Genomic DNA, 115,343 nt, shown 5'->3' with positions numbered 1-115,343 from the left:
TATCGTTTCCGGACCCCTCCATGTCAAAGCCAGCTTCCTCCCTCGCCACCACCGCCCAGGTGGTGTCCATCGTCCTGTTCACCTTCATCGGCTACCTGAACATCGGCATCCCGCTGGCCGTGCTACCTGGTTACGTGCACAACCAACTGGGTTTCAGCGCGGTGGTCGCGGGGCTGGTGATCAGCGTCCAGTACCTGGCCACGCTGCTCAGCCGCCCCACCGCCAGCCGCATCATCGACAACCTCGGCAGCAAGAAGGCCGTCATGTGGGGCCTGGCCGGCTGCGGGCTGAGCGGCGTATTCATGCTGGCCTGCAGCTTCCTCACCCCGTGGCCATGGCTGAGCCTGGGCTGCCTGCTGGTTGGCCGCCTGGTGCTGGGCAGCGCCGAAAGCCTGGTGGGCTCAGGTTCCATCGGTTGGGGTATCGGCCGGGTCGGCGCGGACAACACCGCCAAGGTGATTTCCTGGAATGGCATCGCCAGCTATGGCGCGCTGGCAGTCGGCGCGCCGCTGGGGGTGCTGATGGTCAAGCACTTGGGGCTGTGGAGCATGGGCGCGAGCATCATCCTGCTGGGTGTGCTCGGCCTGCTGTTGGCCTGGCCCAAACGCGCAGCACCGGTGGTCGCCGGAGTGCGCCTGCCGTTCCTGCGGGTGCTGGGCAAGGTGTTCCCGCACGGCTCGGGGCTGGCCCTGGGTTCGATCGGTTTTGGCACCATCGCCACCTTCATCACGCTGTACTACGCCAGCCGCGACTGGCCCAACGCAGCACTGACCTTGAGCCTGTTCGGCGCCAGCTTCATCAGCGCGCGGTTGCTGTTCGGCAACCTGATCAACCGGCTGGGTGGCTTTCGCGTGGCGATCGTTTGCTTGTCGGTGGAGACCCTGGGGTTGCTGATGTTGTGGCTGGCCCCGAGCGCGGAGATGGCCCTGGCCGGCGCAGCACTCAGTGGCTTCGGCTTCTCGCTGGTGTTCCCGGCGCTGGGCGTGGAAGCGGTGAACCAGGTGTCGGCGGCCAATCGTGGCGCGGCGGTGGGGGCGTATTCGCTGTTCATCGACCTGTCGCTGGGAATCACCGGGCCACTGGTGGGCGGGGTGGCGGCGGGGTTCGGTTTTGCCTCGATGTTCCTGTTTGCAGCAGGGGCAGCGGCGTGCGGGCTGGTGTTGAGTCTCTACCTGTACCGCCAGGCGCGGCTGATGCGCCAGTGCGCACATCAATCCTGATGCGGATGTAGTTTCACCGGCCTCATCGCCGGCAAGCCGGCTCCCACAGGGTTAGCGCATGGTTTGAAACCAACGCGGCCCAGGTGGGAGCGGGCTTGCCCGCGAACGGGCCGCAAAGCGGCCCCGGCGATCAGATCAGCGCTGCGCGAACTGCAGCACCACCTCTAGCGGATGGCGCAGCTGCTGCTCGGTCATGCGCTTGACCTGGCTGCGGCATGAATAACCGGTTGCCAGCGCCTCGCCGTCCTTGTCCAGCTTGGTCGCCCATGACTGCTCGAAGATGGTCCGCGAAGTCTCCCGGTTGCGCGCCTCATGCCCATAGGTACCGGACATGCCACAGCACCCGGTGGCCTCGGTGACCAACTTCAAGCCCATGCGCGCGAACACCTGCTCCCACTGCCGGGTACTGGCCGGCACATTGGTCTTCTCGGTGCAGTGGGCCATCAGGCGGAAGTTGCCGGCGTTGGCCGCTGCCTGCTCCGGCAGCACATTCATCAGCCACTCCTGGGGCAGCAGCACCTGCGGGCAACCTTCCAGGCCGTCGACCTTCTGGTACTCCTGGCGATACACCAGGGTCATCGCCGGGTCCAGCCCCACCAAGGGCACACCACAGTCAGCCAGGGCCTTGAGCTGGGTACCATTGCGGATCGCCGCCTTGGCGAAGGCGCCGAGGAAGCCCTGTACATGCAGCGGCTTGCCATTGGCGCTGTAGGGTGCGAGGAACACCTTGTGGCCGAGACGATGGGCCAGCTCGATGAACGAGGCCAACAACGGCGTTTCGAAGTAGCGGGTGAAGGCGTCCTGCACCAGCACGATGCTGCGCTCGCGCTGAGCCGGGGTCAGCTCACGCAGGGCCGGCACGCTGGCCACCTGCACGCGGCAGCGGGTCAGCGTGGCCTGGAAGTTGAAGCGGCTGATCAGCGGGCTGTCGACCATGCCGACCTGGTTCGCTAGCAGTTTGCTCACCCACTTCGAGCCCATCACGGCGTTGTACAGGCCCGGCGCATGGGCCAGGTACGGGATGGTGAACTCCAGCGAACCGATCAGGTAATCGCGCAGCGGGCGCTGGTAGCGGCCGTGGTACAGCTCGAGGAAGCGCGAGCGGAAGTCCGGCACATTGACCTTGATCGGGCACTGGCCCGCGCAGGATTTGCACGCCAGGCAACCGGCCATGGCGTCATACACCTCGTGGGAGAAGTCCGCCTGCCCTTGCTGCTGTGCGCGGCTGTTGCGCAGCCGCTGCGGCAGGCCCTTGAGCCAGGAGGCCTTGCGCTGCGCGGCGGCGAGCACATCGATGTTCGCCTCGCCCTGCAAACGCAGCCATTCGCGGATCAACGAAGCACGGCCCTTGGGTGAGTGCTGGCGCTCACGGGTGGCCTTCCACGACGGGCACATGGCGTCGTTGGGGTCGTAGTTGTAGCAGGCGCCGTTGCCGTTGCAGTGCACCGCGCTGCCGAAGTCCTGCCAGACGCGTTCGTCGATGCTGCGGTCCAGGTCGCCGCGCAGGGTCACGCCATCCACCGGGGTCAGGCCTTCGGCACTGTCCGGCGGGGTGCAGATCTTGCCGGGGTTGAGCTGGTTGTGTGGGTCGAACGCGCCCTTGAGCCGCTGCAGCGCCGGGTACAGCGCACCGAAGTATTCCGGCACGTATTCTGAACGCAAGCCCTTGCCATGCTCGCCCCACAGCAGGCCGCCGTAGCTTTTGGTCAGCGCCGCCACAGCGTCGGAGATGGGTTTGACCAACGCGGCCTGGGCCGGGTCTTTCATGTCCAGCGCCGGGCGCACATGCAGCACGCCGGCATCGACGTGGCCGAACATGCCGTAGGCCAGGCCGTAGCCATCGAGCAATGCGCGGAAATCGGCAATGTAGTCGGCCAGCTGTTCCGGTGGCACCGCGGTGTCCTCGACGAACGGCTGCGGGCGCACTTCGCCCTCGACGTTGCCCAACAGGCCCACCGAGCGCTTGCGCATCACATAGACCCGGGTCACCGCTTCGGCGCCTTCGGCCAAGGTGTGGCCCAGACGCTCCACGCCTTTGTCGGCTTGCAGGTGTTCAACGAAAGCCTGCACCCGGGCATTGACCTCGGCCGGCTCGTCACCGCAGAACTCCACCAGGTTGATACCCAGGGTCGGGCGCTCGGGGTCGGCCGGGAAGTATTCGGCGACGCTGTGCCAGACAATGTCCTTCATCGCCAGCATCAACACCTTGGAGTCGACGGTCTCGATCGACAACGGCTTGTGCGCCATCAGCGCATTGGCATCACGCAAGGCGTCCATGAAGCTGGTGTAACGCACGTTGACCAGCACCGCGTACTTGGGGATCGGCAGCACATTGAGCTTGGCCTCGACCACATAGCCCAGCGAGCCCTCGGCGCCGCACAGCACGCTATTGAGGTTGAAGCGCCCCTGTTCGTCGCGCAGGTGCGCCAGGTCATAGCCGGTCAGGCAGCGGTTGAGCTTGGGGAAGGTGCTTTCGATCAGCTCGCCCTGGGTTTCCTGAATCTCGCGGGCCATGCGGTACACCTCGCCCACTCGACCGGGCGCAGCGCAAGCCTGCGCCAGCGCGGCGTCGTCGATCGGCAGGCTGTGCAGGCGCTCACCGCCCAACAACACACTGTGCAGCTCCAGCACGTGGTCGCGGGTCTTGCCGTAGGTGCAGCTGCCCTGGCCACTGGCGTCGGTGTTGATCATGCCGCCCACGGTGGCGCGGTTGGAGGTGGACAGTTCAGGCGCGAAGAACAGCCCGTGGGGCTTGAGCGCAGCGTTGAGCTGGTCCTTGACTGTGCCGGCCTGCACCCGCACCCAGCGCTCCTCGACGTTGATCTCGAGAATCTGGTTCATGTGCCGTGACAGGTCGACGACGATACCGTCGGTCAACGACTGGCCGTTGGTGCCGGTGCCGCCGCCGCGCGGGGTGAGCTTGATATCACGGAAGCGCGGCTCGGCCATCAGCGTGGCGACCCGCGCCACATCGTCGGCATCCAGCGGGAACACCGCCGCCTGGGGCAGGCGCTGGTAGATCGAGTTGTCAGTGGCCAGCACGGTGCGGGTGCCGTAGTCGGCGCTGATCTGGCCACGGAAGCCGCTGTTGTTCAGGGCTTCGAGGAATTCAGGGTACTGGGCGGCAGGCGCACGGGGCAAAAGCTGGGCGATCATCGAAGGATGCCTCGTTGATATCGGCTAATTCACGGAAATCCTGTCACTTGCGCATGAATGGTTCATAGCTACGTGACGAATGCGCCAATGTTCCTGTAGTTTCGCGCCAGGGGCAAACGGATATTCCTGCCGCTATCAATGAGTTTTATGAATGAATTACCGCCACCTCACCCCCTCGATGTCGTTGCTGCTGGCATTCGAGGCCGCCGCCCGGCACGAAAGCTACACCCGCGCCGCCGCCGAGCTGTCCCTGACGCAAAGCGCGGTGAGCCGTCAGGTGCAGGCGCTGGAGCAGCAGCTGGGGCTGACCCTGTTCCGCCGCGAGGGGCGCCAGGTGCAACTGACCGATGTCGGGCGCCTGTACCAGCGTGAGCTGAGCGAGGCCCTGGGGCGCATCCGCAGCGCCACCTTGCAGGCACTGGCCTACCAGTCCGGGGTCGGCACGCTGCGCCTGGCGACGCTGCCGACGTTCGGCTCGAAATGGCTGCTGCCGCGCCTGCACGCGTTCTACAGCGCCCACCCCGGCATGCTGGTGCACATTCATTCACGCATCGAAGCGATCAACTTCGACACCAGCGAGATCGACGCTGCCATCGGTGTGGCCACCCACGACCTGCCCGGGTTGGTCTGCCATCGCCTGCACGCCGAGGAGCTGGTGGTGATCCTGCCGCCAGAACTGGCAACGGACGGGGCGTGGGGCCCAGCCCGGATCAGCGGCCAGGTATTGCTCAATGTCGCCAACAATCCCCACGCCTGGGGCGAGTGGTTTTCCCACCATGCCCTGCCCCACCGCGCGATGCGCCTGGGGCCGAGCTTCGAGCTGACCTCGCACCTGATCCAGGCGGTGCGCGCCGGGATCGGTATTGGCCTGGTGCCGCGCATTCTGGTGCAGGAGGAGTTGGCCAGCGGCGAGCTGTTCAGCCCTGGGGAGCCGTTTGCCAGCCAGCGTAGTTATTACCTGATCTATCCGCCGCGTAATGAGGCGCTGCCTTCGCTAAGAGCGTTTCGCAGCTGGTTGCTCGAACAGATCTGATTGATCAGTTGCCTGTTCCGGCCCTTTCGCGGGCAAGCCCGCTCCCACAGGTTATGCGCAACCCTGTGGGAGCGGGCTTGCCCGCGAAAGGGCCGGAACAGGCAACAAAAAACCCGATGCCAGTCGCCCGGCATCGGGTTTCTTTCAAACCGCCTCAGCGCTTACTTGGCAACCGTGCCAGCCGCGCCATTGGCCTGCGCCCCACGCTTGCTCTTGAGCACATAGGCCACATACATCACCACCAGCCACACCGGCATCGCATACACCGACACCTGAATGCCCGGAATCATCAGCATGATGCCCAGGATCAGCACCACGAAAGCCAGTACCACATAGTTGCCATACGGGTACCACAGCGCCTTGAACAGGGGCTTCTGGCCGGTACGGTCGAGGTGCTGACGGAACTTCAGGTGCGAGTAGCTGATCATCGCCCAGTTGATCACCAGGGTTGCCACCACCAGCGACATCAGCAATTCCAGGGCATTCTGCGGCATCAGGTAGTTGAGCAGCACCGCGATCAGGGTCACGGCCGCCGAAACCAGGATCGAACGCACCGGCACGCCGCGCTTGTCTACCTTGGCCAGTGCCGCCGGGGCATCGCCCTGCTCGGCCATGCCCAGCAGCATGCGGGCATTGCAGTAGGTGCCACTGTTGTAGACCGACAGCGCCGCAGTCAGGACCACGAAGTTCAGCAGGTGAGCGGCCACGTCACTGCCCAGCAGCGAGAACACCTGGACGAACGGGCTGCTGCCATAGCTGCCACCGGAGGCGTCGATGCTGGCGACCAGGGTGTCCCACGGGGTCAGCGACAGCAGCACGACCAAGGCGCCGACGTAGAAAATCAGGATGCGGTAGATGACCTGGTTGATCGCCTTGGGGATCACGGTCTTCGGCTTGTCGGCTTCGGCGGCAGTGAAGCCGAGCATCTCCAGGCCACCGAAGGAGAACATGATGAATGCCAGGGCCATCACCAGCCCGCCGACACCATTGGGGAAGAATCCACCATGCGCCCACAGGTTGGTCACCGAAGCCTCGGGGCCGCCGCTGCCGCTGGTCAGCAGGTAGGCACCCAGGCCGATCATGCCGACGATGGCGGCCACCTTGATGATGGCGAACCAGAACTCGGCCTCACCAAAGAACTTCACGTTCATCAGGTTGATGGCGTTGATCAGCAGGAAGAACCCCGCCGCCGTGACCCAGGTCGGGATCTCCGGCCACCAGTAATGGACGTACTTGCCCACTGCCGACAGTTCCGACATGCCGACCAGGATGTACAGCACCCAGCAGTTCCAGCCCGACAGGAAGCCGGCGAAACCACCCCAGTACTTGTGCGCGAAGTGGCTGAAGGAGCCGGCCACCGGCTCCTCGACGATCATCTCGCCAAGCTGGCGCATGATCATGAAGGCGATGAAGCCGCAGATGGCGTAGCCGAGGATCATCGACGGACCCGCGGATTTCATCACCCCGGCCGAGCCGAGGAACAATCCGGTGCCGATGGCGCCACCCAGGGCGATCAGCTGGATATGGCGGTTCTTCAAGCCACGCTTGAGTTCGCCGGACTGTGAGTTATGTCCACTCATGAACGAAGTCACCTGCTTGTTTTTATCTGTGACGGAATCGGACCCACCGCGCTCGTGGCGCAGCGGAATGGGCAAGGTGGTTACCTTGGGTTCTTGGACGGGTCTTACGCGATGGGCACGAGGCCCAGGGGATCAACCGGGTGTCAGCAAGAGTGCGCGGTACGCAAAGGGGTCACAGGTAAAACGCGGCGCATTGTATACCCCTGCGAACGCGCAGGCGTCAACGCGTTGCGTCGCTTCCTGTGGAAAAAACGCACCGGTCCTGGGGTGAAGGCCTGAAAAGGCGGGGTGATCGGCGTACATGGCGCCTCCATTTGTTGTTCTGTCCACCTGGCTCTGCGGCCAGGCTGTGCACTCGGCAATGGCGCTATATCAACGTGTGGGCGGGGTTTGGACAAGGGGGCGGATCGAGGCCGGAAGGCTCTGGAATGGTGGGCGCGGCAAGTTCTGTTTACAGCGGAAAGAAAAATCGGGTTTGGCTGGGAAATTTGCCGCAATTTGTATAGTTTTTTTTACAAGACGGTTCGAAAACTTTCCAAAACCTAAAGAAATTTCCTTTGAATCAGCTATTTGGGCAGTTTAAAGCCTCACCCCTGTAGGAGCGGCCTTGTGTCGCGAAAGGGCCGCAAAGCGGCCCCGGAGATCTTGAAGTTACTTGAGATCCTGGGGCTGCTGCGCAGCCCTTTCGCGACACAAGGCCGCTCCTACAAGAATCGAGTCAATCCACCGGACACAAAAAAGCCAGCCCGAGGGCTGGCTTTTTTTGCTACACGGCTCGATCAGCCACGCGGCTTGCCGCGACCACGGCCGGCTGGCTTGTCACCATCCGGGCGCGCGGGGCGCTTGCGCATGTCGCTCGGGCGCTCGGCCACCGCGCTGCCACGGCTGCCCTTGCGCGGCGCAGCCTCTTCACGCGGCGCACGCGCCGGGCGCTCGGCCTGGCCTTCGGCGGCCGGGCGCAGGGTGCGCACGCGCTCGCCACGGCCCAGCGGGCGGGTAGACTTGCGCTGCAGGCGCTCCATCTTGTCCTTGGCCTTGAGGTTCAGCGTTGGCAGGGCCACCGGCTGCAAGCCCACTTCGGCGGCCAGGATGTCGATCTCGCCCTGGCTCATTTCACGCCAGCGGCCCATCGGCAGGTCGGAGTTGAGGAACACCGGGCCGAAGCGCACGCGCTTCAGGCGGCTGACCACCACGCCTTGCGACTCCCACAGGCGGCGCACTTCACGGTTGCGGCCTTCCATCACCACGCAGTGGTACCAGTGGTTGAAACCTTCACCGCCCGGGGCCTTCTGGATGTCGGTGAACTTGGCCGGGCCATCCTCGAGCATCACGCCCGCCTTGAGCCGGTCGATCATGTCGTCGTCGACTTCGCCACGGACACGCACGGCGTATTCGCGGTCCATCTCGTAGGACGGGTGCATCAGGCGGTTGGCCAGCTCACCGTCGGTGGTGAACAGCAGCAGACCGGTGGTGTTGATGTCCAGGCGGCCGATGTTGATCCAGCGGCCTTCTTTCGGCCGTGGCAGGCGGTCGAACACGGTCGGGCGGCCTTCCGGGTCGTCGCGGGTGCAGATTTCGCCGTCGGGCTTGTTGTACATGATCACGCGGCGGGTCGCCTCGGCGGCCTCGACACGCTTGATCAGCTTGCCATCGACGGTGATGGCGTCGTGCAGGTCGACACGCAGGCCGAGGGTGGCCTCGACGCCGTTGACCTTGATACGGCCCTGGCTGATCCAGGCCTCGACGTCACGCCGCGAGCCCACGCCGATGCGCGCCAGCACTTTCTGCAGCTTTTCGCCGGACGGCGGGGTGGGTTGTTGGTCCTGCAGGTCTTGCTCACTCATCTGGGCACCTCCCGGTGTAGTAGTGAAAGCGGGTATTCGGCGACGGATGCGCCGAAGGGGCGCGCATCATACGCGGTTCTGGGATCGAACGCACTGGAGGGTAGAGGGTTTTTCGAAGCATTGGATCGTTTTCTGCCGAGTGACCTGCTTTCACCTGTACCGGCCCTTTCGCGGGCAAGCCCGCTCCCACAGGTTCGCGCGTCGCCTGTGGGAGCGGGCTTGCCCGCGAAGGGGCCGGCACAGGCTATACAAAACAATCAGGACTGCAGCTTATCCTCAGCCTCAGGAACCTGATCCTCTTCGCGCAAATCATCGAAATCGGTCTTGAGCCCTTCTTCCATCGCATCCAGTTCCACCAACAGCGAACGGAAGCTGGTCTCATCCTTCGGCGCCGGCTCATCGCCCACCTCGCCCAGGCTGGCATCGGCCAACGCCTGCAAGTGCGCGGGCACCGGTGCCTCGTCCGGGTCGTCGAGGGCAGGCTCAGGCTCCAGTTCGCGCAGCTCGGCCAGGGCCGGCAACTCGTCGAGGCTCTTGAGGTTGAAGTGGTCGAGGAACGCCTTGGTGGTGGCGAACATGGCCGGGCGCCCCGGCACCTCGCGGTAGCCGACGATGCGGATCCACTCGCGCTCCATCAGGGTCTTGATGATGTTGCTGTTGACCGCCACACCGCGCACGTCCTCGATTTCACCCCGGGTGATGGGCTGGCGATAGGCGATCAACGCCATGGTTTCGAGCAGCGCGCGGGAATAGCGCTGCGGGCGCTCCTCCCAAAGGCGGCCGACCCAGGGCGCGTAGTCCTCGCGGATCTGCAGGCGATAGCCGGTGGCGACCTCCTTGAGCTCGAAGGCGCGGCCATTGCAGGACTTGCCCAGCACGTCCAGGGCTTTCTTGAATACGGCCGGCGCCGGGCGCTCGGCCTCCTCGAACAGCTCGTACAGGCGCTCGAGGGATTGCGGCTTGCCCGAGGCGAGCAGGAAGGCCTCGATCAGCGAGGCCAGTTCGCGGGGTTCGTTCAGGTTCATCGGTAATCGTCAGGTCATTCTGCCCGGGCACGGACATGGATCGGGGCGAAGGGCTCATTCTGCACCAGTTCGATCAGCGATTCCTTCACCAGCTCGAGAATCGCCATGAAGGTGACCACCACACCGAGCTTGCCCTCCTCGCGGGTGAACAGCTCGACGAACGGCACGAACGCCCCACCCTTCAGGCGTTCGAGCACTTCGCTCATGCGCTCGCGGGTCGACAGCACCTCGCGGGTGATCTGGTGGCTTTCGAACAGGTCGTTGCGGCGCATGACCTCGGCCATGGACAGCAGGATCTCTTCCAGGGCGACCTCGGGCAGCAGCTTGCGCACCTTGGCCTGCGGTGCATCCAGCTGCGGCACCACGACCTCGCGGCCAACCCGCGGCAGCTCGTCGATGCCCTCGGCGGCGGCCTTGAAGCGCTCGTACTCCTGCAAGCGGCGGATCAGCTCGGCGCGTGGGTCGCCCTCCTCTTCCTCCACCTCGGTGGAGCGCGGCAGCAGCATGCGCGACTTGATCTCGGCGAGCATCGCGGCCATCACCAGATACTCGGCGGCAAGCTCCAGGCGCACATTCTTCATCAGCTCGACGTAGCTCATGTACTGGCGGGTGATTTCCGCCACCGGGATATCGAGGATGTCGACGTTCTGCTTGCGGATCAGGTACAGCAGCAGGTCAAGCGGCCCCTCGAAGGCTTCGAGGAACACCTCCAGGGCGTCCGGCGGGATGTACAGGTCCACCGGCATTTCGGTCAGGGCTTCGCCGTAGACCAGGGCCAGTTGCAACTGGAACGGCGCTTCGGCCTCGATGGCCGGCGCCTCGGGTGCGTCCACCTGGCTCACGCAGGGGCCAGGAACGGCGCGGGGTCGCCACAGCCGACGCGGATCACCTCTGGCTCGTCCCCAGACAGGTCGATCACCGTTGACGCCTTGAGGTCACCAAAGCCGCCGTCGATGATCAGGTCGACATGATGTTCCAGGCGCTGGCGGATTTCGTAGGGGTCGGTCATCGGTTCTTCGTCGCCCGGCAAGATCAGGCTCACGCTCATCAGCGGCTCACCGAGCTCTTCGAGCAACGCCAGCACGATAGGGTTGGACGGCACGCGCAAACCGATGGTGCGGCGCTTTTCGTGCATCAGCAGGCGCGGTACTTCGCGGGTGGCGTTGAGCACGAAGGTGTAGGGGCCCGGGATGTGCGCCTTGAGCAAGCGGAAGGTGGCGGTGTCGATCTTGGCAAAGGTGCCCATCTGCGACAGGTCGCAGCACAGCAGGGTGAAATTGTGCTGTTTATCCAGCTTGCGCAGGAAGCGCACCCGCTCGATGGCGTTCTTGTCGCCGATCTGGCAGCCCAGCGCGTACGCCGAGTCGGTCGGGTAGACCACCACCCCACCCTTGCGGATGATCTCCACGGCCTGCTTGATCAGGCGCGCCTGCGGGTTTTCCGCATGAATCTGGAAAAATTGGCTCACGAAGTCGTCCTGTTCATACCGCCATAGGCTGTTCATGTCGGAATCGGCGCCACAGGGGTGGCAGGTCCTCGGGCAATGGCCGATAGGCACCGATCTCGCCCCAGGTGCCGGGGCCGTGGAAATCACTGCCAGCGCTTGCCAGCAGGCCGAACTCACGGGTGAGGATGGACATCGTTCCCACCTGCTCGGGCGGCATCATCCCATTGACCACTTCCAGTGCCTGCCCTCCTGCCTGAATATAGTCGGCAATCAGCCTTCTGCGCTTGCTGCGGGTCAGTTCGTAGTGCATGGGATGGGCCAGGCTCACCCAGGCATTGGACTGGCGCAGCGTGGCGACAGTTTCCTCGAGCGTCGGCCAGTGCAGCTTGACGTCGCCCAGCTTGCCGGCCCCCAGCCACTTGCGAAACGCCTCGCCACGGTCCTTGACGAAGCCTGCGCGCACCAAGAATTCGGCGAAATGCGGGCGGGCCGGCGCATTGCCACTGTCGCCCAGCTCCTGCTGAATCGCCCGTGCGCCTTCCAGCGCCCCAGGCATACCCTTGGCGGCAAGCTTGCGGCCGATTTCCTCGGCTCGCAGCCAGCGGCCACGGTGCAGATTGTCGACGGCTTCGAGTAACGGCGGTGCGTCGAGGGGGAAGTCATAGCCCAGCACATGGATGGTGGCGCCGCCCCAGGTACACGACAGCTCAACCCCGCTGACCCATTGCATGCCATTGTCGAGGCAGGCCTGGCGGGCCTCGGGCAGCCCTTCGAGGGTGTCGTGGTCGGTGAGCGAGAGTGTTCGCACCCCATGCTCATGGGCCCGGGCGACCAATGCCGTGGGCGACAGGGCGCCGTCGGAGGCCGTGCTGTGGCAGTGCAGATCAACATTCATGGTGGAGCGCTTTCGCTGGAATCGATGTTTGTTATTATGCCGTCACATCCCGCTTCTGGCTGCCACTGTGAAACAATTCATCGATTTCATCCCGCTGCTGCTGTTCTTCATCGTCTACAAACTGGACCCTCGTCCGGTCGAATTCGCCGGCCACACCTTCGAATTCGGCGGTATCTACAGCGCCACGGCAATGCTTATCGTCAGCTCCCTGGTGGTCTACGGCGCCCTGTTCCTGCGCCACCGCAAGCTCGAGAAGGGCCAGTTGCTCACCCTGGTCGCCTGCCTGGTGTTCGGTGGCCTCACGCTCGCCTTCCACAGCGAAACCTTCCTCAAATGGAAAGCACCGGTGGTCAACTGGCTATTCGCCCTGGCCTTCGCCGGCAGCCACTTCATCGGCGACCGGGTGCTGATCAAACGCATCATGGGTCATGCTCTGACACTTCCAGAAACAGTCTGGACCCGGCTCAACCTGGCCTGGATCGCCTTCTTCCTGTTCTGCGGCGCCGCCAACCTGTTCGTCGCCTTCACCTATCAAGACTTCTGGGTCGACTTCAAGGTCTTCGGCAGCCTGGGCATGACCGTCGTCTTCCTGGTGGCCCAGGGCGTGTACCTCTCGCGCCACCTGCACGATACCGATCCCTCCACCTCCAAACCGAAGGACTGACATGCTCTACGCCATCATCGCCAGCGACGTGGAAAACTCCCTGGAAAAACGCCTGGCCGCCCGCCCCGCCCACATCGAGCGCCTGCAACAGCTCAAGGCCGAAGGCCGCGTGGTGCTGGCCGGCCCACACCCGGCCATCGACAGCAACGACCCGGGCGCTGCCGGGTTCAGCGGCAGCCTGATCGTCGCCGAGTTCGACTCGCTGGCCGCAGCTCAAGCCTGGGCCGACGCTGACCCGTACATTGCCGCGGGCGTCTACGACAAGGTCGTGGTCAAGCCGTTCAAGCAAGTCCTGCCTTAAGCGCCCTTCGCGGCTAAACCCGCTCCCACAGGTTTTTTCATTACCCGTGGGAGCGGGTTTAGCCGCGAAGAACACGACGCGTTCGCACTGCCATTCATAAATTCGGACCAACGGCCGACAACCTCCTGAACCGATATCAATCAGGAGTTCCAATGCCTCAAGGTCCGATGTCCCTGCTGCTTTGCCTGTTGCTGCTGTCCCCCTTCGCCATGGCCGATCAGCCACTGTCGCTGGAAGCCGGGGCGCGGATCACCGAATTGCAGCAGCGCCTGGAAGAAAGCGAAAAACAGGTCGGCGCGCTGACACAGCAACTGCAGAACCAGGACAGCGAGCGCGAAAGTGCCCAGCTCACCCGCCTGCGCCAGGACAACCAGCGCCTGAAGCTGGCGATCAAGGAGCTGCAGGCAGGCGCCAGCGCCCCGCAACGCCTGCTCACCGACCAGCAGCAGTGGTTCGTGATCGGCTCGGTCGTTGCACTGTTGTCGGCAGTCTGCGGTATCTTAGCCAGCGGCGGACACAGACGACGCCGGCAATGGTTGAATTGAGTGAGACATGAGCGAGCTGTTACTGATTGATGATGACCAGGAACTGTGCGAACTGCTGGGCAGCTGGCTGACCCAGGAGGGGTTCGCGGTACGCGCCTGCCATGACGGCAAGACCGCGCGCCAGGCCCTGGCCGCCCACGCCCCGGCGGCAGTGGTGCTGGATGTCATGCTGCCCGACGGCAGCGGCCTGGAACTGCTCAAGCAACTGCGCAGCGAGCACACCGACCTGCCGGTGTTGATGCTGTCGGCCCGCGGCGAGCCGCTGGACCGCATCCTTGGCCTGGAGCTGGGCGCCGACGATTACCTGGCCAAGCCCTGCGACCCTCGCGAACTGACCGCGCGCCTGCGCGCCGTGCTGCGCCGCAGCCACCCCAGCGCGCCCAGCACCCAGGTCGAGATCGGCGACCTGGTGTTCAGCCCGGTGCGCGGCGTGGTCAGCATCGACGAGCGCGAGATGACCCTCACCCTGTCCGAGAGCCGCATCCTCGAAGCCCTGCTGCGCCAGCCCGGCGAACCGCTGGACAAGCAGGAGCTGGCGCAGCTCAGCCTGGGCCGCAAGCTCACCCTGTACGACCGCAGCCTGGACATGCACGTCAGCAACCTGCGCAAGAAGATCGGCCCGCACCCCGACGGCCGCCCGCGCATCGTCGCGCTGCGTAGCCGCGGTTACTACTACAGCTTGTAAGCTGTGGGAGCGGGCTTGCCCGCGAAGAGGCCTGCCCAGTCAACATCAGCCGATGGCCGGGCATAGCCCGGTTCGCGGGCAAGCCCGCTCCCACAGGGATCCGAGCAAGCTCTTACATCTTTACCCAGCCTTTACCCTCACCTGACCGCCCTTGACCTTGACCTCCCTAGACTGGGCTCATCCGGTAACAACCGGCCCCTGAAAGGAGAGACACCATGCGCAAGACCCTGATCGCCCTGATGTTCGCCGCCGCCCTGCCGACCGTGGCCATGGCCATGCCTGACGGCGGCCCGCGCCACGACGGCCCGCATCACCGCGGTGACGCGCCTTTCGCCCAGCTGGACCTGAGCCGCGAGCAGCGCCAGCAGATCGGCAAGCTGATGGGCGAGCAGATGCAACAGCGCCGCGACATCACCGAGCGCTACATGAACAAGCTGCCGGCCGCCGAGCAAAAAGCCATGAAGGACGAGCTCAAGGCCAGCCACGACAAGACCGACAGCCAGGTCCGCGCCCTGCTCAAGCCAGACCAGCAGAAGAAGTTCGACGAACTGCAGAAGGAACGCGCCGCACGCAAGGCCGAGTGGCAGGAGTTCCAGGCCTGGAAGGCTGAAAAAGGCACCAAGGCCCAGTAAGCTGTCCACCCCATGCCCGGTCCGCGCCCTCGCGGGCCGGGCTTTTGCCATTTCTCGGAGGTGCTCGTCTTGCGTTCACTGTTCTGGCGCATCCTGGCCAGCTTCTGGCTGGCCATCGCCCTGGTCGCCGGCCTGTCGATCCTGCTTGGCCATATGCTCAACCAGGACACCTGGATCCTCAGCCGCCACCCTGGCCTGAACACCCTGGCCAGCCGCTGGGCGCAGCACTATGAACAGGAAGGCCTGGAAGCCTCGCAACGCTTTCTGGAACGGCGCAAGGAGCGCTACAAGATCGACGTGCAGGTGCTCGACGACAGCGGCGACGCCGTGGTGCCCGGCACCTTCCCGCGCCGCGCCGCCGCCTTCGAGGCCCGCCAGCACAATGACCAGCGCCGCCTGCCCTGGCGCCGCTTGACCGAGGAATACACCAGCCCCACCAGCGGCGATACCTACCTGCTGATCTACCGCATCCCCCACCCGGAGCTGGCCGCCTGGCACCGCGAGAGCCTGATCTGGCCCCTCAGCGCGCTGGGCATCGCGTTGGTGGTGCTGACCCTGTTCAGCCTGCTGGTGACCCTGTCGATCACCCGCCCGCTCAGCCGCCTGCGCAGTGCCGTGCATGACCTGGGGCAAACCAGCTACCAGCAGAACAGCCTGGCGCGCCTGGCCGTGCGCCGCGACGAGTTCGGCGTGCTGGCCAATGACTTCAACAAGATGGGCGCACGCCTGCAAAGCCTGATCGGCAGCCAGCGCCAGCTGCTGCGCGACGTGTCCCACGAACTGCGCTCGCCGTTGGCACGGCTGCGTATCGCCCTGGCCCTGGCCGAACGCGCCGAACCCGAACAGCGCCAGGCCCTGTGGCCACGCCTGACCCGCGAGTGCGACCGCCTGGAAGGCTTGATCAGCGAAATCCTGGTGCTGGCCCGGGTCGATGCCGAGCAGGCCCATGCCGAGCCTGTGGATATCAATGCGCTGCTGGGTGGCGTGCGCAAGGACGCGCAGCTGGCCGCGCCGGATCAGGACGTGCGCCTTGAGACGCAACCGGGGCTGACCTTGCAAGGCTGGCCGACCCTGATTGAAAGGGCCGTGGACAACCTGTTGCGCAATGCCCTGCGCTTCAACCCGGCGGGGCAGCCGATCGAGATGCACGCCATTCGAGAGCAGGAGCGCATCGTCCTGAGCGTGCGCGATCACGGGCCGGGGGTCGCGGCAGAACACCTGGCGCAGTTGGGCGAGCCGTTCTTCCGTGCACCGGGGCAGGAAGCGCCGGGGCATGGGCTGGGGCTGGCAATCGCGCGCAAGGCGGCGGAACGCCATGGCGGCCGCCTGACGCTTGCGAATCATCCGCAGGGTGGGTTCGTGGCGACGCTGGAGCTGCCCTGTGAGGTCAGCGCTGGCTGAGAGATCCCGGGGCTGCTGCGCAGCCCTTTCGCGACACAAGGCCGCTCCTACAGAGAACGCGACCGTCTGTAAGAGCGCGGCCTCCATTCACATCACTCACCCCAGACACTGACGTAGTCGGCAGTCTCAAGGATCGGCGCGGTGCGCGGCTCGGCCATCGGCGTACCCACATACAGGTAGCCAATCAACTCTTCGTTCTCGGCAAGCCCGAGCCCCTTGTGCACATGGGCGTCGAACGCCATGTCGCCGGTACGCCAGACCGCACCGATACCCTGGGCATGCGCGGCGATCAGGATGCCGTGAGCCGCGCATCCGGCAGCCAGGCGCTGCTCAATCTTCGGCACCTTGAAGTGATCCTGCAGCCGCGCGATCACCACGATCAGCAGCGGTGCGCGCAGCGGCATGGCCCGGGCCTTGTCCAGCGCAGCCTGGCTGGCATCGCCTTTGGCTTGCACCGCTTCGGCGAACAGCTCGCCCAGCTTCTCGCGGCCCTGGCCTTCGATGGTCAGGAACCGCCACGGACGCAGTTGGCCATGGTCGGGGGCGCGCAGCGCGGCCTGGAACAACGCCTCGCGCTGGGCAGCGTTGGGCGCGGGCTCGGTCAGGCGCGGTACGGAAACACGGTTGAGCAATGCGTCGAGAGCCTCCATCGGCTACCCTCCTGGCAGATTGAAAGTGCCGCCATTCTGCACTAACGCGCAGGAGCCGTGGGAGCGGGCTTGCCTCGCGAGGGCGCCGGTCCTGGCAACATCGACGGCCGAACGGGCGCCATCGCGGGACAAGCGCGCTCCCACGGCGCGCCCAATCGTGCGTTTACATCAGGTCACCCATAGGTAGAATGGCGCCCTTTCCGTTGCCAGTCAGAGCAGATCACATGGCGTTGCCGACCTTAAGGATCATTGGTTTCATCATCGGCATCTTCCTGATCACCCTGGCGGTGAGCATGGTGGTGCCCATGGCGACCCTGGTGATCTTCGAGCGCACCAGCGACATGCCGTCGTTCCTCTGGTCGAGCCTGATCACCTTCCTCGCCGGGCTCGCCCTGGTCATCCCCGGCCGCCCGGAACACGTGCACCTGCGCCCACGGGACATGTACCTGCTGACCGTCAGCAGCTGGCTGGTGGTGTGCGTGTTCGCCGCCCTGCCTTTCCTGCTCACCCAGCACATCAGCTACACCGACGCCTTCTTCGAGAGCATGTCCGGCATCACCGCCACTGGCGCCACCGTGCTCAGCGGGCTCGACAGCATGTCACCGGGCATCTTGATGTGGCGCTCGATGCTGCACTGGCTCGGTGGTATCGGCTTTATCGGCATGGCGGTGGCGATCCTGCCGCTGCTGCGCATCGGTGGCATGCGCCTGTTCCAGACCGAGTCCTCCGACCGCTCCGAGAAAGTCATGCCGCGCTCGCACATGGTCGCCAAGTCGATCGTCGGCGTGTATGTGGGCATCACGGTATTCGGCAGCCTGGCGTTCTGGTGGGCGGGCATGGGCCTGTTCGATGCGATCAACCACGCCATGTCGGCGATTTCCACCGGCGGTTTCTCCACCTCCGACCAGTCGCTGGCCAAGTGGGACATCCCGGCGGTGCACTGGGTGGCGGTGGTGGTGATGATCCTGGGCAGTGTGCCGTTCACCCTGTACGTGGCCACCCTGCGCGGTCACCGCAAGGCGCTGATCAAGGACCAGCAGGTCCAGGGCCTGCTCGGCATGCTGGTGGCCACCTGGCTGGTGCTGGGCACCTGGTACTGGGCCACCACCGACCTGCACTGGCTCGACGCCCTGCGCCACGTGGCGCTGAACGTCACCTCAGTGGTCACCACCACCGGCTTCGCCCTGGGCGACTACAGCCTGTGGGGCAACTTCTCGCTGATGCTGTTCTTCTACCTCGGCTTCGTCGGTGGCTGCTCCGGCTCCACCGCTGGCGGCATCAAGATCTTCCGCTTCCAGGTCGCCTACATCCTGCTCAAGGCCAACCTCAACCAACTGATCCACCCCCGCGCGGTGATCAAGCAGAAATACAACGGCCACCGCCTCGACGAAGAGATCGTGCGCTCGATCCTGACCTTCTCGTTCTTCTTCGCCATCACCATCTGCATCATCGCCCTGCTGCTGTCGCTGCTGGGCGTCGACTGGATGACCGCGCTGACTGGCGCGGCGGGCACGGTCTCGGGTGTGGGCCCGGGCCTTGGCGAGGTGATCGGCCCGGCCGGCAACTACGCCACGCTGCCGGACGCGGCCAAGTGGATCCTCGCCGGCGGCATGCTGCTGGGCCGTCTGGAGATCATCACGGTGCTGGTGTTGTGCATGCCTGCATTCTGGCGTCACTGAGCAACAGCCGCGCGCGGTATTCGCTGGGGGTGGCATCGAACCAGCGGCGGAACGCCCGGTAGAAGTTGCTCGGGTCGGCGAACCCCAGCAAGTAGGCGGTTTCCAGCAGCGTGGTGCCGGGCTGGGCAAGGTACTGCTCGGCCAGCTCCCGGCGGGTGTCGTCGAGCAGGGCCTGGAAGCTGGTGCCTTCGTCCTGCAGGCGCCGCTGCAAGGTGCGCTGCGACAGGTGCAGGGCCTGGGCCACGGTCTCGCGCTTGGGCTCGCCCTGCGGCAGGATGCGGCACAAGACCTGGCGCACGCGGTGGGTGACCCGGCTCTCGGAGAACCGCGCCAGGTACTCCCCTGCAAAGCGATCGTGAAGCACCGCCATGGCTTCGTTGGCGGTAGGCAGCGGCGCGTCCATGTCGGCACGCTCGAACACCAGCGCATCATGGGGCGCGCCGAACACCAGCGGCGCATGGAAGGCGACCTTGTAGGGTTCGACGTTCTTCGGTTGCTGGCCCTGGATCAGCACCCGCCGCGGCTGGATCGGCCGCCCGCTGAGCCAGGTAGACAACGACAGCGCGCAGGCCAGCGAAGCCTCGGCGCTGTGCCGGGTAGGTGGCAGGTGGTCACCGTGCACGGTGAGGATCAGCGAATAACCTTCCTCACCCAGGCGGAAACTCAGGTCCGAGCTTTCGGCGATGATCCGCTGGTAGCGCACCAGGCGTTCGAAGCCCTCGGCCAGGGTGCGGCTGGACATCAAGGCATAACCGACCACGTGGAACGAGGCCGGGCGCACCACCCGCGCCATGTTCAGGCCAATGGCCTCGTTGCCCGACAGCTCGACCGCCAACTGCCACAGCCGGGTCATGGCGTCCTGGGGGAAGCGGGCGTCGGGGTCTTCGAGGGCGGCGAAGTCCAGCCCCAGCTGCCTGAACATGGCCGGGCAATCGAGCCCCTCCAGCTCGAGCGCCTTGACGATCCCTGATGCCCAGCTGGCTGACGTGGTTCTTTCGCTCATGACAGGCTTCTTGTGCTGACCGCTCCTGCGGTGATACGAAAGGATAGTCAATTGGCGCTTATTGTCACTGGCCAGCGCATCCGCTGACTCTAGACTCGATTCAGGCTCCACGCCGTGTATCCTGTTATCTCCAGCAGCTCCGTGAGCATCGCCATGACCCGCACAGCGCAGTTCCGCAGTTTTGCCGAGTTCTATCCCTACTACCTGGGTGAGCACAACAACCCCACCTGCCGCCGCCTGCACTTCGTCGGCACCAGCCTGGTAATCGCCCTGCTCGCCTACACCCTTGCCAGCGGCAAGTGGCTGTTGCTGCTGGCGGTGCCACTGGCCGGCTACGGCTTCGCCTGGGTTGGCCACTTCTTCTTCGAGAAGAATCGCCCGGCCACCTTCACCCACCCCTGGTACAGCCTGATCGGCGATTTCGCCATGTTCCGCGACATCCTGCTGGGCCGGCTCAGCCTCTGAGATCGGCCCGCAAGGCCAGGTTCGCGTCCCGCCCGGCCACTGCAAAATACCGGCGACTTGCCCAACACTGCGGGCATGTCCCCGGTACGAGCATCCCCTGGCGATGAACAAGCAAGCGAACTTCAACCACATGCGCGACGGCACCGCCCAGGACTGGGCAATCATCGCCGACGACTTTCGCGCCTACGCCCGCCAACTGCCAGGGCGCATCCTCGCCCACCTGCGCCTGCTCGATGGCGACTTCGGCGGTTTCCCCATCGACCGCCTGAGCCATTCGCTGCAGACAGCCAGCCGTGCCTGGCGCGACGGCCGTGACGAGGAGTACGTGGTCTGCGCCCTGCTCCACGACATCGGCGACACCCTGGGCAGCTACAACCACCCAGACATCGCCGCAGCGATCCTCAAGCCCTTCGTCAGCCCGGAAAACCTGTGGATGGTGGAAAAACACGGGATTTTCCAGGGCTATTACTTCTTCCACCACCTGGGCATGGATCGGCACCTGCGCGAGCAGTTCAGCGGGCACCCGCAATATCAGCGGACCATCGAATTCTGTGCGCGCTACGACGCCGCGGCGTTCGATCCCGACTACGAGAACCTGCCGCTTTCATTCTTCGAGCCGATGCTGGAGCGGGTGTTCGCCCAGCCCAGGCAGTCGCTGTACAAGGTCGCGCTGCAAGCGTCCGCCTGAGCTGAATGTGCACACACCCCTTGTAGGAGCGGCCTTGTGTCGCGAAAGGGCTGCGAAGCGGCCCCAGCTATTTGTGTCGCACCATCGATCTTTGGGGCCGCTCTGCGGCCCTTTCGCGACACAAGGCCGCTCCTACAGAACACCTGCAAACCACTGGAATGGAGAGCTTGCCGGCGATGGGGACGGCGCAGAATCAGGCCGGTTCACCCAGCTCCGCCAACCGCCGCGCCGTCTCGCGTGCCTGGGCATCGGCGAAGCGGTACAGCTCGATCTGCCCGTCCCAATGTTCGATCAACGCCGTGCACGACTCCACCCAGTCGCCGCAGTTGAGGTAGTCCACCGCCCCCACCTTGCGGATTTCGGCATGGTGAATGTGCCCGCACACCACCCCATGAAACCCCCGTCGCGTGCATTCGTGGGCGATGGCGTCCTCGAAGTCGCTGATGAAGTTCACCGCCCCCTTGACCTTGTGCTTGAGGTACGCCGACAGCGACCAATAGCCATAGCCGTAGCGGGCGCGCCAATGATTGAGCCAGCGGTTGAGCACCAGGGTGAACTCGTAGGCACGATCGCCCAGGAAGGCCAGCCAGCGGTGGTAGCGGGTGATCACGTCGAACTGGTCACCATGGATCACCAGCAGGCGTCGGCCATCGGCGGTCAGGTGCTCGGCTTCGTCCAGCAGCTGGATGTTGCCGAGGATCAGCTTCGAGTAGCGGCGCAGGAATTCGTCGTGGTTGCCGGTGACGTAGATCACCTCGGTGCCGCGCTTGCTCATGGTCAGCAGGCGCCGGATCACGTTGGTATGGGCCTGGGGCCAGTAGATGCCGCCGCGCAGCTTCCAGCCATCGATGATGTCGCCGACCAGGTAGATGCGGTCGGCCTGGTAGCCCTTGAGAAAGTGCGACAAGTGCTCGGCCTGGCAATCCCGCGTGCCCAGGTGCACATCGGAAATCCACAGGGTACGGACACGCTGCTTGCGTGACGGGCGGGCGAGTTCGGCGTGGGTCATGGGCAGGCTCCGGCGCTGTTTGCTGGAGACTGGCAGCCCTGGGTGACAGGTTGGTGGCAGCCCGGTGACGATCCTGCGGTTCGCCAGCGATGGCGCCTGCACTGGGTGTACACTCTTGCCCTGCCCCGCGAGGAACCACCATGACCACCGGCCCGCTGCTGTCGCTGCGCCATTACCGCCACGAACTGATCGCCCACAGCCACGACCACCCGCAACTGGTGTTCGGCTTGCAAGGGCGCCTGAACTTCGAGGTACAGGGCCGGGGCGCGCTGCTCGGTCGCCAGGCCCTGATGGTGGTGCCGGCTGGCGCCCATCACGCCTGCGGCAGCCCGGCCGGCAGCCATTGTCTGGTGCTGGACGTGCCGGGTGAGCACTGGCTGAGCGAGCAGCTGGGTGCCCATGCCGATGACAGCCGCCGCCTGCTCGATCGCCCTGGGGCGCTCACCCTGGACAGCCGCCAGCAGCAACTGGTGGACTGGCTGGCCGCAAGCCCCGTGGACGACCCGCTGATCGCCCGCCAGGGTGCGGTACTGCTGCTGGCCAGCCTCAACCCGCAGGCCGCACCGGTGGCTGCCAGTACGCGCCTGCCTTACGCCGCGTTCGATGCGCACATCGAGCAGCACGCCGCCTACCCGCTGCAAGTGGCCGACCTGGCGCGCCTGGCCGGGCTGTCCAGCGCGCGGTTGCATGCCCGCTTCAGCGCCGAATGCGGCATGACGCCGATGGACTACGTGCGCCAGCGCCGGTTGCTCATGGCCAGGCGCTTGTTGCGCGAGTCGGCGTTGCCCTTGGGTGAGATCGCCGCTCAAGTCGGGTATGGCTCGCAGAGCGCATTTTCGGCGGCCATTCTGAAGGCCTTCGGCTGTACCCCTTCAGCCCTGCGGCGAGAGCCTGGCGACAATTGACGCTAGCTGTGCGACAGACAGCGGTGAACCAGCCTCTTAGACTGGCAGCAACATCCATCGCGTCTGTTCCGGCCCTTTCACCGGCAAGCCGGCTCCCACAGGGCCGAGCAAACTTCCGCAAGCCGGAACCGCACGCCCCGCATTCCAAGGACCACCATGAACCACCGCACCGCCCTCGGCGCCCTGCACATCGGCGCGCTGTTCTTCGGCCTGACCGGCGTCTTCGGCAAGCTGGCCGCCAGCGCCAGCCCCTCGATCATCGTCTTCGGCCGCGCGGCCTTCGCCGTGCTCGCCCTGGGCCTGTTCGCCAGCCTCGCGCGCCAGGCCTGGCAACCGCTGCGCGGCCAGGACCTGCGCCGCCTGCTGCTCGGCGGCGTGCTGCTGGCCGGGCACTGGGTGAGTTTCTTTATCGCGGTCAAGGTCGCTGGCGTGGCCATCGCTACCTTGGGCTTCGCCAGTTTCCCGGCCTTCACCGTAATCCTCGAAGGCCTGCTGTTCCGTGAGCGCATCCGCCGCAACGAAGCCGTGCTGGTGCTGCTGGTGAGCATCGGCCTGGTATTGGTCACACCCGCATTCGACCTGGCCAGCGAAGCTACGGGCGGCCTGCTCTGGGCGCTGCTGTCGGGGCTGCTGTTCTCGTTGCTGTCACTGACCAATCGCGCAGGCTCCGGGCGCCTGCCAGCAGTACAGGCGGCACTGTGGCAAAACCTGGTGGTGAGCCTGTGCCTGCTGCCGTTCGCAGCGCCGGGGCTAACTGCGGTGAAACCTATGGACTGGCTGTGGATCGCCTTGCTGGGCATTTTCTGCACCGGGGTCGCCCACAGCCTGTTCGTCGCAAGCCTGGCGGTGATCAAGGCGCGCACCGCGGCGGTGGTGTTCGGCATGGAGCCGGTCTACGGGATCGCCGTGGCCTGGGTGGTGTTTGCCGAAACCCCGACGCTACGCATGCTCGCCGGCGGCGCACTGATCATCTTCGCCATCGTGCTATCCAGCCGCATGGCCGCCGAACAACCGGTACGGCAACAGCAGCAAGCGCAAAACGCCTGATCAGCGATCGTTGTGGCCGAGGTCGCGCTGCGGGTCGATCTGGTCGCGCACCCGCTGCTTGAGCACCTTGGCCTCGGGGAAACCACCATCGGCCTTGCGCTCCCACAGCTGCACGCCGTCACAGGTGATGCGGAACACACCACCGGTGCCCGGCTCCAGGGCCACCTGGCCAAGGTCATCGGTGAAGGTGCTGAGCAGCTCCTGGGCCAACCAGGCGGCGCGGAGCAACCATTGGCACTGGGTGCAGTAAGTGATGACGATGTGCGGCTTGCTATCAGCCATGGTGGGCATCTCCAGGTGAGTGGCCGCTTATACTAGCGGTCTTTGCCCCCAGGTTTGAGACTCACGATGCGCCGCCTGCTGTTCTGCCTTTTGCTGACGCTCACCACCCTCACCGTGTTCGCCGCCGAACCTGCCCGGCCCAAGGTCGGCCTGGTGCTGTCCGGTGGCGCCGCCCGCGGGTTGGCCCATATCGGCGTGCTCAAGGCCCTGGAAGAACAGGGCGTGCGCATCGACGCCATCGCCGGCACCAGCATGGGCGCGGTGGTGGGCGGCCTGTATGCCTCGGGCTACAGCGTCGAGGAGCTGGAAAAACTGGCCACCACCCTGGACTGGCAACAGGCGCTGTCCGACGCCCCGCCGCGCAAGGACATCCCGTTCCGTCGCAAGCAGGATGACCGCGATTTCCTGGTCAAGCAGAAGCTGAGCTTTCGTGACGACGGCAGCCTGGGCCTGCCGCTGGGGGTGATCCAGGGCCAGAACCTTTCGCTGTTGCTGGAAAGCAAGCTGGCGCACACCGCCGACATTCGCGACTTCGACAAGCTGCCGATCCCCTTCCGCGCCGTGGCCACCGACATCACCACGGGGGAAAAAGTGGTGTTCCGCCGCGGCCACCTGCCCCAGGTGGTTCGCGCCAGCATGTCGATCCCGGCGGTGTTCGCCCCGGTGGAGCTCGACGGCCGCCTGCTGGTGGACGGCGGCATGACCGACAACATTCCGCTGGACGTGGTGCGCGAGATGGGCGTCGACCTGGCCATCGTCGTCGACATCGGCACCCCGCTGCGCAACCGCAAGCAGCTGGCCACGGTGGTCGATGTGCTCAACCAGTCGATCACCCTGATGACCCGGCGCAACTCCGAGGAACAGCTGGCCAGCCTGGGCCGTGAAGACATCCTGGTGCAACCGCCGCTGGCCAGCTTCGGCGTCACCGACTTCGGCCGCGCCCAGGACATGATCGACGCCGGCTACCGTGCCACCCGCGCCCTCGACCCGCGCCTGGGGGTGTTGCGCCAGCCGGAGGGCGACAGCAACCTGGCGCTGGCCCGCTCGCCGTTGCAACGCACCCCGGTGATCACCGCGATCAAGGTGGAAAACGACTCCAAGGTCAGCGACGACGTGATCCGCTACTACATCCGCCAGCCAATCGGCGAGCCGCTACAACTCGATCGCCTGCAAACCGACATGGGCACCCTGTACGGCCTCGACTATTTCGACCAGGTGCAATACCGCGTGGTGCACAAGGGCACCGACAACACCCTGGTGATCAAGGCCCGCGGCCGGCGCGGCGGCACCGACTACCTGCGCCTGGGGCTGAACCTGTCCGATGACCTGCGCGGCGACAGCGCTTTCAACCTGGGCGCCAGCTACCGGGTCAACGGCATCAATCGCCTGGGCGCCGAGTGGCTTACGCGGGCGCAGATCGGCGACCAGCAGGAGCTGTACAGCGAGTTCTACCAGCCACTGGACGTCGGTTCGCGCTACTTCGTCGCGCCCTACCTGGACCTTGGCTCGCAGAACGTCGAAGCCACCCTGGACAACGACCCGGTGGCCGAATACCGCCTGGAGCGCTACGGTTTCGGCCTGAACGTGGGGCGGCAGATCAGCACCTACGGCGAGGTGCGCCTGGGCGTGGGCAAGGCGTGGGGCGAGGCCGACGTACGCATCGGCGACCAGAGCCTGCCCAAGGTCAGCTTCAACGAGGGCTTCTACGAGCTCAAGTATTCCTACGACACCTTCGACAACGTCTACTTCCCCCACAGCGGCGAAGACATCGGCCTGACGGTGCGCAAGTACGACAAGTCGCTGGATTCCGATCAGGACTACCGGCAGTGGTTGTTCAATCTGGACAAGGCCTTCAGCAGCGGGCCGAACACCCTGGTGCTGGGCGGCCGCTACGGGCGCACCCTGGATGACGCTGAGGTCGTCACCTCGAGCTTCGTGTTCGGCGGCGCCCGACAACTGTCGGGTTTCCGCCAGGACTCGATATCCGGGCAGAACATGAGCCTGCTGCGCATGGTCTATTATCGCAGGCTTACCCCGCGCGCCTACCTGCCACTGGACTTCCCGTTGTACCTGGGCGGGTCATTGGAACGCGGGCGGGCCTGGAACAACGACAATGAGTTCGACAGCGGCTACATCAACGCCGCCAGCGTCTTCCTTGGGCTGGATACGCCGCTGGGGCCGTTGAACCTCAGCTATGGGGCCAACGATGCCCATGAGCGGGCGGTGTATCTGAACCTGGGGCATACCTTCTAAGCGGCAAGCGGCAAGCGGCAAGTTTGAAGCTGCAAGAAAAAAGCGGATCGCTCCAGAACGCAGATCCGCTTTTACTTGTGGCTTACCGCTTGATGCTTGCCGCTGCTGTCAAGATTTCTCGAGGTTACCGAGGATCTTCGCATGCACCCGCATGCACACTTCCAGATCCGCCTCGTCCACCCCGGTGAACAACTCGAGGCGCAGGGCGTTGGCAATGGTCTCGATCTGGTCGATCAAAGGCTTGGCCGGCGGGCACAGCACGATCTTCTTGGCCCGGCGATCCTCCACCACTGCCTGGCGCCGTACCAGCCCCTGGCTTTCCAGGCTGTCCAGCAGGCGCGCCAGCGTCGGGCCTTCAACCCCGACGCTCTGGGCCAGCTCACGCTGGGTGGGGGCCTCGTCGAAACGCGCCAGGTGCAGCAGCACCAGCCAGCGGGCTTGCGACAGGTTGAGCCCGGCCAGGCGGCGGTCCAGTTCGGCACGCCAGCCCCGGGACATCTGGGCCAGCTGCATGCCGAAGCGGTGTTGGTTGTCGGTCAGGGGCATAAGCAACTCAATGAATAGAACTAATTATTAGTCAGCTAATCATGCCCCGACCGATCAGGCAAGGCTGTACGCCGGGGAAATCGCTGATATTGCTGTAAGGGCATGACAAAGATCAGCAATTGGCACAAATGCCGGCGATCAGAGGCCAAACTCCACCGCCAATGCCGCGCGCATGCAATGCAACACGCCTTCCGGCACCCGTGGCCCGAACAACGGCGCCACGGCAGACACTGGCGGCAGCTCGCCCTCGCCATCGAGGAAGGCGTCCTGCACTTCCATCATCAGGTCTTCCGGCAGGTCCAGCGCCTGTTCCAGGCTCAGCTCCTGGCGGCCGATGGCCTCGGCCAGCAGGCTGTAGACGTTCTTCTCGCTGCAATTGAGCTGGCCGGCAATTTGCGCCGGGGTCATGCCGGCGCGGGCCAGGCTGACCAGCTCGTGGCGCAGGTCGAGCACCACCTTGGGCGCCTCCTCGGTGCCGCCAGCACCGTTGAGCACCTCGAGGAAGGCCTGGCCATAGCGCTCCAGCTTGCGCGCACCAACGCCACTGACCTGGGCCATGTCGCTGAGGCTGGTGGGCATGCTGCGCAACATTTCCAGCAGCGTGGAGTCGGGGAAGATGACGTACGGTGGCACGCTGTGCTCTTCGGCCAGCTTGCGCCGCAGGGTACGCAGCGCTTCCCACAGCTCGCGTTCTTCTGCGCGCACCAGCTGGCTGGCCGGGCTGCCACCACTGCTGCCGGAACTCTTGGCCACGGTCTGCGGCTTGAGGTCGCGGCGCAGTTGCAGGTTCACTTCGCCACGCAGCAGCGGGCGGCAGCTGTCGGACAGGCGCAGGCCGCCGTAGCCCTCCAGGTCGATGTCCACCAGGCCACGGGCCACCAGTTGGCGGAACAGCGAACGCCATTCGGCCTCGGCCAGCGCCTTGCCGACGCCGAACACCGAAAGCTTCTCGTGGCCGAAATTGCGCACCTTCTCGGTGTCCTTGCCCAGCAGTACATCGACCAGGTGGCCGACGCCATAGCGCTGGCCGGTGCGGAACACCGCCGACAGGGCCTGGCGCGCAGGCTCGGTGGCATCCCAGGTCTGCACCTGGTCGACGCAGTTGTCGCAATGCCCGCACGGCTGCTCCAGCACCTCGTCGAAGTAGGCCAGCAGCGACTGGCGGCGGCAGCGGGTCTCCTCGCACAGCGCCAGCATGGCGTCGAGCTTGTGTTGCTCGATGCGCTTGTGGCGCTCGTCGCCTTCGGAGTTCTGCAACATCTGCTTGAGCATCACCATGTCTTGCAGGCCGTAGGCCATCCAGGCATCCGACGGCAGGCCGTCACGGCCGGCACGGCCGGTCTCCTGGTAGTAGGCCTCGAGCGACTTGGGCAGGTCGAGGTGGGCGACGAAGCGCACGTTGGGCTTGTCGATACCCATGCCAAAGGCAATGGTGGCGACCATGATCAGCCCTTCCTCGTTGAGGAAGCGATGCTGGTTGGCGGCACGGGTTTCCGCCGCCAGGCCGGCGTGGTATGGCAGCGCCGGGAAGCCCTGGTCACAGAGGAAGGCCGCGGTCTCATCGACCTTCTTGCGCGACAGGCAGTAGACGATGCCGGCGTTGCCACGGCGTTCGCCGAGGAAGGCCATCAGCTGCTTGCGCGGCGCTTCCTTGGGCACGATGCGGTAGAAGATGTTGGGCCGGTCGAAGCTCGACAGGAACCGCTCGGCGCCCTGCAGGTGCAGGCGCTGGACGATTTCCTCGCGGGTGCGCATGTCGGCGGTGGCGGTCAGGGCGATGCGCGGCACATGGGGGAACAGCTCGGCGAGCTGGCCCAGCTGCAGGTATTCAGGGCGGAAGTCGTGGCCCCATTGCGATACGCAGTGGGCTTCGTCGATGGCGAACAGCGAGATATCCAGGTCGCGCAAGAAATCCAGCATGCGCGGCTGCACCAGGCGCTCGGGGGCCAGGTACAGCATCTTCACCTCGCCACGGCGCAATCGCCCGGCCAGCTCGCGTTGCTGCTCGGCACTCAGGGAGGAGTTGAGCGCTGCAGCCGCCACGCCCAGTTCGTCGAGCGTGGCGACCTGGTCGGCCATCAGCGCGATCAGCGGTGAGACCACCACCGTCAGGCCTGGGCGCAGCAGCCCGGGTACCTGGAAGCACAGCGACTTGCCGCCGCCGGTGGGCATCAGCACCAGGGCGTCGCCACCGTTGGCCACGCATTCGATGATCGCCGCCTGGCGCCCACGGAAACTGTCGTAACCGAAGACATCCTTGAGGACGCGCTGAGCCTGTTCGAGCATTTGCCACTCCAAAATCGCCGTACCATCCTGGACACAGGCTGGACGATAAATCCGCCGCGCACCCAACGAATGCGTAAGCGGCTTTTGCCGCAAGGCGCGAAAACACCTCGAGGCACGAAAAAGCGCGGAGTATACCCGACTGCCCCGCCCCCCGGCACACCCCGGTGACAGACGTTCCCTTTGCCCCGCCAGCGCCGCAAGGTGCTAGAATTCAGCATCGTTTATTCCCCCAAGGTAGCCCTGTAATGTCCTTCGCCGAGCAACTGACCCGCCTGCAAGCCTTCCTCGACGCCGATGAGCTGCACGAAGAAGCGCTGGACTACGTCGCCGCCCACGGCTACCTGACCGCGCTGTCGATCTGCTCCGAGGACGTTCCTGAACGCGAATGGATCGACGCGCTGTTCGCCGAAGAACCCCATTACGCCAGCGATGCCCAGCGCACCGAGATCGAGGCCACCCTGGTGGCGCTCAAGGGGCACATTGCCCGCCAACTGGCCAGCGATGAAGAATTCGACCTGCCGTGCGAGCTGGACCTGACCGACGAGCCGGACGATTCCGACCTGCGCGGCTGGTGCATCGGCTTCATGGAGGGCGTGTTCCTGCGCGAAGAAGCCTGGTTCGAGAACGCCGAAGAGGAAGTCAGCGAAATGCTGCTACCCATCATGGTCGGTTCGGGCCTGTTCGACGAACAGCCGGAGTTCGCTGACATCGCCAGCAACGCCAACCTGCAGGACGACATGATCGTGCAGATCCCCGAGGCGTTGAGCGCGCTGTTCCTGCTGCTGCACGCCCCTGAAGAAAAACCCGCCCTGCTCAAGCCGCGCCACCACTGATCAGGCGTGGTGCGCTACCTGCTGCTGGCCATCGGCTGGCTCAGCGTCGCGCTGGGGGTGGCGGGGATCTTCCTGCCGGTGCTGCCCACCACCCCGTTTTTGTTGCTGGCAGCCGCCTGCTTTGCCCGCAGCTCGCCGCGCTTTCATGCCTGGCTGGTCAACCACCCGCAACTTGGGCCGTGGATTCGCGACTACTTGAGCGGTGAAGGTATTCCGCTCAAGGGCAAGGTCTACGCCATCGGCCTGATGTGGGCGAGCATCGGCCTGTCGTGCTACCTGGTGCCGCTGTTCTGGGCGCGCGCCTTCATGCTCACCAGCGCGGTGCTGGTGAGCGCCTGGATTCTCAAGCAGAAGACCTTGCGCCGGTAAAGCCGGCCACCACCCTGAAGCTTGCACGCCCCTGTAGGAGCGGCCTTGTGTCGCGAAAGGGTCGCATCGCGGCCCCTGCATCGATTGTGCGACGCATATTGCTGGGCTGCGCTGCAGCCCTTTCGCGACACAAGGCCGCTCCTACAGGGGACCGCACCACCTTCACGATCAGGCCCTACCTGTGAGAGCCGGCTTGCCGGCGATTGCGCTTTCGCGGCCAACCGCCGATCGACGCCTTACACCGTATCCACCTTCAACGAATGGTCGTTGAGCATGCCGTTGATGATGGTCGCGGTGTCATGCCCTGCCGCGATCACCCCACCCGCCCCGGCCGTGACCCCGTAGTGCTGCGCCAGGTCGATCCCCGCCAGTTCGATGGTCTGGGTCGGCGCCGCCCCCGCGACACTGCTCACCTCAATGGTCGACACCACATTGCTGCCGGTGCCGCTGACCTTGAAGTGCAGGTAGTCGTCCAGCGAGGCACTGGTGGCGTTCTCGCCCTGCAACAGTTGTGACAGGTCGAGGCGATCACTGCCCGGGGTGAAGTCGGTCACCGTGTCATGCCCGCTGTCGCCCTTCTGCCAGACGAACGCATCGTTGCCGCTGCCGCCGGTCAGCGTGTCATTGCCCGGCCCACCGATCAGCGTGTCGTTGCCGCCCCCACCCTTGAGTACATCGTTGCCGGCGCCACCGTTCAGCACGTTGTCGGCGTCGTTGCCGGTCAGGGTGTCGTTGTAGTCCGAACCGATCAGGTTCTCGATGCCGGTCAAGGTATCCGTGCCGGCGCCCAGGGTGTTCTGCGGCCCGCTATGGCCAAGGTCCACCGTCACCCCGGCCGTGGCCTTGGCATAGCTGGCCGTGTCGATGCCCGCCCCACCGTCGAGCAGGTCGTTGCCGGGCCCTGCGATCAGCAGGTCATTGCCCTCGCCGCCATACAGGCTGTCGTTGCCGGCGCCTGCCACCAGCACATCGTTGCCATTGCCGCCCAGCAGGGTGTTGTCACCGCCGCCGGCCAACAGCACATCGTCACCCGCCGTGCCGTTGAGGGTGTGGCCCGCCTGGTAGCTGATGTCCACATTGCCGGTCGCCGAGCCGCCATGGCCATCACTGACGGTGTAGGTGTCGTGAACCACCGGGTTGCTGGCGTTGCTGTAGTCCACCACCAGGCTCAGTTTGTAGTTCTCGGCGGCCTTGCTGTTGCCCAGGCTGTTCTCGGTATTGATCACATGGATGCTGTACACCCCGTCATGGCTGGCGGTGAAGCTGCCGCCATCGGCGATGGACTGGTAGTTGCCGGCGGCATCCTTCCACTCCAGCGCCAGGTTGCCGGCCGGGCGGTCATGGTCGAGGGTAAGGGTCTCGCCCTTGCGCAGGGTGACGGTGAGGGTGTCCTCGTCATTGGCATTGCCGCTGGTGATCGACCCCAGGTAGCCCGCCACCACCAGTGCCGCCGTCATGCTGCCCGACAGGCTGGTGAACTCGCTGCGCGCCAGCTCCCGGAACTGGTTCCCTGACTGATTGCCGGTGCCATTGAAGTTGACGGTCTGGGCCTGTGAGCCGGCGCTGAAGCCCGCGCCCTTGTCGGCAAAACCGGTGTTGAAGGTGATGGGCGCGGCGCTCAGGCGATCATGGTTGGCGTCGCTGTCGTTGGCCAGCAGCGCCTCGGCCGGCACCGTGAGGCTGGCCCCGGCGATGTTGGTGATGATGTGGTCGGCCCCGGCGACAGGTGCGGCGTTGCCGCCGATGTTCACGGTCAAGCTGGCACCTCGGGTGTCGCCGTCGTTGTCACTGACGGTGAAGCCGAACTGCTCTTGCTGGTTGCCGACGCTGCCTTTGGGCGAGGTGTAGGTGAACTCGCCGTTGTCCATGTCCACCAGCAGGGTGCCACCCAGGCCGGTCTTGATGGTCAGGCTGTTGCTGGCGGTGTCGAACACCGCCTTGTCCACCCCGCCGCTGACCGTGTAGCCGCCCTGCCCGCCATTGGCTTTGGGGTCGTAGCTGTAGCTGGTACCGTCCACCAGCAGCGCCTTGATGAAACCACCGTCGGCGCCGAAGTTGCCGCCACTCATCAGGCTGCCGGTGATCGGTGCACCCTGCACAGTGCCGGACAGCACCGCACCGAGCTGGCTGAGGTCGGTGACCACCACCGAGTTGGTGTCGACATGATTGCTGCCGTCATAGGCCAACGGGTTGAGGTTGGCGGTATCGACACCGTTGCCCAGGCCGATGGCGTAGGACTTGATGCCGTTGCTGTCGAGGAACGTTTCCCAGCTGGTTTCCAGCGCGGGGCTCATGCCATGGCCCGAGCTCGGCTCGCCATCGGAGAAGAAGTAGCCGATGTTCTGCGCCCCTTCGATCTTGCCGGCGGTGGCGAACGCCTGTTGCGCCGTGGTCGAGGCCGCATCGTAGTGGGTCAGCCCGCCGGGGCTCAGCCCGGCGATCAGGCTCTTGGCCTCGTCGATCGACACCCACACCGGGGTCTTGTCGGTGGCGTTGGTGGAGAAGGTGACGATCTGCACCTTGATGTCGCCCATCGCATCGTACTTGTCGAGCAGCGCGTTGATCGCCTGCTTGGCCAGGTCAAGGCGGCTCAGGCCCGGCACCCCGGAACCCGAGGCCATGCTGCTGGACACATCGATCACCAGCAGCAGGTTGCTGTCGACCTGGCCCGGGGTGACGCTGCGCACCTGGCTCTGGGCCGTGGGCACATCGTCGACGATGTTGATGGCGATGGTGCTGGTGACGCTGTTGCCCAGCGCATCGGTGGCCTTGTAGGTGAAGTGTTCCACCTGCGTGTTGGCACCGTCGTCGGCGCCGCCCGGGGTCTTCGGTGCCGAGGTCAGGGTGTAGGTGTAGGAGCCGTCTGGCTTGAGCAGGATCTGCCCGTACTGGCCGGTGGCGTTGCCCACCAGGCTGTAGGTCAGCGCGCCGGCGCCACCACTGACCGAGCCGACCAGGCTGCCGGAGGCGGTCTCGCCGGTCGAGCCCGGGTCGCTGCCCGTGACGCTGCCAGCGGCGAGGTCGGCGCCGTCCTTGTGCAGGTCCAGGGCTTTCTCGTACACGGTGACGTCGCTGTCCTCGCCCGCCTGCAGCGTGCTGGCCTGGACATTGATGGTGATGGTCGTGGTGCTCTCGTCGCCGTCCGCATCACGCACGGTGTAGACGAAGTGATCGGTCGCCCAGGGCGGCAGCACGCTGTTGGGGTTGGCGTGGTAGGTGGCGTTGCCTTGCGAATCCAGGGTCAAGTAGCCGTACAGGCCCATGATCGGCTCGCCGACATGGCCGCTGGCCGAACTCGACGTATCGTGGCCGAAGCGCACGCCCACCACGTACTGGCCATCGCCGCGCGTATCGGCGCCGATGACATCGTTGGCCAGCACGTTGCCGCTGACATTGCCGCCTTGTGTGACGTCAGCGAAATCGCAATGCGCCTTGGGCACATCGTCAACGATGCTGATGACGATGGTGCTGGTGGTGGTATTACCCAGCGCATCCTTCACCTGATAGGTGAAGGACTCGGTCACCACGTTCGGGCCATCGTTGGCCGGGTTCGGTGAGTGCGGTGCCGAGGTCAGCGTGTAGGTGTAGGTTCCGTCGGGGTTGAGCAGCAGTTGCCCGTATTGGCCGACGGCATTGCCGACCAGGGTGAAGATGAGTGCGCCGGATCCGCCAGTGACCGAGCTTGCCAGCGAGCCAGAGGCGGTCTCGGCATTGGCGTGCGGATCGCTGCCGATGACAGTGCCCGGCGCCAGATCGTTGCCGTCCTTGCACAGGTCCAGCGCTTTTTCGTAGACCGTCACCTCGCTGTCGCTGCCGGCGATCAGCTGGCTGTCATGCAGCTTGATGGAGATGGTCGTGGTGCTCTCGTCGCCGTCGGCATCACGGATGGTGTAGACGAACACATCGGTCGCCCACGGTGGCAGGTCGAGGTTGGGGTTGGCGTGGTAGGTGGCGTTGCCCTGGGCGTCCAGGGTCAGGTAGCCGTACTGGCCCATGATCTGGTCGCCGAGATGGCCGATGGCCGAGGTCGAGGTGTCGCTGCCGGCGCGCACACCGACCACGTACTGGCCGTTGGCTCGCACATCGGCACCGGTCACATCGTTGGCCAGCACATTGCCGCCAATGGTGTCGCCTTCTGTGACGTGGGCGTAGTCGATGTTCGCCTTCGGCACGTCGTCGACGATGTTGATGACGATGGTGCTGGTGGTGGTGTTACCCACCGCGTCCTTCACCTGGTAGGTGAAGCTCTCGGTAATGACATTCGGCCCGTCATTGACGTGGTTGGGCGAGTTCGGTGCCGAGGTCAGGGTGTAGGTGTAGCTGCCATCGGGATTGAGCAAAATCTGCCCATATTGGCCGGCAGCGTTGCCGACCAGGGTGAAGGTGAGCGCACCCACGCCACCGGTCACGGAGCTTGCGAGCGAGCCGGAGGCGGTTTCGTTCGTTGACTGCGGGTTGCTCCCCGCAACGTTACCCGCCGCCAGGTCGTTGCCATCTTTGACCAGGTCCAGCGCCTGCTCGTAGACCGTGACCTCGCTGTCGCTGCCGGCGATCAGCTGGCTGTCGTGCAGCTTGATGGAGATGGTCGTGGTGCTCTCGTCGCCGTCGGCATCACGGATGGTGTAGACGAACACATCGGTCGCCCATGGCGGCAGGTCGAGGTTGGGGTTGGCGTGGTAGGTGGCGTTGCCCTGGGCGTCCAGGGTCAGGTAGCCGTATTGGCCCACGATCTGGTCGCCGACATGGCCGATGGCCGAGGTCGAGGTGTCGCTGCCGGCGCGCACGCCGACCACGTACTGGCCGTTGGCTCGCACATCGGCGCCGGTCACGTCGTTGGCCAGCACATTGCCGCCGATGGTGTCGCCTTCAGTAACGTGGGCGTAATCGATGTTCGCTTTCGGCACATCGTCGACGATGCTGATGACGATGGTGCTGGTGGTGGTGTTACCCACCGCATCCTTCACCTGGTAGGTGAAGCTCTCGGTGATCACGTTCGGGCCGTCATTGACGTAGTTGGGCGAGTTCGGTGCCGAGGTCAGGGTGTAGGTGTAGCTGCCATCGGGGTTGAGCAGGATCTGCCCGTACTGGCCCACGGCGTTGCCGACCAGGGTGAAGGTCAGCGCACCCACGCCACCGGTCACGGAGCCTGCGAGCGAGCCGGAGGCAGTTTCGTTCGTTGACTGCGGATTGCTCCCCGCAACGTTGCCCGCCGCCAGGTCGTTGCCATCTTTGACCAGGTCCAGCGCCTGCTCGTAGACCGTCACCTCGCTGTCGCTGCCAGCAATCAGCTGGCTGTCGTGCAGCTTGATGGAGATGGTCGTGGTGCTCTCGTCACCATCGGCGTCGCGGATGGTGTAGACGAACACATCGGTCGCCCACGGCGGCAGGTCAAGGTTGGGGTTGGCGTGGTAGGTGGCGTTGCCCTGGGCGTCCAGGGTCAGGTAGCCGTACTGGCCCATGATCTGGTCGCCGACATGGCCGATCGCAGAACTCGACGTGTCACTGCCGGCGCGCACACCGACCACATACTGGCCGTTGGCACGCACATCGGACCCGGTCACATCGTTGGCCAGCACATTGCCGCTGACGGTATCGCCTTCGGTGACATGGGCAAAATCGCAATGCGCCTTGGGCACGTCATCGACGATGGTCACGTTCAGGTTGCCGCTGGCGGTGCTGCCATCGGTGTCTGTGGCGGTGACGGTGAAGTGCTCGACCAGGTCGTTGATGCCATTGCCGCTGGCATGGCTTTCGGTATCCAGCAGCGTGTAGGTGTAGCTGACTACGCCGGTCGCCGGGTTGTAGCCCGTAATCGTCAGGGTGTTGCCCAGGGGCGTGGTGATCGACTGCGGGAAGCCTGCGACCACCCCGCCATTGACGATCGAGATGCCACCCACGGTCAGGGTGTGCAAGCCATCGAGCGCAGTCACGGTGAAGGTGCCGCCCTGGGTCAACCCGCCGGGGTTTGGTGCGCTGCCATCGGACAGGTTCTTTTCGTACACCGTCACCCCGCCGCCCTGGGTGTCCAGGCCGCCGAGCGTCACCGGGTCGTTCAGGTTGCTGACGTTGAGCGTCAGGGTCGCGCTGCTGGAGTCGCCATCGGCGTCCTTGATGGTGTAGGTGAAGTGCTCCACCCCCTGGCCACCGCCCAGCAGGTTCTTGAAGTCGACGTCATTGGTGTTGAGGGTGTAGGTGTAGGTGCCGTCGGCGGCCAGCACCAGGGTGCCGTAGGTGCCGACGAAGGTGCCGGCCTGCACCGGCCCGCCCACGACACGGTCGGCGCCCTGGATGTCATTGGCCAGCACATTGCCGGTCAGTTCGGTGTGTTGCTCGGTCGCGGTCACGGCATTGCTGTCGTTGACCGCCCTGGGCACGTCGTCGCGGATGGTGACGTCCAGCGAACCGCTGGCCACGTCGCCATCGGTATCGCTGACCAGCACCGGGAAGCTTTCACCGAGGCTGTTGGTACCCCCCCCGTTTGGATGCTGCTCTGCACCGGTGAGGGTGTAGCTGTAGCTCACCACGCCCGTGGCGGGGTTGTAGCCGGTGATGGTCAGTATGTTGCCAAGGCCGGTGACGATGGATTGCCCAACGCCGGTCACCACGCCCCCCGTGACCACGTTGATGCCGCCGACGCTCAAATTGAACACGCCATCCGGCGCCACCACGGTAAAGCTGCCGGCCTGGGTCAGCGCCGCCGGGTTGCTGGCCGAGCCTTGGGCAAGATTGGCCTCGTCGAGGCTCAGCTCGCCGGGTTTCACCTCCAGGCCTTCAAGCGTCACCGGGTGATCGGTCGGGGTGACCGGTGGCGCAACGGGGTTCAGGTTGCCATCGCTGTCGGTGTCACGCTCGCCCAGGTAGCGGTTGGCCAGCTCCGGGATGCCGTTGAAGCCTGCTGTGGGGAAGCCGATGGTGGGATCGACACGCGCGGCCACTTCGGTCAGCAGCACGAAGCTGTGCCCACCGCCCGCCGCGCCCGGCGCGCCACCGGGGTTGCCGCCTGCTGCAGTGGCCTCGGCCTCCTCGGTCGGGTCGGCGCCGGCGGCGATGGCCTGTTGCAGGCGCTCGACATCGCTGAGCTGTGCATCGTTCGGTACGGGGTCGGGGGTGAGCACCTGGGGCGCACGGTTGGCCAACAGCTCCTGGGTCATCTCCAGGCTGCTGTCGCGGCCCAGGGTCAGCTCGGCGCCATTGTGCAGGCGCACCGCCACTGCGCCAGCCTCCCCGGTGGCGAGCTGTTCGCCGACGAACAGGCGATCCCCCTCCACCAGCAACCGTCGATGACCGTCATCCGTCACCGCGAACACCTGGCCGATCACCTTGCTGACCACGCCGACTAATTTGGCCATGAGCGCACGCCTCCCCTGCCGATGGGCTTTTGCAGATCAAGGCGGTCGGGTAATGGCGCAACAGCCGTCCTGGTGAGGCGAACCGTTGCTGTCACATTCGTGAAAATCACGCTCCCTGTGACAACTGCTGCGATAGCGGTACTGGACAATGGCCATCATTGGATGCCAAATTTTTGTCGCCAAATTCCGCTTTCGCCTTCCTCCCCTGCGTCCTTAGCTGCAAAAAATCTGGAACTTTCTCCGAAGCCCGAAAACCGCGTATCCCAGCCAGTTGTTCGAGCCGCCTGTTTGCAACAATGTCGCGTATTCCTTAGACCTCATAAGTTTTTTTTCGCATATACCTTATGAAAAATTCTTCTTAGCTCGCGCGATAAATGTTCTTAGCTCTGTTGTTACAAGCCTGAAACGGTTTGATTCTTATAAGTCGTCATTTTTTTGGCGGCAGCAGGACTTTTTTGAGACCAGGGAGAAGTACCCCATGCGCGCGTTAACCCCCATCACCAGTGCGATTTTATTGGCCATGGCCTGTGCCAATGCTCAGGCGATGTCCATCACCGAGGCGGTACAGAACGCCGTTGACCAGCACCCCGAGATCAGCGCCAGCCGTAACAGCCGCCTGTCGGCCGACGAAGACGTGAAATTCGCACGTGGCGGCTACTACCCCACCGTCGACCTGGTGGGCGGCTACGGTCGCCAACGCTCGGACAACACCAACACCCGCGGCTTCAATCCGGACGGCACGCGCAACCACAACAAGGAAACCCTCAGCTACACCCAGTCCGAACTGCGCCTGCGGCAGATGCTGTTCGACGGTTTCAACACCGCCAATGAAGTCGGCCGCACCGAAGCGGTCGCCAATTCGCGCGCCTACTTCACCCAGGCCACCGCCGAAACCGTGGCCCTGCGCACCGTCGAGGTGTACCTCGAAGTGCTCAAGCGCCGCGAGCTGGTGACCCTGGCCCGGAACAACCTGCAGGCCCACCTGCGGGTCAACGACCAGATCGGCCTGCGCAGCGAGCGTGGCGTGGGCAGCACCGCCGACCTCGACCAGTCCCGCGCCCGTCGCGCCCTGGCCGAGAACAACCTGGACACCGCCGAGGTGGACCTGGCCGATGCCGAGGCCAACTTCTTCAGCGTGGTCGGGCGCATGCCTGACGAGCTGGAAACGCCGGTGACGATCAAGGGCGAGGTGCCCGTTGACCTGCAGAACGCTCGCCAGGGCATGCTGGAGAGCAACCCCTACCTCAAGTCGGCCCAGGCCGACGTGCAATCCGCCGAGCAACAGTACGAAGTGGCCAAGTCGCCCTTCTACCCGCGCCTGGATGCGGTGCTGGCCACCGGTGCCAACAACAACATCGGCGGCCAGAAGGGCCACGACAACAACGACTGGCAGGCCGGCGTCGAGCTCAGCTACAACCTGTTCCGCGGCGGCAGCGACAAGGCTCGCCTGCAATCCGACGCGCACAAGATCAACCAGGCCATGGACATCCGCAACAATGCCCTGCGCCAGCTCAACGAGAACCTCAGCCTGGCCTGGAACGCCATGACCAACGCGCGCAAGCAGACCCCCACCGCACGCGAATACGCCGAAACCACCCAGCGCGTACGCGCCGCCTACCAGGACCAGTTCGGCCTCGGCCAACGCTCGTTGCTCGACCTGCTCGACAGCGAGAACGAGCTGTACAACGCCAACCGCCGCTACACCGAGGTGCGTTACACCGAGGAGTTCTCCATGTACCGGGTGCTGGCGACCATGGGCGAACTGCTGAGCAAGCAACGCATCTCGCTGCCGCCGGAGGCCATCGCCAAGACCGAAGTGCGTAACGAAGCCAGGTTGCCCGACATGCGTTAGGTACAGGGCGCTCATAAAGCGTTTACCCGTCCACCGCGGCAGGAGTAGGCCATCGTGACCAGTATGCAAAGCGCGCAACCGCGCCTGGATGTGGATGATCCGTTGCTCGATGGCCTGCTGATCCTGTGCAAGCTGCACGGCTGCCCCGCCAGCCGCGCCAGCCTGTGCAGCGGCCTGCCCCTGGCCGAGCAGCGTCTGGCCCTGCCGCTGCTGCCACGCGCTGCCGCCCGTGCCGGGTTGCAGGCGCGGGTGCTGCAACGGGAACTGGATGCCATCTCGTCGCTCAACCTCCCCGTGCTGCTGATCCTCAACGACGGCCGCAGCGCCGTGCTGCAACGCTGGGGCGAGCACGGCCAGGCACTGTTGCTACCCTGCGAGGCCGAAGGGGGCGAGCAATGGGTGGAACGTGAAGCCCTGGCCGAGGCCTACAGCGGCCAAGCCCTGTTCGCTCGCCCTCGGCACACCCTGGAAGACGTACGCGCACCGTTGATTCCAAGGGTCAACGCCTGGTTTCGCGACACCCTGCGCCACTCACGCTGGTTGTACGGCGACGCCCTGCTGGCCAGCCTGCTGATCAACCTGCTGGGGTTGATGGTGCCGCTGTTCGTCATGCAGACCTACGACCGCGTGGTGCCCAACCAGGCGCTGTCGACGCTGTGGGTGCTGGTCGCCGGCCTGTTCATCGGCACCGCCTTCGAACTGGTGCTGCGCATGGTGCGCGCCCACCTGCTCGACCAGGCTGGCAAGAAGACCGACCTGATCCTCTCCGCCACCTTGTTCGAACGCATCACCGGCATGAGCATGAAGGCCCGCCCAGCCACCATTGGCGGTTTCGCCCAGAGCATCCACGACTTCCAGGGCCTGCGCGAGTTCCTCACCGCGGTGACCCTGACCAGCATCATCGACCTGCCCTTCGTCGCCCTGATGCTGGTGGTGATCGGCTTGCTGGGGGGCTGGCTGGTACTGATCCCGCTGATCGCCTTCCCGGTGGCGGTGGGCCTGGCCTTGTTCATCCAGGTGCGCCTGCGCGACACCGTGCAGAAGAGCCTGAGCCTGGGTGCGGTGCGCCAGGCTCTGCTGATCGAGACCCTCGGTGGCCTGGAGACCCTCAAGGCCTGCGGCGCCGAGAGCGAGCGCCAGTACCAGTGGGAACACACCAACGGCGCCATCGCCCGCCTCGACGCCCACGCCCGCAACCTGTCGTCGCTGGCCAGCAACGGCACGCTGTTCATCCAGCAGTTCTGCGGCATGGCCACCATCGTCGCCGGGGTGTACAGCATCATCGCCGGCAACCTCAGCGTCGGCGCGCTGGTGGCCAGCTACATGCTCGGCAGCCGGGTGCTGGCACCGCTGGGGCAGATCGCCGGGCTGATCACCCGCTACCAGCAGGCGCAACTGACCATGCGCAGCACCGATGCGTTGATGAGTCTGCCGCAGGAACGCCAGGCCGAGCACCAGGCCCTGGGGCATACCGCCCTGCACGGTGGTATCAGCGTCAGCCACGCCACCTTCCGCTACCCCGGGCAGAGCGCCCCGGCGCTCAATGACGTCAGCTTCACCGTCAAACCAGGCGAGCGCATCGGCATCATCGGCCGCAGTGGTTCGGGCAAGAGCACCCTGGCGCGCCTGATGCTGGGCTTCCACCACCCCGACGAAGGCCAGGTATTGCTGGACAACCTCGACCTGCGCCAGCTGGACATCGCCGACCTGCGCAGCCAGGTCGGCTACGTGGCCCACGACCTGCCCCTGCTGGCCGGCAGCCTGCGCGACAACCTCACCCTGGGCGCACGCCACGTCAGTGACGCGCGCATGCTCGAAGTGGCCGAGCTGGCCGGTGTCAGCGAGCTGGCCCGCCAGCATCCGCAAGGCTTCGACCGCCCGGTGGGCGAGCGCGGCCAGCTGCTCTCCGGCGGCCAGCGCCAGAGCGTGCTGCTGGCCCGGGCGATATTGCTGGAGCCGCCGATCCTGATCCTCGACGAACCCACCAGCCACATGGACAACAGCAGCGAGGAGCAGCTGCGCCAGCGCCTGCTCGCCTGGGTACCGGGCAAGACCCTGCTGCTGGTGACCCACCGCACCTCGATGCTCAGCCTGGTGGACCGGCTGCTGGTGCTGGACAACGGCAAGATCGTTGCCGACGGGCCGAAGGATGCGGTCGTCGATGCCTTGCGCAAGGGCCGCATCGGCGCGGCGTTGTAACAGCGATGCCCTCCCTGTGGGTGCGGGTTTACCCGCGAAAGCGTCGTTGGCTCCACTGCAGTATTCGCGGGTAAACCCGCTCCCACAGGGTTCGCTGAATCCCTCGGAGGTTGTGCATGTCCTTAGGTCATAGCGTTCGCAGCTACCTCCACGGCACTGACAAGCGCGCCGAGCGCGACTACATGCCGGAACTGGCCGGCGCCACCTTGCAGGATGCGCCGAGCCTGTCGCGCCTGACCGTGTGGCTGGCGGCGATCCTGCTGCTGGTGGCGGTGACCTGGGCCCACTTCGCCGTGCTCGACGAGGTCACCGTCGGCGAAGGCAAGGCCATCCCCTCGAGCAAGGTGCAGGTGGTGCAGAACCTCGAAGGCGGCATCGTTACCGAGATCTTCGTGCGCGAGGGCCAGATGGTGGACAAGGGGGCGACCCTGCTGCGCCTGGACGACACCCGCTTCAAGTCGAACAAGGGCGAGAGTGAGGCTGACCGCTATGCCCTCACCGCGCAGGTAGAGCGCCTGTCGGCCGAGTCCGAAGGCCGCCCGTTTGTACTTTCAGACGAAGTACGCGCCAAGGCCCCGCAGGTGGCCGAGGACGAGGCCGCGTTGTACGAGTCGCGCCAGCGTCGCCTGGCCAGTGAAAAGCAGACCCTCAACGAACAATTGCGGCAGAAGACCCAGGAGCTCGCCGAGTTTCGCTCCAAGGTCGATCAATACCGCTCGGCCGTGGGCTTGTTGCAGCAGGAACTGGACATGTCTTCACCGCTGGTGAGCAAAGGGGCGATCTCCCCGGTGGAGATCCTGCGCCTCAAGCAGCGCACGGTCGAAGCCCGTGGCCAGCTCAACGCCACCAGCCTGGCCATCCCTCGGGCCGAAGCGGCCATTGCCGAAATCCGCAGCAAGATCCAGGAGTCCGACGCAAGCTTCCGCTCGGAAGCCGCCAAGGAACTCAATGACAAGCGCACGGAGCTGTCGAAGATCACCGCCACCAGCATCGCCATCGATGACCGGGTCAACCGCACCACGGTGGTGTCGCCAGTGCGTGGCATCGTCAAGCTGCTCAAGATCAACACCATCGGCGGCGTGGTGCAGCCGGGCAGCGACCTGGTGGAGATCGTGCCGATCGAGGACAACCTGCTGATCGAAGCCAAGGTGCGACCACAGGACGTGGCGTTCCTGCACCCGGGGCAGACGGCGATGGTCAAGTTCAGTGCCTATGACTACACCATCTACGGCGGGCTCAAGGCCAAGCTGGAGCTGATCGGTGCCGATACGGTGACCGATGACAAGGGCAATGCGTTCTACCTGATCCAGGTGCGCACCGAGAAGAATCATCTTGGGGGGGATAACAAACCGCTGTTGATCATCCCGGGCATGGTGGCCACGGTGGATATCATCACCGGGCAGAAGAGCGTGCTGGATTACCTGTTGAAGCCGGTGCTCAAGGCACGGACCGAGGCGTTGCGCGAGCGTTGATCGAGTTGAGCTACAGGGCGAGCGGGCCATCGCTCGCGGACTGCAGATCGATGATCTTGACGTTGAAGACCTGCTCGATGACGTGCCTTGGCCCCTGGTTGAGGCTCCAGGTGAACATCACCAGCAAGCCCAGCAGCAACACGGAGATTGCCGAGGCGACCACGCCTTGCGATACGCCGGTCCAGTAGTTGGGCTTGTAGCGCCTGAGTTCATCGGTCGCCTGCACTGCCAGCCGATGCTCCAGCTCTTGAGCCCGCTCCTCGAGCGACGTATTGAGAAAGTCCTCGGCCAACTCGCCTGCCTGGTTACGGTAGGTTTCCAGCTGGTAGCGAGAGTTGCTGATCTCGTGAAAATGCTGACGGTCTACCTCGCTGGGATCATCGCCCAATCTGTCCCGCCATCCCTGAATGAATTCGATCTTCTGCCGTTTGTACAGTGCATAGGCGATCATTCCCAGAAGATCGACATCGCTTTGCACCAGGTCCGTATAAATGAAGTTATAGCGCTCCGTCGCCATTGCTACTCAACCCTGATTTAACCTGCGCATTGCAGCCTCAAGTGCCGCCCTGATCTCTTCGCGACTAGGGCGCGTATTGTAAAGAATGTCCTGCACAGCCTGCGGCCATCGACGCTCTCGCTCAGGCCATCTGCCAGAACGCCTTTGACTCAGCTTGGCGTTGGCTTCGGCGATGAGGCGTTGGGAAAAAATGACTTTGGAACTCACGACGACACCCTCCTGGCATTTCACTGACTGGCAACCTTAGCGCAGATGGTCGCCTGAGCATGCGACCAGTGGTTTCAAAGGGTTTCAAGCATGCTTGAGATCGCTGCGGTCCAACGTTGAAAAGCCGGCACCTACCCGTCAAGCGGACTGCCTGCGACAGGACCGTTACCACCTGCAAGTTCGTCACAGACTCAACAAGCGACCCAGCACTCATCTTTTTGTGTGATTACGCTCGAAGGTATCGGAACCCATCGCCTTGATCTGCCCCTCGATCAGCGCCTCGAATGGCCGCAGCACTGCATCGAACCGCCCTGCCCCTTCGAGCACATTCAACGCCTGCACCACTGCCTCGATCGTCGACAAGGCCCCAGGCTCCGGCGCCTTGCGCAGCCGATAACGCGACGGCGTCACCGTACCCAGCGTCACGCGCGGCAATGCCTCCAGCAGCGGGTTCAGGTAGAGCATCTTGCGTGCCTTGCGCCAAGTGCCGTCGGGAACGACCAACAGCAGCGGCAGATCGTCGTTCGCGCCATAGGGTTGCAGCACCTGCGCCCCGTCGCCGGGGAACAACAGCGCGGGGCGGTATCCAGGCATGGCCAGCAACTGCTTCAGATCCTCGAACACCTCACCCACCCGCAGTTCCGCATTGCGCAGGCCGAGCGCCACCAAGCGCGCGGTGTTCAGGGCATGCGAGGTTTCGCTGGGATGCTGTAGCAGCAGCACCCGGGTACGGCTGTCGAGTTGCGGGATAAGCGGGCAGAGGCAGTGGTTGAGCGGACGCTGGCAGCGCTCGCACGAGGGTCTGGACATCGGGGGCTCCTTGGGGGGCGTAGTGTGCCACAAGGTTGCGTCGAGGCCACGATTGCGGGGCAGCCCATCGCCGGCAAGCCGACTCCCACATCCCAAGGCTTGCGCGCCCCTGTAGGAGCGGCCTTGTGTCGCGAAAGGGCCGCAACGCGGCCCCGGCGATCTTGGGCGTACTCAAGATCCTGGGGGCGCTGCGCACCCCTTTCGCGACACAAGGCCGCTCCTACAAAAGACAGTTGCTCCCGCAAGAGCTCGAGTGCCATCACTGTGGGAGCCGGCTTGCCGGCGATGAACGCCAAACCCTTCAGCGATTGAACCGCTCCGCCAGGCTGTGCAGGTACTCCGCCATCTTTTCCAGGTCCTGACTGATTTCGGCCCCCTGCCTGGCCTGCCCGGCGCTTTCATCGCACAGCTGGGCGATGCGCACGATCTGCTGGTTGATATCCTCCGCCACATGGCTCTGCTGCTCGGACGCCGTGGCCATCTGCTGGCTCATGCCGGTGATGCGGCTGACTGCCTGGGCGATGCCGGCCAGCGCTTCCTGCACGGCCTCGACACTGTGCACGCTGTCGCTGGAAATCTGCTGCCCGCGGCTGGCACTGGCCACCGCGCGGTCGGCACCGGAACGCAGGCCGGCGATGATGTGGTGGATTTCCTCGGTGGAGGCCCGGGTGCGCTGGGCCAGCGAGCGCACTTCGTCGGCCACCACCGCGAACCCCCGCCCCTGCTCGCCGGCACGCGCCGCTTCGATGGCGGCGTTGAGCGCCAGCAGGTTGGTCTGCTCGGCGATCGAGGTGATCACGTCCACCACGCTGCCGATCGACTGGGTTTGCTCGGCCAGGGCATTGACCGCCTGGCCGATGTCGCTCACCGCTTCGCTCATGCTGCCCATGGCGCGCAGGCTCTGCTGGGCCAGGTCGCTGCCCTGCTGGGCCAGCTGGTCGGCGTCGCTGGCGGCGTGGGCAGTGCTCTGCACGTTGTGGGTGACCTGCTGGATGGTCGCGGCCATCTGCGCGATGGCGGTGGCCGACTGGTCGGTTTCGCTGCGCTGGCGGTCGAGCATCTGCGCTTGGGCGTCAGACAGGTCGGCGGACTGCGCGGCGCGGGACTTGACCCCGACCCCGGCATCCACCAGGCGGGTCAGCGCGGTTTGCAGGCGCGCTTCCTCACTGATGATCGCCAGGTCCAGCTGGCCCTGCAGACCAGGGTTGTCGCTGTAGGTCAGGGCTACCAGCGGGCTGGTGAAGGCCTTGGGATGCTCTTGCAAGGTGCGGCGAATGGCCTGGTTCTGCCGATGTTCCACCAGGTACCAGGCGACCAGCAGACTGGCCATCAGCACGCCCAACGCGGCGTACTGGGGCAGCCACAAATAAGCCGCTGCCGACACCAGGCCGGCGCCGATCAGCGGCCAGCCATGCCCGATGCCATGGCCCAGGCGTGACGCCAGCGGCACGGGTGAACGGCCGGCGCGCAAGCGGGCGTACAGTTGCTCGGCGCGGCGGATCTGCTCACGGGTCGGCACCGAGCGCACCGACTCGTAGCCGCTGATGCGGCCATTTTCATAAACCGCCGTGACATAGGCGCTGACCCAGTAGAAATCGCCGTTCTTGGCGCGGTTCTTGACCACGCCCATCCAGGGTTTGCCTTGCTTGATGGTGTCCCACATATGGCCGAAGACCGCCGGCGGCATGTCGGGATGACGCACCAGGTTGTGCGGCTGCCCGACCAGCTCGTCGTAGGTGAAACCGCTGATGGCCACGAATGCGTCGTTGCAATAGGTGATGCGGCTGTTGAGGTCGGTGGTGGAAATCAGCCGCTGGTGGTTGGGGAAGGTTCTTTCGTGCTCGGTGACGGGCAAATTCATGCGCATCGTTGGCGGTCCCTTGCTTATCCAGATGAGTGGGGAATTCATCAAAGCAAGTAGATATTTAGCAGATGGCCAGCACGCCAGCGGTCAACTTTTGCAGGAAATTGACCCGCCCTGACGGAATGTGCTGAAAACGACCAGGCTCAACCCACGTTGAGCTGGCTCTTGAGCAGGTCGCGGAAGGTCTGGATCAAGGGTTCCCGGCTACGGCCGCGGCGGATGATCAATGAAAACGGCGCCTGATAACCAAAGGTGGCCGGCGACAATACCCGTAGATCGCCTTTGTCGACCCAGGCCTGGGCGTAATGCTCGGGCAAGTAGCCGATGTAGGCGCCAGAGAGAATCAGGATCAGCTGCGCCTCCATACTCTCGACTGTCGCCGCACTGTGCTTGAAGCCATGCCGGGCCAATTCCGCCTGGCTCCAGTAGCCACGCCCGACCATGCGCTGCTGGGTCACCACCGGCTCCGGGATGCGCCGTTCGGCAAACAGCGGGTGGCGGCTGCTGCAATACAGCCAGTGCTGTTCGCGGTACAGCGGTTGGTACACCAGCCCACTCATGCGCGAGGAGAACGCGCCAATGGCCAGGTCCAGACGGTTGTCCTGCACGCCCAGCTGCAATTCGTAGGGGCTGGACACCGACAGGTGCAGGTGCACCGCCGGATGCTCCTGGCTGTAGGCACCGATGGCCTCGGCCAGTGGCAAGGCGCGGTCGCCGACAGTGGAATCGATCACCCCGAGGTTCAGCGTGCCCCGCAACTCGCCCTTGAGGGCAGCGGCGTACTGTTCGAAACCGTCCAGCTCGCCAAGCAGGCGCAGGGTTTCCTGGTGGAACAGCTCGCCTTTGCTGGTCAGGCTGAAACCGCCCCGGCCACGGTGGCAGAGCACGATGCCCAGGGCGCCTTCCAGCTGGCTCATGTAGGTGCTGATCGCCGACGTCGACAGGTTGAGGTCGCGCTGGGCGTTGGCGAAGCCCTGGTGGCGCACCACGCTGGCGAAGATGCGCAGCAGTTTCAGGTCGGGTAGCGATGAGGCCATGGTGCGAAGGTTCCGCGGGCTGTAAATCGCCAGAGTCTAACGCGCCTTCAGGCGGATAGTTCATAAATTCCTGAAGTAAGTATTTGTCGGTAGCGATTCTTTCGCCGCACTACCTTGCGCAGACTGCGGCGAAATGTCCCTGCCCGCCAGCCAGTTCAGCCTGACGAGACGCGCGGCGGCACAGGTTCGAACAAACACAACAATCGACCGACTGATGAGGCCCACCGTGGACAAGATTCTCCACCAACCACTGGGCGGCAACGAAATGCCGCGTTTCGGCGGCATCGCCACCATGCTCCGCCTGCCCCACCTGCAAAGTGCCGAAGGCCTGGACGCCGCGTTCATCGGCGTGCCGCTGGACATCGGCACCTCGCTGCGCTCGGGCACCCGCTTCGGCCCACGGCAGATCCGCGCCGAATCGGTGATGATCCGCCCGTACAACATGGCCACTGGCGCCGCCCCCTTCGACTCGCTGTCGGTGGCCGACATCGGTGACGTGGCGATCAACACCTTCAACCTGCTCGACGCCGTGCGCATCATCGAAGAAGCCTACGATGAAATCGTCGAGCACAATGTCATCCCGCTGACCCTGGGTGGCGACCACACCATTACCCTGCCGATCCTGCGTGCCCTGCACAAGAAGCACGGCAAGATCGGCCTGGTGCACATCGACGCCCACGCCGACGTCAACGACCACATGTTCGGCGAGAAGATCGCCCATGGCACCACCTTCCGCCGCGCCGTGGAAGAAGGCCTGCTCGATTGCGACCGCGTGGTGCAGATCGGCCTGCGCGCCCAGGGCTACACCGCCGACGACTTCAACTGGAGCCGTCGTCAGGGCTTCCGTGTGGTGCAGGCCGAAGAGTGCTGGCACAAGTCGCTGGAGCCGCTGATGGCCGAAGTGCGCGAAAAAGTCGGTGGTGGCCCGGTTTACCTGTCGTTCGACATCGACGGCATCGATCCGGCCTGGGCACCTGGCACGGGTACCCCCGAGATCGGTGGCTTGACCACCATCCAGGCGATGGAGATCATCCGCGGCTGCCACGGCCTGGACCTGATCGGCTGTGACCTGGTCGAAGTCTCCCCACCCTACGACACCACCGGCAACACCTCGTTGCTGGGCGCCAACCTGCTGTTCGAAATGCTCTGCGTGCTGCCGGGCGTGGTACGCCGCTGATTGGCATGAAGGCTTGTGGGAGCGGGCTTGCCCCGCGATAGCAATCGCGGGGCAAGTCGCATCGGCGCACCGCCGCTCCCACAACAGCTCGTCAAGCCACAGAAACACCCCGGCAGGAGCCATTCGGGAGGGCCATAGAGGCCCGCCAACACATTAAAGGACCGCCGGGCGCGTGAACCCGCCCGGACGGCCGATCTCGCCATAATAAAGATAATCGGGAGACCCCCAATGGCCTTGGACATCATCGTTGTACTGATCTATGCCGCCGGCATGCTCGCGCTTGGCTGGTACGGCATGCGACGTGCGAAGACCCACGAAGACTACCTGGTGGCCGGGCGCAACCTCGGCCCGACCCTGTACATGGGCACCATGGCCACCACCGTGCTCGGCGGCGCCTCCACCGTCGGCACCGTGCGCCTGGGCTACGTCCACGGCATCTCCGGCTTCTGGCTGTGCGCCGCACTGGGCCTGGGGATCATCGCGTTGAACCTGTTCCTCGCCAAACCGCTGCTGCGCCTGAAGATCTTCACCGTCACCCAGGTGCTGGAGCGCCGCTACAACCCGATGGCACGCCAGGCCAGCGCGGCGATCATGCTCGCCTATGCGCTGATGATCGGCGTGACCTCGACCCTGGCCATGGGCACCGTGCTGCAGGTACTGCTCGACGTGCCGTTCTGGATGGCGCTGCTGTTCGGTGGCGGCGTGGTGGTGGTGTACTCGACCATTGGTGGGATGTGGTCGCTGACCCTGACCGACATCGTCCAGTTCGTGATCAAGACCGTGGGCCTGATGTTCATCCTGCTGCCGGTGTGCCTGTACAAGGCCGGTGGCTGGGATGTGCTGGTGGCCAAGCTGCCGGCGGCCAGCTTCAGCTGGACCACCATCGGCTGGGACACCATCATCACCTACTTCCTGATCTACTTCTTCGGCATCCTGATCGGCCAGGACATCTGGCAGCGGGTGTTCACCGCCCGTGACGAGAAAGTCTGCCAGCGCGCCGGTACCACCGCCGGTGTCTACTGCGTACTGTACGGCCTGGCCTGCGCCCTGATCGGCATGGCCGCCCATGTGCTGATGCCAGACCTGGCCAACCCGAACAACGCCTTCGCCGAGATGATCAAGGGCCAGTTGCCCGAAGGCATCCGTGGCCTGCTGATGGCCGCCGCCCTGGCCGCGATGATGTCCACCGCCAGCGCCGGCCTGTTGGCTGCATCGACCACCCTGACCGAAGACCTGCTGCCCAAGCTGCGTGGCGGCAAGCAGTCGAGCCTGGGCATCAACCGCCTGTTCACCCTGCTCACCGGCCTGGTGGTGCTGGGCATCGCCCTGGCGGTGAACGATGTGATCAGCGCCCTGACCCTGGCCTACAACCTGCTAGTGGGCGGCATGCTGATCCCGCTGATGGGCGCGATCTTCTGGAAACGCGCCACCACCGCCGGCGCCATTGCCAGCATGTCGCTGGGCTTTGTCACCGCGCTGTTCTTCATGTTCAAGGATGGCCTGGATGCCAACTCGCCGATCTACTACAGCCTGGCCATCGGCCTGGTGAGCTTCGTGGTGGTCAGCCTGGCTTCGCGCAAGCCGGCTGCGGCGGTGAACCTGGCCTGACGCCTTCGCCCTGCATGAATCGGTGTAGGAGCCGGCTTGCCGGCTCCTACGGGTTTAAGGCTGGGCCGTGATCTGTACCCTATGAAACGCAAAAGGCCGCCGCATCCTGTCGATGCGGCGGCCTTTTTCCTGGGGTTTCAGCGACGACGCGGCTGGCGCTTGCGTTGTTCTTCGTCGGTAGGGATCGGCACCGGCTGCAGCGGTGGCGGGAGCAAGCCCAAGGCGACGGCGAGGTCGTGGAGCCAGTTGTACATGCGTTCGTTCATAGTGCCCCCTTTACGGGTCAGCCTCACGGTCAATCAATTCTGCGATGCGTCATACAGATCATAGTCCGATGTCCTGTATTACGCATGCCTCTGTTCTTACAGATAGGGGCGATTTTGACCCGGATCAAGCGCTGGCGGCAGCACCCGACGGTCGGTCAATCGTTTCGCTTTGTTGCAGATCGATCCAAGCCTGCAAATTCGCCCCGCACATGCCCTGGCGCCACATCAACCAGGTAGTGGCCTGATCGAAGGGTGCCTGCAACCTGTGGGCGCGCACCCGATCACGCCCTGGCAGGCTGTCGAGCATCGATTGCGCCATCAGCGCCACCCCGGCGCCGGCGATCACGCAGGCCAGCATGCTCTGGTAGGACTCGATCTCCATCACCCGCCCCATGGGCGTATGGGCATGGGCGTACCAGGCCTCCAGGCGCATGCGGTACGAACACCCCCGGCGGAAGGTGAACATCGCCTCGCCGGCAACATCCTTGGCGCTGTGCACGGGCGGGTGCTCGGGGCTGCTGATCAACACCAGGGTTTCGTCGCACAGCGGCACACCGTCCAGGCCAGCCAGGCTGGGCGGGCCATCGATCAACGCGGCGTCGAGCCGGTGGCTGAGCAGCCCTTCGAGCAGTTCCGCACTGGGCGCCGCCTGCACTTGCAGGTTCACCGCAGGATAAGCCTGGTGATAGCGCGCCAGCAGCGCAGGCAAGTGGATCGCCGCCGTGCTGTACATGGTACCGAGCACGAAGCTACCTGCCGGCTGGCCGCCCTGCACTGCGGCCATGGCCTCGTCGCGCAACGCCGCCAGACGGTTGGCATAGTCCAGCAACACCTTGCCGGCCGGCGACAGCTGCAAGCGCTGGCGCTCGCGCAGGAACAACTCGACACCTAGCTGCTCTTCGAGTTGGCGCAAGCGGGTGGACAGGTTCGACGGCACTCGATGCAGGCGCTCGGCGGCGCGAGTAAGCGAACCTTCCTCAGCCACGGCCTGGAAGATGCGCAACTGACTGAACTCCATTGTATTCTCCAAAACAGAACAACTTGATCATCATTATTCAATTTTATTGAAAGTCAATCCACCCTACCCTGCCATCCATCGCCACCCTTCGAGCAGGAGACGCTCCATGTCGCCCTTTGTGCAACTGCTGGCCAGCGCCGTGGCCCTGATGATGGCCATGGGTATCGGCCGCTTCGCCCTGACCCCACAACTGCCCCGGTTGATCGCCGAGGGCCAGTTCGACCTGACCGCCGGCGGCCTGGTCGCCGCGGCCAACTACCTCGGTTACTTCCTCGGTGCGGTGGATGGCATGTTCGCCCGTCAGCCAGCCCAGGTGCGCCTGCGTCTGCACGGCGGCCTGTGGTTGTGCGTGGTGCTGACCTTCGCTTCGGCATTCGTCGAGGGGTTCTGGGGCCACCTGCTGCTGCGCTTTGGCACCGGCGTGGCCAGCGCCTGGGTGCTGGTGATGATCACCAGCCTTAGCCAGCAACTGGCCAACGCCCAGGGTCGCCAGCGCCTTGGCGCCCAGGTGTTTGCCGGGCCTGGTGTCGGCATTGCCGTGACCGGGCTGCTGGCCCTCGGCGCGCACCTGCTGGGGCTGGGTTCGGCCGCGCTGTGGCTGATCTATGCGGTGGCCGCACTGGTCATGCTGCTGGCCGTGCTGCCGTGGCTGCCGCGTGCGCTGGAGCCTGCGCCCGCCGCCTCTGGCAACAATGGCCAGGCCCGCGTCGGCGGAATCGGCCGCCTGGGCCTGGTGTACGGGTTGTACGGCATCGGCTACATCCTGCCGGCCACGTTCCTGTCGCAGATGGCCAACCAACAGTTCCATGGGCACTGGATGGCCGATCTGTTCTGGCCGGCGTTCGGCCTGGCGGCGGCGCTTGGGGTGGTGCTCGTCAGCCTACGCCGGCCGGGGCGCACCTCGCTGTGGCTGACCGTGACCTTGTGGTTGCAGGGCCTGGGCGTGCTGGCCTGCCTGCTGGGTGGCGGGGTTGGCCTGGGCCTTGGGGTGTTGCTCTGCGGTGGGCCGTTCCTGGCCTGCATGCAACTGGTGATGCAACGCTCGCGGGAACTGGCGCCCCATGCCACGCAGCGCAATGCCGGGCTGTTGACCGCGTGTTTTGCCCTGGGACAATTGAGCGGACCATTGCTGGCGGCGTTGAGCAGCCACTTCAGTGGTGGGCTGCAGCCGGCATTGGTGGCGGCGGCCGCAGGGTTGGGGGTGGCCGGTGTGCTGGTGCTTAATGCGCACACAGCTCGCTCGCCAGCATGCGGCCACCTGGGACGCATGGGGTGAATGAACCACCGCGTTCGCCGGCAAGCCGGCGCCTACGGAATCAGCGATACACCTGTAGGCGCCGGCTTGCCGGCGAACCAGCCTGTGCGCTAACCCACCACCTTGCGCAGTTGCTGGCGCACCCAACTTTCGGCGCTGACCATGATCACCCCGACCAGCACCAACACCGCGCCCAGCACGAAGTTCAGGCTCAATGGCTCGTCCAGCAGCACCACCCCGAAGGTGACCCCGAACAGTGGCGTGATGAACGAGAACACCGCCAGGTTCGACGCCAGGTACTTGCGCAGCAACCAGAACCACGTCAGGTAGCTGATGAACGACACCACGATGCCCTGGAACAGCACACTGCCCACCGCCAGCGGGGTCAGCGAGAAGTCAGAGATCTGGCCACTCACCAGGGCAATCAGCACCAGCCCGGCAAACCCGACGGCCAGTTGATAGAACAGGGTCAGGGTCGCCGGCGCCTCCGACAGCCGCGAGCCACGCACCACCACCGTGGTTGCGCCCCAGGCCAGCCCGGCCAGGATCGCCAGGGCATCCCCCAGCAACATGCGGCCGTCGAGCTGATCGAATGAAACGCCGCCGGCGAAGGCCAGGGCAATCCCGCCGAACGCCAGCAGGATCCCCAGCCATTGCAGCAGGCGCAATCGCTCGCTGGGCATCATGAAATGCAGCCCCAGGGCGGTGAAGATCGGCGCGGTATACAAGAACACCGACATATGCGCCGCCGATGTCAGCTTCAGCCCCTCGGCGATGAACAGGAACTCCAACCCGAACAGCGCCCCTGCCAACAGCCCGGCACGCCAAGTCGTGCCCACCTGGCTCCAGCCGCCCTTGAAACAGATAAGCAGGCCTACCAGCACGGCAGCGATGCCGTTACGGAACGCCGCCTGCATCACCGGCGCGATATCCACAGCTGCAGATTTGATCAAGACTTGCTGGCAACCCCAGATCAGGCACAGCCCCAGCATCACCTGCAGGGCAAAGGCATCGGGGTTCTTGCGGACCTCGCTCATGAGCGGGCCGCCTTGGTGTGTACAGACATGGTCTCAGGCTCGGCAGTGGCGGACGAACGGCGATTATCAGCCGTTCCGGCCGCCCCTTGCCAGCCTGTAAACGACCTTAGGCGATCTGTGCCTTGCCTGACACTTCCTCGAAGGTATGCTCGTCCAGCGCATCGTCCTGCTCATCGAGCACCTGCCGCGGGTGTTCGAAGCCCGGGATGCTGCTGTCGATCAGACTCAGCAGCCGCGAGCCGCGCTCGGTGAGCACAAAGTTCTCGCCGTTGCCGCCGTCCTCCTCAGGCCGGCTTTCGATAAAGCCGCGCTCGAAGAGAATCTTCTCGTATTGGCAGGCGCGGGTCTTCAGGTGATCGAGATCCCCCGGCGCCTGGCCCTTGGCAGCCAGCGCCGCGGCGTGCTGCTCGGCATAGGGACGGGGTGTAAAGCTGTGGCCGGCGCCATTCTGCACCTCGTGCAGCAGGCGTTCGATCAGGTCCCAGTCGTAGCTGCTCATGGCAAAGCTCTCCTGCTGTGGACGGATGGAGTACACAGCGTGGGACTGGTGAGGGATGACAAGCGTTCCAATCGAAACCGCACAGACATGCCCGGCGGCATCAGCGAGGCGTCGCTGGCTCAAGCAGCATGAAGCCAAAGAGACCGAGTGCTTAATCAAGGTCGTGCAGCAGTTGACGAATGAACTCGGAAAAGCTGGCAGCAACCGGCTGTGTTTCATGGCTGATGGGGTCGATGTCGACAACCGTCCAACCCTTTGCAGTATCGAAGCCTGCACAGTACCCCTGGAAGTCATCGCCAAACAGCACGATACCCGCCAGTGCTTCACCTTCGCTGCCATCAAAAACCTGGTCCGGAGTAAGCAGCCCTTCGTACAACATGAAACCCGCCGCCCCCACTTCGCCCCATCCCAGCGCCTGAATGAACGCCAGATAATCAGCAGGTAGCTGCGGATATTGACTGGATAGCTGCGTAATCAGCTCGGCATTGGCGCCGACCAGTTTCGAAAGCAGCCTATTGGTTCCTTGCGCCAGCAAGTCTTCATACATCCTTGTTCATCTCCTGAAAGCGGGTCATCGGGGGTACAACCTCACCTGCACCCTGGAAGTGAACTTCCACGGCTGCCGGTACCTCCATCCTGTATACCCACCGCTGGAGGTAGAAAGGATGAAGCCGCTGCTATGTATCACCTGCGCAACCGCCCTGCTGTGTGCCCTGCCCGTCTGGGCCTGCACGCCGGAAGAGGCGACGCAGAAACGCGAACAACTGGCTGGGCTGGTTGCCAAGCTGACCGAACAGAACCCGCAGAAGGCCAAGGAGATCAACGACGAGTTGCAGAACATGGAACTCGGCACGGCCAGCAAGGACCTGCCGGACAAGTGTCAGTTGATCGACAAGCGCATCCAGGAGCTCAAGGCCGCGGAGAAAAAGACCTGAGGTTGCTCAGGCTCAGCGGCGCTGCTGGGCCAGCATGTATTGACGCAACAGGTGGTTGATCCGCGTCTGGTAACCGCTGCCTTGATCCTTGAACCAGGCCAGCACATCCGCGTCGAGGCGAATGGTCACGGTTTGCTTGGTAGGTAGACGAAGCTCGGCCTGGCGGAAGAACGCATCGTCCAGCTCAGGGATGTCCGAGGTGTCGACAGGCACGTGAGCAAACTGCTCATCACTGCTTTTCGATGGTTTCGACATAGCGCATTACCTCGCGTCGGGTGGCTCTTCTGGCGGAGATGACACGGATCACATCCCCTTGTGCCGTTCGGTGTAGGCGACCACGCTGACCCATGCGTTGATCCAGCCCATGCTGATCCAGCGTGTCTCCTCGTAATCGAACCGTTCATCCTTGAGCGCCAGCATCGGGTGGCGAAACATCTCAGCCACATCATTGAAATCGATACCGTGCTTGCGGATGTTCAGCTGATTCTTGTCCTCATCCCATTCGAAGCGGATGGGGCTTTCGTATTTACAGTTGTACATACGCTACTCCTGCCAGCGAAAACATGCCAGTGGAGTGTGGAGGCTAGAGCGCAGAATACCCGGGCAGGAAAGCAGTTTGGGAAATGGGCTACAAGCACCTGGGGAAGGTGCTAGGGTTTGTACGAAAAGTCGCCGAGCAGCGATCAGGCAAGGCGAAAACAGGCGAGGAACGGCCGGGGTCGCGCCCGACTTTACTGGTTGTAAATGAGCATTCCGACCGGGCTGGCGCTCCAGCCTGTTTTCAACGCAGCTTGATCGTTGCGCAGGCACTTTTCGTACAAAGCCTAAGCGACCCGCCACCCTTGCGATGACGGGCTTGCTGCCAGCGTGGCTTATTCAGCCGCTGGCTTGCGCTTTTTCAGCGGCGCCATGCCATCGGCGCTGGCCAGTGGCGCATTGGCCTTCGGCTTGGCGGTTGGCTTGCGCTTGACGGCGCCCTTCTTGTCACCAGTCTTCTTCTCGACTTTTTTCTTCTTGGTGCCGGCGGCCTTGCCCGAGGCCTTGACCTTCTTCGGCCCGCTGTAGGTGCCCTTGACCTCCTTGATGACCCGGCGCTCGAACTGCTGCTTGAGGTAGCGTTCGATGCTCGACATCAGGTTCCAGTCGTTGTGGGTGATCAGCGAGATCGCCAGGCCTTCGCCGCCGGCACGACCAGTACGGCCGATACGGTGCACGTATTCGTCGCCGCTGCGTGGCATGTCGAAGTTGATCACCAGGTCCAGGCCGTCGATGTCCAGGCCACGGGCGGCGACATCAGTGGCCACCAGCACCTTGGAGCCGCCTTCCTTGAAGCGGTCGATGGCCAGCTTGCGATCCTTCTGGTCCTTGTCGCCGTGCAGCACGAAGGCTTTCACATCCTTGGCCACCAGATGGCCGTAGATACGGTCGGCCAGTACGCGGGTATTGGTGAAGATGATCGCCTTCTGGAAGGTCTCGTTGGCCAGCAGCCACTGCACGATCTGCTCTTTGTGCTGGTCATGGTCTGCGGTGATGACTTGCTGACGGGTGCCTTCGGCGAGCTGCGAAACGCTGTTGAGCATCAGATGCTCAGGGTCTTTGAGCACCTTGCCGATGATGTCGCGCAGGGCTGCGCCGCCGGTGGTGGCGGAGAACAGCAGGGTCTGCTTACGGTTCTGGCACTCTTTGCACAGGCGCTCCATGTCTTCGGCGAAGCCCATGTCGAGCATGCGGTCGGCTTCGTCGAGGATCAGCACGTCCACGTGGGACAGGTCGAGGTTGCCGGCATTGAGCTGCTCGAGCAGGCGGCCCGGGGTGCCGATCAGCACGTCCGGCACCTTGCGCAGCATGGCGGCTTGTTCCTTGAAGTCTTCACCGCCGGTGATCAGGCCCGACTTGATGTAGGTGAACTGCGAGAACAGCTTCACCTGCTTGAGGGTCTGCTGGGCCAGCTCGCGGGTGGGCAGCAGGATCAGCGCGCGGATTTCCACACTCGGGCCGCTGCGGTCGACCAGGCGGTTGAGCAGTGGCAGCACGAAGGCTGCGGTCTTGCCGCTGCCGGTCTGCGCCGTCACCCGCAGGTCACGCCCTTGCAGGGCCAGGGGAATGGCCGCTGCCTGCACCGGAGTCGGCTCGACAAATTTCAGCTCGGCCACGGCTTTGAGCAGGCGTTCGTGCAGGGCGAATTGGGAAAACACGGGGGTAACCTCGGGCAAGTGCGAAAAATTCAAGTTGCATAGGGTAACGTTTTCCGCCGCCAGAACCGAATTTCTTTTGGCAACTTTGCCCCGATCCACGCTCTAATGCTGCTTCGTACCGCAACACAGACCGTTTCCACGCTTATGGACCTTCATCGCTTCTGGCGCGATGCCCTCGACCTCTGGGGCACCCTCGACCAACACCCGCTGCTGCACGCCGCCCTTGGCCTGGCCGTGCTGCTGCTCGTCTCGCTGCTGATCGGCCGCCTGGCGCGTTTCCTCATCCTGCACGCCAGCCGCCTGCTGGCCCGGCAACCGGCCCTCAAGTGGTTGGACGACCTACGTCACAACAAGGTGCTGCACCGCCTGGCGCAAACCACCCCGTCGCTGGTGGTGCAGTTCGGCCTGAAGCTGGTGCCCGAGCTGTCGGCCACCGCCCAGCATTTTCTCGGCAACCTCGCCCTGGCCATCACCCTGCTGTTCATGACCCGCGCGCTGTCGTGCTTGCTCGATGCCCTGCTGGACATCTACGCCCGCACCGAGCACGCCCGCACCCGCTCGATCAAGGGCTACATGCAGTTGGCCAAGATGATGCTGTGGATCTTCGCCGCCATCGTCATCGTCGCCACCCTCATCGACCGCTCGCCGCTGTTGCTGCTCTCCGGCCTGGGCGCCATGTCGGCGGTGCTGCTGTTGGTGTACAAGGACACCCTGCTGTCGTTCGTCGCCAGCGTGCAGCTGACCAGCAACGACATGCTGCACGTCGGCGACTGGATCGAGATGCCCCAGGCCGGGGCCGACGGCGACGTGGTGGACATCACCCTGCACACGGTCAAGGTGCAGAATTTCGACAAGACCATCGTCTCCATCCCCACCTGGCGCCTGATGAGCGAATCGTTCCGCAACTACCGTGGCATGCAGCAGTCCGGCGGGCGGCGGATCAAGCGCAGCCTGTTCATCGATGCCGCGGGCGTGCGTTTTCTGACCCAGGAAGAAGAACAGCGCCTGGGCCAGGTGCGCCTGCTCGGTGACTACCTGGCCGGCAAGCGCCAGGAGCTGCGTGAATGGAACGAGGCCCAGGGCCACATCACCGGGCTGTCGGCCAACCGCCGGCAACTGACCAACATCGGGACCTTCCGCGCCTTCGCCCTGGCCTACCTGAAAAACCACCCCAACGTGCACCCGAACATGACCTGCATGGTGCGCCAGATGCAGACCACCGCCGAAGGCGTGCCGCTGGAGATCTACTGCTTCACCACCACCACGGTGTGGGCCGAGTACGAGCGGATCCAGGGCGATATCTTCGACTACCTGCTGGCGGTGCTGCCGGAGTTTGGGTTGAGCCTGTACCAGCAGCCGAGTGGCAATGACATGCGTGCGGGGCTGGCAGCGCGGGCCAGCTATCGCGAAACGGCTTGAAAACGCAATCGCGGGGCAAGCCCGCTCCCACAGGTGACACCTGCGTGGGAGCGGGCTTGCCCCGCGATGAGGCCGCTGGACCTAGTGCATCAACGTGACACTGGCAATGCCACGCCCCGCCCACCCAACCGGCTCATCCACACCGACAGCAGGATGATCGTCCCACCAACCGCCAGGCGCCCCAGCGGTTCGTCCTGGTTCCAGATCAGCAGATTCAGCAGCAGCCCCACCGGCACATGCAGGTTGTTCATCACCGCCAGGGTGCCGCCAGACACCAGGCAGGCGCCCTTGTTCCACCAGTACAAGCCCAGCGCGGTCGGGCACAGCCCCAGGAACAGCAGCACCAGCCACTGCGTGTCGGTGCTTGGCAGGTGCTGGGTATTGCCGAACAGCAGGAACGCTGGCAACACCACGATCAACGCGCCTAGGTAGAAATAGCCGAAGCGCTTGTAGTGCGGCAGGTCGCTGGGGTGGCGAGCGACCAGATGCCGGTACTGCACCTGCCCGGCGGCGTAGGTGAAGTTGGCCAGCTGCAGCAGCAGGAAGCCGATGAAGAACTCACCGGTGACACTGTCGAACCGGATCACCGCCGCACCGGCCACCGCCACCAGCGCAGCCAGCAACGCCCACGGGTTGAAGCGCCGGTTCAGGGCGTCCTCGATCAGGGTGACGTGCAGCGGCGTGAGGATGGTGAACAACAGCACCTCGGGCACCGTGAGTACGCGGAAGCTCAGGTACAGGCAGACGTAGGTGATGCCGTACTGCAACGCGCCGATCAGCAGCATCGAGCGCATGAAGCGCGGCTCCACCTGGCGCCAGCGGGTCAGTGGCAGGAACACCAGCCCGGCCAGCACTACACGGGCGAGCACGGCGAAATAGCTGTCGACCTGGCCGGCCAGGTATTCGCCGATCAGGTTGAACGAGTACGCCTGGATCAGCGCAACGATTATCAGGTAGCCCATGGTGGCCTCTCGGGGATCAAGGCGGCGACCTTAGCGGGTTGCGCCTGGGCAGTTCAACCATGGGTATTGTGGGGCTGCTCGTGGGAGCGGGCTTGCCCCGCGATGGCGCCGGCGCGGCGAACCTCATTGTCCGAACTGGATCCATCGCGGGGCAAGCCCGCTCCCACGACTTTCCCACTGACATAAAAAAGCCCGGCCATGAACTGGCCGGGCAGGTACACCCAAAGGAGCAACAAGGTGTCAGGGTTGGGAATTCGTTGAAGCTCAGGCCACCGCGGCCAGCTTGGCCTTGGCCTGGTTCAGGCCCTTCTCGTGGAACTCGCCACTCATGTTCAGCCCCTCGGCGTGGATGAACGCCACCTCGTGGATACCGATGAAGGCCATCACCTGGCGCAGGTAGGGTTCCTGGTGATCACTGGTGGCGCCGGCGTGGATGCCACCACGGGCCGTCAGCACGATGGCGCGCTTGCCAGTCAGCAGGCCCTGGGGGCCGGTCGGGGTGTACTTGAAGGTGATCCCGGCGCGCAGCACATGGTCGAGCCAGGCCTTGAGCGTGCTGGGGATGGTGAAGTTGTACATCGGCGCAGCCATCACCAGCACGTCGGCGGCCAGCAGTTCGTCGGTGAGCGCGTTGGAGCGGGCCAGGGCTTCCAGCTCGGCGGCGTTGCGCTGCTCCTCGGGCTTCATCCAGCCACCCAGCAGGTTGGCGTCCAGGTGTGGCACCGGGGTCACCGCCAGGTCACGCACGGTGATCTCATCGGCCGGGTGCGCCGCTTGCCATTGCTGGATGAAATCCTGGGTCAGCTGACGGGAAACGGAATCCTGCTGGCGGGCGCTGCTTTCGATGATCAGTACGCGGGACATGGGGTGCCTCCATCGGCGGTAAAGGGTGGCGATTCGATGGAGGTGAGATTAAAGGTTGACCTATCGATAAAAAAGCGTAAAAAGTGGGTTCAATCTATCGATTAATCAGTTTATTCCGCTTTGCAGTCCAAGTTGATGCGCAGCTTGATGATCTGCCGGTTGAACTTGGCGGTGACATCGACGCTCTTGCCGGCCGGCACGTTCACTCGACGCACCCGTGGCGCCTCAGGGCCATTGCGGAACATCACCCGGCACGCCGCCGGCACCTTGCCGTAGTTGTTGAGGGTGATCGCGCCAATGTCGTAGGCGGTGTCGTAGGTGGTGTAGTCGACCTTGACCCCGGTCAGCTCCTTCTCCACGTCGATGGGGTAAGCCATGGCAGCAAGGGGCAGGCACGACAACAGCAGGGCCAGACAACATTTCTTCATACGGGCGCTCTCCTTGAGAAGAGCGCAGCTTAGGACAACAGGAGCCATAGATGAAAGCGCCGCGCGTAACCCTGGATCAGTGGCGGACCCTGCAAGCGGTGGTCGACCATGGCGGGTTCGCCCAGGCCGCCGAGGCGCTGCACCGCTCGCAGTCGTCGGTGAGCTACACCGTGGCGCGCATGCAAGAGCAACTGGGCGTGCCGCTGCTGCGCATCGACGGGCGCAAGGCGGTGCTGACCGAAGCCGGCAACGTGCTGCTGCGCCGTTCGCGGCAACTGGTCAAGCAGGCCAGCCAGCTGGAAGACCTGGCCCACCACATGGAACAGGGCTGGGAGGCCGAAGTGCGCCTGGTGGTCGATGCCGCCTACCCCAGCGCGCGCCTGGTGCGCGCCCTCAGCGCCTTCATGCCGCAAAGCCGTGGCTGCCGGGTGCGCCTGCGTGAAGAGGTGCTGTCCGGGGTCGAGGAGGTGCTGCACGAAGGCATCGCCGACCTTGCCATCAGCAGCTTCAACATCGGCGGCTACCTGGGCACCGAACTGAGCCCGGTGGAGTTCGTCGCCGTTGCCCACCCCGAGCACGCCCTGCACCGCATGGGCCGCGAGATCACCTTCCAGGACCTGGAAAGCCAGTTGCAGGTGGTCATCCGCGACTCCGGCCGCGCCCAGCCGCGCGACGTCGGCTGGCTGGGCGCCGAGCAGCGCTGGACAGTGGGCAGCCTGGGCACCGCCGCCACCTTCGTCGGCAGCGGCCTGGGCTTTGCCTGGCTGCCCCGGCACATGATCGAGCGTGAGCTGCGCGACGGCGTGCTCAAGCCCCTGCCGCTGGATCAGGGTGGCAGCCGCCACCCGCTGTTCTACCTTTATTCGAGCAAGGAAAAGACCCTGGGCCCGGCCACGCAGATCCTCATCGAGTTGCTACGCAACTTCGACACCGCACCGCTGGACGTGCCCTTCGCAGCCCCCCCGCAAGCCTGAGAGGACCGCGCCCATGGCCTGTTTCGAACACAACGGATGCCTGCTGCATTACCAGGAACACGGCCAGGGCGAGCCCCTGGTGCTGCTGCACGGGCTGGGCTCGAGCAGCCAGGACTGGGAGCTGCAAGTACCCGAGTTCAGCCGTCACTACCGGGTGATCCTCATGGACATCCGTGGCCACGGGCAGTCGTCGAAGCCGCGCAAGGGCTACCAGATCAAGACCTTCAGCGAAGACCTGCTGGCCCTGCTGCGCCACCTGGGGACCGGCCCGGTACACTTCGTGGGGCTGTCCATGGGCGGCATGGTCGGTTTCCAGCTCGCCGTCGACCACCCCGAGTGCCTGCGCAGCCTGTGCATCGTCAACAGTGCCCCCGAGGTCAAGCGGCGCACCCGCAGCGACTGGCTATGGTGGCTCAAGCGCTGGGGCCTGGCGCACCTGCTCAGTGTCGAAACCGTCGGCAAAGGCCTGGCCGCACGGCTGTTCCCCAAACCCGAGCAAGCCGAGCTGCGGCGCAAGATGGCCGAACGCTGGGCGCGCAATGACAAGCGTGCGTACCTCAAGAGCTTCAACGCCATCGTCGACTGGGGTGTGCAGGAACGCATCGGGCAGATCCGCTGTCCGACCCTGGTGATCGCCGCCGACCACGATTACACACCGATACCACTCAAAGAGCGCTACGTCGCCCTGATGCCCCACGCCAGGCTGGTGGTCATCGACGATTCACGGCACGCTACGCCCCTGGATCAACCCGAAGTCTTCAACCGCACCCTGCTGCAATTCCTCGCAGCCGCTTCCACCTCTCAAGGATCTTTGAGCCCATGCTGAAAAAACTCCTGCTCACCGCCTGCTCGGTGGCCTTCGCCACCAGCGTCATGGCCTCCGACAAGACTCCACACGTGTTGCTGGACACCAGCTTCGGCCAGGTCGAGATCGAGCTGAACGCTGAAAAAGCGCCGATCAGTACGAAGAATTTCCTGCAGTACGTCGACAGCGGCTTCTACAACAATACGATCTTCCACCGCGTGATCCCCGGCTTCATGGTCCAGGGCGGCGGCTTCACCGACCAGATGGTGCAGAAGAGCACCAAAGACCCGATCCGCAACGAAGCCAGCAATGGCCTGCAGAACACCCGTGGCACCTTGTCGATGGCCCGTACCTCCGACCCGAACTCGGCCACCAGCCAGTTCTTCATCAACGTGGCCGACAACGACTTCCTCAACCCGGGCCGCGACCGTGGTTATGCGGTGTTCGGCAAGGTGACCAAAGGCATGGAAGTGGTCGACCAGATCGTCAATTCGCCCACCACCGTCAAGAAAGGCATGCGTGATGTACCGGCCGACCCGGTGTACATCAAGTCGGCCAAACGTATCGACTGACCGCAGGCTTCACAGGGACGTGAACCGCCTGAGGGTCGGATGGAACAGGAGTTATCGCACCCATGCTGTACCGTCGTTTCGAGCAATTGATCGACATCTTCCGCGAGGCGCCGAGCGAGGCGCCCCCCGGCAAGGTCTGGCCCTTCTACCTCTATTACCTGCGTCAGGTGTGGCCGAGCTTTCTCGCCCTGCTGATCGTCGGCCTGTTCGCCTCGCTGATCGAGGTGGCGATGTTCAGCTACCTGAGCCGCATCATCGACCTGGCCCAGGGCACCCCCAGCGCCAGCTTCTTCAGCGACCACAGCGGCGAGCTGATCTGGATGCTGGTGGTCATCCTGCTGCTGCGGCCACTGTTCTTCGCCCTGCACGACCTGCTGGTGCACCAGACCATCAGCCCGGGCATGACCAGCCTGATCCGCTGGCAAAACCACACCTACGTGCTCAAGCAGAGCCTGAATTTCTTCCAGAGCGACTTCGCCGGGCGCATCGCCCAGCGCATCATGCAGACCGGCAACTCGCTGCGCGACTCGGCGGTGCAGGCCGTGGACGCGCTGTGGCACGTGCTGATCTACGCCATCAGCTCGCTGGTGCTGTTCGCCGAGGCCGACTGGCGGCTGATGCTGCCGCTTTTGGTGTGGATTGCCGGCTACATCGCCGCGCTGTACTACTTCGTGCCACGGGTGAAGGAGCGCTCGGTGATCTCCTCCGATGCCCGCTCCAAGCTGATGGGGCGCATCGTCGACGGCTACACCAACATCGCCACCCTCAAGCTGTTCGCCCACACCGACCATGAGCAGCAGTACGCCCGCGAGGCGATCCGCGAGCAGACCGAAAAAACCCAGCTGGCCGCGCGGGTGGTCACCAGCATGGACGTGGTCATCACCTCGCTCAACGGCCTGCTGGTGGTGGGCACCACCGGGCTGGCCCTGTGGCTGTGGAGCCAGTCGCTGATCAGCGTCGGCGCCATCGCCCTGGCCACTGGCCTGGTGATCCGCATCATCAACATGTCGGGCTGGATCATGTGGGTGGTCAACGGCATCTTCGAGAACATCGGCATGGTCCAGGACGGCCTGGAAACCATCGCCCAGCCGGTCACCGTCAGTGACAAACCCAGCGCCCCGCCGCTCAAGGTCAGCCGTGGCGGGGTGCGCTTCGACCAGGTGGACTTCCACTACGGCAAGGGCGCCAAGGTGATCGATGCGCTGAACCTGGACATCCGCCCAGGCGAGAAGATCGGCCTGATCGGCCCGTCCGGGGCCGGCAAGTCGACCCTGGTCAACCTGCTGCTGCGCCTGTACGACATCGACAGCGGGCGCATCCTCATCGACGGCCAGGACATCGCCGAGGTCAACCAGGCCAGCCTGCGTGCGCAGATCGGCATGATCACCCAGGACACCTCGCTGCTGCACCGTTCGATCCGCGACAACCTGCTGTACGGGCGCCCCGACGCCACCGACGACGAGGTCTGGGAGGCGGTGCGCCGGGCCCGGGCCGACGAGTTCATCCCGCAGCTGTCCGATGCCCAGGGCCGCAGCGGTTTCGATGCCCATGTGGGTGAACGTGGCGTGAAGCTGTCCGGCGGCCAGCGCCAGCGCATCGCCATCGCCCGGGTGCTGCTGAAGAATGCGCCGATCCTGATCATGGACGAAGCCACCTCGGCGCTGGACTCGGAAGTCGAGGCGGCGATTCAGGAGAGCCTGGAGACGCTGATGCAGGGCAAGACGGTGATCGCCATCGCCCACCGCCTGTCGACCATCGCCCGCATGGACCGGCTGATCGTGCTGGACAAGGGGCATATCGTCGAAAGCGGCAGCCACAGCGAACTGCTGGCCCAGCGCGGATTGTACGCGCGGTTGTGGCATCACCAGACCGGCGGGTTCGTCGGGGTGGATTGAGTCTGCTGCGCCGTTTGTAGGAGCGGCCTTGCCGGGGCGCCGGACCGGCCGGAAAGGGCTGCGAAGCAGCCCCGGCAATTTATGTGGAAGCGCAAAAATCTGGGGCTGCTCTGCAGCCCTTTCGCGACACAAGGCCGCTCCTACAGGGGGCGTGAAACCCGCTCCCACGCTTTATTACCAATCATGGTTTGCGATACGGCAACATCCCCCGCGCCTCTTCGGCATAGGCCCGCACCCCCACCCGCTCCTGCATCAGGAAATCCTCCACCGCCCGCCGCAACCCCGGGTGCAGCAAGTAATGCCACGAGCGGGTCAGCACTGGCTCGAACCCACGGATCAGCTTGTGCTCGCCCTGCGCCCCGGCATCGAAGCGCTGCAACCCTTCAGCGATGGCGAAGTCCATGCCCTGGTAGAAGCAGGTCTCGAAATGCAGGCGATCGAACTCATCCAGGCAGCCCCAGTAGCGGCCATACAGGCTGTCGCCCCCCACCAGGCTCAGCGCCATGGCCACCTCGCGGCCCTGCTGACGGGCGATCACCACACGGATCGCCTCGGGCATACGCGCAGCGATCAGGCTGAAGAATTCGCGGGTCAGGTACGGTGAGCGGCGGCGCACGGCATAGGTGTTGGCGTAGCACCGGTAGACGAAGTCCCACTGCGCCTCGCTGAGCTGATCGCCCCGATACCACTCGAACTCGATACCCTGCCCCAGCACCTGTTCGCGCTCCTTGCGCATCTGCTTGCGCTTGCGCGAGCTGAGGGTGTCGAGGAAGTCCTGGAAATCCCGATAGCCGCGATTGCGCCAGTGAAACTGGCAACCCAGGCGCTCCATCCAGCCCGGCAGTTCAGCCAGCGCTTCGTCCAGCGCGCTGTCGGTGAAATTGATATGCGCCCCAGACAACCCACCCTTGCCCAGGTACTCCGGGATCGCCTGCAACAGCAACTGGCCATCGGCAGGCTCGGCGCACAGCAACCGTGGCCCGCTCACCGGGCTGAACGGTACGGCGCCCAGCAGCTTGGGGTAGTAGGCGATGCCGGCGCGCTCGCAGGCATCGGCCCAGCCATGGTCGAACACGTATTCGCCGAACGAATGCCACTTGCGGTAGGCCGGCAAGAGCGCGCGCACCTCGCCGTCACGCTCCAGCACCAGGTGCTCGGCGGCCCAACCGGTCTGCGGCGTCACGCTGGCGCTGTCTTCCATGGCACTGAGGAAGGCATGGCGCAAGAACGGCTGGTCATCGGGCACCAGCGCGTCCCAGGTGGTCGCCGGCAAATCGCGCAGGTGGGCAAGGCTGTGAAGGCTGGTCACGGTAACGGCTCTCGGAAGGAAGATGGCCAGTATTGCCAAAGCGGCGCCGACACTCAAACGGTTGCGTGCTTAACAACAGTGCCACTGTTTGGACATTATTCTGTCATTCCCCCCCGCAATACTTGCGCCTGTTTTTCGGAAGCCCAGAACCTGTCTAGCCAGGCCCTTTCCGACTGACATGCCAACTTGGGGGCGGGCGCTTGAGCCTCCCCACTCTTTCCAACAGGGAGAACCTTATGCGTCTTGTTTCTACACTTACCGGAGTGAGCCTCACCGGCATGATGCTGGCTCTGAGTACTCCGGCCAGTGCTGCTGTCGACGCCAAGCTGCTCGAAATGCTCCGCGCCAACGGTTCGATCAACCAGGCGCAGTACAACGAACTGCAAGGCGACCTGGCAAAAGAAACCAAGGAAAAGGCCGACCAGAAAGCGCAGTCCGAGCGTCTGAGCTCCTTCGAACAAAAAGTGGCCTGGGCCGCCAAGACCCAGATCAAGGGTGATGTGCGCCTGCGTTACGAAGACGTCAACGTCGACAACCCGATCGCGCGCAGCCCCAACCAGGACCGTGAGCGCGTGCGCGCCCGTGTCGGCTTCTACAGCGAGATCAACCCACAGGTCGACGCCGGCGTGCGCGTGGCCACCGGCAGCAGCGCCGATGCCCGCTCCACCAACCAGAGCCTGGACAACTACTTCGAGAAGAAATCGCTGTGGGTCGACCTGGCCTACCTCGACTGGCACCCCACCGCCGTGCCCAACCTGCACCTGATCGGCGGCAAGATGCTGCAACCCTGGGTGAGCATGGGCGACATCATCTGGGACAGCGACATCAACCCTGAAGGCGTGGCCGTCACCTACAAGACCAACCTGGGCCCGGCCGAAGTGTTCGGCAGCCTCGGCCACTACAACCTGAAGGACAACGTCGACGGCGACGGCGTGCAGTTCAAGCACGATGCACAGCTGTACCACGGCCAGTTGGGCACCAAGTTCAACGCCGCCGACACCCTCAAGGTCACCGTGGGCGGCAGCATCTACGGCTACGACAACGACAAGGAGTCGGCCGCACTGCGTTCGCTGGGCAACACCACCAACGAGTTCAACCTGGTGGAAGGCTTCGGCCAACTGGACTTCACCGGCTTCGCCATCCCGCTGTCGGCATACGGCCAGTTCGTCAAGAACACCGAGAGCACCGATGGCAAGGACAAGGCCTGGCTGGCCGGCCTGAAGAGCAAAGTGGGTGCCTGGAGCCTGGACTACAACTACCGCGACGTGCAGCGCAACGCGGTGGTGAGCCTGTTCACCGACTCGGACTTCGGCAACGGCTTCACGGGTTCGCGTGGCCACAAGTTCAAGGTGGGCTACGAGATCGACAAGAACTTCGCCCTCGGCGCGGCCTACATGATGGCCAAGACCGACTACTCCAACTTGCCGAACAGCGATGCTGACGTCGATACGCTGCAGGTGGACCTGGAAGCCAAGTTCTAAACGTTACGCGCGTCTGGTTTCACTCTAAGGCGGGAAATGCCGACCCCATCCGGCATTTCCTGCCTTTTTTTGCCTGCCAGAAATGCGTCGGCCCTATCGCCGGCAAGCCGGCTCCCACAGGGTAGGTCTCACCCCTGTGGGAGCCGGCTTGCCGGCGATAGGGCCGGAACAGGCAAACCTGGTAATCAGCGCTTGCGCAGGATCACGCTACCAATCGAATACCCCGCCCCGAACGAGCTCAGCACACCCAGCGAACCCTTGGCCAGGTCATCCTGGTACAGGTGGAAGGCAATCACCGACCCCGCCGAACTGGTGTTGGCATAACGGTCCAGGATCACCGGCGCTTCCTGCTCGTCCACTTCGCGGCCCAGCAGCTTCTTGACGATCAGGTGGTTCATGCTCAGGTTGGCCTGGTGCAGCCAGAAGCGCTTGACGTCGCTCGGTTGCAGGTCGTTCTCTTCCAGGTGCTGGCCGACGATCTCAGCCACCTTCGGGCACACCTCACGGAACACCTTGCGGCCTTCCTGGATGAACAGTTTGTCCGCGGCGCCCTCGCCCTCTTCCGCCGCTCGGTTGAGGAAACCGAAGTTGTTGCGGATGTTGTTGGAGAACTCGGTCCACAGCTTGCTGCTGACGATGTCGAACTGGTGCTTGGAGGTGGCCTGGTCGGCACGCTCGAGCAGCACGGCGGTGGCGGCGTCACCGAAGATGAAGTGGCTGTCGCGGTCACGGAAGTTCAGGTGCCCGGTGCAGATCTCCGGGTTGACCATCAGCACCGCGCGGGCCTGGCCCAGCTGCACGCTGTTGGCGGCGGTCTGGATACCGAAGGTGGCCGACGAGCAGGCCACGTTCATGTCGAAGGCGAAACCCTGGATGCCCAGTGCCTGCTGCACTTCGATGGCGATGGCCGGGTACGGGCGCTGCAGGTTGGAGCAGGCGACGATCACCCCGTCGACATCGGCGGCGGTGCGGCCGGCACGTTCCAGCGCCTGGCGCGCGGCGGCCACGGCCATCTCGCAGAGGATCGACGGTTCGTCGTTGGAGCGCTCGCGCAGGCGCGGCTTCATGCGCTGCGGGTCGAGGATGCCGGCCTTGTCCATCACGAAGCGGCTTTTGATGCCCGAGGCCTTCTCGATGAAGGCGGCGTCGGACAGCGGCGCCGCCTCGACCTCGCCACGCTCGATGGCGGCGGCGTTGTCGCGGTTGAACTGCTGCGACCAGGTGTTGAAGGATTCCACCAGTTCTTCGTTGGAAATGCTCTGGGCCGGGGTATACAGGCCGGTGCCGCTGATCACGACGTTGTGCACGGTCGTTCCTCTGGTCAAAGGCCATCGCCAAACGGCGCAGGCCGGGAAAAGGGCAACATCATGGCACCTTGGTGCCAACTTTCAGGCGAGGGCTGCGCCCTCGTTCGCGGCACAAGGCCGCTCCTACAATATCGGCGCTCGTCTGTAGGAGCGGCCTTGTGCCGCAAACGGCCGCACAGCGGCCGCAAATTCCGTCAAGTTTGCCACAACTTGCAACGGTTAGGCTTCCACCTGACTCCACTGCTTGCTCAGTCGTTTGTCGGAAATCGGCACCTTGGTGCCCAACTGCTGCGCGAACAGCGACACGCGGTATTCCTCCAGCAACCAGCGATACAGCATCAACTGCTCATCGCGCTTACCTTCCTGGGCATGCTTGTCGGCACGGGCCTTGTACTGGGCCCAGCAATTGGCCAGCTCGCCGCTCCACACCCGGTCCTTCTGCACCTGCGAGCCCAGCTTCTCCAGGCGCAGTTCAACGGCCTTGAGGTAGCGCGGCAGCTCCTTGAACCACACCCCTGGGGTTTCGCGCACGAAGCCCGGGTACACCAGGTTGGCCAGTTGCTGCTTGATGTCGTTGAGCGCCACCGCCTGGCTCAGGTCGATCTTGCCCTTGAAGCGCTTCTGCAAGCCATGCCACAGCTTGAGCACCTCGAGGGTCTGGCGGGCCAGGCGCTCGGCATGCTCGGCCCATCTGCCGCGCTTGCGCTCGGCCAGCGAAGCCAGGCCGGCGCCATCGCGCGGCAGGGGCTCTTCACCCTCGAGCACACAGCTGTCGAGGCTGGCCAGCAGGATATCCTCGACCAGCGCCTCGACCCGTCCCAGCTCGCGGTACAGCAGGCCCAGTTCGGTCAGCCCCGGCAGCTTGCCGCGCAGGAACTTGGCGGGCTCGGCCAGCTGTTGCAGCAACAGGCGCTGCAACGCGCGGCGGTGCTGGAACTCGGCTTCGGCCAGGGTGGAGAAACGCCCCTCGCGCACCGTGCCGTTGTCCTCGACCAGCGCCGGGTAGACGGTCATCGACAGCCCGGCGATCTTCTGCTGGGCGGTCTGCGCCACCTCGGCGAAGGCCTTGGCCTGCACCGGCTGCTCGGCCTTTTCGTTGCGCGGCAGGGCCAGCGCGGCCTGGCTGGCGGCGGCGAAGCGCGCGGTCAGCTCGGCCAGGTCACGGCCCTCGCCGAGGAACTTGCCCTGGGCGTCGACCACTTCGATGTTCATGCGCAGGTGGCCCTCGACCAGCCCGGCGGCCTCGGCCCAGGCCTCGTCGGACACCCGCGCGCCGGTCATGCGCAGCAGCTCCTGGCCCAATGCCTGAGGCAGCGCGCCCTGGCCGAAGCTCAAGCGCGCCAGCGCCGCCTTGACGAAGTCCGGCACCGGCACGAAGTTCTTGCGCAACGCCTTGGGCAGGTTACGCACCAGGGCGATGCATTTGGCCTCCAGCAAGCCGGGTACCAGCCACTCCAGGCGCTCGCCCGGCAGGTTCGGCAGCAGCGGTGCCGGCACCCGCACGGTCACGCCGTCACGCGGGTGGTTGGGCTCGAAGTGGTAGCTCAGCGACAGGCGCAGATCGCCCACTTGCAGATGGTCCGGGTACTGCGCGGCGGTAACTTCGCTGGCCTCGCGGGCCAACACGTCCTCTTCGCGCATGATCAGCAGGTTGGCATCCTTCTGGCTGGTCATCCGGTACCAGGCGTCGAAGGTCGCGGTCTGGTGGATCTCAGCCGGCAGGCGCGCCTCGTAGAAGGCGTACAGCGTCTCCTCGTCGGCGAGGATGTCGCGGCGGCGGGCCTTGGCCTCCAGTTCGTCGAGCTGTTCGAGCAGGCGCTTGTTGGCCGCCAGGCACTTGGCCCGCGACTGGATCTCGCCACCCACCAGGCCCTCGCGGATGAACAGCTCGCGGGAGGTGACCGGGTCGATGGGGCCATAGTGCACGGGCCGGCGGCCCACCAGGATCAGCCCGTACAGGGTGATCTGCTCGTAGGCCACCACCTGGCCGCGCTTCTTCTCCCAGTGCGGCTCGAAGTGGTTCTTCTTGATCAGGTGGCCCGCCAACGGCTCGATCCAGTCCGGCTCGATCTTGGCCACCATGCGCGCGTACAGCTTGGTGGTCTCAACCAGTTCTGCGGCCATCACCCACTGCGGGCGCTTGCGGCCGATGCCGGACGACGGATGGATCCAGAAGCGGCGCTGGCGCGCCCCTTGGTAGTCGCCTTCCTCGGTCTTCTGCCCGATCTGGCTGAGCAGGCCGCTGAGGATGGCCTTGTGCAGCGGCTGGTAGTCGCAGGCGTCCTTGTTCACCGTCAGTTGCAGGTCGCGGCAGATCAGCGCCAGCTGACGGTGGGCATCACGCCATTCGCGCAGGCGCAGGTAATTGAGGAAGTGCTTGCGGCACCAGTTGCGCAGCGGGTTGGCGGTCAGCGCCTGGCGCTGCTCCTCGAAACCACGCCACAGGTTGACCAGGGCGGCGAAGTCCGAGTCGACGTCCTTCCATTGCGCGTGGGCCTGGTCGGCGGCCTGCTGGCGCTCCGGCGGGCGCTCGCGCGGGTCCTGCACCGACAGGCTGCTGGCAACGATCAGCACTTCCTGCAAGCTGCCCTGGCGCGCGCCTTCGAGCAGCATGCGCCCCAGCCGTGGGTCGATCGGCAGGCGCGCCAACTGGCGGCCCAACGGCGTCAGCTGGTTCTCGCGGTTGACCGCCGACAGCTCCTGCAACAGGTTGAAGCCGTCGCTGATGGCCTTGCCATCCGGCGGCTCGATGAACGGGAAGGCGTCGATGGCACCCAGGCGCAGGTGCAGCATCTGCAGGATCACCGCGGCCAGGTTGGTACGCAGGATCTCCGGGTCGGTGAAGGCCGGGCGGCCGTTGAAGTCGTCCTCGCTGTAGAGGCGGATGCAGATGCCCGGCTCGACCCGGCCGCAACGACCTTTACGCTGGTTGGCGCTGGCCTGCGACACCGCCTCGATGGGCAGGCGCTGCACCTTGGCGCGGTAGCTGTAGCGGCTGATGCGCGCGGTGCCGCTGTCGATCACGTAGCGGATGCCCGGCACGGTCAGCGAGGTCTCGGCGACGTTGGTCGCCAGCACCACGCGCCGGCCGCTGTGGGACTGGAAGATGCGCTGCTGCTCGGCCGGCGACAGGCGCGCGTACAGCGGCAGGATCTCGGTATGGCGCAGTTGCGCCTTGCGCAGCATGTCAGCGGCGTCGCGGATCTCGCGCTCACCGGGCAGAAACACCAGCACATCGCCCGGGCCCTTGCCCTGGCTGCGCTCGTGCTGGGCGATCTCGTCGAGGCTGGCGAGGATCGCCTGGTCGACGGTGAGGTCGTCCTCGATCTGGTTGCCCTCCTCGTCCTGCTCGCTGGTCAGCGGGCGGTACCAGGTCTCGACCGGGTAGGTGCGCCCAGACACCTCGATGATCGGCGCGCCGTCGAAGTGCTGGGAGAAGCGCTCCAGGTCGATGGTCGCCGAGGTGATGATCAGCTTCAGGTCCGGCCGGCGGTGCAGCAGGGTCTTGAGGTAGCCGAGCAAGAAATCGATGTTCAGGCTGCGCTCGTGGGCCTCGTCGACGATGATCGTGTCGTAGCGTTCGAGGAAGCGGTCGTGCTGGGTTTCGGCCAGCAGGATACCGTCGGTCATCAGCTTGACCAGGGTGTTGGCGTCGCTCTGGTCCTCGAAGCGCACCTGGTAGCCGACCAGCGCCCCCAACGGTGTACCCAGCTCTTCAGCGACCCGCGCCGCCACACTGCGCGCGGCGATCCGCCGGGGCTGGGTGTGGGCGATCAAGCCATGGCTGCCACGGCCCAGCTCCAGGCAGATCTTCGGCAACTGGGTGGTCTTGCCAGAGCCGGTCTCGCCGGCGATCACCAGCACCTGGTGCTCGGCCAGGGCTTTCTTGATCTCGTCGCGCTTGGCGGCGATCGGCAGGCTGTCGTCGTAGCGGATGGTCGGCACGCTCTGCTGGCGCGCGGTGACCTGGGCGAAGGAGGCCTGGACCTTGTCCACCCACTGCGCCAGCTTGCCCTCGTCGGGGCGCTTGCGCAGCTCGTGCAGTTGCCGCCGCAGGCGATGGCGGTCGGCGATCATGGCGTGGTCGAGGTTGTTCAGCAGTTGGTCGATGGCGTGGTCTGTCATGGGGCTTTTCAGTGGCGCAGCGGGCGCTGCTCTTTTCATGATCGGCATGCGTTGAGGGGCGGGATTGTCGCAGATTTGCCGACAGATTGCTGTGCGCGGCGACGCCATCGCCGGCAAGCCGGCTCCCACAGGATGGGATTGTGGGAGCCGGCTTGCCGGCGATGGCCGCACCTCCAATGTTTAGCCAAGCGCGGAATGAACATCGCCATACACTGCTTTAATCAACATTCCAGGCCATGTGAGTATCCAAGGCATGCTCCCCGACCCGATCATCGCCCGCCCGCTGTCCCGCCCTTCGCTGCCGAAGGCCAGGGCCCGTGCCGGCGAGAATCCGCTGGTGCACATCATCCTCGCCTTCTGGGCCCTGTGGCACTGCCGTCACGCCCGCCCACCGGACACTTCGCTCGCTTTGCACTGACCCGCTCCGGCCTCATCGCCGGCCATTTCAGTTTGACCGTCCGTAAAACCACGGCGGTCCCGTGCGCCCGTGGGCGCGAGCGAACCCATCATGCACTTTGCTCCAGCCGAGCAGGCCAGACGCTTCCTGGCCGACAACCCCGATATCGACCTGATCGAACTGTTCATCCTCGACGCCAACGGCGTGCCGCGCGGCAAGCTGTTGCACCGTGACGAGCTGCTGGCGGTGTTCGACAGCGGCCGCCCGCTGCCCAGCACCATCCTCGGCCTCACCCTCAACGGTGACGATGTGGAAAACTCCGGCCTGGTCTGGGACGTCGGCGACATCGACTGCCGCGCCTACCCGCTGGAGGGCAGCCTGGTACGCCTGCCCTGGCGCCGCGTGCCGACCGCCGCGGTGCAGGTCAGCATGCATCCCAGCGAAGGCCTGCCGGCCAGCATCGCCGACCCGCGCCATGTGCTGCTGCGGGTGATCGAGGCGCTCAAGGCCGATGGCTACCACCCGGTGATGGCCTGCGAGCTGGAGTTCTACCTGCTCGACCAGCAGCGCGACGCCCAGGGCCGCCCGCAACCGGCCCTGGACAACGACGGCGGCCGCCCGCGCACCACCCAGGTGTACGGCTTGCGCGAACTGGAGCAGATCGAACCCTTCCTCGCCGACCTCTACGCCGCCTGCAAGGCGCAAGGGATTCCGGCGCGCACGGCGATCTCCGAATACGCCCCCGGCCAGGTGGAAATCACCCTGGAACACGGCGACGCGCTGCAAGCCATGGACCAGGCCGTGCGCTACAAACGCCTGGTCAAGGGCATCGCCCACGCCCACGGCATGCAGGCCTGCTTCATGGCCAAGCCGTTCGCCCAGCTGGCCGGCACCGGCATGCACATGCACCTGAGCCTGGCCGACGCCGACGGCCACAACCTGTTCGCCAGCGAAGACAAGGCCGGCACCCCGCTGCTGCGCCAGGCCGTGGCCGGCATGCTGCGCCACCTGCGCGAGTCGCTGCTGCTGTTCTGCCCCAACGCCAACTCGTACCGCCGCTTCCAGGCCAACAGCTACGCGCCGCTGGCCCCCACCTGGGGCGTCGACAACCGCACCGTGAGCCTGCGCGTACCGGGCGGGCCGGCCAACAGCCGGCATGTGGAGCACCGCATCTGCGGCGCCGACGCCAACCCCTACCTGGCGGCCGCGGCGATCCTCGCTGCCAGCCACCAGGGCATCCGTGAACAGCTCGACCCCGGTGCGCCGGTCGAAGGCAACGGTTATGCCCAGGCCAGCGAACACCTGCCCACCGACTGGCTGACCACCCTCGACGCCCTGGAGCAGTCGCCCTGGGCACGCGAAGCCTTCGGCGCGGACTTCCTCGGTGTGTACCTGAAGGTCAAGCGCGCCGAGTACCGCCAGTTCATGGCCGAAGTCAGCGAACAGGACTGGCGCTGGTACCTGCACCAGGCCTGAGCCCAGCACTACAACAAGGAACACTCATGAACGCAGCAGTGAACAAGGGGCCGGCCCAGCGCGCGCCGTCCTACTACAGCGCCACCCTCAACGACGCCACCGAGTACCCCACGCTCAAGGGCACGGTGCAGGTCGACGTGGCGATCATCGGTGGCGGCTTCACCGGCGTGGCCACCGCGGTGGAACTGGCAGAACGCGGCTTGAAGGTGGCCATCGTCGAGACCAACCGCATCGGCTGGGGCGCCAGTGGCCGCAACGGCGGCCAGGTCACCGGCAGCCTGTCGGGCGACGAGGCCATGCGCACGCAGATGCGTGATCGCCTGGGCGCCGAGGTGGACGACTTCATCTGGCACCTGCGCTGGCGCGGGCACCAGATCATCGAGCAGCGGGTGGAGCGCTACGGCATCGCCTGCGACCTCAAGCGCGGCCACCTGCACACCGCGATGAAGCCTTCGCACATGACCGAGCTGCGCGCCTTCGAGGCCGAGGCCCAGCGCCGCGGCATGGGCGACCAGGTGCAGCTGCTCGACCAAAGCGCCATGGCCCGCCACCTGGAGAGCCCGCTGTACATTGGCGCGCTGAAGAACCAGCGCAACCTGCACCTGCACCCGCTCAACCTGTGCCTGGGTGAAGCCCGCGCCGCCCACAGCCTGGGCGCGCTGATCTTCGAAAACTCCGAGGTGCTGGAGATCGTCCATGGCCCGCGCCCGGCGGTGGTCACCGCCCAGGGGCGAATCGAGGCACGCCAGGTGATGCTGGCCGGCGACGTCTACCACAAGCTGGAAAAGCGCCAGCTCAAGGGCAAGATCTTCCCGGCCATGGGCGGCATCGTCACCACCGCGCCGCTGGGCGAGCTGGCGGCGCAGATCAACCCGCAGGACCTGGCGGTGTACGACTGCCGCTTCGTGCTCGACTACTACCGCCTGACTGCCGACAAGCGCCTGTTGTTCGGTGGCGGCGCCAACTATTCCGGGCGTGACTCGCGGGACATCGAAGCCGAGCTGCGCCCGTGCATCGAGCGCACGTTCCCGGCGCTCAAGGGCGTGCCGATTGAGTTCAAGTGGAGTTGCGCCATGGGCATCGTGGTCAACCGCATCCCGCAGCTGGGCAAGCTGTCGGACAACGTCTGGTATTGCCAGGGCTATTCCGGGCATGGCGTGGCCACCAGCCACATCATGGGCGAGATCATGGCCGAGGCCTTGACCGGGACGCTGGAGAAGTTCGACACCTTCGCGGCGTGCAAGCACATCAAGGTGCCGGTGGGGGATTTGTTGGGCAATCCGCTGCTTGCGGCGGGGATGTGGTACTACCAGATGCTCGAAAAATTGCGCTGAATCTTAAGCTGAGCGCTTTTGTAGGAGCGGCCTTGTGTCGCGAAAGGGCCGCAAAGCGGCCCCAGGATTTCAGTACTGATGCAGAAATTGCTGGGGCCGCTTCGCGGCCCTTTCGCGGCACAAGGCCGCTCCTACAGCGATCGCACAGGTAGCTATCAGGCGATCTTTTTCAGGCCCTGCTTCTTCAGCTCTTCATCACGCAGCTCGCGGCGCAGGATCTTGCCGACGTTGGTGGTCGGCAGCGCGTCGCGGAACTCGATGTAGCGCGGCACCTTGTAGCCGGTGACGTTGGCGCGCATGTGCTCCATCACCTGCTCCTTGGTCAGGGTCATGCCCGGCTTGACCACGATGAACACCTTGATCACCTCGCCAGACTTCTCGTCCGGCACGCCGATGGCTGCGCATTGCAGCACACCCGGCAAGGCGACGAGCACGTCTTCGAGCTCGTTGGGGTACACGTTGAAGCCCGAGACCAGGATCATGTCCTTCTTGCGGTCGACGATGCGCATGTAGCCGTCAGCCTGGATCACGGCGATATCACCGGTCTTCAGCCAGCCGTTGCTGTCGAGGATCTCGGCGGTGGCGTCTTCACGCTGCCAGTAGCCCTTCATTACCTGCGGGCCCTTGATGCACAGCTCGCCCACTTCACCCAGGGGTAGTTCCTGGCCGTTGTCGTCGATGACCTTGCACAGCGTGGACGGCACCGGAATGCCGATGGTGCCGACCTGGTTGGCGTCGGACGGGTTGACCGTGGCCACCGGGCTGGTCTCGGTCATGCCGTAGCCTTCGCAGATGGCGCAACCGGTGACGGTGCGCCAGCGCTCGGCCACGCTCTGCTGCAGCGCCATGCCGCCGGACAGGGTGATCTTCAGCGCCGAGAAGTCCAGGTTGCGGAAGGTTTCGTTGTTGCACAGGGCGACGAACAGGGTGTTGAGCCCGACGAAGCCGCTGAACTTCCACTTGCCCAGCTCCTTGACCATGGCCGGCAGGTCGCGTGGGTTGCTGATCAGCACGTTGTGGTTGCCGATCAGCATCATCGCCATGCAATGGAAGGTGAACGCGTAGATGTGGTACAGCGGCAGCGGGGTGATGAGGATCTCGCAGCCTTCGTGCAGATTCGAGCCCATCAGCGCCCGGCACTGCAGCATGTTGGCCACCAGGTTGCGGTGGGTGAGCATCGCGCCCTTGGCAACGCCCGTGGTGCCGCCGGTGTACTGCAGCACGGCGACATCGCCGGACTGTGGGTTGGCCTCGGTGACCGCGCCGCCCCTGCCCAGCGCCAGTGCGTCGTTGAAGCGCACGGCGTTGGGCAGGTTGTAGGCCGGCACCATTTTCTTCACGTACTTGATGACGCTGTTGATCAGCAAGCGCTTGAGCGGTGGCAACAGGTCGGCCACTTCGGTGACAATGACGTGCTTGACCTGGGTCTTGGGTACGACCTTTTCAGCCAGGTGGGCCATGTTGGCCAGGCACACCAGCGCCTTGGCCCCGGAATCGTTGAACTGGTGCTCCATTTCCCGCGCGGTGTACAGCGGGTTGGTGTTGACCACGATCAAGCCGGCGCGCATGGCACCGAACACGACGACGGGGTATTGCAGGACGTTGGGCAGCTGCACGGCGATACGATCGCCGGGCTTGAGGTCGGTATGCTGTTGCAGCCAGGCAGCGAAGGCGCCCGACAGCGCATACAGCTCGCCGTAGGTGATGGTCTTGCCCAGGTTGCTAAAGGCTGGTTTGTCGGCGAAACGTTGGCAGGATTGCTTGAGTACCGCCTGGATATTGGGGAATTCGTCAGGATTGATGTCCGCCGTAATTCCGGCTGGGTACTTATCCTTCCAAAAATGTTCGATCATGGAAGCCCGCTCCTTCAGCAACAGCGAATTCGGTACGCGTCGATGCGCTTATTATTGATATGGGAGGCCGGCTCATTGCAAACCGGATCCTCTGAAAGCGCGCCGAGCGTAACAGCTTTGTTCGGGGTCGCCTAGAGGCCGAAATGGGCCAGCAGGTCACAAAAATGACTCTATGAACAATACAGGTCATTTTTAGAGTAATTATCCAAAATGTCGCGAATTCGGCTGAATTGTCCGCGCTAGAGCCGCACGCCCGCCCTTGTAGGAGCGGCCTTGTGTCGCGAAAGGGGTGCGCAGCGCCCCCAGGATCTGGAAGCACACCTCTAAATCGCCGGGGCCGCTTTGCGGCCCTTTCGCGGCACGAGGCCGCTCCTACAGCAATAGCGCTCTTCTCAAGCGCCACTCTGTACCTGTGGGAGCCGGCTTGCCGACGATGGCGTCAGCAGGGCCCCACAGGATCTTGCTCCTTTCACGCGATATCGCGCAGCTCCCGGCGCAGGATCTTGCCCACCGGCGTCATCGGCAGCGATTCACGCAGCACGATATGCTTGGGCACCTTGTAGCCGGTGAAGTTGGCCTTGCAGAAGGCCTTGAGCTCTTCCACGCTCACCCCGCCCGCCCGTGGCACCACGAACAGCTTCACCGCCTCGCCGGAGCGCTCGTCGGGCACGCCGATAGCGGCGCAGCTGGCCACCTGCGGATGGCTCATCAGCACGTCCTCGATTTCGTTGGGGTACACGTTGAAGCCCGAGACGATGATCATGTCCTTCTTGCGGTCGACGATGCGGGTGAAGCCGTCGGGGTCGATGACCGCGATGTCGCCGGTACGGAACCAACCGTCCGCATCCAGCGCCTGGGCAGTGGCCTCCGGCTGCTGCCAGTAGCCCTTCATCACCTGCGGCCCCTTGATGCACAGCTCGCCGCGCTCACCCAGTGGTTGCTCGACACCGTCGTCGTCGATCACCTTGAACGCCGTGCCCGGCACCGGGATGCCCACCGTGCCCAGACGCGCCAGCTGGCCGTAGGGGTTGGTGCTGGCCACCGGCGAGGTTTCGGTGAGGCCGTAGCCCTCGACGATACGACAGCCCGTCAGTGCCTCCCAGCGCTCGGCGGTGGCCTTGACCAGTGCGGTGCCGCCGGAATTGGTGACCTTGAGCGCGGAGAAGTCCAGGGCCTTGAAGCCCGGGTGGTCCATCAGCGCGACGAACAGCGTGTTCAACCCCAGCAGCGCCGAGAAACGCCACTTGCCCAGCTCCTTGATGAAGCCGGGAATATCACGCGGGTTGGTGATCAGCACGTTGTGGTTGCCGGTGACCATCATGCACATGCAGTTCGCGGTGAAGGCATAGATGTGGTACAGCGGCAGCGGCGCGATCATCACCTCCTGCCCTTCCTTGATCAGCGGCTGGCCGTCGGGGCCGGGCTGGGCGAAGCAGGCCAGCACCTGGAGCATGTTGGCCACCAGGTTGCCGTGGGTGAGCATGGCGCCCTTGGCCAGGCCAGTGGTGCCACCGGTGTACTGCAGCACCGCGACATCCTCCTGCACCTGCGGCACCGGCTTGTGGGTGAGCCCGCGCCCTTCACGCAGCACCTGCTTGAACGACACCGCCTGGGGCAGTTGATAGGCGGGCACCATCTTCTTCAGCTTGTCGACCACGGTATTGACCAGCCAGCCCTTGGCGGTGGGCAGCAGGTCGCCCATCTTGGCCTCGATCAGGTAGTCGATGCCGGTGTCGGCCAGCACCTCCTGCACGCGGCTGCCGAACATGTTCAGGTACACCAGTGCCCGAGCGCCGGAGTCCTTGAACTGGTGGCGCATCTCCCGCGCGGTGTACAGCGGGTTGGTGTTGACCACGACCAGCCCGGCGCGCATGGCGCCGAACACGGCGATGGGGTATTGCAGGACGTTGGGCATCTGCACCGCGATGCGGTCGCCCGGCTTGAGGTCGGTGTGCTGCTGCAGCCAGGCGGCGAAGGCCGCGGAATGGCATTCGAGCTCGGCGTAGCTGAGGGTGACACCCAGGTTGCTGAACGCCGGGCGATCGGCGAAACGCTTGCAGGAGCGTTCGAACACCTCGACGACGGAGGTGTAGCTGCTCATGTCAATGGTGGAAGGCACGCCCGCCGGGCGCTTGTCGTTCCAGAAATCGGCTTGCATTTATTGTTGGTCCTCTGCCGGAGCGTCCCTTGACCTGATTGCCGGCTGGCAAAAAGGCGTTCTGCCGACGTTAGCAGTTCGTGCAAAGGTGGCAAATACGCCAAGTGCTGCCATTAACATTGTGAATCTTATTTGTGCCCTTCCTGCAATCCGGGCGGTTGCGCATACACTGTCCGACGAACCCCGCGCGCAAGGATCCGCCATGCCCCACGACGCCTTCTGGCTGCCCGCCAGCGAGCACTGCAGCCTCTACGTGCACCAGTGGCTGCCGGCCACGCCGGTCAAGGCCGTGGTGTTGCTGGCCCATGGCATGGCCGAGCATGCCGGGCGCTACCAGCGCCTGGGGCAGGCGCTGAACGCCGCCGGCTACGCCCTGTTCGCTCCCGACCAGCGCGGCCACGGGCGCACCGCCGAGCTGGGCCACCTCGGCCTGTTCGCCAGCCACAATGGCTGGAATGCCGTGGTCAACGACCTGGGCCTGCTGGCCCAGCACATCGGCCAGCTGTTCCCCGGCACCCCCCTGTTCCTGTTCGGCCACAGCATGGGCAGCTACATCGCCCAGGCCTACCTGCTGCACCACAGCGCCAGCCTGCAAGGGGCGATCCTCAGCGGCTCGAACTTCCAGCCGGTGGCGCTGTACCGCGCGGCGCGCCTGATCGCCCGGCTCGAAGCCTGGCGCCAGGGGCCGCTGGGCAAGAGCGCGCTGATCGACTGGTTGTCGTTCGGTTCGTTCAACAAGGCCTTCAAGCCCAACCGCACGGCGTTCGACTGGCTTAGCCGCGACCCCGACGAGGTGGACAAGTATGTCGCCGACCCGCTGTGCGGCTTTCGTTGCAGCAACCAGCTATGGCTTGACCTGCTGCAAGGCCTTGCGCAGATCAGCCAGCCGAAGCACCTGGCGCAGATCGATCCGAACCTGCCGTTGCTGGTGACCGGCGGCGAATGTGATCCGGTGAGTGCCGGCAAGCGTCTCACCGTTCTGGCCGATGCCCTGCGCGCGAACGGCAACCGTCATGTACAGTTGCACGTTTACCCCGGCGCACGGCACGAAGTGCTCAACGAAACCCATCGCGACGAGGTCACCGCCGACATCATCGCCTGGCTGGAGCAGGCGCTGGCCCTTGGCCGCCCTGCCCGCAGTGAATGATAGGCGCCCTCCCTCGCCCTCAAGGAAGCCCCGATGACCCAGGTCACCAACACGCCCTACGAAGCCCTCGAAGTCGGCCAGAAAGCCGTATACGAAAAGTCTGTGGAAGAGCGCGACATCCAGCTGTTCGCCGCGATGTCCGGTGACCACAACCCGGTGCACCTGGATGCCGAGTTCGCGGCCAAGAGCATGTTCAAGGAGCGTATCGCCCACGGCATGTTCAGCGGCGCGCTGATCAGCGCCGCAGTGGCCTGCACCCTGCCTGGCCCCGGCACCATCTACATAGGCCAGAAGATGAGCTTCCAGAAGCCGGTGAAGATCGGCGACACCCTGACCGTGCGCCTGGAAATCCTCGAAAAGCTGCCCAAGTTCAGGGTGCGCATCGCCACCAACGTGTACAACCAGAACGACGAACTGGTGGTTGAGGGCGAAGCCGAGATTCTCGCCCCGCGCAAGCAGCAGACCGTCGAGCTGGTGAGCCCGCCGAATTTCGTCGCCAGCTGATACACCGCCAGGGAGACTTGCAGGCCCCTTTCGCCGGCAAGCCGACTTGTCGGCTTACACGTGCTTGTAGGAGCGGCCTTGTGTCGCGAAAGGGCTGCAAAGCAGCCCCGACCATTCGTGCCGCGCAATCGATCGCCGGGGCCGCCCTGCGGCCCTTTCGCGACACAAGGCCGCTCCTACACAAGCCGAGTGTTCACCTGGCATCTGTGGGAGCGGGCTTGCCCCGCAATGCGCTCAGGCGCTCAGCCCAGCTCGCGCAAGCGCCGTTCGATATGCCGTCGCTCCGGCCCCTGCCGGGTCAGCGCCAGCGCCCGTCGCCAGGCCTCCCGGGCCTGTTCGATGTGGCCCAGCTGGCGGTGCAGCTCGGCCCGCGCGGTGTGGGCCAGGTGGTAATCAGCCAGCTCGCCGCGCCCCAGAATCGCCTCGATCACCCGCAACCCCGCCTCGGCGCCATCGCGCCGGGCCAACGCTGCCGCGCGGTTGAGCTCGATCACTGGTGACGGCCAGTGCCGCTGCAACAGCTCGTACAAGCCGACGATCTCATCCCAGTCCGTGGCCTGCGCGCTGGGCGCCTCGGCATGCACCGCGGCAATCGCCGCCTGCACGCTGTAGGGCCCCAAATCCCCACTGCGCAGCGCCTGGCGCACCAGTTGGCAGCCTTCTTCGATCTGCGCCCGGTCCCACAAGCCGCGGTCCTGTTCATCGAGCACCACCAACTCACCCTCGGCATCGCTGCGCGCGCGCTGGCGCGAGGCCTGCAGCAGCATCAATGCCAGCAGGCCGAGCACTTCGGCGTCCGGCAGCAACTGCGCCAGCAGCCGCCCCAGGCGGATCGCCTCGTCGGTCAGGGCCTGGGTCACCACATCCTCGCCGGCCGATGCCGAATAGCCCTCGTTGAACACCAGGTAGATCACCCGCAACACGCTGTCCAGTCGCTCGGGCAGCTCCGCCAGCGCGGGCACCTGGTAGGGGATTTTCGCATCGCGGATCTTCGCCTTGGCGCGCACGATGCGCTGGGCGATGGTCGCCGGGCTTTGCAGGAAGGCCCGGGCGATCTGCTCGGTGGTCAGGTCGCAGACCTCACGCAGGGTCAGCGGCACCTGGGCATCGAACGCCAGCGCCGGGTGGCAGCAGGTGAAGATCAGCCGCAGGCGGTCGTCGGCCAGCAGTTCTTCGTCGCTGGGGTCTTGCCCCTGGCCTTCGAGCAGCATGATCAGGTCGGCCTGGGAGCGGTCGAAACGCGCGCGCCGGCGCAGCGCGTCGATGGCCTTGAAGCGCCCGGTGGACACCAGCCAGGCCCGTGGGTTGTCGGGGATACCATCGCGCTGCCAGCGCTCCACGGCAATGAAGAAGGCATCGTGCAGGGCCTCCTCGGCCAGGTCGAAGTCCCCCAGCAGGCGGATCAGGGTCGCCAGGATGCGCCGCGAGTCGCGACGGTAAACGGCCTCGACCTCGGCGCGCACCTGCTCCGCCGCCGCCATCAGTCAGGCATCCGCTGGGTCACTACCTCCACCAGGCGGTCCAGGCTCTCTCCCCAGCCCTGATGGAAGCCCATTTCCTCATGGGCGCGGCAGTCGGCGGCGTTCCAGTGCCAGGCACATGCGGTGTAGCGGGTCTTGCCGTGTTCCTCGTCAAAGCTGACCACAGCGGTCATGAAGGCTTTGTCCGACGGCACCCAGCCGGGGCGGAAGGCGTCGGTGAACACCAGCTTGTGCGGCGGATGAATCTCCAGGAACACCCCCTGGTGCGGGTACTCGCTGCCGTCGGGCGCGCGCATCAGGGTGCGGAACAGCCCGCCCGGCCACAGCTGCATCTCGCATTCGGGGGTGGTCATGCCGTGCGGCCCCCACCACTGCATCAGCCACTCGGGCTCGGTCCAGGCGCGGAACACCTTGGCCGGCGGGGCGTCGATCAAACGGCTGATGGCCAGCGCGTGCTGGGGTTGCGGCGGTTCTGGCAAAGTCATTGTTGTTGTTCTCCGTCCAGGTCAGGGTTGCAGTTCACGCACCGGCCGCACCTCGACACTGCCGACCCGTGCCGCCGGGATGCCCTTGGCGATGTTCAGCGCCTCGTTGAGGTCGCGGGCATCCACCAGGTAGAAGCCGGCCAGTTGCTCCTTGGTTTCGGCGAACGGGCCGTCGGTGAGGCTCATCTGCCCCCCGCGCACCCGTACCGTGGTGGCGGTCTGCACCGGCTTGAGCGCCTCGGCGGCGAGCATCCACCCCGAGCCCTGGATGGACTCGGCGTAGGCCATGCACTCGGCGTCTTCGGGGCTGTCGGGCAGGCTGTGCAACAGCGCTTCGTCACAATAGACCAGGCACAGGTATTTCATGATCGTCTCCGGCGTGAATGGGCGATGGGCGGTCGTCGCGTTCAGGGCTTGAGGTTGAACAGGGCTTTTTGCGTTTCCATGTCGAACGGCGCCGACCAGTGCTCATGCACCACCTGCCACTGGCCCCCGGTGCGCCGGTAGCCCACGGTGGCGCGCATGAAACCGCACTGGCTCTCGTCCTCCGCCGGGCCGCAACGGTTGAGCCAGTGGGCCAGCCCCAGGTCGCCGTCGGCGTGCACCGTCAGCTGCGCCAGTTCGAAGACCATGGCCCCGGTGCACATGTTCATGCACATCTCCCAGTGCGCCCGATAGGCGGCCTTGCCCTTGAATTGCAGGGCCTGGATGGCATCGAAGGCGACGATGTCGTCGGCGTAGGGCGCCACGATCTTGTCGACGTCGCGGTCGCGCACGGCTTGCATCCAGCCCTCGATCAGTTGACGGAGCTCTGTTTCGGCTGCGGTGTTCATCAGCATTCCCTCGGCAGATTCATCAGCGGGTGGCACCAAAGCACAGCGGCGCCTTCAACACTGGTCGAACGGGAAAACGGCAAATCGACAGCCAGCGCAAAAATCAGCCGAGGGGCGCCACCGGCTTAAGGAAGTACACCACCCGCTCGGTCTCGGCAAAGCCCAGCGCCGCGTGCATCCGCTGGCTGCCCAGGTTGTCCAGCGCGGCGTCCGAGGCCAGCTCACTGCAACCCCTGGCCGCCGCCCAGCGCTCGACAGCCGCGATCAGTGCACGGGCGACGCCCTGCCCGCGCCCGGCCGGCTCGACATAGATGCCTTCGAGAAAGGCCACCGGCGAGGTGCTGCTGCCGTTGACGTAGTCGTGGCGCACCGACGCCTCGGCCAGCCCCAGCGCCCGGCCCTGCTCATCCAAGGCCAACAGGGCCACCAGCGTGTCGGGGCGGCGGGCGATGTCGGCCATCTCGTCCCGGTGCTCGGCCGCCGGGCAGCCTGGCCAGAGGGCGCTGCGCAGGTGCAGCCAGGCCGGGGTGGTCGAGTCGCTACAGGTTTCGATCATTTGCGCTCCAGGGGAATCCAGATTTCCATCAGCGCTTGCGGCTCCGCCGGGTCGTAGCCGGCCGGGTAGCGCTCGAACACGGCGGCGTCGGCCTGGCGCTCGCCCGAGGCCGGCAGCCGCTGCTCGAAGATGGCGTCGAAGGTCGCCTTGAGGCCCTGCAAGCTGCCCCGGTGTTCGAACACCGCGTAGTGCTGGGGGGCCAAGACCAGGCGGGTGAAACCTTCGGGGAGCGTGGCCGTGCCGGTCACCTCGACACCTGCCAGGTAGTCGAATGCGCCCTGGCCATCGGGGTTGTAGCACACGCCGTAGCTGTCGTGGCCGTGCTGGCCGGGGACGTGGCCCAGCATCGGGGCGAAACGCTGCCAGAGCAGCTTGAGCTCGGCCAGGCGGGTGAAGTCATAGCGCTCGGACAGGCCAGCCAGGGTCAGCGTGCGGCCATCCTCGAAACGGGTGGGTGTGGTCATGGTTGATCAGGTCTCGGTGGGCGCGTTCCCCCGGAGCTTCGCGGGTGGCGGCGCGCATTGCCTTATGGGTCAGAGGCACGGTAGTAACGCCTTGGGCTGGCGTCAATCCGCGGTGCGAGGGGCTTATGCACTCGACGATGCCCACCCTATTGTTTCAACTCGACGTAAGCTGACCCTGCATGCCACAACATCACTCAAGTCGTGCCCTGTGCACACAGTCGCTATCCCCAAAATACACATGTACTCGCTTTGTGGAGTCAAGTAACCAGAACACGTAGGCCGTAGTTTCATTGATCAGCACCTGCAAATCCTCCTTTCGCTCGAACTTCCAGGCATGCCAAGCCCTATCCACCACCAACAAATATACAAAGTCTTCTTCTTGTTCTGCGATCAGCCTCCAGAATTCGGCATCATAGTACCTATAAGCGCCCACCATATGATAGGAGTCTAAACTTCCGCAGCCGCCATAAAAATTACAATCTAGATAATCGAGCAACTCGCGTAAAGCATCCTTTTCGAGTCGCTCGACCTCAAGGGCATTCGATGATATTTCTTCTTCAATCTCGACCTTTAAGTAATTCACCCGATCATCCCTTCCCTACAAACACCCTTACCATCACCGATCACCGCAGTCAGCGCTGTGATCAGAACAAACTAAGCCCGCGACCACACAACCTCGTCACTGTCTCCACAGAACACCAACACCTTTTTTGTAGCATCAAGCAACCAGTATATAAATCCAGTGGTTTCACTTAACAGCAATTGCAAATCTTCTGGCGTTCTAAACTGCCAGGCATGCCACTCATTATCCAGCACCAGCAAATAGACAAACCTTTCCTTCTGACAAGCCACCTTTTTCCAGAAATCAGCATCATAACTACAAGAGGCCTCCCTGATATAATTAGGATCCATGCCACCACCAGACTTATAAAAAGAGCCTTCCACATAGCGCAGGAAGTCATCCAGGTCCGCCTCAAGCACACGAGCGACCTCGATAGAATTCTGCAACAATTCCTCTTCAATTTCCCTTTGCAAATAATTCATCTCGCCTCACTCATACTTACTTTACCTTGCATGCCGCGCTCACTCACCGAAACTTCAGAGCGAAGATCTTAGCGCCGTCGCTTAGCAGCACTGACGTTCACCCTCCAAATCTGGAGGCAACCACCCTAAAACTCAAAATCGATGCGAGCTCACTCTACACACGACCAAACCACTTCATTCAATCTAACAGCAACCCCCTGATATACGAACTACGCACACCACCGCCAATCCAAAAATTTCTCACAGCACTCAAAACCTCCAGATCACCATGAAGAGCGGAATAAGCTCTTGCATGAAGGCAATGAACGACTCCCTTACATCTCTTGAAATCAAATAAGCTCTCCACCAGGACGCAGCCAATTGCGGCCCGCACCATCCAAGGTTCCTTGCGCGCGTCAAGAATTTTAATCGCCGGAGCAATCAAGGAAACATCAGCCAAAATAATCTCCCAATCCTCCCCCATGTCCTCAGCTGGGAGGCCCAACAACCTTGCAACTCGCAAACACACATCCGGCGGCGCGCCAAAGTACTCCATAAATTCCTCTCAACCAAACTCCCTGCCCATCTAAGAAAATTGCATCCAAACAAATTATGAAACCCTGCAAGACTTATCCATCTACAGAACGCGCCCAGCGCGATAAGAACCATCACAGAGCTCCACCAACTTATCACAAGCAGTTATTATCGCCACCTTATCTGAAGCACCCCCTACGGAATGGATATTATTCTTACACCAATTTCTAATATAACTAGCACCTACCAAAACAGAACAAGTGATACGCTCACCCATAAACTCAAAGACCATACCCCTATCACAGCCAAACACCTCCCCCTCCTTCACGTACACCCCAGCGACACCTACTCCCATACCCCCACCTTTAACCAAACAATCCAACAACTGTAAAATTTTACTATTTCCACACGCATCCAAAGAAAGAAAAATAGCAAGCAGACACTCACCTGAAATCTCACTCCGAGTGAGGCTACTCATTCCGTCGTAGAGGCTAACCAACTTATTACATGCTTTGAGCGTTGACTGCCTTTCAACGACCACGTTTCTATAACACCATTCCTCTATGAACCTCGCACCAGCCTCCATAGAGCAAATAACATGCTCACCATTATATTCAAACGACATGTCAAACCCATCAGAATCCAAGTAACTCGGAATACTCAGAGGATCACTATCACAACCCAATGAAATATCCGACATTTCCGTACCCACCCCTTCAAAGTCAAGCAGCCGTTCAATTAGCACCCCAATAAAACCCACACCATCAATAGCTGCAGGGATGTTGAAATCAAGCATACAGGTGCTCATTATCTCTCTATCAACAACGCTAAACACATTAACCTCTCTATAAGATGGATAAACATCAGAGCCTGCCCTGATATTCTTGCCAGAACAAACGATAAGACTTATGTCGCCGCAACATGGAACACAGGAGCCATCCTTCGCGCCAATCATTTCATTGCACTTACTCAAAACAGCCGCCAACCCTCCAAATTACAACTTACCCGTAGCATGTAGAGCTTCATCAGAGACCGTTTCGGCATGATCACCATGCCTATACAAGCCCGCCCTCTTCATTCTTAGCACTTAGCACTTCACCCCTTATAAGCCCTCCTCCCTCTTTCAAAATCACTATAAAGACTCACCAATCTTTTACAGTCATTCATCACCACTTCCCTTTCAATTACCACGTTCTCTTCACACCACCACTCAATATATTTAGCCCCTTCCAGCATTGAACAAATAACATAGCTTTCCATATACTCAAAAGACATCTCAAGCCCACCCGACTCTAGATAGTCCGGCACATTACCTAAATCCTCATCACACCCAAGAAAAACTCCAGACATCTCCAAGCCGACACTTTCAAACCTCAACAAACCATCCAGCAAAACCCTTACAAAGCACCGACACTCCAAACTAGAGGTATCATTGAATATATCCATACAGATACCCATTATCTTCCTACCCGCAGCACTATGCATAACTAATCACCTATAAGATGGCGTAAACCTCTTAAACACTTAATTGCATGCCTCCTCCCTATCTCCATTGACTCCCCGCCCCCATCAAGCACAGCTAAATACCCAAAACCTCACTCCTCTTTAGCGTCCCCTACAACCGTTAGCGACTCCTGAGCCTTCAACCTCTCTAAACAACACCATCTCAGCACACTTCTCAAGCACCCTCTCCCTATTCTCCGAAACGTTAACTTCACACCATTGCAAAACAGCTAGAGCCCCTTCAGGCATTGGACAAACAAAATACTCACCCATAAACTCAAATGACATATCAAAACGCCCTAAAAAAACATTGTTCGGTATGTCTTCCGGCCCTGCGGGCTCTGCATCACACCCAAGAAAGACGCTTGACATCTCCATGCCAATACCCTCAAGCCTTAAGAGCGAGTCAATCATTACCTCAAGAAGACTTCCGCACTCCACATCTCTGCAACCCCTGAAGCCCGTTAAACATAAGTCAAATACCTCACACTTCATGACATTCATAATTAAACTCACTCCGCTTTCGAATGAAAATTTCTTACCACCTTTGTCTCCATGTCTAAATACACCCTAAAGCCCATACAATCACAACTCGAATCATACAGCCTACTTCCATTTTTAATCGCCTCATAACACCTAACAACGCCGTTCGCGACCCTGACAAATAGACCTTATTTATCGAGATACCCATATAAGCATTCCACCAAAACACATTCGATAGCAGCCCTAACCATCCAAGGCGCCTTACACCTTTCAAGAATATGAATCACTGGAGAAATCAAGCGAACGTCGGCTAGAATTATTCTCCAATCCCCTCCCATCTCTTCAACAGCTAGACCTAGCAGTTCGGAAACTCGCGCACACAAATCTGACGACGCCCCATAGTACGTCATCAAGCCCCTTCGAAATCCGCTCCATATTAGATTACCAAACCCATACCTTTTTAAGTTCCAAATCTAGCGTCATCATACCCCTTGTAGAGCTCCACCAACTTATCACACGCAGCCATTATCACTGACCTTTCAGAACCCATATCTTCAGAGCGGACATTTTTCCCACACCAATCACGAATATAACAAGCCCCCACAGACATAGAGCAAACAACGTACTCCCCCATAAACTCAAATGACATTTTACCTCCTTTAGGATTCAGGTAAGCCGGGATGTTATCTGGATCCTCATCGCACTCCAGGTACACTCCCGACATACCTACCCCCACCCCATCGAAACTCAAAAGACACTCCAACAAAACCCCAACATAGCTATTCACCTGCAAACTGGAGTAAAGATAAAAATCCAACAAGCTATTTTTCGGAACACCACTACTCACAAGATTAGTCATGCCGCCATAAAGCCCCACCAGCTTTCTACTGAGACAAACCACTGACTCCCTTTCAAAAACCACATTTTTATCACACCACTCCTCTATATACTTCGCACCTTCAAGCATGGAGCAAACAACATACTCATCCATATATTCAAACGACATACAAAACCCATCAGCATCCAAATAGTCTGGAATACTGCGCGGGTCGCTATCACACCCTAGGAAGACCCCCGACATTTCTGTACCAATACCTTCAAGGCTTAACAGCCGATCAAGCAGAACAGCAATAAAACTTTCACGCTCCAAACTTTTACACAAATTGAAATCAAGCATGCAAGCCCCCATCACCCCCAAATCATTCTCACTAAACATGAAGCCCCCAAAAAATTACTTGATAGACGGATGAAAATTTGACACTGCCTTAGTATCTTTATTCAAGTAAACCCTAAAAGTCATACCATTGTAAGAAGAATTATAACCAGTTGCACCTTCCGCAACCGCCTCTCGATACTTTAGCAATGCCGCTCTTAGGCCATTAAGATAAACCCTATTCGTTGAGTGTTGAAGGTCATCATAAAGCGTTTTCGGCGTACGAAACTCCTTAACACCAACCACATTCAGCCCTCTATCCAAAGCATCCCCCTCATAAAACACCTGTGTAATGCCCTTAACATCGCCTGGAGTCTCCGAAATCACGCGCAACCGTTTTTCATCCACCACCCTCATAAACTCACTGCGACTATGCGCCCCTTTAACTCCATGCTTTTGGGTAAAACCATCAAACTTCTCCATATGCTGTTTTATACCTTTGTTAACCGGCATCCCCCGGTAGGTAAATACTTCCGGACAACACGCCTCCAACCCCAACGGATCCACCCACCCCGTCGGGTTCACACCATACAAATACCCATTAACCCCACCCGCCAGTCCAATCGGATCCGGCGTCAGGTACCGTCCTGTCTGCGGGTTGTAATAGCGGTGCCGGTTGTAATGCAGCCCGGTTTCTTCATCGTAGTACTGCCCCTGGAAGCGCAGGGGGTTGTCGACGTGGTCCACGTCCAGCCGCAACACGTGGCCGTATACTGCCAACTTTCACGTTCGCACACGACCATTCACAACTACTTATCCAAACACAAAAATCAGCCAATTAGCCATAGTCACCGTACAAACAAACCAAACGACTACACTTATTCATCACCTCCGCTTTATCCTTACTCACATTCATCTCGCACCAATCAAAAATCATCCTCGCACCTTCAGACATCTTATACACAGCAGACTCCCCAATAAACTCGAACGCCATTCCATTTTCAAAATCAACCAGGTATGCTGGCATATTATCTAGATCCTCATCTTTCTGAACAAACACGCCAGACATCTCAATACCGACACCCTCAAACTGCAGCAAACAATCAAGCAAAACATCCAGATAGCTCTCTACATATTTTGCCCCTGAATCTCGAAAATCCATTAGGCACGCACTAACAATTTCAGCAGAACTAAATTGGGCCACAACACTCACCTCAATGACGGATGAAAATTTACGACAACCTTATCACTATTGATATACACACGAAATTTCACACCACGAACAACCTGACTGTATGAAACCACCCCCGAAGCCACTGCCTTTTCATAACCCAACCGCGCCGCCTCTAAGCCATTTGAGTAGACATCACTAGCAGAGATGACACTAGGATCATAAACAGTTTTCTGATTTTTGAACTGCCTTAGCCCAATCACATCTCCTTGGGCGTTCAGCTTATCTCGACCGTAGAAAACTTCCGTCAAACCAGGAACATCACTAACTTCCTCACGAATAATATACAAGTCATGATCAGCTACGGCTCGCATAAACTCTTCCCGATTATGAGCCCCTTTGATACCAGTATCTTTATCGTAGCCATCAAACCTTTCCAAATGGTTTCGAACCCCAGCACTAACTGGCACTCCCTTATAAGTGAATACTTCCGGACAACACGCCGCCAACCCCAACGGATCCACCCACCCCGTCGGGTTCACACCATACAAATACCCATTAACCCCACCCGCCAGTCCAATCGGATCCGGCGTCAGGTACCGTCCTGTCTGCGGGTTGTAATAGCGGTGCCGGTTGTAGTGCAGCCCGGTTTCTTCATCGTAGTACTGCCCCTGGAAGCGCAGGGGGTTGTCGACGTGGTCCACGTCCAGCCGCAGCACGTGGCCGTAGGCGCGGTAGCGCGCCGACCAGCGGATGCGGCCGTTGGCGGCGGTCAGCTCCTGGGGGGTGCCGAGGTGGTCGAGGTGGTAGTGCAGGGCCTCGGCGGGGGTGTCGCCGTCGCGTAGCAGCATCACCATCGGGCGGAAGCTGCCGGGTTCGTACACGTAGCTGCGCCAGCGGCCCTGGCAGTGCTCGGCCAGCAGGCGCTCGCCTTGCCAGATGAAGGCGGTCTGGGTGCCGTCGACGTCCTTGGACACGCGCCGGCCGAAGGCATCGTAGCGGTAGCGGGCCTGGCGGCCGTCGGGCAGCTGGACGCTGGCCAGGCGGTGCTGGCTGTCGTAGTGGTAATCGGTGACCAGCTGCTGGCCGTGGCCGCGGCGTTCGCTGGCCTGGTTGCCGAAGCGGTCGTAGCTGTAATGGCAGTCGCCGTGCATCAGCAGGCGGTTGGCCTGTACCCGCACGTCGCGGGGGTCGCCGCGCAGGCCGCTCTGGGCCAGGAGGTTGCCGGCGGGGTCGTGGACGAAGTACTCGGCCAGTTCGCCGCGCACGCTGGTCAAGCGGTCCAGGGGGTCGTAGTGGTAATTGCGGGTGCCGCGGCGGGTGTCCTCCAGGCGTGCCAGGTTGCCACTGTCGTCGTAGTGGTAGCGGCGCATGAACACCGGGCCTTCCTTGCGATCGACCCGTTGGCTTACCAGGCGGCCCTGGCCGTCATGCTGGAACTGGCTGAGCAACTCGCCCTGCTCGCGGGCCAGTTCCTGGCCGAGGCCGTGGCGGTGGGCGGTGAGGCGCTGGCCGTCGAGGTCGATGGTTTGCAGGTGGCCACCGGGCTGGTAGCGGTAGTCGAGGCGGCTGCCGTCGGGCAGGCGGCAGTGGCTGACCTGGCCCATCAGGTCATAGCCGTAGTGCAGGGTCGCCCAGCCCTGGTGCTCGGTGATCAGGCGGTCGCACAGGTCGTACTCGTAGGCCAGCGGCCAGTGGCCGTCGTCCACCCGCACCAGGCGGCCCAGGGCGTCGTACTGGTGGCTGACCTGCTGGCCGTCGGGCAGGGTCTTGACCAGCAGCCGGCCTTGCTTGTCGCGGGTGTAGCGGGTCAGCCAGGGCTCGCCGTCGTCGCCCAGCTCGGTCTTTTCCAGCAACTGGCCGTTGAGGTCGTAGCCGTAGCGGGTGACGCGCCCGTCGAAGCCGGTTTCCTCGGCGAGCAGGCCGTTGGCGTGGTAGGCCAGGCGGTAGCATTCGTCGCGCTCGTTGATGACTTGCGACAGTTGCAGCTGGCCGTTGTCGTAGCGGTAATGCAGGCAGCTGCCATCGGGGTTGATGCGCCGCGACGGCAGGTGCAGGCCGCCTTCGTATTCGAAGCGGGTCACCCGGCCCAGCTCGTCGCTTTGCGCGGTCACCCGGCCGTAGGCGTTGTATTGATAGCGGCGCACGCCTCCACCAGGTAGCGACACTTCGCTCAGGCGCCCGGCCAGGTCCCAGGTGTACTGGGTGGCCGAGGCATTTTCGCGCAGGCGCATCACCAGGCGGCCGAGGGCGTCGTAGCGGTAGCGCCGCGAGCCGCCGCCGGGCAGGGCTTCGCTGACCAGTTGCCCGGAGGGGTTCCAGCCCAGCTCGTGCACGCCGCCGTCGGCCTGGCGGATGGCGACCAGGCGACCCTGTTCGTCGTAGCGGTAGCCGGTGACCTGCCCGCAGGGGTCGGTCTGGCTGAGCACATCGCCCTGGGCATTGCGCTGGTACAGCCAGCGCGCCTGGCCACGGCGCACCTCGCACACATGGCCGTCGCGGTAGTGGTAGTGGGTGGCCTCGCCGTCCTCGGGGCGCACCGACAGCAAGTAGCCGGCGTCGTCGTAGCTGTAGAAGGTTTCGGCGCCCAGCGGGTTGCGTTCGCCGATCAGTCGGCCCTTGGCGTCGTAGGTCTTGTGGTGCTCGGCGCCGTCGGCGTCAACCTGGCGCACCAGCCGGGCCTTGTCGTCGTGCTGGTAGAACTGCTGGCTGCCATCGGCGTTGCGCACCGTCACGCCGCCCTGGCCGTCCCACTGGTAGCGGGCCTCCAGGCCCGGCACGCTGGACCAGTGGCGCACGCAGCGGGCGTGCCGGCCCTCGCCTTCCCACTCCCAGTAGAACGCCGCGCCCCCCGCCAGCTGGCGCTCGAGGATGACGTTGGCGGCGTCGTAGCGGTAGCGCTCGCGCTCGTCCAGGCCGTTGCCGGCCTCGGTCAGTTGCCCGGCGTCGTTGTAGTGGTAGGTGGCCAGGGTCGCCACCCGCACCCAGGGCGCCTGCTCGCGCCCCTTGCTGTCGTACATCGACTGCCAGAACTGCTGCTCCACCGTCACCAGGCGGCCGTGCTGGTAGCTCAGCAGCAGGCGGTTGCCGGCGCCGTTGTCGATGTGCTGCAAACGGCCGCCGTGGTCGTAGGCCAGGCTGACGCGGTTGCCGTAGGCGTCGCTCAGCGCCATCAGCCGGCCGTCGATGAAGTGCAGGTAGCGCGGGCGCGCGCCGGCTTCGGCGATCACCAGTTCGCCGTCGGCCTGGCCCAGGTAGATGGCCGCGCTGCACAGGCTGTTGCCGATCACCGGGCGCCGGCTGTCCGGCATCGGGAAGCGGGTGCGGCGGTTTTCGTGGTCGCACCACAGCACGCCCTGGCCGTCGGCCTGCAAGCGGTGGCTCAGGCTGTGGCTCCAGCCGGGGCCCAGGCCGTGGTCGATCTCGGCCGCGCTGGTGCGGTACAGGCGCACCCACTCCACCGGCAACACGCCGAACAGCTCGGCGTCCTTGAGGGTGAGCAGCTCCTCGCCGGTGACCATCGACACCGGGCAGCGGTGGGTGGCGGTTTCGTCGGCGCGCTGGGCGGGCTTGTCGCTGGGGGTGCGCGGCTGGCTGGGGGCGTCGGGCAGGTCGAGCTCCTGCTCCACCCTTAGCGTGCTGTGGCGCTTGCCGCGCACCACCGACACGGCGTCGTCCACGACCAGGTCGAGGTCCTGCGGGGCGCTCTTGATCGCCAGCGGCACCTTGGCCGCGCTGTTGACCTCGACACTGCCGCCGGTCAGGAGCGGCTGGGCACGTTTGGTGTGGGCCGCCAGGGCATGCTGGCGACTGAGGTCGATCAGCCGTTGCAGGCCGTCCAGCAAGCCGTCGGCGCCACGAGCGGCATTGCTGGCGTACTTGACGCCCTTGGCCGTTAGGCGGAACGCCAGCCCCAGGCCGCCGGACAGCACGATCCCCAACAGCACATCCAGCAACAGCCCGGCATTGAGCATGGCGTAGGCCTGGGCCTGCCACTCGGGCGGGCTCAGCGCCAGCCACTGCAGGATCGCGGTGGCGTAGTAGAACATCAGCAGCTCGTCGTCGAGCATCAGGTAGGCGGTGTGCAGCAGGCTGCCGGCCTGGGCCTTGAGCTTGTCGAAGTCGGCCTCGCTGATGAACTGCAACAGCTGGTCGCGCGCGCCGTCGAGGTTGAACAGCAGCTTGACCAAGGCCTTGAGGTCGTCGAACAGGTTCATCAGCACGCTGCCGACACCCTTGGCCATCGCCTTGTGGATGTCGTTCACCCGCTGCATCGACCCCACCGGCGGCATGCGGTCCCAATGTGGGGCGATGCGCTCGGCCCACTCGCCGTCCAACCAACCCTTGAGCTGGTCGAGCAGGCTGTCGTAGGAGGCGTACAGGGCCTGGACCTCGGCCGCGCCGACCTTGGGGTGGAAGTGCAGGCGGTAGCGGCGGTTGGCGTGGCAGCCGCTGATGGTGGCCTGGCCGTTGCCGTCGAGCACCCCTTCGAAGCGCTGTGGGCTCTGGCCCGCCGCCACCTGCTCGACCAGCTGGTAGGGGGTGCCGCCGATGGGCACGAAGGCCAGGCTTTCGAAGCGGTGCACGATGTTCAGCACGCCATTGGCCGGGCAGTTGGCGTAGCCGGTGATGCGCCGTTCGCCAAGGCCCTTGGCCAGGCGCATCACCTCGTTGCCGGCACTGTCGGTGAAGCGCAGCTCTTGCTCCAGGTCCAGCGCCCAGCCCAGCAGGAAGCTGTCCTGCAGCGCTTCGAAGGTGGCGAGGCTGTGCTGGCGGAAGGCGGCGATGCGTGCCGGGCCATCGGGCGTGTGGGCGTCGAGATTGTCGAGGAGGAACTTGGCGTAGATGATCAAGCTCATGGCGTGATGTCCTTGTTCACGTGCGCCAGCAGCCGTTCCAGGGCTGGCGGGTCGAGCGGAGCACCCAGGGCCAGGCGCGCGACCTTGCAGCGCAGGTTGGCCTCGGGGAGGGCGAAGTAGAGGTCGGCATGGGCCTCGCGCAGCCATTGCATGAGGTTGTCCAGCACCGGGCCGGGGTCGTGGCGGTGCAGGTGCTCGAGCAGCGCGGCGCTGGCCTGCCACCAGGGGAAGGGTTCGATGCTCAGGCGCGGCACCTGGCGCAGCGGGCGGGCCTGGCCGTTGCTCCAGGCGCGGCTGAACACCGGCAGCAGCGGCGCCTCGCCTGGCGCGTGGTGATCGAGCAGGGCCAGCAACTGATGGCCGTCCCACAGGCGCAGGAACACCGCGGTGCCGTCGGGCAGCTTCACCTGGGTCAGGCTGCGCAGGTAGTCGAACACCAGGGCCGGTGGGTGCGAGGACACCGCCAGCCAGCCCCAGTCACGGCAGCGCTGGTTGCCGCACCAGGTGAGGAACGCCCCTTGCGGCGCGGCCTCCACCAGGTAGGGCATGGCCTCCAGCCAGCCGGCGTAGGGGGTGCCTTTCCACAACGGCTGGGGCACGTGCGAGCCATCGTGTTGCCGGTAGGCCGCCAGTGTGTCGGCCTGCGCAAGGCTGCCGAACACCACGTACAGCCGCTCGCCATCGGCCAGCGGGCTGGCCGCCAGCCAGGCTTGGGGGGTGAGGGTTTCACAGCTCACAGACACCCTCCTTGCACCGCTCGCATTCCTCGCAGAACGCGGCGCTGCGCCGGAAGGTGTCGAGTTGCGCCTGGGTCAGCGGCAGGCCCGCCACCGAGCGTTCGGCTTCGGCCGTGATACCCGGCAGCAGCGGCGCGGCCGGGGTGCCGGCGGCGACCTGGCCACTGGAGTCGACATACAGCGAGCCACCCACGGTCACCCCGCCAGCCGCGATCCGCACGAAACCACCGCCCGCCCGCAGCACCACCTCGCTGCCGGCATCCAGCACCAGGCGCTTGCCGGCCGACAGGTGGATTTCCTGCCCGGCCTCCACCAGCAGGGCCTGGCCCAGGGTGATGTGCCGGGTGTTGCCGACGGTCTGGTGATCGTCTCCGCGCAGCTCGGTCTTGCGGTCGCCGTGCACGGTGCGGTGTTGCTGGGCGTGGTACTCGCTGTGCACGTCGGCCAGCACCGTGTCGTGGCGCTCATGGCCGACGTGGCTGCGCTGGTCGTGGCCAATGCGCTGCTCCCAGTCACGCTGGGCGTGGATGTAGATCTGCTCCTGGCCGGCGCGGTCCTCGATGCGCAGCTCGTTGTGGCCTTGGGCGGCGGGCGAGCTTTGGGTCTTGAACACGCTGCGGGTCTTGTTGGCGGGCAGCTCATAGGGCGGGTGGTGCTCGGCGTGGTACAGGCAGCCGGTGACCAGCGGCCGGTCGGGGTTGCCGTCGAGGAAGCTCACCAGCACTTCCATGCCGACCCGCGGGATGACCAGCCCGCCGTACTGGTTGCCGGCCCACTGGCTGGCGACGCGCAGCCAGCAGCTGGACTTTTCATCGAGCCGGCCTTCGCGATCCCAGTGGAACTGCACCTTGATCCGGCCAAGGCGGTCGCAGTGGATCTCCTCCCCTTGCGGGCCGGTCACCCGGGCGGTCTGGGCGCCATGCACCCGAGGCCGAGGGCTGGGTGCGGGGGGCCGGTAGGGGGTGCCCCAGGGCAAGGCCTTGAAGGTGTTGCGGTAGCCTTGCCAGGCCTCGCCGGCGGTGCTGCCGGCGGCCTCCTCCAGCACCTGGGGTTGGTGGCCCTCGTGGGTCACCTCGGCCAACAGCCAAAGCGCGTTCCAGGCCGCGCGTGGGTGTGCTTCGAGGGTGAAGAAATGGCCGCAGCGCAAGGCCGGTTGGTCGCTGTTGCCTTCGGCTTGCAGGTAGTCGGCGCGGTGGCCTTCCAGGGCCCGCTGGCTCAGTTGGCGGCCACGCTCGCGGTCGCTGAAGTACCCCGGGTAGCCGTAGTCCTCAAGGTCTGGCTGGGGCACGGGCAGCTCGGGTTGATGCTGGGCTTCGAGCAGCAGCTTGGGCTTGAGCGGGTCGTAGTCGCGCCGGCTGACCCGCCCGGTGCGCGCCGCTACCCGCGCGCCGAACTGGCTGACCACCGGCTGCTGGGCGACCTGGCCGCTGTCCGGCGCGAAGGGGGTGGGCCGCGCCAGGCGCGGGAAGGCGCTCTGCTCGTCACCGAACACCAGCAGGTGGGCGTCGGCACTGTGCTCGAAGTGGTAGTGCAGCCCCTCCTCCTCGCACAGGCGCTGCACGAAGGCGAGGTCGGTCTCGTCGTATTGGGTGCAGTACTCGCGCTTTGGGTATGGGGCGGGGCCGAGGCGGAACACGTAGGCGTCGGCGAGGATGCCGTGGGCCTTGAGCACCCCGGCGATGATCTGCGGCACGGTTTGCTGCTGGAAAATCCGCAGGTTGCGGCAGTGCGCCAGGCTGGCCAGGCGCGGTACCAGCTCCAGCCGGTAATGGGTCAGCCGCCGCCCGCTGTCAGCCTGGGCGACGCTGGCGACCTGGCCGTGGAAGCACTGTTCGTCGTTGCCGACCCGCAGCGTGGCCAGTTTGTGCAGCAGGCTTTCGAGGTCGAGCGACGGGTCTTCACTGACCAGTTCGAGGTGGAATGAATAGGGGCAACTCAGTGCCTCTGACCCTTTGAAGCGCAAAACCTGCAAGTCCGTTTGAACACCATGAACCTGCAAACTGAAAGGGGGTTGATCGCCAGGGCCGGACATTCGCATTCCTTATGACAGGTACGTCCAAGGCGCCCCACTTGCATTGCGTGCAAGTAAGAGGTCGCGCTAGAGCGGTAAATAAGTACCCGGATCATAAGGCAATGAAAGTGCGCAACTTTTTGCGCACTCATATACAAGTTAATGATTCAAAAGAAGAATTACGAAATTATTTCAAATCGTTATTTATAAAAATAACGAGAGATTTTAACCACCATGAATTTATCAATTCAGACGCTTCCTATACATGCATAGGAAGCGTCTGAATAATTAAGCAGGCGATTAAACAAAGTTATAAACAGCGCCTGGCGCAACCCTGCCGTTTCAGGCGGGAACAGCCAGGATGAACTCGCGATAGCCGGACCAGATCACGTACACCGCGAAGTAGCAGAAGATTGCCGCCGACAGCAGGTACGACCAGGTCAGCAGCCGGTCGCCAAGCAGGCGCCCGCCATGGCTGGCGATGGTGCAAAGCGACACGCACCAGACCAACCCGGCGGCGAAGAAACCACCGAGGAACATCCCCGCCTCCAGCGCGCTGCCGCCACCGGACCGGGAGATCAGCACCCCGCCAACCGCGGCGAACCACAGGATCGCGGTAGGCGAGGACATGGCCAGGAAGATCCCGCGCAGGAACTCGCGCCAGCCCGATTCGATCACCACCTCGCGGCTGGCCTGCATGTGCCCGCCGCGCCAGGCCGCCAGCAGCATCTTCACGGCAAACCACACCAGCAACGCCGAACCGCCCAGCCACAGGGTCCAGCGCACGCTTTCGAACTGCAGCAGCACGGTCATCCCGGCCAGGGCGGCGATGGCATAGACCAGGTCGCCGACGCAGGTGCCCAGGCCAAGCCAGAAGCCCTTGAGAAAACCGCGTTGCATGGCCAAGGTGATCATGGCGATGTTGGCCACGCCGATGTCCAGGCACAGGGACAGGCTGAGGAGGAATCCATTCGAGAAAGGCATGGGGGGCTCTAGGCTGAATACAGGGGCGCCCATTGAACCCGACAGTTACTGCCCCGTACAGACTTCTCCTCTCAGGTCTGCGCCTCCCCTGCCAACACCCGCGCATACCGTTCACGGTCCACATTCGCCCCGCTCAGGACCACCGCCACCCGCTTGCCTTCCTGGCGCCCGCGCTCCTGCATCAGCGCGGCCAGCGCTGCGGCCCCGGCGCCTTCGGCGGTGTTGTGGGTGGTTTCGTGGTACAGGCGCATGGCCGCAGCGATCTCGGCGTCGCTCACCCGCACGATGCGCGCGGCATGCTCGCGCACCAGGGCGAAGGCCTCGGGGTGCGGTACCCGGCAGGCCATGCCGTCGGCGAAGGTGTCGGCGCTGGCGGTGGTGACGATGCGCCCTTGCTCGAAGCTCTGCGCATAGGCGTCCGCCGCACTGGACACTACCCCGACGATCTCGGTGCGCAGCCCCAACAGGTTGCGCGCCTGGATCAGCCCGCAGATGCCCGAACCCATGCCGATCGGCACGTACACGCAATCCAGGTCGGCGACCGCCTCGAACAGCTCCAGCGCGTAGGTGGCCACGCCGCGCACCAGCTCCGGGTGGAACGACGGCACCATGGCGTAGCCACGCTGCTGCGCCAGCCGCGCCGCTTCCTCGCGCGCCACGTCGAAGTCCGCGCCGTGTTCCACCAGCTCGGCGCCCAGCGCCTTCATCGCGGCATTCTTCTCCCGCGAGTTGCCCTGGGGCACCACGATCACCAGCGGCAGGCCGGCCTGGCGCGCCGCCAGGGCCATGCTCTGGCCGTGATTGCCGCGGGTGGCGGTGACCAGCCCGCGCGGCACCTGGCCGGAGGCCAACAGCGAGCGCACGTAGACCAGCCCGCCGCGCACCTTGAAGGCGCCGGTGGGGGCGTGGTTTTCATGCTTGACCCACAGCTCGCAGCCCACCCGCTCGCTCAACAGCGGCCAGGCGTGCTGCGGGGTGGGCGGAACATGCTGGTGGACGAAGGTGGCGGCTTCGCGCAGGGCGGGCAGGTCGAACATGGCGGGTGTCCTTTATCGCTGGGAGGTTGTACCGATCCTAAGCGCCGGGCATTGTATGGGTCCAAAGTTATATTGCATGGGTGGCAATTTCGTGTGGACCCCAACGCTTGCTGATGACGACCAACCCCGCTACTTGGCCCTGGTCAACGCCATCGCCAACGCCATCGAGCGTGGCGAGCTGAAAGTGGGCGAGCGCCTGCCGCCGCAGCGGCGCCTGGCCTGGAGCCTGGGGCTCAACCCCAGCACCACGCAGCAGGCCTACCGCGAGGCGGCGGCGCGGCACCTGGTGTCTGGCGAGGTGGGCCGCGGCACCTATGTGCTGGCGGGGAGCAAGGAGGCGACGCTGTTCCGCCTCAAGCAGCAGGGCCACCAACCCGCGCTGATCGACCTGTCGACCAACGTGCCGGTGGCCGACCCGCACAACCACGACCTCGAACACAGCCTGCGGGCCCTGCTCGCCCAGGGGGCCAGCGACCTGCTGGACCATTACCTGGGGCCCGAACAGCTGCTGCTCGGCCGCGTGCACGGTGCCCGTTGGCTGGCCAACCGTGGCCTGGCCCTGGCGCCGGACGAGTTGCTGCTTTGCGGTGGCGCGCAGCAGGCCCTGACCACCCTGTTGCAGTCGCTGTGCCAGGCGGGCGAGCCGGTGATGGTGGAAGCGCTGACCGCCCCGGGGATCAAGGCCGCCTGCCGCCAGTTGCGCCTGCCGGTGCATGGTGTGGCGCTGGATGGCCAGGGCTTGCGCGCGGACGAGCTGGACCGGGTCACCCGTGCCAGTGGGGCGCGGGTGCTGGTGATCACCCCCACCCTGCACAACCCGACCGCCGCCTGCATGGACGAGGCGCGCCGCCAGGCGCTGGCCGAGGTGGTCAAGCGCCATGGGCTGCTGGTGATCGAGGACGATGTGTACGGCGCACTGACCGACCGCGCGCCGCTCTACCCGCTGCTGGAGGGGCGCGGCGTGCTGATCAGCAGCCTGTCCAAGACCGTCGCCGCCGGGCTGCGCCTGGGCTGGATCGTCGCCAGCCCCGCGCTGCTCGACCAGGTCGACCCCCATGCCCGGGCAAGCCACTGGCCGGTCTCGCCGCTGAACCTGCGCATCGCCTGCCAGTGGATCGCCGATGGCACGGCCACCCGGCGCCTGGCCTGGCAGCGCGAAGAGATCGGCCAGCGCTGGCGCTTGGCGCGCACGTTGCTGGGGCCGGCGCTGGTGGCCGACAGCGAAGCCTCGCCGCATGCCTGGGTGGTCACGCCCAGGGACGCCGAATGGGTGGTGGCGCGCTGTCGTGAACAAGGGGTGGAGATCGTGCCGGCGGCGGTGTTCGCGATAGGTGCCCAGGCGCTACAGGGCGTGCGCATCAGCCTGTCGGCGGCGCACAGCCGGGCGCAGTTGAAGCAGGGGCTGGAGGTGGTCGCCAAGGTGCTGGCCAGTGGCTGAGCCGGGATGTCGGTATCGGCCGGTTCGCCAGTAAAGCCGGCATCTACAGTCAACCCAGTCTCCGTAGGAGCCGGCTTGCCGGCGAACACCGGCGCAGCCGGTGCCATCCACCGTGGTGCCCGGTTCGCCGGCAAGCCGGCTCCTACAGATACACCGCGAGCCTTGAGAATGGCGCGGTCAGGGAGCGGCTTTAGCCGCGAACACGGGCGCAGCCCGTGCCATGCACCGCGGCGTCATGTTCGCGGGTAAACCCGCTGCCACAGGATCACCTCAGCCTTGCTTGCAACCCTCGCCCATGGCGCGGTACTGGAGGGTGTGTATCTGGCCCTGGTGGTCTTCGTAGGTCATGGTGGCAGGCACCACCTCGCAGACATTGGGGATGGTCGACAGGCTGATCACGCGCTTGATGTCGAGGTTGGTGGAATAGTCGTACTGCTCGACCACGGGTTGGCTGGCGGCGGGCTTGGCCTCTTCGGCGAGGGCGAACGAGGACATACCGACCAATGCAAGAATCAGTAGGGCTTTCATGGATGCGACCTTGATGGCTATCAAGCTGATCGTGTGACTTCTGATGCCGTCACTGGCGCGGAGAAGTTGTCATCGACTACGAAGATGACACGAAGTACCGATCCCGCTTTGTCGTACTGCCGGGGGGATGTGGAAAAGTCTACTCCCGGCCAGGAATAGTTGAACCCCAAAGTCGGATATTCAGCCTTGCCGGATTTGCAACAATCTGCGACAAAGTGCGCATTCGATATTTCCAGCCATGCGCTCGCCCTCATCGCTGGCAAGCCAGCTCCCACAGGTTCTGCGCTGTCTCTGTGGGAGCTGGCTTGCCAGCGATGGGCGGCGCCGCAGCCCTTTAGGCCTTCCCCTGCTGAACTTCACCCCCCTCCCCCCTCTCCAGCGCCGCCTGCTGGACCTGTTCTACCGCCAGCACGGCTCGCGCATGCGCGCTGCGGGCGAGGGTGTGCAGTGGGTGGCCCGCGCCGATGAGATCGTGGCAGGCATGAACCTCATACCGGTCGCAGGGGGCCAGTGGCTGACGGGATTGTTCGTCGCCCCGCGATGGCGTGGGCAACAGCTGGCTTCGCGCCTGATCGAAGCCGCACTCAAAGCGGGAGCCGGCCCGGTCTGGCTGTTCTGCGAGCCAGCATTGCAGCCCTTCTACCAACACCTGGCCTTCACCCCGGCGGACCGCCTGCCCGACGCCCTGGCCTCGCGCCTGGCCCGCTACCAGCGCAGCAAGCCCCTGGTGGCGTTGGTGCGTGGTCAGTCGTCGGCGACTTCGAGCCCGGGGAACAGCACCTCGGTGTAGCCAAACTTGCTGAAGTCCTGGATGCGCGAGGGGTAGAGCCGGCCGATCAGGTGGTCGCACTCGTGCTGCACCACCCGGGCATGGAAGCCATCGGCGAAGCGGTCGATCGGGTTGCCCTGCGGGTCGAGGCCGGTGTAGCTGATGTGCTTGTAGCGCGGCACCACGCCGCGCAAGCCAGGCACCGACAGGCAACCCTCCCAGCCATCTTCGACCTCGGTGGCCAGCGGCGTGATCACCGGGTTGAGCAGGATGGTGCGCGGCACCGCCTCGGCATCCGGGTAGCGCTCGCTGCGTTCGAAGCCGAAGATCACCAGTTGCAGGTCGACGCCAATCTGTGGCGCGGCCAAGCCCACGCCACCCACATGGGCCATGGTTTCGAACATGTCGTCGATCAGCTGTTGCAGCTCGGGGCTGCCAAGCATGTGCTCGGGGACCGGCGGGGCGATGCGCAGCAGGCGCTCGTCGCCCATCTTGAGAATGTCGCGGATCATCGGGGGTTGGGCTCGTGGCTGTGGGGTTCGGGTGTCACCGGGTGCTCATGGCCGAGCACGGTGATGGTTTCCTGCGGGTTGTCGTGGGCGAAGTCCTTGGCGCCGGGGTCCTTGCCCTCGGCCGACATGTGCTCGATCACCGCGTTCATCTCCGCCCCCAGCAACAGCACGGCGGCAGAGATGTAGAAATACAGCAGCAGCACGATGATCGCCCCGATACTGCCATACATGGCGTTGTAGTCGGCAAAGGTCTTCACGTAGTAGGCAAAACCCAGCGAAGCGATGATCCACACCACCACCGCCAGCACCGAGCCTGGGGTGATGAAGCGGAATTTCTGCTTCACGTCGGGCATCACGTAGTAGATCAGCGCCACCGCCACCATCATCAGGATGATGATCGCCGGCCAGCGCAGCACGGTCCAGACGATCACCACCGCCTCCTGCAAGCCCACTTGCGCGGCGATCCACTCCATCACCTGCGGCCCGAGCACCATCAGCGCGGCCGCCGCCAGCAGCATGCCGGCGATGCCGACGGTGTAGATGATCGACAGCGGGACGCGCTTCCACACGGGGCGGCCTTCAGGCACGTCGTAGGCTGCGTTCATCGCGCTCATCATCAGGCGCACGCCGGCCGAGGCGGTCCACAGGGCGATGACGATACCCACCGAAAGCAAGCCGCCCTTGGATTGCTGCAACTGGTCGATCACCGGGTTGACCTGCTCCAGCGCCTGGGGCGGCAACACCAGCTCCGATTGCAGGCGCAGCCAGGAGAAGAAGTCCGGCAGGTGCAGAAAGCCGATCAGGGCGATCAGGAACAGCAGGAAGGGGAACAGCGAGAACAGCATCTGGTAGGCCAGCGCGGAGGCGTAGGTGGACATCTCGTCGTCGAGGAATTCCTTGACGGTGCGCACCAGCACGCGGTGCAGGGGCAGGCCGCGCAGGTCGGGGAAAATCATAGCGTCTCCTTTCGCCGCTTGATCGTCTGAGGGGCTGGCCGACTACAGGAAGGCCTTGTCAATGCTGACAAGTCTAATAGACAGCGTCGGTACTGTGACTGCTGCGTGGCAAATGCAAGAAAACGCCTACAAATCCGTAGGAGCCAGCCTTGCTGGCGAACCGGGCGCCGATATCGCGTAACGCCCGGTTCGCCCGCAAGGCTGGCTCCTACGTGACACGTCAAGGTTTCTTCACGGCATCCTTGACCTTGCCTACCGCCTGTTGCGCCTCGCCCTTGAGCTCCTGGGCCTTGCCTTCGGCGCGCAGCCGGTCGTTGTCGGTGACCTTGCCGACGCCCTGCTTGATGTTGCCCACGGCCTCGTTGGCCAGGCCTTTCGCTTTGTCCTTGGTGCCACTCATGGGATGTCTCCTTGCGGGAAAGACACGCGAAATCGTGTCGACAACAGATCGACCCGCGCCTGTTCGCTAGAGTTTCAAATGGTTCGATCAACGCCAGCCGAACGGCAAACAGCGGGCGAATACCGCACCGATTCGCCTTGCTGCGCGCCGCGAAGCCAGCGGCCTCCCCTAGAATCGCCCGCAGACAGGCCGCCTCCGCCCGGCGCGCCGCATAACAACAACAGCCCGTGGAAACCCGCACCCATGCGCCTTTTGCCTGCGCTGGCGGCCTTGCTGCCGCTACTCCCCCTGCCTGCCCTGGCCACCCCGCAACCGCAAGTGCTGACCGTCGATCGCTACGCCGACGACGACCAGCCCGGCACCCTGCGCTGGGCCATCGAGACCAACAACCGCCACCCGGGCCAATACCGCATCGACATCGCCGCCGTCGGCCAGCCGCCCTATGTGATTCGCCCCACCCGCGCCCTGCCCGAAATCAAGGGGCCGGTGGCCATCACCGGCCAAGCCTGGGCCCGCGACGGGCAATACATCGCCATCGACGGCTCGGGTTACATCAAGGACCAAGGCGCGCGCACCTGCCCCGGCGCCCTGCCCGGCCAGTTCGGCACCAACGTGCGCACCACCACCCACCCGGGGCTGGTGCTGCGCGACACCCAGGGCGTGCAGCTCCAGGGGCTGGAAGTACGCAACTTCTGCATCGGCATCCTGGTCAACCGCGCCAGCGGCAACGTCATCCAGGACAACCGCATCGTCGCCAACAAGGGCGGCGCCGGGATCATGCTCACTGGCGACGACGGCGCCGGCAACCCGACCGCCACCACCACCAATAACAACAAGGTGCTGCGCAACCAGCTGATCGACAATGGCGACGGCCTGGAACTGACTCGCGGCGCGGCGTTCAACCTGGTGGCCGACAACCTGTTCCGCTCCACCCCGGCCAACCCGGAACCGTCGCAGGGCATCGAGATATTGCTGGGCAACGACAACAGCGTGGTGCGCAACCGCTTCGAGGACTACTCCGACGGCCTGCAGATCAACTGGGGCAAGCGCAACTACCTGGCCGCCAACACCTTCACCGGCAACTCCATCGGCATCAGCGTCACCGGCGAGGGCAACATCCTCGACGGCAACCTGATCCATGGCAACCGCATCGGCGTGGCGCTGCGTCCGGAGCCGGACAGCACCGCCACGCGCCTGAGCGCCAACCGCATCTGGGGCAACAGCCAGGACATCCGCCGCTGCGAGGCCGGTGGCTCGTGCGTGGAAGGCCAGCGCACCGGGGCCATCGTGTTCGGCGTGCCGGCCCAGGCCCACGCGCTGTACGTCGGGTCGCGGGGTGTGGGGGCGGATTTGCCGAAACAGGACCAGGCGATCATCTGCGATGGCAATGGCCAGCCCAAGCCCTGCCAGCCGTTGCCCAACCATAACCAGCAGCCGCCCAGGCTCATTGCCCTGCAAGGGAATGTGCTGCGGGGCGAGGTGCAGGGGCCGGCGTCGAGCCTATTGCGGGTCGAGGTGTTCGGCAATGCCGAGGCGGCCGGGACCGAGGCCGAGCAGTATCTGGGGGAGGTGCTGGTGAACAGCGATGACCAGGGGCGGGCGCGGTTTGCCCAGGCGCTGGAGCAGAGTGCAAGGTCGAAGAGCTTCACCGCGACAGTGACAACCAGCGACGGGGCCACGTCCGAGTTGAGCCAGCCGCTTCGTCGCTGAGTCGACGGGCCAATCGCCGGCAAGCCGGCTCCCACATCTTGCGTGGTCTCTGTAGGAGCGGCCTTGTGTCGCGAAAGGGCCGCGGAGCGGCCCCGGCGATCTTGGGCGTACTCGAGATCCTGGGGGCGCTGCGCCCCCCTTTCGCGACACAAGGCCGCTCCTACAGAAGCCTGCGCAAGACAGTTGCTCCCACAAGGACCGCGCCTGGCCCTGTGGGAGCCGGCTTGCCGGCGATTGGCCCGAAAGGGCAAAGCCGATCGGCAAACCTTGCCCCGCCCTGCGCCACCCCGCACAATGTCAGGCCTTTCTGGCGTCAACCCGCAGGAACCTGCATGAAACTCGATAAACCCACCGCCATCGCCCGGCGCAACGAAGCGCTGGCCCGGCCGGTACTCGACCGCGACAACACCCTGTTCGCCATCCTCGACAAGAAGCGCAACCTGTGGTGGTTCGAAGTGCCGGTGGCACTGCTGCGCAAAGGCCAGCCCGACTGGGTCAACCTGCTGCTGCACACCCCCGAGACCGACGAACTGCAGCACTTGAAAGTGCCGGTCAACTTCCTGCGCGCTCACCAGGAGCAGATGGAAGTGCGTCACCCCGGCAAGCGTCGCTCGACCATCAGCCTGGCGCTGAGCGCCGACCGCGACTCCCTGCTGCGCGACACCCGCCCGGGCGGCGAGCAGCTGGATTTCCGCACCTTCGTGCAGGGCTGATCAGGCCCGCTCGATCCGGTCGTCATGGATGACGATCTTGCCCTGCTTGAACAACGCGCCAATGGCTTTCTTGAAGTTGCCCTTGCTGACGTTGAACATCTGGCTGATCACCGCCGGGTCGCTCTTGTCGCACACCGGCAGCACGCCACCGGCCGCTTCCAGGCGCTGCATGATCTGCTCGTTGAGGCTGTCGGCCAGCGCCTCGCCCACCGGCTGCAGGCTCAGGGCGATCTTGCCGTCGTGGCGCACTTCCTTGATGAAGCCCTTCTCGTGCATGCCCGAGCGCAGGAACTTGAACACCTCGTTCTTGTGGATCAGGCCCCAGTGGCGGTTGTTGATGATCGCCTTGAAGCCCATCGGGGTTTCACCGGCCACCAGCAGCTCGACCGGCTGGCCGGGCTTGTAGTCAACCGGGGCGTTGTCCAGGTAGCGGTCCAGCTTGGCGGTGGCGGTGATACGCCGGGTGCGTTTGTCCAGATAGGCGTGGACCACGCAGTAGTCGCCGATCTTCAGCGGCCGCGACTCTTCCGAGTACGGCATCAGCAGGTCCTTGGACAGGCCCCAGTCGAGGAAGATGCCGGCACCGTTGATGTCCTTGACCTTGAGGCTGGCGAATTCGCCCACCTGCATTTTCGGCTTTTCGGTGGTGGCGATCAGCTGGTCTTCGCTGTCCAGATAGATGAACACGTTGAGCCAGTCGTCGAGTTCAAGCTCTGCATCCTTGGGGAAGTAGCGGCGCGGCAGAAGAATTTCGCCATCGGCACCGCCGTCCAGGTACAGGCCGAATTCCACGTGTTTAACGATTTGCAAACTGTTGTAGCGCCCAAGCAGAGCCATTTCCGATGATCCTCAAGACAAGGCGGCTATTCTAACACCTGACCCGCCCGGCCGCCCGAGCACACATCCGCCGGAACCGCCGAGCCCCCTTTGCGTCTATCGCCTGGCCAGTCCTTGCAAGGGTTCGCTCATGCCCGCACGCCTGTCCCACGCCCTGCTCGCCCTGGTCGCCTGCGCCGTGCTGCTGGCGGCCTGCAACCGCATCGACCTGGCCTACCGCAACCTCGACCGGCTGGTGCCGTGGTCGCTGGATGATTACCTGGACATGAACCGTGAGCAGAAAGCCCTGCTCGACGAACGGCTCAAGGAACAGCTGGCCTGGCACTGCCGCACGCAACTGCCCGGCTACCTCGACTGGCTCGACCGGGTGCAGGCGATGGTGGCCAACGACGCGGTCACCGATACGGCCCTGCAACAACGTACCCTTGAAGCTCGCCAGGCCATCGGCCGGGTCGCCGAGCAGATCACCCCCTCCGCCACCGAGCTGCTGCGCGGCATGAGCGACAGCCAGGTGGCCGAGATGCGCCAGGCGTTTCGCAAGGACATCGACAAGCGCCAGAAGGAAAACGCCGACACCCCCGTGCCGCAACAAGTCGAAAACCGTGCCAAGCGCATGCAGAAGCGCCTGGAGCCCTGGCTGGGCGAGCTCAGCGGCGAGCAGCGGCTACGGGTGTTGAGCTGGTCCCAGGCGCTGGGCGACCAGAATCGCCAGGCGATCGCCAACCGTGCCCACTGGCAACAACAACTGGTGCTGGCGATGAACCAACGTACCTCGCCCAACTTCGAGCCGCGCCTGGCGCAGCTGCTGCAACGCAAGGAGAGCCTGTGGACGCCCGAGTATCGCCAGGCCTTCCAGAACAGCGAAGCGCAGGCCCGCAGCCTGCTGGTGGACTTGATGAAAAAGAGCAGCCCGGCACAGCGTCAGTTGCTTCAGCAGAAGCTGGGCCAGGTACGTACCGACTTCAGTGAACTCAAGTGCCTCAAGCATTGACCCTTCGAGTACAGCCATGCGGCCCTTCGCCGGCAAGCCCCACCTGGTAGCACGTACCCTGTAGGAGCGGCCTTGTGCCGCGAAAGGGCCGCAGATCGGCCCCAGCTATCGATTTTGCTACTTAAATGGCTGGGGCTGCGATGCCGCCCGTTCGCGGCACAAGGCCGCTCCTACAGAGGGTCCGTGCAAGACAGCTATGAGAGCTGGCGCGCAATTGGGCGTGGCGACTCAGCGCCCCTTGCGCCGGTACGGGAACACATCGATCACCTTCCCCTCACGTATCGCCTCCTGCAACCCCTTCCAGTAGTCGGCGTCATACAGCTCGCCATGCAACCGGCTGAACAACCGGCGCTGGCCGATATCGGCGAACAGAAAGGGAGGGAACTCCTCGGGGAACACATCATGCGGCCCGATCGAGTACCATGGCTCGCCGGACATCTCGTCCTCCGGGTACCGTGGCGGCGGGATATGGCGGAAGTTCACCTCGGTGAGGAAGCTGATCTCGTCATAGTCGTAGAACACCACCCGGCCATGACGGGTGACGCCGAAGTTCTTCAGCAGCATGTCACCAGGGAAGATGTTGGCCGCCGCCAGTTGTTTGATGGCCAGCCCGTAGTCCTCCAGCGCCTCCAGCACCTGCGCCTCGCTGGCGTGTTCCAGGTACAGGTTGAGCGGGGTCATGCGCCGCTCGGTCCAGCAGTGGCGGATCAGCACCGTGTCGCCCTCCAGGGCCACGGTGGACGGTGCCACTTCCAGTAGCTCAGCCAGGCATTCGGCGTCGAACTTGGCCCGTGGGAAGCGAAAGTCGGCGAACTCCTGGGTATCGGCCATGCGCCCGACCCGGTCGACGCTTTTCACCAGCCGATACTTGTCGATCACCGTGGCGCGGTCGACGGTCTTCGACGGCGAGAAGCGGTCCTTGATGATCTTGAACACGGTATTGAAGCCCGGCAGGGTGAATACGCTCATGACCATGCCACGCACCCCCGGGGCCATGACAAAGCGATCGTCACTGCGCGCCAGGTGGCCGATCAGCGCGCGGTAGAACTCCGACTTGCCATGCTTGTAGAAACCAATCGAGGTGTACAGCTCGGCGATGTGCTTGCCCGGCAGGATGCGCTTGAGAAAGTTGACGAACTCGCCCGGCACCGGCACGTCGACCATGAAGTAGGAACGGGTGAAGGAGAAGATGATCGACACCTCGGCCTCGTCGGTGATCAGCGCATCGGCCTCGATGCCATGGCCCTCGCGGTGCAACAGCGGGATCACCAGCGGCCATTGCTCGTCGTCGTTGTACAGACGGCCGACCAGGTAGGCGCCCTTATTGCGGTAGAGCACCGGGGTGAACAGCTCCAGCGCCAGGGCCGGGTCCTTGCACACCCAGTCGGGCAGGCTTTCGCGCAATTGCTCTTCGAGCCGGGCGATATCACCGGCCAGGTCGCCGAAGGCGAACCCATGTTCGGCGAGCACAGCGCCAAGCAAGCCCTTGAGGCCCTCGTCGAGCGTGTAGGTGCGGGTTTGCGTGGCACGCGCGTGGCTGCGGATCGACGGCCGGGTGGTGTGGATGAACATGCAGCCGTCGCTGATCTGGTCATGGCTGAACAGGCTGCAGAACAGCGAGTTGTACCAGGTCTCCGACAGCTCGTCGTCCAGACGCGGGTCGATCAGGCGGATATAGGCGCTCTTGACCAGCGGCCACTGCTCCACGTCCAGCAGCACTTCCTCGTCGAAGCCGTCGCGCAGCCAGCCGTTGACCTCGCCGACTTTCTGTTCGTAGAGGTTGATGCGCGCCGCCGCCGCCCGCTGGATATCCTGCCAGCGCGCTTGCTCGAAGCGCTCGCGGGCACCGAGGGTGATGCGGCGGAACTGTTCGCGGTAGTCGTCGAAGCCGTCGAGGATCATCCGGGCGATTTCGCCGGCGGGCCAGTGCTGGGTCATGCGCGGGGTCTCTGTGCGGGAGGGGCATCGCAAGAGCTTAGCCGCAGCGCAGGCAATCGGTGACCCCGAGCGCACCCGCCCGGGCGCTATTACATAGCAAGAAAGCACAAGAATCCCCTGCCCACCCTGGCGTACACTCGCGCCCCTGCCCTACCGCCGGAGACCCCCGTGAGCCCCATCGCCCTAGCCCGCCTGCTGACCCTTGCCGCTGTATGGGGGGCGAGCTTCCTGTTCATGCGCATCATCGCCCCGGAACTCGGCACCGTGCCGACGGCGTTCTTCCGGGTGTCGATCGCCTGCCTGGGGTTGATCGCAATCCTCGCCGCCGCGCGGGTGCGCTGGGACTTCGAGGGCAAGCTGGGCGCCTGCCTGGTACTGGGCATGATCAACTCTGGTATCCCGGCGACCTTCTACTCGGTGGCCGCGCAAGTGTTGCCGGCCGGCTACTCGGCGATCTTCAACGCCACCACACCGCTCATGGGCGTGCTGATCGGCGCGCTGTGCTTCCGCGAAGCCATGACCCTGCCCAAGCTCTGCGGGATCTTCCTTGGGTTGTTCGGCGTTGGCATTCTCAGCGGTGCCGGCCCGGTGGCGCTGGACCTGGCCCTGGTGCAAGGCGCCCTGGCCTGCCTGGCGGCGACTACCTGCTACGGTTTCGCGGGCTTTCTCGCACGGCGTTGGGTGGGAACGCTCGACAGCCGGTTATCGGCCCTTGGCAGCATACTCGGCGCCACCCTGCTGTTAAGCCCGCTGTTTGCCTGGAGCGCGCTCACGCAACCGCCGGCCAGCTGGGGCGGCTGGCAGGTATGGTTGTCGCTGCTGGGGCTGGGGCTGCTGTGTACGGCGTTCGCCTACATCCTGTACTTCCGACTGCTGAACGAGATTGGGCCGGTGAAGGCCAGCACCGTGACCTTTCTGATTCCGGTGTTCGGGGTGTTGTGGGGGGCTTGGTTGCTGGATGAGCCGCTGTCGATGGCGCACCTGTATGGCGGGGTGCTGATCGGGGCGGCGCTGTGGCTGGTGCTGCGGCCGGCGCCGGCGGGTAAAGCGGGCTGACGTTGTTGCCGGCAGCGGCGTTTGCGCTGGGCAGGGGGCGCCTCTGGTTGCTATCCACCTTGAGGACTACGCCATCGATAGCGTAACGGCCATGATCCACGAGGCTTCTGTGAGTTCGGGCTCGAAGATTAATGTGCTGGTTTTTATATTTCGGTGCATATCCATTCACGATAGCGACTTTTCATCACCTTTCCGCCCTTACGGCGGCTTACTTTTTTCTTGGAAAAAGTAAGCAAAACCGCCTGCTCCCATCATCCGGCCCCTGCGCTTCGCTTCGGGGTTCCCTCACTCCGGCCTTGCTCCCGCGTGGACGCACCGAAGGGCCATCCATGGCCCATCGGTGCTCGATGGGCATCCATGCCCATCGCCCCGCTCCGCAAGTCCTCCGTTCGGCCTCCTGAAGTCGCGTTTGGCGGTGACTGGACTATCGCGCGCTTAGAAGCAAGAGCAAGAGCAAGAGCAAGAGCAAGAGCAAGAGCAGCGAGTGTTCAATTGTTATTGATATGTTGTTTTTAATGGCCTGTTCGCCGGCAAGCCGGCGAATGCAATTTGATATCCAACACAACAACCAACCAGCGACAGCAGCGCCAATATAGGCGCCGCCCCTAACTTCGCGACTTCAGGAGGCCGATCGGAGGGCTTGCGGAGNGNGGCGANGGGCATGGATGCCCNTCGAGCACCGATGGGCCATGGATGGCCCTTCGGTGCGTACTCCCGGGAGCNCTATCGCGCGCTTAGAAGCAAGAGCAAGAGCAAGAGCAAGAGCAAGAGCAAGAGCAGCGAGTGTTCAATTGTTATTGATATGTTGTTTTTAATGGCCTGTTCGCCGGCAAGCCGGCGAATGCAATTTGATATCCAACACAACAACCAACCAGCGACAGCAGCGCCAATATAGGCGCCGCCCCTAACTTCGCGACTTCAGGAGGCCGATCGGAGGGCTTGCGGAGGGAGGCGACGGGCATGGATGCCCGTCGAGCACCGATGGGCCATGGATGGCCCTTCGGTGCGTACTCCCGGGAGCAAGACCGGAGTGAGGGAACCCCGAAGCGAAGCGTAGGGGCCGGATGATGGGAGCGAGCGGTTTTGCTGGGCCTGTCCCCTGACAACGGACGCCAAGAAGCGATACTTACATCGTTCTCTTGGAGGTCGCCATGTACCCACGTACTCGCCGCAACTACACCGATGAGTTCAAAACGCAAGCCGTAGCTCTAGCCGAAAGCGTTGGCAGAACTGAAGCTGCACGTCAGCTTGAGATGTCCGTCAAAACGCTCGACAACTGGGTTGATGCTACGCGTAAAGGCCTGCCGCTGAGCTCTCCCGAGCGTAAAACCATCACCAAGGAAGACAGCGAACTAGCGCGGTTACGAGCCGAAATCGCTGAGCTCAAGATGGAGCGTGAAATCTTAAAAAAGGCGGCAGTGTTCTTTGCCA

98 protein-coding genes and 4 pseudogenes are annotated in these 115,343 nt (G+C 64.1%); 41 read left to right on the top strand and 61 right to left on the bottom strand.

The window, feature by feature from the left end:
- Positions 1-20: 20 nt before the first annotated feature.
- Positions 21-1,220: an MFS transporter gene (locus IX761_RS02340; protein ID WP_194787946.1), complete on the top strand. Its 1,200-nt coding sequence runs from the start codon at positions 21-23 to the stop codon at positions 1,218-1,220.
- A 135-nt stretch (positions 1,221-1,355) separates the two neighbouring features.
- Here IX761_RS02340 and IX761_RS02335 read toward each other — a convergent pair whose 3' ends face one another.
- Positions 1,356-4,376, bottom strand: a complete 3,021-nt coding sequence (locus IX761_RS02335) for an FAD-binding and (Fe-S)-binding domain-containing protein (protein ID WP_194787945.1) — start codon at positions 4,374-4,376, stop codon at positions 1,356-1,358.
- A 151-nt stretch (positions 4,377-4,527) separates the two neighbouring features.
- On the opposite strand from IX761_RS02335, the gene IX761_RS02330 reads away from it, so the two are divergent.
- A complete protein-coding gene (locus IX761_RS02330; protein WP_194787944.1) occupies positions 4,528-5,409 on the top strand; it encodes a LysR substrate-binding domain-containing protein in 882 nt (293 codons plus the stop codon).
- 161 nt (positions 5,410-5,570) lie between these two features.
- Here the strand turns inward: IX761_RS02330 and IX761_RS02325 are convergent, their stop codons facing one another.
- From IX761_RS02325 to IX761_RS02300, 6 genes are all read right to left on the bottom strand, one after another.
- On the bottom strand, positions 5,571-6,989 hold the full coding sequence (locus IX761_RS02325; protein WP_194787943.1) for an amino acid permease: 1,419 nt from the start codon (positions 6,987-6,989) through the stop codon (positions 5,571-5,573).
- A gap of 779 nt (positions 6,990-7,768) precedes the next feature.
- Complete coding sequence (gene rluB, locus IX761_RS02320; protein WP_194787942.1) at positions 7,769-8,833, bottom strand: 23S rRNA pseudouridine(2605) synthase RluB; 1,065 nt, start codon at positions 8,831-8,833, stop codon at positions 7,769-7,771.
- A gap of 257 nt (positions 8,834-9,090) precedes the next feature.
- On the bottom strand, positions 9,091-9,858 hold the full coding sequence (gene scpB, locus IX761_RS02315; protein ID WP_194787941.1) for an SMC-Scp complex subunit ScpB: 768 nt from the start codon (positions 9,856-9,858) through the stop codon (positions 9,091-9,093).
- Positions 9,859-9,872: 14 nt separating this feature from the next.
- Positions 9,873-10,571: a segregation and condensation protein A gene (locus IX761_RS02310; RefSeq protein WP_194788162.1), complete on the bottom strand. Its 699-nt coding sequence runs from the start codon at positions 10,569-10,571 to the stop codon at positions 9,873-9,875.
- A gap of 125 nt (positions 10,572-10,696) precedes the next feature.
- Positions 10,697-11,326 (bottom strand): L-threonylcarbamoyladenylate synthase, encoded by a 630-nt coding sequence (locus IX761_RS02305; RefSeq protein WP_194787940.1) that lies wholly within the window; start codon positions 11,324-11,326, stop codon positions 10,697-10,699.
- A 13-nt stretch (positions 11,327-11,339) separates the two neighbouring features.
- Positions 11,340-12,200, bottom strand: coding sequence for a PHP domain-containing protein (locus IX761_RS02300; protein WP_194787939.1), 861 nt, complete (start codon positions 12,198-12,200; stop codon positions 11,340-11,342).
- 67 nt (positions 12,201-12,267) lie between these two features.
- On the opposite strand from IX761_RS02300, the gene IX761_RS02295 reads away from it, so the two are divergent.
- From IX761_RS02295 to IX761_RS02270, 6 genes are all read left to right on the top strand, one after another.
- Positions 12,268-12,864 (top strand): septation protein A, encoded by a 597-nt coding sequence (locus IX761_RS02295; protein ID WP_194787938.1) that lies wholly within the window; start codon positions 12,268-12,270, stop codon positions 12,862-12,864.
- Between the two features lies 1 nt (position 12,865).
- Entirely contained in the window at positions 12,866-13,165 is a 300-nt protein-coding gene (locus tag IX761_RS02290) for a YciI family protein (RefSeq protein ID WP_186732960.1), read from the top strand.
- 152 nt (positions 13,166-13,317) lie between these two features.
- Positions 13,318-13,710 (top strand): translation initiation factor 2, encoded by a 393-nt coding sequence (locus IX761_RS02285; protein WP_194787937.1) that lies wholly within the window; start codon positions 13,318-13,320, stop codon positions 13,708-13,710.
- A gap of 7 nt (positions 13,711-13,717) precedes the next feature.
- Complete coding sequence (locus IX761_RS02280) at positions 13,718-14,395, top strand: response regulator transcription factor (RefSeq protein WP_194787936.1); 678 nt, start codon at positions 13,718-13,720, stop codon at positions 14,393-14,395.
- Positions 14,396-14,610: 215 nt separating this feature from the next.
- The gene (locus tag IX761_RS02275) at positions 14,611-15,027 is read left to right on the top strand and encodes a Spy/CpxP family protein refolding chaperone (RefSeq protein WP_194787935.1); all 417 of its coding nucleotides are present in this window, start codon (positions 14,611-14,613) and stop codon (positions 15,025-15,027) included.
- Positions 15,028-15,039: 12 nt separating this feature from the next.
- Positions 15,040-16,428: a sensor histidine kinase gene (locus tag IX761_RS02270; RefSeq protein ID WP_194787934.1), complete on the top strand. Its 1,389-nt coding sequence runs from the start codon at positions 15,040-15,042 to the stop codon at positions 16,426-16,428.
- Positions 16,429-16,520: 92 nt separating this feature from the next.
- On the opposite strand, the gene IX761_RS02265 is transcribed toward IX761_RS02270, so the two are convergent.
- Positions 16,521-17,078, bottom strand: a complete 558-nt coding sequence (locus IX761_RS02265; RefSeq protein ID WP_194787933.1) for an NAD(P)H nitroreductase — start codon at positions 17,076-17,078, stop codon at positions 16,521-16,523.
- A gap of 224 nt (positions 17,079-17,302) precedes the next feature.
- Between IX761_RS02265 and IX761_RS02260 the strand changes: the two genes are divergently transcribed.
- On the top strand, positions 17,303-18,757 hold the full coding sequence (locus tag IX761_RS02260; RefSeq protein ID WP_194787932.1) for a TrkH family potassium uptake protein: 1,455 nt from the start codon (positions 17,303-17,305) through the stop codon (positions 18,755-18,757).
- Here IX761_RS02260 and IX761_RS02255 read toward each other — a convergent pair.
- On the bottom strand, positions 18,714-19,760 hold the full coding sequence (locus tag IX761_RS02255; protein ID WP_194787931.1) for an AraC family transcriptional regulator: 1,047 nt from the start codon (positions 19,758-19,760) through the stop codon (positions 18,714-18,716). The two genes, IX761_RS02260 and IX761_RS02255, sit on opposite strands and share 44 nt — an antisense overlap.
- A gap of 153 nt (positions 19,761-19,913) precedes the next feature.
- On the opposite strand from IX761_RS02255, the gene IX761_RS02250 reads away from it, so the two are divergent.
- Complete coding sequence (locus IX761_RS02250) at positions 19,914-20,225, top strand: DUF962 domain-containing protein (RefSeq protein WP_194787930.1); 312 nt, start codon at positions 19,914-19,916, stop codon at positions 20,223-20,225.
- A gap of 103 nt (positions 20,226-20,328) precedes the next feature.
- Positions 20,329-20,913 (top strand): HD domain-containing protein, encoded by a 585-nt coding sequence (locus tag IX761_RS02245; RefSeq protein WP_194787929.1) that lies wholly within the window; start codon positions 20,329-20,331, stop codon positions 20,911-20,913.
- 193 nt (positions 20,914-21,106) lie between these two features.
- On the opposite strand, the gene IX761_RS02240 is transcribed toward IX761_RS02245, so the two are convergent.
- The gene (locus IX761_RS02240; RefSeq protein ID WP_194787928.1) at positions 21,107-21,922 is read right to left on the bottom strand and encodes a UDP-2,3-diacylglucosamine diphosphatase; all 816 of its coding nucleotides are present in this window, start codon (positions 21,920-21,922) and stop codon (positions 21,107-21,109) included.
- A 140-nt stretch (positions 21,923-22,062) separates the two neighbouring features.
- Here IX761_RS02240 and IX761_RS02235 point away from each other — a divergent pair, with 140 nt between their 5' ends.
- Together IX761_RS02235 and IX761_RS02230 are read left to right on the top strand one after the other, a co-directional pair.
- A complete protein-coding gene (locus IX761_RS02235; RefSeq protein WP_194787927.1) occupies positions 22,063-22,827 on the top strand; it encodes an AraC family transcriptional regulator in 765 nt (254 codons plus the stop codon).
- A 156-nt stretch (positions 22,828-22,983) separates the two neighbouring features.
- Positions 22,984-23,874, top strand: a complete 891-nt coding sequence (locus tag IX761_RS02230) for a DMT family transporter (protein ID WP_194787926.1) — start codon at positions 22,984-22,986, stop codon at positions 23,872-23,874.
- Here the strand turns inward: IX761_RS02230 and IX761_RS02225 are convergent, their stop codons facing one another.
- Complete coding sequence (locus tag IX761_RS02225; RefSeq protein ID WP_416366754.1) at positions 23,875-24,156, bottom strand: SelT/SelW/SelH family protein; 282 nt, start codon at positions 24,154-24,156, stop codon at positions 23,875-23,877.
- Positions 24,157-24,222: 66 nt separating this feature from the next.
- On the opposite strand from IX761_RS02225, the gene IX761_RS02220 reads away from it, so the two are divergent.
- Entirely contained in the window at positions 24,223-26,409 is a 2,187-nt protein-coding gene (locus IX761_RS02220; protein ID WP_194787924.1) for a patatin-like phospholipase family protein, read from the top strand.
- A gap of 108 nt (positions 26,410-26,517) precedes the next feature.
- Here the strand turns inward: IX761_RS02220 and IX761_RS02215 are convergent, their stop codons facing one another.
- A complete protein-coding gene (locus IX761_RS02215) occupies positions 26,518-26,955 on the bottom strand; it encodes a MarR family transcriptional regulator (RefSeq protein ID WP_194787923.1) in 438 nt (145 codons plus the stop codon).
- A 138-nt stretch (positions 26,956-27,093) separates the two neighbouring features.
- Positions 27,094-29,241 carry a DNA helicase RecQ gene (recQ, locus tag IX761_RS02210; RefSeq protein ID WP_194787922.1) on the bottom strand — a complete coding sequence of 716 codons (2,148 nt, stop codon included), beginning with the start codon at positions 29,239-29,241 and terminating at the stop codon, positions 27,094-27,096.
- Positions 29,242-29,486: 245 nt separating this feature from the next.
- Between recQ and IX761_RS02205 the strand changes: the two genes are divergently transcribed.
- Both IX761_RS02205 and IX761_RS02200 read left to right on the top strand, forming a co-directional pair.
- On the top strand, positions 29,487-30,074 hold the full coding sequence (locus IX761_RS02205; protein ID WP_194787921.1) for a YecA family protein: 588 nt from the start codon (positions 29,487-29,489) through the stop codon (positions 30,072-30,074).
- Positions 30,075-30,083: 9 nt separating this feature from the next.
- Complete coding sequence (locus IX761_RS02200) at positions 30,084-30,443, top strand: YbaN family protein (protein ID WP_194787920.1); 360 nt, start codon at positions 30,084-30,086, stop codon at positions 30,441-30,443.
- Between the two features lie 236 nt (positions 30,444-30,679).
- Here IX761_RS02200 and IX761_RS02195 read toward each other — a convergent pair whose 3' ends face one another.
- On the bottom strand, positions 30,680-37,792 hold the full coding sequence (locus IX761_RS02195) for a retention module-containing protein (protein WP_194787919.1): 7,113 nt from the start codon (positions 37,790-37,792) through the stop codon (positions 30,680-30,682).
- Positions 37,793-38,270: 478 nt separating this feature from the next.
- Here IX761_RS02195 and IX761_RS02190 point away from each other — a divergent pair, with 478 nt between their 5' ends.
- The 3 genes from IX761_RS02190 (at position 38,271) to IX761_RS02180 (ending at position 43,315) form a co-directional block, all read left to right on the top strand.
- Positions 38,271-39,644: a TolC family outer membrane protein gene (locus tag IX761_RS02190; protein ID WP_194787918.1), complete on the top strand. Its 1,374-nt coding sequence runs from the start codon at positions 38,271-38,273 to the stop codon at positions 39,642-39,644.
- A gap of 63 nt (positions 39,645-39,707) precedes the next feature.
- Positions 39,708-41,843 carry a type I secretion system permease/ATPase gene (locus IX761_RS02185; RefSeq protein WP_194788160.1) on the top strand — a complete coding sequence of 712 codons (2,136 nt, stop codon included), beginning with the start codon at positions 39,708-39,710 and terminating at the stop codon, positions 41,841-41,843.
- Between the two features lie 116 nt (positions 41,844-41,959).
- On the top strand, positions 41,960-43,315 hold the full coding sequence (locus tag IX761_RS02180) for an HlyD family type I secretion periplasmic adaptor subunit (RefSeq protein WP_194787917.1): 1,356 nt from the start codon (positions 41,960-41,962) through the stop codon (positions 43,313-43,315).
- A 10-nt stretch (positions 43,316-43,325) separates the two neighbouring features.
- On the opposite strand, the gene IX761_RS02175 is transcribed toward IX761_RS02180, so the two are convergent.
- The 5 genes and pseudogenes from IX761_RS02175 to IX761_RS02160 all read right to left on the bottom strand — a co-directional run bounded on the left by IX761_RS02175 (position 43,326) and on the right by IX761_RS02160 (position 47,750).
- On the bottom strand, positions 43,326-43,832 hold the full coding sequence (locus IX761_RS02175; protein ID WP_194787916.1) for a hypothetical protein: 507 nt from the start codon (positions 43,830-43,832) through the stop codon (positions 43,326-43,328).
- Positions 43,833-44,249: 417 nt separating this feature from the next.
- Positions 44,250-44,849 carry a tRNA-uridine aminocarboxypropyltransferase gene (locus IX761_RS02170; RefSeq protein ID WP_194787915.1) on the bottom strand — a complete coding sequence of 200 codons (600 nt, stop codon included), beginning with the start codon at positions 44,847-44,849 and terminating at the stop codon, positions 44,250-44,252.
- A gap of 301 nt (positions 44,850-45,150) precedes the next feature.
- Positions 45,151-46,131, bottom strand: a pseudogene (locus IX761_RS27485) (methyl-accepting chemotaxis protein); the annotation flags it as partial.
- A gap of 282 nt (positions 46,132-46,413) precedes the next feature.
- Positions 46,414-46,710, bottom strand: a pseudogene (locus IX761_RS27480) (PAS domain-containing protein); the annotation flags it as partial.
- 146 nt (positions 46,711-46,856) lie between these two features.
- The gene (locus tag IX761_RS02160; protein WP_194787913.1) at positions 46,857-47,750 is read right to left on the bottom strand and encodes a LysR family transcriptional regulator; all 894 of its coding nucleotides are present in this window, start codon (positions 47,748-47,750) and stop codon (positions 46,857-46,859) included.
- 226 nt (positions 47,751-47,976) lie between these two features.
- Between IX761_RS02160 and speB the strand changes: the two genes are divergently transcribed.
- Entirely contained in the window at positions 47,977-48,927 is a 951-nt protein-coding gene (gene speB, locus IX761_RS02155) for an agmatinase (protein ID WP_062574808.1), read from the top strand.
- Positions 48,928-49,155: 228 nt separating this feature from the next.
- A complete protein-coding gene (locus tag IX761_RS02150; protein ID WP_194787912.1) occupies positions 49,156-50,535 on the top strand; it encodes a sodium:solute symporter in 1,380 nt (459 codons plus the stop codon).
- 137 nt (positions 50,536-50,672) lie between these two features.
- On the opposite strand, the gene IX761_RS27300 is transcribed toward IX761_RS02150, so the two are convergent.
- Complete coding sequence (locus tag IX761_RS27300; protein ID WP_256206021.1) at positions 50,673-50,801, bottom strand: PA1414 family protein; 129 nt, start codon at positions 50,799-50,801, stop codon at positions 50,673-50,675.
- A gap of 124 nt (positions 50,802-50,925) precedes the next feature.
- Positions 50,926-51,819, bottom strand: coding sequence for a putrescine utilization regulator PtrR (ptrR, locus tag IX761_RS02145; protein ID WP_194787911.1), 894 nt, complete (start codon positions 51,817-51,819; stop codon positions 50,926-50,928).
- A 106-nt stretch (positions 51,820-51,925) separates the two neighbouring features.
- On the opposite strand from ptrR, the gene IX761_RS02140 reads away from it, so the two are divergent.
- Positions 51,926-53,095, top strand: coding sequence for a YbfB/YjiJ family MFS transporter (locus IX761_RS02140; protein WP_194787910.1), 1,170 nt, complete (start codon positions 51,926-51,928; stop codon positions 53,093-53,095).
- An 89-nt stretch (positions 53,096-53,184) separates the two neighbouring features.
- Here the strand turns inward: IX761_RS02140 and IX761_RS02135 are convergent, their stop codons facing one another.
- From IX761_RS02135 to IX761_RS02125, 3 genes are all read right to left on the bottom strand, one after another.
- Positions 53,185-54,111: a DMT family transporter gene (locus IX761_RS02135; protein ID WP_194787909.1), complete on the bottom strand. Its 927-nt coding sequence runs from the start codon at positions 54,109-54,111 to the stop codon at positions 53,185-53,187.
- Positions 54,112-54,217: 106 nt separating this feature from the next.
- Complete coding sequence (locus IX761_RS02130; protein WP_194787908.1) at positions 54,218-54,610, bottom strand: transcriptional regulator; 393 nt, start codon at positions 54,608-54,610, stop codon at positions 54,218-54,220.
- 151 nt (positions 54,611-54,761) lie between these two features.
- Entirely contained in the window at positions 54,762-55,157 is a 396-nt protein-coding gene (locus IX761_RS02125; RefSeq protein WP_194787907.1) for an SMI1/KNR4 family protein, read from the bottom strand.
- 118 nt (positions 55,158-55,275) lie between these two features.
- Here IX761_RS02125 and IX761_RS02120 point away from each other — a divergent pair, with 118 nt between their 5' ends.
- A complete protein-coding gene (locus IX761_RS02120; protein WP_194787906.1) occupies positions 55,276-55,545 on the top strand; it encodes a hypothetical protein in 270 nt (89 codons plus the stop codon).
- A 12-nt stretch (positions 55,546-55,557) separates the two neighbouring features.
- On the opposite strand, the gene IX761_RS02115 is transcribed toward IX761_RS02120, so the two are convergent.
- The 3 genes and pseudogenes from IX761_RS02115 to IX761_RS02105 form a co-directional block, all read right to left on the bottom strand.
- Positions 55,558-55,800, bottom strand: coding sequence for a BrnA antitoxin family protein (locus tag IX761_RS02115; RefSeq protein ID WP_194787905.1), 243 nt, complete (start codon positions 55,798-55,800; stop codon positions 55,558-55,560).
- A pseudogene (locus tag IX761_RS02110) lies at positions 55,775-56,058 on the bottom strand (BrnT family toxin). Before IX761_RS02110 ends, IX761_RS02115 begins: the two are co-directional and overlap by 26 nt.
- 359 nt (positions 56,059-56,417) lie before the next feature.
- A complete protein-coding gene (locus IX761_RS02105; protein ID WP_194787904.1) occupies positions 56,418-57,740 on the bottom strand; it encodes a DEAD/DEAH box helicase in 1,323 nt (440 codons plus the stop codon).
- A 144-nt stretch (positions 57,741-57,884) separates the two neighbouring features.
- Here IX761_RS02105 and IX761_RS02100 point away from each other — a divergent pair, with 144 nt between their 5' ends.
- Positions 57,885-59,159: a mechanosensitive ion channel family protein gene (locus IX761_RS02100; RefSeq protein ID WP_194787903.1), complete on the top strand. Its 1,275-nt coding sequence runs from the start codon at positions 57,885-57,887 to the stop codon at positions 59,157-59,159.
- An 89-nt stretch (positions 59,160-59,248) separates the two neighbouring features.
- On the opposite strand, the gene IX761_RS02095 is transcribed toward IX761_RS02100, so the two are convergent.
- From IX761_RS02095 to IX761_RS02085, 3 genes are all read right to left on the bottom strand, one after another.
- Positions 59,249-60,121, bottom strand: a complete 873-nt coding sequence (locus IX761_RS02095; protein ID WP_194787902.1) for a carboxylate/amino acid/amine transporter — start codon at positions 60,119-60,121, stop codon at positions 59,249-59,251.
- A gap of 264 nt (positions 60,122-60,385) precedes the next feature.
- Entirely contained in the window at positions 60,386-60,985 is a 600-nt protein-coding gene (locus IX761_RS02090; RefSeq protein ID WP_194787901.1) for an FMN-dependent NADH-azoreductase, read from the bottom strand.
- A gap of 110 nt (positions 60,986-61,095) precedes the next feature.
- Positions 61,096-61,413 (bottom strand): 3-phosphoglycerate kinase, encoded by a 318-nt coding sequence (locus tag IX761_RS02085; protein WP_194787900.1) that lies wholly within the window; start codon positions 61,411-61,413, stop codon positions 61,096-61,098.
- A 50-nt stretch (positions 61,414-61,463) separates the two neighbouring features.
- Here IX761_RS02085 and IX761_RS02080 point away from each other — a divergent pair, with 50 nt between their 5' ends.
- The 4 genes from IX761_RS02080 (at position 61,464) to IX761_RS02065 (ending at position 65,659) form a co-directional block, all read left to right on the top strand.
- On the top strand, positions 61,464-62,387 hold the full coding sequence (locus tag IX761_RS02080; protein WP_194787899.1) for a LysR family transcriptional regulator: 924 nt from the start codon (positions 61,464-61,466) through the stop codon (positions 62,385-62,387).
- A 13-nt stretch (positions 62,388-62,400) separates the two neighbouring features.
- Positions 62,401-63,213, top strand: a complete 813-nt coding sequence (locus IX761_RS02075) for an alpha/beta fold hydrolase (RefSeq protein WP_194787898.1) — start codon at positions 62,401-62,403, stop codon at positions 63,211-63,213.
- On the top strand, positions 63,207-63,764 hold the full coding sequence (locus IX761_RS02070; protein ID WP_125859592.1) for a peptidylprolyl isomerase: 558 nt from the start codon (positions 63,207-63,209) through the stop codon (positions 63,762-63,764). The genes IX761_RS02075 and IX761_RS02070 overlap by 7 nt, the downstream gene beginning before the upstream one ends.
- Positions 63,765-63,826: 62 nt before the next feature.
- The gene (locus IX761_RS02065; RefSeq protein WP_194787897.1) at positions 63,827-65,659 is read left to right on the top strand and encodes an ABC transporter ATP-binding protein; all 1,833 of its coding nucleotides are present in this window, start codon (positions 63,827-63,829) and stop codon (positions 65,657-65,659) included.
- Positions 65,660-65,840: 181 nt separating this feature from the next.
- Here the strand turns inward: IX761_RS02065 and IX761_RS02060 are convergent, their stop codons facing one another.
- Positions 65,841-66,968, bottom strand: a complete 1,128-nt coding sequence (locus tag IX761_RS02060; RefSeq protein ID WP_194787896.1) for a GNAT family N-acetyltransferase — start codon at positions 66,966-66,968, stop codon at positions 65,841-65,843.
- A 236-nt stretch (positions 66,969-67,204) separates the two neighbouring features.
- Between IX761_RS02060 and IX761_RS02055 the strand changes: the two genes are divergently transcribed.
- The gene (locus tag IX761_RS02055) at positions 67,205-68,449 is read left to right on the top strand and encodes a putative porin (RefSeq protein ID WP_194787895.1); all 1,245 of its coding nucleotides are present in this window, start codon (positions 67,205-67,207) and stop codon (positions 68,447-68,449) included.
- A gap of 185 nt (positions 68,450-68,634) precedes the next feature.
- Here the strand turns inward: IX761_RS02055 and IX761_RS02050 are convergent, their stop codons facing one another.
- Together IX761_RS02050 and hrpA are read right to left on the bottom strand one after the other, a co-directional pair.
- Positions 68,635-69,756, bottom strand: coding sequence for a beta-ketoacyl-ACP synthase III (locus IX761_RS02050; protein WP_194787894.1), 1,122 nt, complete (start codon positions 69,754-69,756; stop codon positions 68,635-68,637).
- Between the two features lie 219 nt (positions 69,757-69,975).
- Positions 69,976-73,881, bottom strand: a complete 3,906-nt coding sequence (gene hrpA / locus IX761_RS02045; RefSeq protein ID WP_194787893.1) for an ATP-dependent RNA helicase HrpA — start codon at positions 73,879-73,881, stop codon at positions 69,976-69,978.
- Between the two features lie 253 nt (positions 73,882-74,134).
- Between hrpA and IX761_RS02040 the strand changes: the two genes are divergently transcribed.
- The 3 genes from IX761_RS02040 to IX761_RS02030 all read left to right on the top strand — a co-directional run bounded on the left by IX761_RS02040 (position 74,135) and on the right by IX761_RS02030 (position 77,088).
- On the top strand, positions 74,135-74,299 hold the full coding sequence (locus IX761_RS02040; protein WP_194787892.1) for a hypothetical protein: 165 nt from the start codon (positions 74,135-74,137) through the stop codon (positions 74,297-74,299).
- Between the two features lie 90 nt (positions 74,300-74,389).
- Entirely contained in the window at positions 74,390-75,754 is a 1,365-nt protein-coding gene (locus IX761_RS02035; protein WP_194787891.1) for a glutamine synthetase family protein, read from the top strand.
- Positions 75,755-75,780: 26 nt separating this feature from the next.
- A complete protein-coding gene (locus tag IX761_RS02030; protein WP_194787890.1) occupies positions 75,781-77,088 on the top strand; it encodes an NAD(P)/FAD-dependent oxidoreductase in 1,308 nt (435 codons plus the stop codon).
- A gap of 155 nt (positions 77,089-77,243) precedes the next feature.
- Here IX761_RS02030 and fadD1 read toward each other — a convergent pair whose 3' ends face one another.
- Both fadD1 and fadD2 read right to left on the bottom strand, forming a co-directional pair.
- Positions 77,244-78,941, bottom strand: coding sequence for a long-chain-fatty-acid--CoA ligase FadD1 (fadD1, locus tag IX761_RS02025; protein WP_194787889.1), 1,698 nt, complete (start codon positions 78,939-78,941; stop codon positions 77,244-77,246).
- A 469-nt stretch (positions 78,942-79,410) separates the two neighbouring features.
- On the bottom strand, positions 79,411-81,099 hold the full coding sequence (gene fadD2, locus IX761_RS02020; protein WP_194787888.1) for a long-chain-fatty-acid--CoA ligase FadD2: 1,689 nt from the start codon (positions 81,097-81,099) through the stop codon (positions 79,411-79,413).
- Positions 81,100-81,301: 202 nt separating this feature from the next.
- On the opposite strand from fadD2, the gene IX761_RS02015 reads away from it, so the two are divergent.
- Both IX761_RS02015 and IX761_RS02010 read left to right on the top strand, forming a co-directional pair.
- Positions 81,302-82,246, top strand: a complete 945-nt coding sequence (locus IX761_RS02015; RefSeq protein ID WP_194787887.1) for an alpha/beta hydrolase — start codon at positions 81,302-81,304, stop codon at positions 82,244-82,246.
- Between the two features lie 33 nt (positions 82,247-82,279).
- Positions 82,280-82,750, top strand: coding sequence for a MaoC family dehydratase (locus tag IX761_RS02010; protein ID WP_194787886.1), 471 nt, complete (start codon positions 82,280-82,282; stop codon positions 82,748-82,750).
- Positions 82,751-82,992: 242 nt separating this feature from the next.
- Here the strand turns inward: IX761_RS02010 and IX761_RS02005 are convergent, their stop codons facing one another.
- From IX761_RS02005 to IX761_RS01910, 20 genes and pseudogenes are all read right to left on the bottom strand, one after another.
- Positions 82,993-84,231 carry an RNA polymerase sigma factor gene (locus IX761_RS02005; RefSeq protein ID WP_194787885.1) on the bottom strand — a complete coding sequence of 413 codons (1,239 nt, stop codon included), beginning with the start codon at positions 84,229-84,231 and terminating at the stop codon, positions 82,993-82,995.
- Positions 84,231-84,716, bottom strand: a complete 486-nt coding sequence (locus IX761_RS02000) for an SRPBCC family protein (protein ID WP_194787884.1) — start codon at positions 84,714-84,716, stop codon at positions 84,231-84,233. Before IX761_RS02000 ends, IX761_RS02005 begins: the two co-directional genes overlap by 1 nt.
- Before the next feature lie 21 nt (positions 84,717-84,737).
- Complete coding sequence (locus tag IX761_RS01995) at positions 84,738-85,082, bottom strand: YciI family protein (RefSeq protein WP_194787883.1); 345 nt, start codon at positions 85,080-85,082, stop codon at positions 84,738-84,740.
- A gap of 41 nt (positions 85,083-85,123) precedes the next feature.
- A complete protein-coding gene (locus IX761_RS01990) occupies positions 85,124-85,549 on the bottom strand; it encodes a YybH family protein (RefSeq protein ID WP_194787882.1) in 426 nt (141 codons plus the stop codon).
- A 103-nt stretch (positions 85,550-85,652) separates the two neighbouring features.
- Positions 85,653-86,105 (bottom strand): aminoglycoside 6'-N-acetyltransferase, encoded by a 453-nt coding sequence (gene aac(6') / locus IX761_RS01985; protein ID WP_194787881.1) that lies wholly within the window; start codon positions 86,103-86,105, stop codon positions 85,653-85,655.
- Positions 86,102-86,569, bottom strand: coding sequence for a GyrI-like domain-containing protein (locus IX761_RS01980; RefSeq protein ID WP_194787880.1), 468 nt, complete (start codon positions 86,567-86,569; stop codon positions 86,102-86,104). The genes aac(6') and IX761_RS01980 overlap by 4 nt, the downstream gene beginning before the upstream one ends.
- A 190-nt stretch (positions 86,570-86,759) precedes the next feature.
- Positions 86,760-87,152: a hypothetical protein gene (locus IX761_RS01975; RefSeq protein WP_194787879.1), complete on the bottom strand. Its 393-nt coding sequence runs from the start codon at positions 87,150-87,152 to the stop codon at positions 86,760-86,762.
- A 71-nt stretch (positions 87,153-87,223) separates the two neighbouring features.
- A complete protein-coding gene (locus tag IX761_RS01970; RefSeq protein WP_194787878.1) occupies positions 87,224-87,613 on the bottom strand; it encodes a hypothetical protein in 390 nt (129 codons plus the stop codon).
- 178 nt (positions 87,614-87,791) lie between these two features.
- A complete protein-coding gene (locus IX761_RS01965; protein WP_194787877.1) occupies positions 87,792-88,148 on the bottom strand; it encodes a hypothetical protein in 357 nt (118 codons plus the stop codon).
- A gap of 81 nt (positions 88,149-88,229) precedes the next feature.
- Positions 88,230-88,922, bottom strand: a complete 693-nt coding sequence (locus IX761_RS01960) for a hypothetical protein (protein WP_228533173.1) — start codon at positions 88,920-88,922, stop codon at positions 88,230-88,232.
- A gap of 299 nt (positions 88,923-89,221) precedes the next feature.
- On the bottom strand, positions 89,222-89,572 hold the full coding sequence (locus IX761_RS01955; RefSeq protein ID WP_194787876.1) for a hypothetical protein: 351 nt from the start codon (positions 89,570-89,572) through the stop codon (positions 89,222-89,224).
- Positions 89,573-89,731: 159 nt separating this feature from the next.
- On the bottom strand, positions 89,732-90,133 hold the full coding sequence (locus IX761_RS01950; protein WP_194787875.1) for a hypothetical protein: 402 nt from the start codon (positions 90,131-90,133) through the stop codon (positions 89,732-89,734).
- 439 nt (positions 90,134-90,572) lie between these two features.
- A complete protein-coding gene (locus tag IX761_RS01945; protein WP_228533172.1) occupies positions 90,573-91,289 on the bottom strand; it encodes a hypothetical protein in 717 nt (238 codons plus the stop codon).
- Between the two features lie 54 nt (positions 91,290-91,343).
- Positions 91,344-92,036 (bottom strand): annotated as a pseudogene (locus tag IX761_RS01940) (RHS repeat-associated core domain-containing protein); the annotation flags it as partial.
- 67 nt (positions 92,037-92,103) lie between these two features.
- Positions 92,104-92,469 carry a hypothetical protein gene (locus tag IX761_RS01935; protein WP_194787873.1) on the bottom strand — a complete coding sequence of 122 codons (366 nt, stop codon included), beginning with the start codon at positions 92,467-92,469 and terminating at the stop codon, positions 92,104-92,106.
- 5 nt (positions 92,470-92,474) lie between these two features.
- Complete coding sequence (locus tag IX761_RS01930; protein ID WP_194787872.1) at positions 92,475-97,295, bottom strand: RHS repeat-associated core domain-containing protein; 4,821 nt, start codon at positions 97,293-97,295, stop codon at positions 92,475-92,477.
- Positions 97,292-98,032, bottom strand: a complete 741-nt coding sequence (locus IX761_RS01925) for a DUF4123 domain-containing protein (protein ID WP_194787871.1) — start codon at positions 98,030-98,032, stop codon at positions 97,292-97,294. Before IX761_RS01925 ends, IX761_RS01930 begins: the two co-directional genes overlap by 4 nt.
- Positions 98,022-100,064, bottom strand: a complete 2,043-nt coding sequence (tssI, locus tag IX761_RS01920; protein WP_194787870.1) for a type VI secretion system tip protein TssI/VgrG — start codon at positions 100,062-100,064, stop codon at positions 98,022-98,024. Before tssI ends, IX761_RS01925 begins: the two co-directional genes overlap by 11 nt.
- Before the next feature lie 321 nt (positions 100,065-100,385).
- Positions 100,386-101,027, bottom strand: a complete 642-nt coding sequence (locus IX761_RS01915; RefSeq protein ID WP_194787869.1) for a LysE family translocator — start codon at positions 101,025-101,027, stop codon at positions 100,386-100,388.
- Positions 101,028-101,098: 71 nt separating this feature from the next.
- On the bottom strand, positions 101,099-102,064 hold the full coding sequence (locus IX761_RS01910; protein ID WP_194787868.1) for a threonine dehydratase: 966 nt from the start codon (positions 102,062-102,064) through the stop codon (positions 101,099-101,101).
- 76 nt (positions 102,065-102,140) lie between these two features.
- Here IX761_RS01910 and IX761_RS01905 point away from each other — a divergent pair, with 76 nt between their 5' ends.
- Positions 102,141-103,502 (top strand): PLP-dependent aminotransferase family protein, encoded by a 1,362-nt coding sequence (locus IX761_RS01905; protein ID WP_194787867.1) that lies wholly within the window; start codon positions 102,141-102,143, stop codon positions 103,500-103,502.
- A 270-nt stretch (positions 103,503-103,772) separates the two neighbouring features.
- Here IX761_RS01905 and IX761_RS01900 read toward each other — a convergent pair whose 3' ends face one another.
- Positions 103,773-104,030 (bottom strand): DUF2790 domain-containing protein, encoded by a 258-nt coding sequence (locus IX761_RS01900; RefSeq protein ID WP_194787866.1) that lies wholly within the window; start codon positions 104,028-104,030, stop codon positions 103,773-103,775.
- Positions 104,031-104,415: 385 nt separating this feature from the next.
- On the opposite strand from IX761_RS01900, the gene IX761_RS01895 reads away from it, so the two are divergent.
- Positions 104,416-104,820 (top strand): GNAT family N-acetyltransferase, encoded by a 405-nt coding sequence (locus IX761_RS01895; RefSeq protein WP_228533182.1) that lies wholly within the window; start codon positions 104,416-104,418, stop codon positions 104,818-104,820.
- Here IX761_RS01895 and def read toward each other — a convergent pair.
- From def to IX761_RS01880, 3 genes are all read right to left on the bottom strand, one after another.
- A complete protein-coding gene (gene def / locus IX761_RS01890) occupies positions 104,775-105,311 on the bottom strand; it encodes a peptide deformylase (RefSeq protein ID WP_194787864.1) in 537 nt (178 codons plus the stop codon). The two genes, IX761_RS01895 and def, sit on opposite strands and share 46 nt — an antisense overlap.
- Entirely contained in the window at positions 105,308-106,267 is a 960-nt protein-coding gene (locus IX761_RS01885) for a YihY/virulence factor BrkB family protein (protein ID WP_194787863.1), read from the bottom strand. Before IX761_RS01885 ends, def begins: the two co-directional genes overlap by 4 nt.
- 220 nt (positions 106,268-106,487) lie before the next feature.
- Positions 106,488-106,667, bottom strand: coding sequence for a CsbD family protein (locus IX761_RS01880; RefSeq protein WP_050706819.1), 180 nt, complete (start codon positions 106,665-106,667; stop codon positions 106,488-106,490).
- Between the two features lie 243 nt (positions 106,668-106,910).
- Here IX761_RS01880 and IX761_RS01875 point away from each other — a divergent pair, with 243 nt between their 5' ends.
- Positions 106,911-108,377 carry a right-handed parallel beta-helix repeat-containing protein gene (locus tag IX761_RS01875; RefSeq protein WP_194787862.1) on the top strand — a complete coding sequence of 489 codons (1,467 nt, stop codon included), beginning with the start codon at positions 106,911-106,913 and terminating at the stop codon, positions 108,375-108,377.
- 332 nt (positions 108,378-108,709) lie between these two features.
- Positions 108,710-109,090 (top strand): hypothetical protein, encoded by a 381-nt coding sequence (locus tag IX761_RS01870; protein ID WP_194787861.1) that lies wholly within the window; start codon positions 108,710-108,712, stop codon positions 109,088-109,090.
- Here IX761_RS01870 and IX761_RS01865 read toward each other — a convergent pair whose 3' ends face one another.
- Entirely contained in the window at positions 109,091-109,927 is an 837-nt protein-coding gene (locus IX761_RS01865; RefSeq protein ID WP_194787860.1) for a S1 RNA-binding domain-containing protein, read from the bottom strand.
- Positions 109,928-110,057: 130 nt separating this feature from the next.
- Between IX761_RS01865 and IX761_RS01860 the strand changes: the two genes are divergently transcribed.
- Entirely contained in the window at positions 110,058-110,918 is an 861-nt protein-coding gene (locus IX761_RS01860; RefSeq protein WP_194787859.1) for a DUF6279 family lipoprotein, read from the top strand.
- Positions 110,919-111,146: 228 nt separating this feature from the next.
- Here the strand turns inward: IX761_RS01860 and aceK are convergent, their stop codons facing one another.
- The gene (gene aceK, locus IX761_RS01855) at positions 111,147-112,856 is read right to left on the bottom strand and encodes a bifunctional isocitrate dehydrogenase kinase/phosphatase (RefSeq protein ID WP_194787858.1); all 1,710 of its coding nucleotides are present in this window, start codon (positions 112,854-112,856) and stop codon (positions 111,147-111,149) included.
- Between the two features lie 168 nt (positions 112,857-113,024).
- Between aceK and IX761_RS01850 the strand changes: the two genes are divergently transcribed.
- Both IX761_RS01850 and IX761_RS01845 read left to right on the top strand, forming a co-directional pair.
- Entirely contained in the window at positions 113,025-113,912 is an 888-nt protein-coding gene (locus IX761_RS01850) for a DMT family transporter (protein ID WP_194787857.1), read from the top strand.
- Positions 113,913-115,063: 1,151 nt separating this feature from the next.
- Positions 115,064-115,343 (top strand): transposase (locus IX761_RS01845; RefSeq protein WP_194787856.1); only part of this gene is annotated, 280 nt, incomplete at its 3' end.

Source organism: Pseudomonas sp. UFMG81 (genome assembly GCF_015354575.1).
Taxonomy (GTDB): domain Bacteria; phylum Pseudomonadota; class Gammaproteobacteria; order Pseudomonadales; family Pseudomonadaceae; genus Aquipseudomonas.
The sequence above is the reverse complement of the archived record's forward strand: the minus strand, read 5'-3'. Positions and strand labels throughout refer to the sequence as shown.

What these genes read in the sequence shown, in the direction of transcription:
- IX761_RS02000 (WP_194787884.1), bottom strand. Translation starts at nt 84,716, where the DNA reads ATGACTTTGCCAGAACCGCCGCAACCCCAGCACGCGCTGGCCATCAGC.
- IX761_RS02090 (WP_194787901.1), bottom strand. Translation starts at nt 60,985, where the DNA reads ATGTCCCGCGTACTGATCATCGAAAGCAGCGCCCGCCAGCAGGATTCC.
- IX761_RS02240 (WP_194787928.1), bottom strand. Translation starts at nt 21,922, where the DNA reads ATGACCCACGCCGAACTCGCCCGCCCGTCACGCAAGCAGCGTGTCCGT.
- IX761_RS02005 (WP_194787885.1), bottom strand. Translation starts at nt 84,231, where the DNA reads ATGGCGGCGGCGGAGCAGGTGCGCGCCGAGGTCGAGGCCGTTTACCGT.
- IX761_RS02160 (WP_194787913.1), bottom strand. Translation starts at nt 47,750, where the DNA reads ATGGCCTCATCGCTACCCGACCTGAAACTGCTGCGCATCTTCGCCAGC.
- IX761_RS01980 (WP_194787880.1), bottom strand. Translation starts at nt 86,569, where the DNA reads ATGACCACACCCACCCGTTTCGAGGATGGCCGCACGCTGACCCTGGCT.
- IX761_RS02245 (WP_194787929.1), top strand. Translation starts at nt 20,329, where the DNA reads ATGAACAAGCAAGCGAACTTCAACCACATGCGCGACGGCACCGCCCAG.
- IX761_RS02175 (WP_194787916.1), bottom strand. Translation starts at nt 43,832, where the DNA reads ATGGCGACGGAGCGCTATAACTTCATTTATACGGACCTGGTGCAAAGC.
- IX761_RS01995 (WP_194787883.1), bottom strand. Translation starts at nt 85,082, where the DNA reads ATGAAATACCTGTGCCTGGTCTATTGTGACGAAGCGCTGTTGCACAGC.
- IX761_RS02325 (WP_194787943.1), bottom strand. Translation starts at nt 6,989, where the DNA reads ATGAGTGGACATAACTCACAGTCCGGCGAACTCAAGCGTGGCTTGAAG.
- ptrR (WP_194787911.1), bottom strand. Translation starts at nt 51,819, where the DNA reads ATGGAGTTCAGTCAGTTGCGCATCTTCCAGGCCGTGGCTGAGGAAGGT.
- IX761_RS02225 (WP_416366754.1), bottom strand. Translation starts at nt 24,156, where the DNA reads ATGGCTGATAGCAAGCCGCACATCGTCATCACTTACTGCACCCAGTGC.
- def (WP_194787864.1), bottom strand. Translation starts at nt 105,311, where the DNA reads ATGATCCGCGACATTCTCAAGATGGGCGACGAGCGCCTGCTGCGCATC.
- IX761_RS02030 (WP_194787890.1), top strand. Translation starts at nt 75,781, where the DNA reads ATGAACGCAGCAGTGAACAAGGGGCCGGCCCAGCGCGCGCCGTCCTAC.
- IX761_RS02150 (WP_194787912.1), top strand. Translation starts at nt 49,156, where the DNA reads ATGGCCTTGGACATCATCGTTGTACTGATCTATGCCGCCGGCATGCTC.
- IX761_RS01965 (WP_194787877.1), bottom strand. Translation starts at nt 88,148, where the DNA reads ATGGAGTACTTTGGCGCGCCGCCGGATGTGTGTTTGCGAGTTGCAAGG.
- IX761_RS01945 (WP_228533172.1), bottom strand. Translation starts at nt 91,289, where the DNA reads ATGCTTGATTTCAATTTGTGTAAAAGTTTGGAGCGTGAAAGTTTTATT.
- IX761_RS02220 (WP_194787924.1), top strand. Translation starts at nt 24,223, where the DNA reads ATGCGCCGCCTGCTGTTCTGCCTTTTGCTGACGCTCACCACCCTCACC.
- IX761_RS02035 (WP_194787891.1), top strand. Translation starts at nt 74,390, where the DNA reads ATGCACTTTGCTCCAGCCGAGCAGGCCAGACGCTTCCTGGCCGACAAC.
- IX761_RS02230 (WP_194787926.1), top strand. Translation starts at nt 22,984, where the DNA reads ATGAACCACCGCACCGCCCTCGGCGCCCTGCACATCGGCGCGCTGTTC.
- IX761_RS02130 (WP_194787908.1), bottom strand. Translation starts at nt 54,610, where the DNA reads ATGAGCAGCTACGACTGGGACCTGATCGAACGCCTGCTGCACGAGGTG.
- IX761_RS02280 (WP_194787936.1), top strand. Translation starts at nt 13,718, where the DNA reads ATGAGCGAGCTGTTACTGATTGATGATGACCAGGAACTGTGCGAACTG.
- IX761_RS01960 (WP_228533173.1), bottom strand. Translation starts at nt 88,922, where the DNA reads ATGCTTGATTTCAACATCCCTGCAGCTATTGATGGTGTGGGTTTTATT.
- IX761_RS01865 (WP_194787860.1), bottom strand. Translation starts at nt 109,927, where the DNA reads ATGGCTCTGCTTGGGCGCTACAACAGTTTGCAAATCGTTAAACACGTG.
- IX761_RS02340 (WP_194787946.1), top strand. Translation starts at nt 21, where the DNA reads ATGTCAAAGCCAGCTTCCTCCCTCGCCACCACCGCCCAGGTGGTGTCC.
- IX761_RS02100 (WP_194787903.1), top strand. Translation starts at nt 57,885, where the DNA reads ATGGACCTTCATCGCTTCTGGCGCGATGCCCTCGACCTCTGGGGCACC.
- IX761_RS02190 (WP_194787918.1), top strand. Translation starts at nt 38,271, where the DNA reads ATGCGCGCGTTAACCCCCATCACCAGTGCGATTTTATTGGCCATGGCC.
- IX761_RS02080 (WP_194787899.1), top strand. Translation starts at nt 61,464, where the DNA reads ATGAAAGCGCCGCGCGTAACCCTGGATCAGTGGCGGACCCTGCAAGCG.
- IX761_RS02010 (WP_194787886.1), top strand. Translation starts at nt 82,280, where the DNA reads ATGACCCAGGTCACCAACACGCCCTACGAAGCCCTCGAAGTCGGCCAG.
- IX761_RS02275 (WP_194787935.1), top strand. Translation starts at nt 14,611, where the DNA reads ATGCGCAAGACCCTGATCGCCCTGATGTTCGCCGCCGCCCTGCCGACC.
- IX761_RS01885 (WP_194787863.1), bottom strand. Translation starts at nt 106,267, where the DNA reads ATGATTTTCCCCGACCTGCGCGGCCTGCCCCTGCACCGCGTGCTGGTG.
- IX761_RS02065 (WP_194787897.1), top strand. Translation starts at nt 63,827, where the DNA reads ATGCTGTACCGTCGTTTCGAGCAATTGATCGACATCTTCCGCGAGGCG.
- IX761_RS02215 (WP_194787923.1), bottom strand. Translation starts at nt 26,955, where the DNA reads ATGCCCCTGACCGACAACCAACACCGCTTCGGCATGCAGCTGGCCCAG.
- IX761_RS01880 (WP_050706819.1), bottom strand. Translation starts at nt 106,667, where the DNA reads ATGAGTGGCACCAAGGACAAAGCGAAAGGCCTGGCCAACGAGGCCGTG.
- IX761_RS02135 (WP_194787909.1), bottom strand. Translation starts at nt 54,111, where the DNA reads ATGAGCGAGGTCCGCAAGAACCCCGATGCCTTTGCCCTGCAGGTGATG.
- IX761_RS01990 (WP_194787882.1), bottom strand. Translation starts at nt 85,549, where the DNA reads ATGAACACCGCAGCCGAAACAGAGCTCCGTCAACTGATCGAGGGCTGG.
- IX761_RS01905 (WP_194787867.1), top strand. Translation starts at nt 102,141, where the DNA reads ATGGGTGGCAATTTCGTGTGGACCCCAACGCTTGCTGATGACGACCAA.
- fadD2 (WP_194787888.1), bottom strand. Translation starts at nt 81,099, where the DNA reads ATGCAAGCCGATTTCTGGAACGACAAGCGCCCGGCGGGCGTGCCTTCC.
- IX761_RS01860 (WP_194787859.1), top strand. Translation starts at nt 110,058, where the DNA reads ATGCCCGCACGCCTGTCCCACGCCCTGCTCGCCCTGGTCGCCTGCGCC.
- IX761_RS02115 (WP_194787905.1), bottom strand. Translation starts at nt 55,800, where the DNA reads ATGTCGAAACCATCGAAAAGCAGTGATGAGCAGTTTGCTCACGTGCCT.
- IX761_RS02250 (WP_194787930.1), top strand. Translation starts at nt 19,914, where the DNA reads ATGACCCGCACAGCGCAGTTCCGCAGTTTTGCCGAGTTCTATCCCTAC.
- IX761_RS02285 (WP_194787937.1), top strand. Translation starts at nt 13,318, where the DNA reads ATGCCTCAAGGTCCGATGTCCCTGCTGCTTTGCCTGTTGCTGCTGTCC.
- rluB (WP_194787942.1), bottom strand. Translation starts at nt 8,833, where the DNA reads ATGAGTGAGCAAGACCTGCAGGACCAACAACCCACCCCGCCGTCCGGC.
- IX761_RS02270 (WP_194787934.1), top strand. Translation starts at nt 15,040, where the DNA reads ATGCCCGGTCCGCGCCCTCGCGGGCCGGGCTTTTGCCATTTCTCGGAG.
- IX761_RS27300 (WP_256206021.1), bottom strand. Translation starts at nt 50,801, where the DNA reads ATGAACGAACGCATGTACAACTGGCTCCACGACCTCGCCGTCGCCTTG.
- fadD1 (WP_194787889.1), bottom strand. Translation starts at nt 78,941, where the DNA reads ATGATCGAACATTTTTGGAAGGATAAGTACCCAGCCGGAATTACGGCG.
- IX761_RS02120 (WP_194787906.1), top strand. Translation starts at nt 55,276, where the DNA reads ATGAAGCCGCTGCTATGTATCACCTGCGCAACCGCCCTGCTGTGTGCC.
- IX761_RS02330 (WP_194787944.1), top strand. Translation starts at nt 4,528, where the DNA reads ATGAATTACCGCCACCTCACCCCCTCGATGTCGTTGCTGCTGGCATTC.
- IX761_RS02070 (WP_125859592.1), top strand. Translation starts at nt 63,207, where the DNA reads ATGCTGAAAAAACTCCTGCTCACCGCCTGCTCGGTGGCCTTCGCCACC.
- IX761_RS02085 (WP_194787900.1), bottom strand. Translation starts at nt 61,413, where the DNA reads ATGAAGAAATGTTGTCTGGCCCTGCTGTTGTCGTGCCTGCCCCTTGCT.
- IX761_RS02195 (WP_194787919.1), bottom strand. Translation starts at nt 37,792, where the DNA reads ATGGCCAAATTAGTCGGCGTGGTCAGCAAGGTGATCGGCCAGGTGTTC.
- recQ (WP_194787922.1), bottom strand. Translation starts at nt 29,241, where the DNA reads ATGCTCGAACAGGCTCAGCGCGTCCTCAAGGATGTCTTCGGTTACGAC.
- IX761_RS02300 (WP_194787939.1), bottom strand. Translation starts at nt 12,200, where the DNA reads ATGAATGTTGATCTGCACTGCCACAGCACGGCCTCCGACGGCGCCCTG.
- IX761_RS02040 (WP_194787892.1), top strand. Translation starts at nt 74,135, where the DNA reads ATGCTCCCCGACCCGATCATCGCCCGCCCGCTGTCCCGCCCTTCGCTG.
- IX761_RS02055 (WP_194787895.1), top strand. Translation starts at nt 67,205, where the DNA reads ATGCGTCTTGTTTCTACACTTACCGGAGTGAGCCTCACCGGCATGATG.
- IX761_RS02265 (WP_194787933.1), bottom strand. Translation starts at nt 17,078, where the DNA reads ATGGAGGCTCTCGACGCATTGCTCAACCGTGTTTCCGTACCGCGCCTG.
- IX761_RS01930 (WP_194787872.1), bottom strand. Translation starts at nt 97,295, where the DNA reads ATGAGCTTGATCATCTACGCCAAGTTCCTCCTCGACAATCTCGACGCC.
- IX761_RS01910 (WP_194787868.1), bottom strand. Translation starts at nt 102,064, where the DNA reads ATGTTCGACCTGCCCGCCCTGCGCGAAGCCGCCACCTTCGTCCACCAG.
- IX761_RS02205 (WP_194787921.1), top strand. Translation starts at nt 29,487, where the DNA reads ATGTCCTTCGCCGAGCAACTGACCCGCCTGCAAGCCTTCCTCGACGCC.
- IX761_RS02095 (WP_194787902.1), bottom strand. Translation starts at nt 60,121, where the DNA reads ATGGGCTACCTGATAATCGTTGCGCTGATCCAGGCGTACTCGTTCAAC.
- hrpA (WP_194787893.1), bottom strand. Translation starts at nt 73,881, where the DNA reads ATGACAGACCACGCCATCGACCAACTGCTGAACAACCTCGACCACGCC.
- IX761_RS01950 (WP_194787875.1), bottom strand. Translation starts at nt 90,133, where the DNA reads ATGAATGTCATGAAGTGTGAGGTATTTGACTTATGTTTAACGGGCTTC.
- IX761_RS02125 (WP_194787907.1), bottom strand. Translation starts at nt 55,157, where the DNA reads ATGTATGAAGACTTGCTGGCGCAAGGAACCAATAGGCTGCTTTCGAAA.
- tssI (WP_194787870.1), bottom strand. Translation starts at nt 100,064, where the DNA reads ATGTCCGGCCCTGGCGATCAACCCCCTTTCAGTTTGCAGGTTCATGGT.
- IX761_RS02255 (WP_194787931.1), bottom strand. Translation starts at nt 19,760, where the DNA reads ATGAGCGAAAGAACCACGTCAGCCAGCTGGGCATCAGGGATCGTCAAG.
- aceK (WP_194787858.1), bottom strand. Translation starts at nt 112,856, where the DNA reads ATGACCCAGCACTGGCCCGCCGGCGAAATCGCCCGGATGATCCTCGAC.
- IX761_RS02185 (WP_194788160.1), top strand. Translation starts at nt 39,708, where the DNA reads ATGCAAAGCGCGCAACCGCGCCTGGATGTGGATGATCCGTTGCTCGAT.
- IX761_RS02140 (WP_194787910.1), top strand. Translation starts at nt 51,926, where the DNA reads ATGTCGCCCTTTGTGCAACTGCTGGCCAGCGCCGTGGCCCTGATGATG.
- IX761_RS01915 (WP_194787869.1), bottom strand. Translation starts at nt 101,027, where the DNA reads ATGCCTTTCTCGAATGGATTCCTCCTCAGCCTGTCCCTGTGCCTGGAC.
- IX761_RS01900 (WP_194787866.1), bottom strand. Translation starts at nt 104,030, where the DNA reads ATGAAAGCCCTACTGATTCTTGCATTGGTCGGTATGTCCTCGTTCGCC.
- IX761_RS01870 (WP_194787861.1), top strand. Translation starts at nt 108,710, where the DNA reads ATGAAACTCGATAAACCCACCGCCATCGCCCGGCGCAACGAAGCGCTG.
- IX761_RS02075 (WP_194787898.1), top strand. Translation starts at nt 62,401, where the DNA reads ATGGCCTGTTTCGAACACAACGGATGCCTGCTGCATTACCAGGAACAC.
- IX761_RS02170 (WP_194787915.1), bottom strand. Translation starts at nt 44,849, where the DNA reads ATGTCCAGACCCTCGTGCGAGCGCTGCCAGCGTCCGCTCAACCACTGC.
- IX761_RS02335 (WP_194787945.1), bottom strand. Translation starts at nt 4,376, where the DNA reads ATGATCGCCCAGCTTTTGCCCCGTGCGCCTGCCGCCCAGTACCCTGAA.
- IX761_RS02290 (WP_186732960.1), top strand. Translation starts at nt 12,866, where the DNA reads ATGCTCTACGCCATCATCGCCAGCGACGTGGAAAACTCCCTGGAAAAA.
- scpB (WP_194787941.1), bottom strand. Translation starts at nt 9,858, where the DNA reads ATGAACCTGAACGAACCCCGCGAACTGGCCTCGCTGATCGAGGCCTTC.
- IX761_RS01970 (WP_194787878.1), bottom strand. Translation starts at nt 87,613, where the DNA reads ATGAATTATTTGCAAAGGGAAATTGAAGAGGAATTGTTGCAGAATTCT.
- IX761_RS02180 (WP_194787917.1), top strand. Translation starts at nt 41,960, where the DNA reads ATGTCCTTAGGTCATAGCGTTCGCAGCTACCTCCACGGCACTGACAAG.
- IX761_RS02235 (WP_194787927.1), top strand. Translation starts at nt 22,063, where the DNA reads ATGACCACCGGCCCGCTGCTGTCGCTGCGCCATTACCGCCACGAACTG.
- IX761_RS02260 (WP_194787932.1), top strand. Translation starts at nt 17,303, where the DNA reads ATGGCGTTGCCGACCTTAAGGATCATTGGTTTCATCATCGGCATCTTC.
- IX761_RS01955 (WP_194787876.1), bottom strand. Translation starts at nt 89,572, where the DNA reads ATGGATATATTCAATGATACCTCTAGTTTGGAGTGTCGGTGCTTTGTA.
- IX761_RS02015 (WP_194787887.1), top strand. Translation starts at nt 81,302, where the DNA reads ATGCCCCACGACGCCTTCTGGCTGCCCGCCAGCGAGCACTGCAGCCTC.
- IX761_RS01875 (WP_194787862.1), top strand. Translation starts at nt 106,911, where the DNA reads ATGCGCCTTTTGCCTGCGCTGGCGGCCTTGCTGCCGCTACTCCCCCTG.